Annotated in this window: 97 protein-coding genes, 1 tRNA gene and 1 pseudogene (1 of these 99 running past the window's edge); 46 read left to right on the forward strand and 53 right to left on the reverse strand. The window is 41.4% G+C overall.

Annotation, left to right across the window (positions count from 1 at the left end; translation table 11 throughout):
• The 4 genes from EC846_RS16565 to EC846_RS16580 all read right to left on the reverse strand — a co-directional run.
• Nucleotides 1-4,694, reverse strand: a 4,694-nt coding sequence (locus tag EC846_RS16565; protein WP_123775820.1) for an Ig-like domain-containing protein, incomplete at its 3' end; no start/stop codon positions are given.
• Nucleotides 4,695-5,160: 466 nt separating this feature from the next.
• Nucleotides 5,161-6,660, reverse strand: coding sequence for a cation:proton antiporter (locus EC846_RS16570; RefSeq protein ID WP_062846658.1), 1,500 nt, complete (start codon nt 6,658-6,660; stop codon nt 5,161-5,163).
• Between the two features lie 284 nt (nt 6,661-6,944).
• Nucleotides 6,945-7,838, reverse strand: a complete 894-nt coding sequence (locus tag EC846_RS16575) for a neutral zinc metallopeptidase (RefSeq protein WP_123775821.1) — start codon at nt 7,836-7,838, stop codon at nt 6,945-6,947.
• A gap of 37 nt (nt 7,839-7,875) precedes the next feature.
• Entirely contained in the window at nt 7,876-8,799 is a 924-nt protein-coding gene (locus tag EC846_RS16580; protein ID WP_123775822.1) for a DUF808 domain-containing protein, read from the reverse strand.
• Between the two features lie 165 nt (nt 8,800-8,964).
• On the opposite strand from EC846_RS16580, the gene trpS reads away from it, so the two are divergent.
• The 3 genes from trpS (at nt 8,965) to EC846_RS16595 (ending at nt 12,782) form a co-directional block, all read left to right on the forward strand.
• Nucleotides 8,965-9,978 (forward strand): tryptophan--tRNA ligase, encoded by a 1,014-nt coding sequence (trpS, locus tag EC846_RS16585; RefSeq protein ID WP_004775149.1) that lies wholly within the window; start codon nt 8,965-8,967, stop codon nt 9,976-9,978.
• 416 nt (nt 9,979-10,394) lie between these two features.
• Nucleotides 10,395-11,039 (forward strand): YqiJ family protein, encoded by a 645-nt coding sequence (locus EC846_RS16590; RefSeq protein ID WP_123775823.1) that lies wholly within the window; start codon nt 10,395-10,397, stop codon nt 11,037-11,039.
• A 30-nt stretch (nt 11,040-11,069) separates the two neighbouring features.
• The gene (locus EC846_RS16595) at nt 11,070-12,782 is read left to right on the forward strand and encodes a flotillin family protein (RefSeq protein WP_123775824.1); all 1,713 of its coding nucleotides are present in this window, start codon (nt 11,070-11,072) and stop codon (nt 12,780-12,782) included.
• 54 nt (nt 12,783-12,836) lie between these two features.
• Here the strand turns inward: EC846_RS16595 and EC846_RS16600 are convergent, their stop codons facing one another.
• The 13 genes from EC846_RS16600 to sdhC form a co-directional block, all read right to left on the reverse strand.
• The gene (locus tag EC846_RS16600) at nt 12,837-13,895 is read right to left on the reverse strand and encodes a fimbrial protein (protein WP_123775825.1); all 1,059 of its coding nucleotides are present in this window, start codon (nt 13,893-13,895) and stop codon (nt 12,837-12,839) included.
• 2 nt (nt 13,896-13,897) lie between these two features.
• Nucleotides 13,898-16,453, reverse strand: a complete 2,556-nt coding sequence (locus EC846_RS16605; protein WP_123775826.1) for a fimbria/pilus outer membrane usher protein — start codon at nt 16,451-16,453, stop codon at nt 13,898-13,900.
• The gene (locus EC846_RS16610) at nt 16,454-17,182 is read right to left on the reverse strand and encodes a molecular chaperone (RefSeq protein WP_123775827.1); all 729 of its coding nucleotides are present in this window, start codon (nt 17,180-17,182) and stop codon (nt 16,454-16,456) included. It lies immediately after the preceding gene.
• A gap of 41 nt (nt 17,183-17,223) precedes the next feature.
• Nucleotides 17,224-17,769, reverse strand: coding sequence for a fimbrial protein (locus EC846_RS16615; protein WP_123775828.1), 546 nt, complete (start codon nt 17,767-17,769; stop codon nt 17,224-17,226).
• Nucleotides 17,770-18,295: 526 nt separating this feature from the next.
• On the reverse strand, nt 18,296-19,186 hold the full coding sequence (gene sucD, locus EC846_RS16620) for a succinate--CoA ligase subunit alpha (RefSeq protein WP_003655479.1): 891 nt from the start codon (nt 19,184-19,186) through the stop codon (nt 18,296-18,298).
• A 12-nt stretch (nt 19,187-19,198) separates the two neighbouring features.
• Complete coding sequence (gene sucC / locus EC846_RS16625; RefSeq protein WP_004640348.1) at nt 19,199-20,365, reverse strand: ADP-forming succinate--CoA ligase subunit beta; 1,167 nt, start codon at nt 20,363-20,365, stop codon at nt 19,199-19,201.
• A gap of 134 nt (nt 20,366-20,499) precedes the next feature.
• Nucleotides 20,500-21,933 (reverse strand): dihydrolipoyl dehydrogenase, encoded by a 1,434-nt coding sequence (lpdA, locus tag EC846_RS16630; RefSeq protein ID WP_123775829.1) that lies wholly within the window; start codon nt 21,931-21,933, stop codon nt 20,500-20,502.
• A gap of 132 nt (nt 21,934-22,065) precedes the next feature.
• Entirely contained in the window at nt 22,066-23,250 is a 1,185-nt protein-coding gene (gene odhB, locus EC846_RS16635; RefSeq protein WP_123775830.1) for a 2-oxoglutarate dehydrogenase complex dihydrolipoyllysine-residue succinyltransferase, read from the reverse strand.
• Nucleotides 23,250-26,090, reverse strand: coding sequence for a 2-oxoglutarate dehydrogenase E1 component (locus EC846_RS16640; RefSeq protein ID WP_004775165.1), 2,841 nt, complete (start codon nt 26,088-26,090; stop codon nt 23,250-23,252). The genes odhB and EC846_RS16640 overlap by 1 nt, the downstream gene beginning before the upstream one ends.
• A gap of 743 nt (nt 26,091-26,833) precedes the next feature.
• Nucleotides 26,834-27,544, reverse strand: a complete 711-nt coding sequence (locus EC846_RS16650) for a succinate dehydrogenase iron-sulfur subunit (protein ID WP_004664446.1) — start codon at nt 27,542-27,544, stop codon at nt 26,834-26,836.
• A gap of 14 nt (nt 27,545-27,558) precedes the next feature.
• The gene (gene sdhA / locus EC846_RS16655; RefSeq protein WP_004775167.1) at nt 27,559-29,454 is read right to left on the reverse strand and encodes a succinate dehydrogenase flavoprotein subunit; all 1,896 of its coding nucleotides are present in this window, start codon (nt 29,452-29,454) and stop codon (nt 27,559-27,561) included.
• Nucleotides 29,455-29,466: 12 nt separating this feature from the next.
• Nucleotides 29,467-29,832: a succinate dehydrogenase, hydrophobic membrane anchor protein gene (gene sdhD / locus EC846_RS16660; RefSeq protein ID WP_004775170.1), complete on the reverse strand. Its 366-nt coding sequence runs from the start codon at nt 29,830-29,832 to the stop codon at nt 29,467-29,469.
• Nucleotides 29,832-30,233 (reverse strand): succinate dehydrogenase, cytochrome b556 subunit, encoded by a 402-nt coding sequence (gene sdhC, locus EC846_RS16665; protein WP_050560019.1) that lies wholly within the window; start codon nt 30,231-30,233, stop codon nt 29,832-29,834. Before sdhC ends, sdhD begins: the two co-directional genes overlap by 1 nt.
• 897 nt (nt 30,234-31,130) lie before the next feature.
• Here sdhC and gltA point away from each other — a divergent pair.
• Both gltA and EC846_RS16675 read left to right on the forward strand, forming a co-directional pair.
• The gene (gene gltA / locus EC846_RS16670; protein ID WP_004775175.1) at nt 31,131-32,405 is read left to right on the forward strand and encodes a citrate synthase; all 1,275 of its coding nucleotides are present in this window, start codon (nt 31,131-31,133) and stop codon (nt 32,403-32,405) included.
• 119 nt (nt 32,406-32,524) lie between these two features.
• Nucleotides 32,525-34,288 carry a DKNYY domain-containing protein gene (locus EC846_RS16675; RefSeq protein ID WP_123775831.1) on the forward strand — a complete coding sequence of 588 codons (1,764 nt, stop codon included), beginning with the start codon at nt 32,525-32,527 and terminating at the stop codon, nt 34,286-34,288.
• A gap of 58 nt (nt 34,289-34,346) precedes the next feature.
• Here EC846_RS16675 and EC846_RS16680 read toward each other — a convergent pair whose 3' ends face one another.
• Nucleotides 34,347-34,844, reverse strand: a complete 498-nt coding sequence (locus EC846_RS16680; protein WP_123775832.1) for a DUF1289 domain-containing protein — start codon at nt 34,842-34,844, stop codon at nt 34,347-34,349.
• Nucleotides 34,845-34,953: 109 nt separating this feature from the next.
• Between EC846_RS16680 and EC846_RS16685 the strand changes: the two genes are divergently transcribed.
• Nucleotides 34,954-35,886, forward strand: coding sequence for a rhodanese-related sulfurtransferase (locus EC846_RS16685; RefSeq protein ID WP_123775833.1), 933 nt, complete (start codon nt 34,954-34,956; stop codon nt 35,884-35,886).
• A 146-nt stretch (nt 35,887-36,032) separates the two neighbouring features.
• The gene (locus EC846_RS16690) at nt 36,033-36,650 is read left to right on the forward strand and encodes a DedA family protein (protein ID WP_123775834.1); all 618 of its coding nucleotides are present in this window, start codon (nt 36,033-36,035) and stop codon (nt 36,648-36,650) included.
• Nucleotides 36,651-36,690: 40 nt separating this feature from the next.
• Here EC846_RS16690 and EC846_RS16695 read toward each other — a convergent pair whose 3' ends face one another.
• A complete protein-coding gene (locus EC846_RS16695; protein WP_123775835.1) occupies nt 36,691-37,569 on the reverse strand; it encodes a LysR family transcriptional regulator in 879 nt (292 codons plus the stop codon).
• A gap of 102 nt (nt 37,570-37,671) precedes the next feature.
• On the opposite strand from EC846_RS16695, the gene EC846_RS16700 reads away from it, so the two are divergent.
• Nucleotides 37,672-38,277 carry a LysE family translocator gene (locus tag EC846_RS16700; protein WP_123775836.1) on the forward strand — a complete coding sequence of 202 codons (606 nt, stop codon included), beginning with the start codon at nt 37,672-37,674 and terminating at the stop codon, nt 38,275-38,277.
• A 143-nt stretch (nt 38,278-38,420) separates the two neighbouring features.
• Here EC846_RS16700 and EC846_RS16705 read toward each other — a convergent pair whose 3' ends face one another.
• On the reverse strand, nt 38,421-38,945 hold the full coding sequence (locus tag EC846_RS16705) for a YecA family protein (protein WP_005227080.1): 525 nt from the start codon (nt 38,943-38,945) through the stop codon (nt 38,421-38,423).
• Nucleotides 38,946-39,021: 76 nt separating this feature from the next.
• Complete coding sequence (locus tag EC846_RS16710; RefSeq protein WP_004775189.1) at nt 39,022-39,228, reverse strand: PA3496 family putative envelope integrity protein; 207 nt, start codon at nt 39,226-39,228, stop codon at nt 39,022-39,024.
• Nucleotides 39,229-39,575: 347 nt separating this feature from the next.
• On the opposite strand from EC846_RS16710, the gene rpoD reads away from it, so the two are divergent.
• From rpoD to EC846_RS16740, 6 genes are all read left to right on the forward strand, one after another.
• Nucleotides 39,576-41,462, forward strand: a complete 1,887-nt coding sequence (gene rpoD, locus EC846_RS16715) for an RNA polymerase sigma factor RpoD (protein ID WP_004775191.1) — start codon at nt 39,576-39,578, stop codon at nt 41,460-41,462.
• Between the two features lie 129 nt (nt 41,463-41,591).
• Entirely contained in the window at nt 41,592-41,879 is a 288-nt protein-coding gene (locus tag EC846_RS16720; protein WP_004775193.1) for a YbeD family protein, read from the forward strand.
• A gap of 148 nt (nt 41,880-42,027) precedes the next feature.
• Nucleotides 42,028-42,681, forward strand: coding sequence for a lipoyl(octanoyl) transferase LipB (gene lipB / locus EC846_RS16725; protein WP_005259213.1), 654 nt, complete (start codon nt 42,028-42,030; stop codon nt 42,679-42,681).
• Between the two features lie 81 nt (nt 42,682-42,762).
• On the forward strand, nt 42,763-43,296 hold the full coding sequence (locus tag EC846_RS16730; RefSeq protein ID WP_004775197.1) for a hypothetical protein: 534 nt from the start codon (nt 42,763-42,765) through the stop codon (nt 43,294-43,296).
• 1 nt (nt 43,297) lies between these two features.
• Nucleotides 43,298-44,482 (forward strand): iron-containing alcohol dehydrogenase, encoded by a 1,185-nt coding sequence (locus tag EC846_RS16735; RefSeq protein WP_005259214.1) that lies wholly within the window; start codon nt 43,298-43,300, stop codon nt 44,480-44,482.
• Nucleotides 44,483-44,738: 256 nt separating this feature from the next.
• Nucleotides 44,739-46,136 (forward strand): APC family permease, encoded by a 1,398-nt coding sequence (locus EC846_RS16740; RefSeq protein WP_004775199.1) that lies wholly within the window; start codon nt 44,739-44,741, stop codon nt 46,134-46,136.
• Between the two features lie 59 nt (nt 46,137-46,195).
• Here the strand turns inward: EC846_RS16740 and EC846_RS16745 are convergent, their stop codons facing one another.
• Nucleotides 46,196-46,750, reverse strand: coding sequence for a flavodoxin family protein (locus EC846_RS16745; protein ID WP_123775837.1), 555 nt, complete (start codon nt 46,748-46,750; stop codon nt 46,196-46,198).
• Nucleotides 46,751-46,867: 117 nt separating this feature from the next.
• On the opposite strand from EC846_RS16745, the gene EC846_RS16750 reads away from it, so the two are divergent.
• Together EC846_RS16750 and EC846_RS16755 are read left to right on the forward strand one after the other, a co-directional pair.
• A complete protein-coding gene (locus tag EC846_RS16750; RefSeq protein ID WP_005259219.1) occupies nt 46,868-47,251 on the forward strand; it encodes a winged helix-turn-helix transcriptional regulator in 384 nt (127 codons plus the stop codon).
• Nucleotides 47,252-47,268: 17 nt separating this feature from the next.
• Nucleotides 47,269-47,649, forward strand: coding sequence for a VOC family protein (locus tag EC846_RS16755; protein WP_123775838.1), 381 nt, complete (start codon nt 47,269-47,271; stop codon nt 47,647-47,649).
• 9 nt (nt 47,650-47,658) lie between these two features.
• Here the strand turns inward: EC846_RS16755 and EC846_RS16760 are convergent, their stop codons facing one another.
• From EC846_RS16760 to rplU, 7 genes are all read right to left on the reverse strand, one after another.
• Nucleotides 47,659-48,129, reverse strand: a complete 471-nt coding sequence (locus EC846_RS16760) for a tRNA (cytidine(34)-2'-O)-methyltransferase (RefSeq protein ID WP_004669235.1) — start codon at nt 48,127-48,129, stop codon at nt 47,659-47,661.
• A 65-nt stretch (nt 48,130-48,194) separates the two neighbouring features.
• Nucleotides 48,195-49,586, reverse strand: a complete 1,392-nt coding sequence (cysG, locus tag EC846_RS16765; RefSeq protein WP_123775839.1) for a siroheme synthase CysG — start codon at nt 49,584-49,586, stop codon at nt 48,195-48,197.
• Between the two features lie 67 nt (nt 49,587-49,653).
• Nucleotides 49,654-50,925, reverse strand: coding sequence for a serine--tRNA ligase (gene serS / locus EC846_RS16770; protein ID WP_005259226.1), 1,272 nt, complete (start codon nt 50,923-50,925; stop codon nt 49,654-49,656).
• Nucleotides 50,926-51,033: 108 nt separating this feature from the next.
• Entirely contained in the window at nt 51,034-51,798 is a 765-nt protein-coding gene (locus EC846_RS16775) for an RsiV family protein (protein WP_032863965.1), read from the reverse strand.
• A 123-nt stretch (nt 51,799-51,921) separates the two neighbouring features.
• Nucleotides 51,922-52,626, reverse strand: coding sequence for an outer membrane lipoprotein chaperone LolA (gene lolA, locus EC846_RS16780; RefSeq protein WP_123775840.1), 705 nt, complete (start codon nt 52,624-52,626; stop codon nt 51,922-51,924).
• Nucleotides 52,627-52,904: 278 nt separating this feature from the next.
• Nucleotides 52,905-53,159: a 50S ribosomal protein L27 gene (gene rpmA, locus EC846_RS16790; protein WP_004640422.1), complete on the reverse strand. Its 255-nt coding sequence runs from the start codon at nt 53,157-53,159 to the stop codon at nt 52,905-52,907.
• Nucleotides 53,160-53,177: 18 nt separating this feature from the next.
• Nucleotides 53,178-53,489: a 50S ribosomal protein L21 gene (rplU, locus tag EC846_RS16795; RefSeq protein WP_004652230.1), complete on the reverse strand. Its 312-nt coding sequence runs from the start codon at nt 53,487-53,489 to the stop codon at nt 53,178-53,180.
• 448 nt (nt 53,490-53,937) lie between these two features.
• On the opposite strand from rplU, the gene sdsA reads away from it, so the two are divergent.
• The 8 genes from sdsA (at nt 53,938) to EC846_RS16840 (ending at nt 64,922) form a co-directional block, all read left to right on the forward strand.
• Nucleotides 53,938-54,915, forward strand: a complete 978-nt coding sequence (gene sdsA / locus EC846_RS16805) for an All-trans-nonaprenyl-diphosphate synthase (protein ID WP_004775209.1) — start codon at nt 53,938-53,940, stop codon at nt 54,913-54,915.
• A 14-nt stretch (nt 54,916-54,929) separates the two neighbouring features.
• Nucleotides 54,930-56,978, forward strand: coding sequence for a site-specific recombinase (locus EC846_RS16810; protein ID WP_004775210.1), 2,049 nt, complete (start codon nt 54,930-54,932; stop codon nt 56,976-56,978).
• 499 nt (nt 56,979-57,477) lie between these two features.
• The gene (locus EC846_RS16815) at nt 57,478-58,128 is read left to right on the forward strand and encodes a phosphatase PAP2 family protein (RefSeq protein WP_004775212.1); all 651 of its coding nucleotides are present in this window, start codon (nt 57,478-57,480) and stop codon (nt 58,126-58,128) included.
• Nucleotides 58,115-59,368: an efflux RND transporter periplasmic adaptor subunit gene (locus EC846_RS16820; protein WP_047429598.1), complete on the forward strand. Its 1,254-nt coding sequence runs from the start codon at nt 58,115-58,117 to the stop codon at nt 59,366-59,368. The genes EC846_RS16815 and EC846_RS16820 overlap by 14 nt, the downstream gene beginning before the upstream one ends.
• A 12-nt stretch (nt 59,369-59,380) precedes the next feature.
• Nucleotides 59,381-62,554, forward strand: a complete 3,174-nt coding sequence (locus EC846_RS16825) for an efflux RND transporter permease subunit (RefSeq protein ID WP_123775841.1) — start codon at nt 59,381-59,383, stop codon at nt 62,552-62,554.
• A gap of 5 nt (nt 62,555-62,559) precedes the next feature.
• A complete protein-coding gene (adeK, locus tag EC846_RS16830; RefSeq protein ID WP_004775217.1) occupies nt 62,560-64,020 on the forward strand; it encodes a multidrug efflux RND transporter AdeIJK outer membrane channel subunit AdeK in 1,461 nt (486 codons plus the stop codon).
• Between the two features lie 108 nt (nt 64,021-64,128).
• A complete protein-coding gene (locus tag EC846_RS16835) occupies nt 64,129-64,479 on the forward strand; it encodes a YbjQ family protein (protein WP_123775842.1) in 351 nt (116 codons plus the stop codon).
• A gap of 8 nt (nt 64,480-64,487) precedes the next feature.
• Nucleotides 64,488-64,922, forward strand: a complete 435-nt coding sequence (locus tag EC846_RS16840; protein ID WP_123775843.1) for a YbjQ family protein — start codon at nt 64,488-64,490, stop codon at nt 64,920-64,922.
• A gap of 103 nt (nt 64,923-65,025) precedes the next feature.
• Here EC846_RS16840 and EC846_RS16845 read toward each other — a convergent pair whose 3' ends face one another.
• The 6 genes from EC846_RS16845 to EC846_RS16870 form a co-directional block, all read right to left on the reverse strand.
• Nucleotides 65,026-66,654 carry an OFA family MFS transporter gene (locus tag EC846_RS16845; protein ID WP_123775844.1) on the reverse strand — a complete coding sequence of 543 codons (1,629 nt, stop codon included), beginning with the start codon at nt 66,652-66,654 and terminating at the stop codon, nt 65,026-65,028.
• Nucleotides 66,655-66,888: 234 nt separating this feature from the next.
• A complete protein-coding gene (locus EC846_RS16850; protein ID WP_123775845.1) occupies nt 66,889-67,596 on the reverse strand; it encodes a diphthine--ammonia ligase in 708 nt (235 codons plus the stop codon).
• 51 nt (nt 67,597-67,647) lie between these two features.
• On the reverse strand, nt 67,648-67,968 hold the full coding sequence (locus EC846_RS16855) for a hypothetical protein (protein ID WP_123775846.1): 321 nt from the start codon (nt 67,966-67,968) through the stop codon (nt 67,648-67,650).
• Between the two features lie 33 nt (nt 67,969-68,001).
• The gene (locus EC846_RS16860) at nt 68,002-68,808 is read right to left on the reverse strand and encodes an SDR family NAD(P)-dependent oxidoreductase (protein WP_123775847.1); all 807 of its coding nucleotides are present in this window, start codon (nt 68,806-68,808) and stop codon (nt 68,002-68,004) included.
• Between the two features lie 13 nt (nt 68,809-68,821).
• Nucleotides 68,822-69,484, reverse strand: a complete 663-nt coding sequence (locus EC846_RS16865; RefSeq protein WP_123775848.1) for a hypothetical protein — start codon at nt 69,482-69,484, stop codon at nt 68,822-68,824.
• A 112-nt stretch (nt 69,485-69,596) separates the two neighbouring features.
• Nucleotides 69,597-70,277: a hypothetical protein gene (locus tag EC846_RS16870; protein ID WP_005259250.1), complete on the reverse strand. Its 681-nt coding sequence runs from the start codon at nt 70,275-70,277 to the stop codon at nt 69,597-69,599.
• A gap of 371 nt (nt 70,278-70,648) precedes the next feature.
• Between EC846_RS16870 and EC846_RS16875 the strand changes: the two genes are divergently transcribed.
• The gene (locus tag EC846_RS16875) at nt 70,649-73,549 is read left to right on the forward strand and encodes a valine--tRNA ligase (RefSeq protein ID WP_123775849.1); all 2,901 of its coding nucleotides are present in this window, start codon (nt 70,649-70,651) and stop codon (nt 73,547-73,549) included.
• Nucleotides 73,550-73,709: 160 nt separating this feature from the next.
• Here EC846_RS16875 and EC846_RS16880 read toward each other — a convergent pair whose 3' ends face one another.
• From EC846_RS16880 to EC846_RS16895, 4 genes are all read right to left on the reverse strand, one after another.
• Nucleotides 73,710-74,081 (reverse strand): endonuclease domain-containing protein, encoded by a 372-nt coding sequence (locus EC846_RS16880; RefSeq protein WP_004775235.1) that lies wholly within the window; start codon nt 74,079-74,081, stop codon nt 73,710-73,712.
• A 127-nt stretch (nt 74,082-74,208) separates the two neighbouring features.
• Nucleotides 74,209-75,228, reverse strand: coding sequence for a molecular chaperone DnaJ (locus tag EC846_RS16885; RefSeq protein WP_123775850.1), 1,020 nt, complete (start codon nt 75,226-75,228; stop codon nt 74,209-74,211).
• A 127-nt stretch (nt 75,229-75,355) separates the two neighbouring features.
• On the reverse strand, nt 75,356-76,141 hold the full coding sequence (locus tag EC846_RS16890) for a 3-hydroxybutyrate dehydrogenase (protein ID WP_123775851.1): 786 nt from the start codon (nt 76,139-76,141) through the stop codon (nt 75,356-75,358).
• Nucleotides 76,142-76,213: 72 nt separating this feature from the next.
• The gene (locus EC846_RS16895; RefSeq protein ID WP_123775852.1) at nt 76,214-77,638 is read right to left on the reverse strand and encodes a GntP family permease; all 1,425 of its coding nucleotides are present in this window, start codon (nt 77,636-77,638) and stop codon (nt 76,214-76,216) included.
• Nucleotides 77,639-78,137: 499 nt separating this feature from the next.
• Here EC846_RS16895 and EC846_RS16900 point away from each other — a divergent pair, with 499 nt between their 5' ends.
• The 11 genes from EC846_RS16900 (at nt 78,138) to EC846_RS16950 (ending at nt 89,053) form a co-directional block, all read left to right on the forward strand.
• On the forward strand, nt 78,138-79,022 hold the full coding sequence (locus EC846_RS16900; protein ID WP_062846055.1) for a LysR family transcriptional regulator: 885 nt from the start codon (nt 78,138-78,140) through the stop codon (nt 79,020-79,022).
• Nucleotides 79,023-79,168: 146 nt separating this feature from the next.
• Nucleotides 79,169-79,873 (forward strand): CoA transferase subunit A, encoded by a 705-nt coding sequence (locus EC846_RS16905; RefSeq protein ID WP_004775240.1) that lies wholly within the window; start codon nt 79,169-79,171, stop codon nt 79,871-79,873.
• Nucleotides 79,874-79,875: 2 nt separating this feature from the next.
• Nucleotides 79,876-80,517, forward strand: a complete 642-nt coding sequence (locus tag EC846_RS16910) for a CoA transferase subunit B (protein ID WP_004775243.1) — start codon at nt 79,876-79,878, stop codon at nt 80,515-80,517.
• A gap of 131 nt (nt 80,518-80,648) precedes the next feature.
• Nucleotides 80,649-82,058, forward strand: a complete 1,410-nt coding sequence (locus EC846_RS16915; RefSeq protein WP_069576823.1) for a short-chain fatty acid transporter — start codon at nt 80,649-80,651, stop codon at nt 82,056-82,058.
• Nucleotides 82,059-82,409: 351 nt separating this feature from the next.
• The gene (locus tag EC846_RS16920; RefSeq protein WP_004775246.1) at nt 82,410-83,597 is read left to right on the forward strand and encodes an ammonium transporter; all 1,188 of its coding nucleotides are present in this window, start codon (nt 82,410-82,412) and stop codon (nt 83,595-83,597) included.
• Nucleotides 83,598-84,043: 446 nt separating this feature from the next.
• Nucleotides 84,044-84,988, forward strand: coding sequence for a transporter substrate-binding domain-containing protein (locus tag EC846_RS16925; protein ID WP_123775853.1), 945 nt, complete (start codon nt 84,044-84,046; stop codon nt 84,986-84,988).
• 76 nt (nt 84,989-85,064) lie between these two features.
• Nucleotides 85,065-85,808 carry an amino acid ABC transporter permease gene (locus EC846_RS16930; protein ID WP_004775249.1) on the forward strand — a complete coding sequence of 248 codons (744 nt, stop codon included), beginning with the start codon at nt 85,065-85,067 and terminating at the stop codon, nt 85,806-85,808.
• Between the two features lies 1 nt (nt 85,809).
• A complete protein-coding gene (locus EC846_RS16935) occupies nt 85,810-86,493 on the forward strand; it encodes an ABC transporter permease subunit (protein ID WP_123775854.1) in 684 nt (227 codons plus the stop codon).
• Between the two features lie 14 nt (nt 86,494-86,507).
• Nucleotides 86,508-87,233: an amino acid ABC transporter ATP-binding protein gene (locus EC846_RS16940; protein ID WP_171067072.1), complete on the forward strand. Its 726-nt coding sequence runs from the start codon at nt 86,508-86,510 to the stop codon at nt 87,231-87,233.
• Nucleotides 87,234-87,459: 226 nt separating this feature from the next.
• Entirely contained in the window at nt 87,460-88,155 is a 696-nt protein-coding gene (locus EC846_RS16945; RefSeq protein ID WP_005259270.1) for a phosphatase PAP2 family protein, read from the forward strand.
• An 82-nt stretch (nt 88,156-88,237) separates the two neighbouring features.
• The gene (locus EC846_RS16950; protein WP_047429634.1) at nt 88,238-89,053 is read left to right on the forward strand and encodes a serine/threonine protein kinase; all 816 of its coding nucleotides are present in this window, start codon (nt 88,238-88,240) and stop codon (nt 89,051-89,053) included.
• An 18-nt stretch (nt 89,054-89,071) separates the two neighbouring features.
• Here the strand turns inward: EC846_RS16950 and EC846_RS16955 are convergent, their stop codons facing one another.
• The 6 genes from EC846_RS16955 to EC846_RS16980 form a co-directional block, all read right to left on the reverse strand.
• Nucleotides 89,072-90,424: an ATP-binding protein gene (locus EC846_RS16955; RefSeq protein ID WP_047429635.1), complete on the reverse strand. Its 1,353-nt coding sequence runs from the start codon at nt 90,422-90,424 to the stop codon at nt 89,072-89,074.
• A gap of 4 nt (nt 90,425-90,428) precedes the next feature.
• The gene (locus tag EC846_RS16960) at nt 90,429-91,106 is read right to left on the reverse strand and encodes a DNA-binding response regulator PmrA (protein ID WP_004775260.1); all 678 of its coding nucleotides are present in this window, start codon (nt 91,104-91,106) and stop codon (nt 90,429-90,431) included.
• A gap of 14 nt (nt 91,107-91,120) precedes the next feature.
• Nucleotides 91,121-92,758, reverse strand: a complete 1,638-nt coding sequence (locus EC846_RS16965; protein ID WP_123775855.1) for a phosphoethanolamine transferase — start codon at nt 92,756-92,758, stop codon at nt 91,121-91,123.
• A gap of 188 nt (nt 92,759-92,946) precedes the next feature.
• Complete coding sequence (locus EC846_RS16970) at nt 92,947-94,233, reverse strand: DcaP family trimeric outer membrane transporter (protein ID WP_123775856.1); 1,287 nt, start codon at nt 94,231-94,233, stop codon at nt 92,947-92,949.
• 273 nt (nt 94,234-94,506) lie between these two features.
• Nucleotides 94,507-94,698: a hypothetical protein gene (locus tag EC846_RS16975; protein WP_047429650.1), complete on the reverse strand. Its 192-nt coding sequence runs from the start codon at nt 94,696-94,698 to the stop codon at nt 94,507-94,509.
• 73 nt (nt 94,699-94,771) lie between these two features.
• Nucleotides 94,772-96,028, reverse strand: coding sequence for an MFS transporter (locus EC846_RS16980; RefSeq protein WP_123775857.1), 1,257 nt, complete (start codon nt 96,026-96,028; stop codon nt 94,772-94,774).
• Between the two features lie 143 nt (nt 96,029-96,171).
• On the opposite strand from EC846_RS16980, the gene EC846_RS16985 reads away from it, so the two are divergent.
• The 4 genes from EC846_RS16985 (at nt 96,172) to EC846_RS17000 (ending at nt 99,288) form a co-directional block, all read left to right on the forward strand.
• A complete protein-coding gene (locus EC846_RS16985; RefSeq protein ID WP_062846064.1) occupies nt 96,172-96,798 on the forward strand; it encodes a lysophospholipid acyltransferase family protein in 627 nt (208 codons plus the stop codon).
• A gap of 63 nt (nt 96,799-96,861) precedes the next feature.
• Nucleotides 96,862-97,779, forward strand: coding sequence for a patatin-like phospholipase family protein (locus tag EC846_RS16990; RefSeq protein WP_123775858.1), 918 nt, complete (start codon nt 96,862-96,864; stop codon nt 97,777-97,779).
• Between the two features lie 180 nt (nt 97,780-97,959).
• Complete coding sequence (locus tag EC846_RS16995) at nt 97,960-98,418, forward strand: NfeD family protein (protein ID WP_005259288.1); 459 nt, start codon at nt 97,960-97,962, stop codon at nt 98,416-98,418.
• Nucleotides 98,419-98,436: 18 nt separating this feature from the next.
• Nucleotides 98,437-99,288, forward strand: a complete 852-nt coding sequence (locus tag EC846_RS17000) for an SPFH domain-containing protein (protein WP_005227021.1) — start codon at nt 98,437-98,439, stop codon at nt 99,286-99,288.
• Between the two features lie 48 nt (nt 99,289-99,336).
• Here the strand turns inward: EC846_RS17000 and EC846_RS17005 are convergent, their stop codons facing one another.
• The 4 genes from EC846_RS17005 to prpF all read right to left on the reverse strand — a co-directional run bounded on the left by EC846_RS17005 (nt 99,337) and on the right by prpF (nt 102,623).
• Nucleotides 99,337-99,705 (reverse strand): MmcQ/YjbR family DNA-binding protein, encoded by a 369-nt coding sequence (locus EC846_RS17005; protein ID WP_062846065.1) that lies wholly within the window; start codon nt 99,703-99,705, stop codon nt 99,337-99,339.
• Between the two features lie 108 nt (nt 99,706-99,813).
• Nucleotides 99,814-100,281, reverse strand: a complete 468-nt coding sequence (locus EC846_RS17010) for a GNAT family N-acetyltransferase (protein ID WP_123775859.1) — start codon at nt 100,279-100,281, stop codon at nt 99,814-99,816.
• A gap of 76 nt (nt 100,282-100,357) precedes the next feature.
• A complete protein-coding gene (locus EC846_RS17015) occupies nt 100,358-101,275 on the reverse strand; it encodes a polyprenyl synthetase family protein (protein WP_005259293.1) in 918 nt (305 codons plus the stop codon).
• 160 nt (nt 101,276-101,435) lie between these two features.
• A complete protein-coding gene (gene prpF, locus EC846_RS17020) occupies nt 101,436-102,623 on the reverse strand; it encodes a 2-methylaconitate cis-trans isomerase PrpF (protein ID WP_123775860.1) in 1,188 nt (395 codons plus the stop codon).
• Between the two features lie 370 nt (nt 102,624-102,993).
• On the opposite strand from prpF, the gene EC846_RS17025 reads away from it, so the two are divergent.
• On the forward strand, nt 102,994-104,352 hold the full coding sequence (locus tag EC846_RS17025; protein ID WP_004775279.1) for an amino acid permease: 1,359 nt from the start codon (nt 102,994-102,996) through the stop codon (nt 104,350-104,352).
• 69 nt (nt 104,353-104,421) lie between these two features.
• Nucleotides 104,422-104,494, forward strand: a tRNA-Arg gene (locus tag EC846_RS17030).
• Nucleotides 104,495-104,502: 8 nt separating this feature from the next.
• Here EC846_RS17030 and EC846_RS17035 read toward each other — a convergent pair.
• On the reverse strand, nt 104,503-105,489 hold the full coding sequence (locus EC846_RS17035) for a DUF6607 family protein (RefSeq protein WP_004775281.1): 987 nt from the start codon (nt 105,487-105,489) through the stop codon (nt 104,503-104,505).
• A gap of 152 nt (nt 105,490-105,641) precedes the next feature.
• On the opposite strand from EC846_RS17035, the gene EC846_RS17040 reads away from it, so the two are divergent.
• On the forward strand, nt 105,642-107,699 hold the full coding sequence (locus EC846_RS17040; RefSeq protein WP_123775861.1) for a TonB-dependent receptor plug domain-containing protein: 2,058 nt from the start codon (nt 105,642-105,644) through the stop codon (nt 107,697-107,699).
• A gap of 20 nt (nt 107,700-107,719) precedes the next feature.
• The gene (locus EC846_RS17045) at nt 107,720-108,961 is read left to right on the forward strand and encodes an HmuY family protein (protein ID WP_123775862.1); all 1,242 of its coding nucleotides are present in this window, start codon (nt 107,720-107,722) and stop codon (nt 108,959-108,961) included.
• 52 nt (nt 108,962-109,013) lie between these two features.
• Here the strand turns inward: EC846_RS17045 and EC846_RS17050 are convergent, their stop codons facing one another.
• The 3 genes and pseudogenes from EC846_RS17050 to EC846_RS17060 form a co-directional block, all read right to left on the reverse strand.
• Nucleotides 109,014-109,574, reverse strand: a complete 561-nt coding sequence (locus EC846_RS17050) for a phosphatase PAP2 family protein (RefSeq protein ID WP_004775287.1) — start codon at nt 109,572-109,574, stop codon at nt 109,014-109,016.
• Nucleotides 109,575-109,683: 109 nt separating this feature from the next.
• Nucleotides 109,684-110,387, reverse strand: a pseudogene (locus EC846_RS17055) (porin).
• 164 nt (nt 110,388-110,551) lie between these two features.
• Complete coding sequence (locus EC846_RS17060; protein WP_004775289.1) at nt 110,552-111,889, reverse strand: CitMHS family transporter; 1,338 nt, start codon at nt 111,887-111,889, stop codon at nt 110,552-110,554.
• Between the two features lie 805 nt (nt 111,890-112,694).
• Here EC846_RS17060 and EC846_RS17065 point away from each other — a divergent pair.
• Entirely contained in the window at nt 112,695-114,155 is a 1,461-nt protein-coding gene (locus tag EC846_RS17065; protein ID WP_123775863.1) for a coniferyl aldehyde dehydrogenase, read from the forward strand.
• 525 nt (nt 114,156-114,680) lie between these two features.
• Nucleotides 114,681-115,343, forward strand: the start of a protein-coding gene (locus tag EC846_RS17070; protein ID WP_123775864.1) for an outer membrane protein transport protein. Its footprint extends 684 nt past the window's final position; only the first 663 of its 1,347 coding nucleotides appear in the window; the start codon lies at nt 114,681-114,683; its stop codon lies off the right edge, out of view.

Raw genomic sequence — 115,343 nt, forward strand, 5'->3', positions numbered from 1 at the left:
GTCACTGTGCCAGTTGATTCTGCGGCATTGAGTGTGTTGTCCGTGGTGACTGGTGCAACAGTCAGTGTCGTACCCGTGGTATCTGGTGCAGTGGTATCCACAACATAGTTGTGATCTGCACTGATCGGTCCTGTACCCGTTACGTCAACTGTCACTTCAATGGTGCTGTCTGCATCTGCAGTCAAATCGCTACCTGGAACAGTCACGCTCCATGTACCATCCGCCTGTACCGTCGTGTTGTAATTGTTGCCATTGACCACAACTGTCACTGCATCACCTGCAGTGAAGCCGCCTACAACCGCACCACTGATGGTTTGGTCTACGCCTGCTTCTTCAGCATTGACGATGTCATCGCCTGCAACTGGATCAAACACCACCACTGGTGTGGTGATATCCACGGTGTAGCTGGCATCTGCTGTCACAGTACCTGTGTTACCTGCGGCATCTGTTGCCGTAATGCTGACATTGATGGTGCTGTCTGCATCAAGTACTAACTGTCCGCCATCAACCGTAACGCTCCATAAGCCACCAGTTTGTACGGTCGTGGTGATGTCCACGCCATTGACATTGACTGTGACCACATCACCCACGCTGTATTCACCGGTAACCGTACCGCTAATGGTCTGATCTGTTGCTGCTTCGCTTGAATCAACAATGCCATCGCCTGCAATCGGGTTAATGGTAATCGTGGTGGTGCTGTTGTCTGGGCCAGTGGTATCGACTGTATAAGTTTGTGTATCAGTGACTGTGCTGCTGTTGCCTGCGGCATCAGTGAAGGTGGCTGTCGCATCGATGGTCGCATCCGGATCTGCAAGTAAGTCACTACCTGCCACATCTGCGGTCCAGTTACCTGTCGCTGCATCAACAGTTGCAGTGTAGGTCACGCCATTGATCAGCAGTGTCACCACCGTGGTTGCTGCATCTGCAGGGATACCAGTTAAGGTACCTGTTACGGTCACTGTGCCCGTTGATTCTGCGGCATTCAACACGTTGTCTGCAGTCACATCATCAATCGTTAAGGTTGCACCTGTATTATCTGGTGCTGTGGTATCGACTGTATAGACCTGAGTATCAGTGACTGTGCTGCTGTTGCCTGCTGCATCGGTGAAGGTTGCTGTCGCATCAATGGTTTTGTCACCATCTGCAAGCAAGTCACTACCTGCCACATCTGCAGTCCAGTTACCAGTCGCTGCATCGACAGTTGCGGTATAAGTCACACCATTAATAACGAGTGTCACAACTGTGGTTGCTGCATCAGCTGGGATACCTGTCAAAGTACCTGTTACTGTCACAGTGCCAGTTGATTCTGCGGCATTCAACACGTTGTCTGCAGTCACATCATCAATCGTTAGGGTCGCACCTGTATTATCTGGTGCTGTGGTATCGACAGTATAAGTTTGTGTATCGGTGACTGTGCTGCTGTTACCTGCTGCATCGGTGAAGGTTGCAGTCGCATCAATAGTCTTGTCACCATCAGCCACTAAATCACTACCTGCAACATCAGCAGTCCAGTTACCTGTTGCTGCATCGACAGTCGCGGTGTAAATCACACCATTAATCAGTAAAGTGACAACAGTCGTTGCTGCATCGGCTGGGATATTCGTTAAAGTACCTGTGATGGTCACAGTGCTTGCTGATTCTGCTGCATTCAATACATTATCGGCAGTTACGTCATTAATGCTTAATACCGAACCTGTCGTATCTGGTGCATCCGTATCTACTGTATAGCTTTGATCAGCATTGATTGGTCCAACACCAGTAACTTCAACTGTTACATTGATTTTACTGTCTGTATCTGCTGTTAATTCACTACCTGGAACAGTCACACTCCAGACACCGCCTGTTTGTAAGGTAGTCGTGTAATCTGTGCCATTAACATTGACAGTGACTTTATCTCCAACAGTAAAGCTTCCAACTACTGAACCACTGATGGTTTGATCAACACCAGCTTCAGCTGCATTGACGACATTATCCCCAGCAATCGGGTTAATCACTACAACTGGTGTGGTGATATCTACGGTGTAAGTAAGGTCTGCTGTAACATTACCAACGTTACCTGCTGCATCTGTTGCCTGAATAGTTACATTAATGGTTTTATCTGCATCAAGTGCCAGTTGACCACCGTCGACTGTAATACTCCATACACCACCAGTCTGAACTGTGGTAGTGATATCTACGCCATTGACATTGACAATAACGACATCGCCAACTTTATATTCGCCTGTTACGCTACCGCTAATCGTTTGATCTGTACCAGCTTCTGTTGAGTCCAGACTATTGTCACCAGCAACAGGATTAATCGTAATCGTTGTTGTACTGTTGTCAGGTGCTGTTGTATCAACCGTATAAGTATGATCTGCAGTAACAGTACCAACGCCTGTTACATTTACAGTTACATTAATGGTTTTATCTGCATCCAATGTAAGCTCTGCACCAGTAACCTCAATACTCCAGTTTCCGTTGTTATCTAGAGTAGTGGTGTAGTCTGTACCATTGACATTGACAGTGACCTGATCTCCGACAGTAAAGCTACCAACCACTGAACCACTGATGGTTTGATTGACACCAGCTTCTGCTGCATTCAGAACGTTATCACCTGCAATTGGATTAATTACAACAACAGGTGTGGTGATATCGACAGTATATGTTGCATCAGCAGTTACATTACCTACATTACCTGCTGCGTCTGTTGCCTGAATAGTCACATTAATGGTTTTATCAGCATCAAGCACCAGCTGACCACCGGCAACTGTGATACTCCATAAACCACCCGTCTGAACAGTTGTCGCAATGTTGATGCCATTCACATTAACAGTGACTACATCACCAACACGATACTCCCCTGTGACTTTACCACTGATGACCTGATTAGCACCCGCCTCTGTTGAATCAACAACATTGTCACCCGCAATTGGGTCAATTGTAATTGTAGTCGTGCTGTTATTTGGTGGAGTTGTATCTACAGTTTCTGAGCCTGGTGCAGATGGGTTACCTGCTGGATCTGTAGCAATTGCTGTAACTGTATCGCCATCTTTTAAACCGCCTGGATTTTGTACTGTCCATTCACCTGTAGTTGGATCTGTATCAACCTCAACAGTTGAACCGTCAGGGAAAGTGACTGTGACCGTTGAACCTGGTTCTGCTGTACCAGTAATTGGGTCAGTGCCGTTGATCGGATCAATTTCTGGCACCGCTGGTGCAGTCACATCAACAGTATAACTTTGTGTATCGGTGACTATGCTGCTATTACCCGCAGCATCTTTAAAGGTGGCTGTTGCATCAATAGTCGTATCACTGTCAGCCTTTAAATCACTACCTGCAACATCTGCAGTCCAGTTACCTGTGGCGGCATCGACAGTCGCTGTGTAAGTCACACCATTAATGACGAGTGTCACAACCGTGCTCGTAGCATCAGCTGGTACACCTGTTAATTTACCTGTAATTGTGATAGTCGAAGTCGATTCTGCAGCATTAAGAACATTATCTGCTGTGACTGGATCAACGCTAAATTCAACGTTATCCGTATTTGGTGGAGTGAGGTCTACAGTTTCCGTACCAGGTGCTGATGGGTTGCCTGCTGGATCTGTGGCAATAACTTTGATGGTATCGCCATCTTTTAAACCGCCTGGGTTAGGTACGGTCCATTCGCCTGTGGTTGGATCGGTAGGAACCTGAACGGTACTACCATCTGGGAATGTTACAGTCACCGTCGAACCTGGTTCTGCTGTACCTGTAATTGGATCGGTACCATTGATCGGATCAATTTCTGGCACCGCTGGTGCAGTCACGTCAACAGTATAGCTTTGGGTATCGGTAACTGTGCTGCTATTACCCGCAGCATCTTTAAAGGTGGCTGTTGCATCGATAGTTTTATCACTGTCAGCCAGTAAATCACTACCTGCGACATCAGCAGTCCATTTACCTGTTGCTGGATCTACAGTTGCAGTATAAGTCTTACCATTAATGACGAGTGTCACAACCGTGCTCGCAGCATCGGCTGGAATACCAGTTAATGTACCTGTAACTTTGACTGTCGAAGTTGATTCTGCGGCATTAAGGACATTATCTGCAGTAACTGGATCTACATTAAATTTAACTGCACTCGTATCTGGAGGTGTGGTGTCTGGATTATTATTCCCATCATTATCACGTCCACCGCCATCACTGCCTCCGCTTGCTGCCGCAATGATACCGCCAGCGACTAAAGGAACAGCCCATAACCATGGATTCATTCCACCATCATGGTAAAGCAAAGGTTCTACAGATTGAATGGGTTGATAGACAACATCTGAAACTGGAACTTCTGGAGCAGCCTCTGGCACAACAGCTGGAGTCTCTTCTAAATATACAGCCCCTTCAGTGTCAGCATCTGCATCTGCATCCGCGTCACTATCTGCATCCGCGTCATTTTCAGCATCTTTGAAACGTGCCCAAATGAGTTGACCATCTTCGCCCTGAAAAACAAGGCTATTATCTAAATTCGCTCCTTCATTAAAGAAGTTTTGAATAACAATCTGCTCACCATTTTTCAGTAAAATAACGGCATTAGAACCATCTCTTTTTACTGCTGAGATGTCGTTTACTGGTATTTTCACCAAAACGACTGTGGCCTCAGATGGTAAGGACGCTGTTTTTCCCGTCGTATTTGCAAGGGTTTTATGGCTTTCCTTGGAAATAATTTGTATTTCAGACATGATTATATTCCTCAATTATATATTATTAATTTCAAATCAATTTCTAATTACGTTATTACTGAAGTTAAAATTATTTTTTCAAGTGATAGAGTTCACGACATTACTTTAAATCAAACCGAATAAATGTTAAATAGCTCACAAAACAAAGAAAATAAACTTACATTGAAATAATTTATGACACTTACACAACATTATGTTTTACAACAACAAAAAAAATAAAAATTACTTTACAAAATAAAAAAGTTACACTTTTAAACAAATAAATTTACAAAGAAATAATGGGTTCCTAAAAAGTATTTTAATTAAATTAAACAAACTTTTTAAATATATTATTTAAATTAAAATAAAAACCACTTTCAATACTTTAATTAAATTAAACACACCATTTAACGATATTGTTAATTTAAAAACAAAAAAGCCTTTTAAAATAAAAAGGCTTTTTTGAACAAATGAAAAAAATATACAATTAAAAGTTATCAGGATTTTCTAAACGTTTAACTTCTTCTCGTTTACTTGGATGATGCATCGTAGCCACCCCATCATCGGTTTTCTGATCCAATAGAATCTCAGGGTTATAGATGGTAATCGTTTCTCGCCCTAAAGCATCCTCACCAATAATATATTTAAAGCCACGACGGTTCATCTTGTTACACATGCGTTGATAGAGGCCTTTTAAACCTTCCTTCTCTTCATTTGGATTGTAGTAGAAAGCATTCATCACCGCAGGCAAACCAAGCCCACACACCACACCAGACAGCAATACACTAATAAAGGTATAACCAATCAGAATACTACTGTACTGGCTCAGCTCAGGAATGTTTGCAACAGCAAGGATCAAGGCAAGTGAAATACCACCACGTACCCCTCCCCAAGATAGAATCGCCAAACTGCCGTTATAGCTTTTATTACGGAACGATGGGAATAGAGCAAAAGCAGCAAAGTTGGCAGCAAAACGAGAAAGATGTAGGATAATAAAGGCAATAATCCCACCAATAATCAGGTTAGCGCTAAGATCAAGAATAAACAGCTCTAAACCAATTAACGTGAACAGGAAAGAGTTAATAATCCCTTCAACTGTATGCCAGAAGTGATTCACCTCACGTATTTCACGCTGTTCACGAATTTCTTGCCATTTATTACCGACAATCAGACCACCAATGACGCAGGCAATTGGCGCTGACGCATGGGCAAATAGCGCAACCAGATAAGAACCACTGGCAAGCAAGGCTGTGGTTAGGATTAGCGATTCCATCTCATGTTTACCGCGTAATAAACGCAAGATTGCAAAACCGAATCCAAAACCGATAATCACCGCCACAAAGATTTCATAAAGTAAGGTTTCAACTGTTGCCAGTAAGGAAAAATGTTCACCTTGTAAAACTTTTAATAACGTCATAAATAATGCAATACACATGGCATCATTAAATAAAGATTCACCTTCCAGCTTTACCATGAGATGGTGTGGTGCTCGAATTGAACTGAGTACCCCTTTAACACCAATTGGATCTGTCGCCCCAAGTGCTGCGCCTAATAACAATAAAACGCCAATCGGGACTGGATAGCCAACCAACCATTGAAATAAATACAATAAACCTGCATAAAATCCTGCACATAACACCAGTGCAATGGTGGCTAAAATACCAATAGGTTTCCAGTAATTTCTTAAATCTGAAATTTTAAATTTGAGTGCGGAAGAGGTTAAAATAAAGCAGATAACACCATTAATTAAAAAATCATAAAAATCAATATTTCTTACAGCTGCTTCAATATTATGAATATTAATGGTAATAAACTGATTACCGTTTAATAGGCTTGCACCCCACTGTAAAATAAAGACAAAAATTGCTGAAACAATAGGAACACCAATCGCTTGAGGAAACCCAAGTATTCGCTTATTAAAAATGGTTGTGGCAATGGATAATGCAAAAATTACCGTTAATGCTTGTAAAAGAAAAAAATTACCCATACAACCTCTTTATTTATTTCAATTTTCAACACATATCATTTATTTAAACTTTAAAACTCAATGAAACATGAAATTTAAAAGTTCTTTGTTTTTGCAATTGAATAAAGAAAAAAGGTCTATGCTGCAGTTTTACTCACCAATTATTTATTTTTTATACACAAGTGATTTAGATGCAGTAATAAACCAATCATCCTCAATTCAGCATAGACATGTTATTTTACGTTAATTCTTCTTAGGCTTCGTATATCTTCCGTATAAAAATCAAGGACAAAAAACATCCATGCTTATGACTTAAACGTGTTGCATTGGTTGACATCACCTGATTTTAAACCAATCTGGAACCACTGCATGCGCTGCTCACTGGTACCATGAGTAAAACTATCGGGCACAACCTGTCCTGTTGCACGGCGCTGTAGATAGTCATCACCAATTTTTTCTGCCGCATCCATCGCTTCTTCAATATCCCCTTGCTCAAGGAATTGAGTACGCTGTTGATTTTGATGCGCCCAGATACCCGCAAAACAGTCAGCTTGTAATTCCAGACGCACAGAAAGTTGATTCCCCTGCGCTTGGCTCGCCTGAGCACGGGCTTGCTGTACCTGACCAGAGATCCCTAATAAGTTTTGAATATGGTGTCCAACCTCATGCGCTATCACATAAGCTTGGGCAAAATCTCCTGCCTGATCCTGACGAGAAAGCTCAGTTTGATTCTGCTCACCTGAAATGCCCATCTGCTGGCGCATATCTTTAAAGAAAGAAGTATCAATATAGACTTTTTGATCGGCAGGACAATAGAAGGGTCCCATTGCAGCTTGTGCGGTTCCACAGGCAGATCGATCAATCCCACTAAAGAGTACCAGACGAGGTGGCTTATAAGTCATTCCCAATTGCTGGAAAATTGGTGTCCAGGTATCTTCTGTATCTGCCAGCACCGTACCGACAAAATCACTCGCTTCTTTCTGCTCAACCGTTAAACTTTGCGGTGCACCGCCTTGCTGAGAAGATTGTGCTGTCACAGCTTGCGTAGCCTGATATGCCTGTTGCGGATCGACGCCAAAGAATTTCCAGGCAACAAACGCCACAACCAAACCTAATATACTGATACCACCTGCTTTTGCTCCGCCACCACCACGACGGTCTTCAACATTGGTACTGACTCGACGACCTTTCCAGCGCATAACGACCTCACATAATTTTGATGATGACGATTCGGGTTTAAGTTGATGCCTTTGGCCAAACTTTCTGAATCAAGCCGACAATAAGCAATACAATTGCTCCAGCTACCAGACCAACTCCAAGATTGATTAATGTTGGCGTCAATGCACCAATGATTGAACCTACACTTGGAATCAGCTCTAAATGATCAACTGTTTCTTCTGTAAAATGATGCAGTAATGGAATGGTATGCGAGATAATACCGCCACCGACTAAAAACATGGCAATTGTTCCAACAATTGAAAGTGTTTTCATCAAAAGTGGAGCAAAACCAAGTAAACCACGTCCTATTTTATTCTTAAACTCAGAAGCCTGCTGGGTTAAATATAAACCTAAATCGTCAATTTTCACGATCATTGCAACCAGACCATACACCCCGACCGTCATGACAATTGCAATAATACTTAATACTGTCACTTTAGTCGTAAATGCTGCTGTTGCAACTGTACCTAACGAAATCACCACAATTTCAGCAGAGAGAATAAAGTCGGTACGAATCGCACCTTTTACTTTTTCCTTTTCAAATTTCGCCAGATCAACTTCGACTTCCTGTAAATCTTCACTTGCCTCTTCTGTTGTTTTGGCTTTTTTATGCTTCAAGGTATGAACGACCTTTTCGACACCTTCATAACATAGAAACAGACCACCGATCATCAATAAGGGATTAATGAGCCACGGCGCAACCACACTGATGAGCAAGGCTAATGGCACCAGAATTAACTTATTAACAAATGACCCTTTTGCAACACTCCAGACAACAGGCAACTCACGATCTGCACGCACACCACTGACCTGTTGTGCATTCAGCGCCAAGTCATCGCCCAATACACCCGCAGTTTTTTTGGCTGCCATTTTGCTCATTACAGCAACGTCATCCAGAATCGTCGCGATATCATCCAGTAATAATAATAAACCACTCGCCATTTTTATTTCCTAATTTGTATTTATGTCGCTATTGTAGATTCCTTCAGTATATTCACAATATTATTTTTCAGAAAAAGTTAAAATTATCGCTGACGAAAAAAATTTATTTCTCGTACAATAATATCAATCTTATATCTATGAAATAACTGAATCTTGGAACATATCATGAGTAATATTGATCAACGTCCAATCATTTTGACAGGCGACCGTCCAACTGGACAACTTCATCTTGGACACTTTGTCGGTTCATTACGATCTCGTGTAGGTCTACAAGACAGTCATCATCAACACCTATTATTGGCTGATGCTCAGGCAATGACAGACAATGCCGATAATCCAGATAAAGTCCGCAACAACATTCTTCAAGTTGCACTAGATTATTTGGCAGTCGGCATTGACCCAACCAAAACCACAATTTGTGTGCAATCTTGCTTACCTGCACTGAATGAATTGACCATGCTTTACCTCAACTACGTGACTGTTGCACGTTTAGAGCGTAACCCAACCATCAAATCTGAGATCCAGATGCGTGGTTTTGAGCGTGATATTCCAGCGGGCTTCCTGTGCTACCCGATTGCGCAAGCGGCAGATATCACTGCATTTAAAGCAACTGTTGTGCCTGTGGGCGAAGATCAGATTCCAATGATCGAGCAAACTAACGAAGTGGTTCGTCGTGTCAACCGCCAAATCGGTCATGACCTATTACCAGAATGTAAAGCACTCTTATCTAACATGGCGCGTTTACCAGGTTTTGACGGTAAAGCAAAAATGTCTAAATCATTAGGCAATACCATTGTGCTGAATGCTTCTGACAAAGACATCAAGAAAGCCGTCAATGCAATGTATACCGATCCAAATCACTTACGTATTGAAGATCCAGGTCAGGTTGAAGGCAACATCGTATTTACCTATTTAGATGCTTTTGACCCAAATAAAGAAGAAGTTGAAGAATTAAAAGCGCATTATCGTCGTGGTGGTTTAGGTGACGGTACAGTGAAAAAACGTCTGGAAGGTGTATTGAAAGAGCTGATCACGCCAATCCGTGAACGTCGTGCCGAGTTAGAAAAAGATCCTGATTACATTATGGATGTACTCAAACAAGGCACTGAAAAATGCCGTATCATCACTCAACAGACCTTAGATGAAGTGAAAGATGGCTTAGGATTATTTAAATTCTAATTTATGTTATTTTTCACATAAAAAGCCCGATCTCGGGCTTTTTTTAATATAAGCTTTTGATTTAAGTTTAATTTTAGAACTTCCCCATAAAATATAAAACTAACACTTTTTGTCACTTATTAACATGTATTAACAGTTATTAACATGAATACCTATGAACTTAGTCGGGATTTTAAATATTATTGCGTTGTAGATTAGCAAACACTAATCTCATGACATTTCTCCTTTCAACCGAAACTGTTTTAAACAGATTCGTTGTTCAACGCAATGACAACCCCAATCATTGCGTTTTTTTTCGTCTGCAAGAATGTGAACGATTTAGGTTGAAATTCAATCGCGTTAGATTTATTCTTATAACTGTTTTATTTTTATAAAAAATTTATTAATTATCTCTAAAAGAAATAAGAGAAACTCTGATGATCTGGGATCTATTAACACACCCTTCTAATCTTATTTTTAGCATTGCCTTAATGCTATGTCTATTTATCGGTGTACTGGAATTCATCTTGCTGTTATTTGGTGGTAGTTCAAGTTTTCTGGAACAGTTTCTCCCTGATAGCCTGACCGATATTGACCATGCCGATGTTTCACTTGAACAGTCGGAAAATCTGTTCACCCAGCTTTTAGAATGGCTCTATCTGGGCAAAGTCCCTTTACTAATCTGGTTAATTATTTTCTTAACTCTTTATGCATTAACAGGCTTGATTATTCAGGATCTTTTTTTCCAGTTTACAGAACAATATGTATCGGCATGGATTATTGCACCTGCCTGCCTGTTTTTGGCAATGCCATTGGTACGTTATAGCGCAGCGCTGATTGCCAAGATTATTCCTAAAGATGAAACCACAGCAATTCAGCATGATGATCTGATTGGCCGTACCGCTCACATTATCTTAGGGGAAGCCAAACCAAACTCCCCTGCACAAGCCAAAGTAAAAGACCAGTTTGGTCAAACGCATTACGTCTTGGTTGAACCCGAATTTGATACGGTTTTCCATCAAGGCCAAGACGTTATTTTAACGCAAAGAACCAAAATTGGATTCCAAGCGATTGTTTCTTAGTTTTTATATTTATTACATGAGGGTGTATAAATGTTGAGTTCAGCATTGACTGAAATTCTAATTATTACAGGTGTTATTTTTGCGGCACTGGTTTTCATCGGTATTGTTATCGCTCGTCTATATACGCGCTCAAGCAAAGAAGTCTCTTTCGTGCGTACTGGTTTTGGCGGTGAAAAAGTCATTTTAAATGGGGGTGCAATCGTGCTGCCTGTTTTACATGAAATTATCCCAGTCAACATGAACACATTGCGTCTGGAAGTGAAGCGTGCTGCGGATCAGGCACTGATTACCCGCGATCGTATGCGTGTCGATGTCATGGCAGAATTCTATGTGCGTGTTAAACCTATTGCAGAATCCATTGCAACGGCGGCACAAACCTTAGGTCGTAAAACCATGTCTCCACCAGAGTTAAAAGATCTGGTGGAAGGTAAATTTGTCGATTCTCTACGTGCCGTTGCCGCTGAAATGGCGATGGAAGAACTACATGAAAAGCGTGTCGATTTCGTACAGAAAGTTCAGCAAGTGGTTTCGGAAGATTTATCCAAGAACGGCTTGGAGCTTGAAACCGTTTCTTTAACGGGTCTCGATCAAACCAGCTTTAAATTTTTTAACCCGCAAAATGCGTTCGATGCAGAAGGTTTAACCAAACTGACTGAAACGATTGAAGACCGTCGTAAAAAGCGTAACGACATTGAACAAGATGCTGACTTGGCGATCCGTGCAAAAAATCTTGAAGCTGAACGTGCTCGTTTAGAAATTTCGCGTGAAGAAGAATATGCAAAGTTACAGCAAGAGCGTGAAATCTCGATTCGTAAAGCTGAACAAACCGCAGAAATCGCCTCTCAAGAAGCAGGTAAAAAACGTGAGGCTGAAGAAGCCCAAATTGCTGCTGAGCGTGAAGTGGAAATTAAACGGATTGCTTCGGCACGTGATGTAGAGAATGAAAATATCCAAAAAGCTCAGCTCATTCAAAAAGCACAGGTTGAACAGAAGAAAACCATTGAGCTGGCTGAGCAAGACCGCGCCATTGCCATTGCTGAAAAATCGCGTGCTGAATCAGAAGCCAAAGCGCAAGCTGACAAGGCCCGTGCCGAAGCGGTAAAAGCAGAGGAAGAAGTTGTGACCGTGCGTGAAACCCAACGCGCTGAACGTCAAAAAGCGGTTGAACTGGTTGCAGCAAAACAGACTGCTGAGAAAGAAGCGATTGCGATTACCGTTGCTGCGGATGCAGGTAAAAAAGCCGCTGCCGATGAAGCAGAAGCAGTACGCATTGCAGCAGAAGCTGACGCTGAGAAAATACGCTTAAAGGCCAAAGGTGAAGCAGATGCGAAAGTGCTGCTGGCTCAAGCCCTAGAGAAACAATATCAAGTCGATGCAGAAGGTGCGCGTGCAGTCAATGAGGCAGCCAACACCCTTTCTGCTGAGCAGGTTGAAATGCAGATTCGCTTGGCGCTATTGAAGCATTTACCAGAGATTATCCGTGAAAGCGTGAAACCGATGGAAAATATTGATGACATCAAAATCTTGCAAGTGAATGGCTTAAATGGCTTTGCTGGTGGTTCTGCAACTTCAGGTGAAGCCGTTGAAAACAGTTCAACCTCATTGTCTGATCAAGTGGTGAATAGCGCCTTACGCTACCGTTCACAAGCACCCTTAATTGATAGCCTGATGAATGAACTCGGTCTGCAAGGTGGTGATATCAATGGCTTGACTCAAAACCTAAATAAACCAAAAGCAGAATAAGTCCGATATAAATAAAAAAGAGTCTTCATTGTAAGGCTCTTTTTTATTGCACTTTTATTTGTAGTTCACCATGACGGTCGCCTGCGCATTGACACTCCCCGCGGCGGCGGCAACATTATCTTTCTTATAATATTTTGCATAGAAATTTTTAGTTAAAGCTAGATTTGATCCTGTGCCCAACCGACCAAATGAATATTCTGTGCCATAGTTAATCGCTGAATTATTAGATACATCATACACTCGAATGCCGACATTACTGGTTGCAGCATTGCTATTGCTCAATACGTTAGTGCTATTCGCGACATTGGCATTATCACTCATCGTAAAGTACAACAAGGTATTAGCTAAGCCATTGCTACAAGCCGCCGTGATTGAAAAAGGCGTTTTCCCGCCAGCTTCCGTACCTGCTGTTGCTAAAGCGCTGGTTGCAATCGTAGGTAAAGTCACAATCGGATTGTTTAAGCTACAGGTTTTGGTATTTTCTGGATTCAGTGTTAATTGCACAAAACCCGATTGACTATCAATATAACGGTTCGTCCCTTCGGTCATATCCACAGTGACCTTGCCTAAATCAAGCTGCACTGCTGGCGTAGTTTCGGTCAATCCAGAAGTAAAATAAAACTTCAAATTAACAATATTGACGCCTTGGGTCGCAGACTCCCCTGTCGCATTGTTATACAAGCTCACCGTCTTGGCTAAAGCAACAACGGGCTTTCCAGACTTGGTATCCTGTATTTGAAAAGTCACATACGCATATTGATTAAAGTAAGGACTACTGCTGTTGACGATTTTGTAATACGTCGAACCTGCATAACTGATCGTTTGATCAAAGTTGACGTTACTTCCCACTGTAGTGAAAGATGTAGTTTTTCGGTCAGGGAAATTATCCGTGATTTTGTTTGAACAATTCACCAAAGAATAAGCCGCAATCGATGTGGCAAAGTTGGTGACAAGTGTCCAGTTTGAAGTTGAGTTGGTAATACTACTGGTATTGGTCGCCAAAGGCTGAGTTGGGTTCGAAGTACACACACCATTATCCGTAGCATAAGCATGTTGTCCCAGAGCCATGCCTAAAACAGTAAATAAGAGCGTAAATCCATATTTTTTTAGCATGATTATTTACACTCCACATCGATCATCTGTATACGATTCGGTTGCTTACTTTTCGGAAGCAGTTTTTCTGGTGCATCAATATGGCAAGTGTAAGATTCACTCATTCCCCATTGCACATATAGATCTTGTTTTAATAATTGCGCTTTTTCTATAAATAGCTGATTAGACTGACCAAACATGCCTGCGACTTGTCCTGCCTGATTCACCGCTTGTACACCAATTGGGATTTGCTGATGTTCACCCTTAACCTGTACATTTAATAAAATATTTGAGCTTTGCTCGACGTCAAATTTGATTAAGGTTGAACTATAACGACGTGGAATCACTTCAGCCTGATTTGCACTTAAATTCACATCCAGAGGCAAATGCTTGGTATCTAAACGGATGGTATTGGCTTCATAAGGAGAAACATTGGCATAAATCGCATTGCCCCAATAATCGATTTTACTTCCCCATGCATTAACAACATCAGCACCATGCGCACCCTTTGCATGAACAATGGTAAAAGTGTCCGATAAATTATTGGTTGCGGTAATTCCATAAGGATGAGCGACAATAGCACCTTTCGCACTGAAACCATATTGGGTCTGATCATCACTCCAGCCCGTCACAGCACCCAGTTGTATTTGAGGCAGGCTATAATTCATATTGGCTGAAACAGCAGAATTATTTTTTCCATTGTTCCAGTTCTGAGTCGTGGTTAACCCATAATTGAATTGATTATTTTCCCCTAATGTTCCCGTGAGACCTACATTCGCTGTGGTTGGATGACCGACGTTATCTGCATATTGAATATTCGAATATAGATTTGCCTGCTTTTTACGCCACTCTAAAGGTAAAGAAAAGCTCAGATATACCTTATTTTCTTTTCCAAAATCATTTAACTGATTATTATTTTGACTATAACCGATAGAATAGCTCAATCTATTCCAGCGATTACTATAGTTAATACTATACTGCACATAGTCTTTATCTGTATTCCAGTATTTATTTTGAGTTGCATTTAAATAAACAGAGCCAAAACCCTCTTTAAAGTTTTGATAAAGCGAAATATTAAATTGCTGTTTTAATAAATAGGTAAGGAAAAGACTATCGATTTCAGCTTGATTCAAATCATTAAAATTTCGTAAAGACATGCTATTACTTAATGTCATGTATTCACGATCTTGATATTGTGCTGAAACGTTCAAAAAAGTATTAAGCGGACTATAGCTATATTGATAAGCAGCTTTATACCGCCAACCCGCATAGTCATTTTTTGCTAAGGTCGCATTTGATTTTTCCGCATCAAATCTTAGTCCACCTAGCCTTGTATTTTGTCCAAAACCGAATAAATAGCTCTGAAAAACATGACTGAGATTGCTGCCAAGATATAAGCTGGAATAGTTGCTCAAGCCATATTCAGCGCTGAGCTGACCAATATAATCATCTGATGTTTTATTGTTGATTTTGTATTGCCCAGAAGCAATGTTGTAATTTAACTGTCCCATTCGAACAAGGTTCATATTCCCTTGCATCGGCACAATAAAGCTATGTTTTTCCCCACCATTTTCAGTGACCTGAACAGTTAAATCACCATTGTTATTGACCGCTGTGAGATCATTAAACTCAAACTCACCAGCAGGTACTGTACGTTCGTAAATTTTTCGGCCATTCTGAAACACAGAAACCAAAGCATTGGTGTTGGCCAAACCACGAATCAAAGGTGCATAGCTGCGTTGCGACATCGGAAGCATACTAATATCGGAAGCAAGCTGTAAGCCTCGTATTTGCGCCGAATCAATCGCATAAGTCTGGGTATTAAAGTCACCCATTTCTAGCCGTGCTTTCAGAGCAGGAATATCTGTAGACAAAACATTCAGATAAGATTGATAACCACCGAGTTGCGTTCCATCTGAGTCAAAACTTCCAGCATGACGAAAGTTAAAACGACTGAAATTGAATCCACTAGTTAAATTCAGATAATTGCTGCTAACTTGTTCTTGCTGGTTCAATTTACTGGTGTAACGATTAAAATCATAACCGATATAAGCAGCAGTAACCCCCTGCTCAAATCGTTCAGGTGCAATATAACCTTCTGGCCGTTGATTAATAATTGCTAAAGGTAAAGAAATATCCAGACTTAATGCCGACATATCCAGATCATAGTAGGCATCTGGATTGAGCTCTTTAATTGTGAGACATGGTTTTTTAGGTAGTTTTTCTAAGACTTCTGGACGTAAATCCAGTCGTTTCAACAATTGTTCATCAATACATAGCACCGCCGTCAGCTCTGCATTCAAATGATCGAATTTAAGCGTAAGCTGACCCAATGAGCGATGATTATTAATACTGGTATTGAGCGAGTACACACCCGCAGCAACGCCATTGGTCTGACGGAACGAAGTTAGATCAATGTCCTGATTGCGTCCGCCAAACAATGCACGTGCATCAAAGGTATAAATTCGATTATTTGATCCATCTCTCGCTTGTAATTTCTGATTTATATTTTCATTTTCTGCTGCGTAAGTACCCTGCATGCATAAAATAATAATGCTATATCTTAATGCATATTTCATTTATTCTTCGCCATTTATGACGGCTTGATAAGCCTGATTTCCACCATAATCATTAATCAGTAAATAGCTAATTTTTTGAGGCTTAAATTGAATTGCCGGTTTAAAACTCTCCGTAGAATAAGGTGCAATCATTAAAGGATCAGCATAAACAAAATTCTCTTTTTCCGGATTCAAACTGACATTATAAAAATTTACATAATAAGGAGATGGGTTATTCACCGTCACGCTTTTATTAGTTTCATTATATTTAAAGGTAACACTGGAAAATGCTTTTTCCTGTGAGATTTTTAAATTGACAGGACGATAAAATAGTTTAATACGTGAACGAATCGACACCTGTAATTTATTTTTTTCTGCTGTCTCAACCTGCTCAGATGCAGGCATATCCAAAATATTAAACCAATATAAGCTTTCTCTATCCTGAGGCAAAGCTGAGGTATCTTTCGCAATTAAGCGAAGCATTTGACCTTTATTTGAAGCAATTTGGGCCAAAGGAGGCGTTAAGATAAACGGAATCTTATCCGCCTCTGGGATCTGATGCGGGTCACCATTGTCTAACCATGCCTGAATTAATGCAGGACGATCATCAGGATTGTTCAATTGAACAGTGACCGTATTTTGGTTGGAAGGAAAAATAATACGCGTCCCTGTAATCGTCACTCCTGCAAATGTTGCAGTAGAGATTGAACTGAGCATTGCAATGCGAAAGGCAATCGATGAGATATGCATATTCTTATATTTCCCCTGAACCAACCAAAATGAAACTACAATTATTTATAAATAATGCTGTAGCTTACTGATGACGTTACTGCACCAGCAGTTGTCGCACCTGTTGCGAAATAACGAGCAAAGTAATTGAAGTCATTGCTATTTGAACCAGCAGAAACACCTACACTGCTCGACTGAGCTGGTGCTGGCGCATTCACATCAATAACAGTCTGGCTATTCGTTAACAACTGGATATCAACCAATGTTGCGCCGCTTGTAGCCGTATTAATTAAGCGACCTGCTGCATTGACTTTAGCAACTTCTGATTCGAAGTAAGGCGTTGCATTTAAGCTGCTTGCTGTACAACCAGCACCCGATAAGTTGATTTTAAATGCAGTGGTACCCGCTGTCGCATTCGCAGTACCTAAAGCAGCAGTATTCACAGTTGGTAAAGTTACAGATGCAGATGCATTACCACTTCCAGCAACGTTAGCACTACAAGTTCCAGCAACAAGCTGACCAGTAAAAGTGATTACGCCAGTTGCAGCAAAAGTCGTAGATGTTGCACATACAGCTAGGAGAGCAAGCCCTAAACTTAATTTTTTCATTTGAGAGTATCCATAAAAATTTGATTGATTTTTCATTACTTAGCTTCACCCCAAATTGTTTAAAATCTTTGTAAAAAAGCTATGCAATTCAGAAACAATAATATACACAAAAACAACATTTTCAATAAAAATTTGCAAACCAAGTCACACTTTCACAGGTTAATACACAATAATACGAGTTTTGTATTTTTCATGATTTAAAACATAAACTTAAAAATACCAGAGATTAAAATCACTCTTTTTTATGCTTTTCCTTTTTGGTCAGAAGGTGAATATTTTTGTCACTTTGGTACAAGTTATTGAAATTTAAATAACTCATCTGAATTTTGAAAATGTATGAAAAATAGACAAACACACAATGATTTATTCTTCTTTTTTGACTTGTGCGCTTAATTTTAATTTTTACTTATGAATGGTTTCTTTCGTCAAAATCCACTTATATTTATAGGTCTCATCCAAATTTTTCAGACAATAAAAAAACCCCAATGTCTCCATTGGGGCTTTTAAAGATTAAAAATCTAACGTATTACGCTAAACCTTTCTCTTTTAAAACTTGCAACATCGTTGAACCAAGCTCAGCTGGGCTACGAGTGTAAGCCATTCCCGCACGTTCAAATGCAGCGAATTTCTCTTCAGCAGTACCTTGACCACCAGAAATGATCGCACCAGCGTGACCCATACGCTTACCTTTAGGCGCAGTTACACCAGCGATGTAACCGACTACAGGTTTAGTCACGTTAGATTTGATGAATTCAGCAGCTTCTTCTTCCGCTGTACCACCGATCTCACCGATCATGATGATTGCATCAGTATCTGGATCGTCTTGGAACAATTGAAGCGCTTCGATCTGGTTCATACCTGGGATTGGGTCACCACCAATACCGATACAAGTAGACTGACCTAAACCAAGCTTAGTTGTTTGAGCAACAGCTTCATAAGTCAATGTACCTGAACGTGAGATGATACCAATACGACCTGGTTGGTGAATGTGACCAGGCATAATACCAATCTTACATTCGCCTGGAGTGATCACGCCTGGGCAGTTAGGACCAACTAAACGAGTACCGTTACCGTTAGTTTCCAAGTAGCGTTTTGCTTTAAGCATGTCGATTGTTGGAACACCTTCAGTGATCACAACGATTAGGCCAACACCTGAATCAACCGCTTCAACGATTGAGTCTAAAACGAATGGAGCTGGTACATAGATTACAGATGCATCAGCATTTGTTTCACGTACAGCTTCTTTCATTGTGTTGAATACTGGTAGGTCAAGGTGAGTTGTACCACCTTTACCTGGAGTAACACCACCAACAACTTTTGTACCGTAGTCTAAAGCTTGTGCAGAGTGGAAAGTACCGTTTTTACCAGTAAAACCTTGTACCAATACTTTAGTGTCTTTATTAATTAATACGCTCATGATTGATACTCCTTACGCTTTAACTGCAGCTACAACTTTTTCTGCGGCATCAGATAAACCGTTCGCAGAAATTAATTTCAAACCAGATTCATCAAGTAATTTAGCACCTAACTCAGCGTTGTTACCTTCTAAACGAACAACAACTGGAACAGTTACGTTTACTTCTTGAACCGCTGCAATAATTGCTTCAGCAATCATGTCACAACGTACGATACCACCGAAGATGTTGATTAAAACACCTTGTACAGAAGTATCAGCAAGGATGATTTTGAACGCTTCGATTACGCGCTCTTTAGTTGCACCGCCACCAACGTCAAGGAAGTTTGCAGGCTGACCACCATAAAGTTTAATGATGTCCATAGTTGCCATTGCAAGACCAGCACCGTTAACCATACAACCGATGTTACCTTCTAAAGCAACATAGTTAAGATCAAATTCAGATGCTTTTAATTCACGCTCATTCTCTTGAGATTTGTCACGTAAAGCAGCAACTTTAGGTAAACGGTAAAGCGCGTTAGAGTCGATACCTACTTTCGCATCAACACATAAAATATCGCCATTTTCACGAACTGAAAGTGGGTTAATTTCAAATAATGCAAAGTCATTTTCTACAAATGCTTGGTAAGCAGCGCCCATAATTTTTACAAATTGGCTAACTTGCTTGTCTTTCAAACCTAAAGCAAACGCAACTTCACGTGCTTGGAATGGTTGTAAGCCAACGAGTGGATCAACTTCAACTTTGATAATTTTTTCTGGAGTTTCTTCTGCAACTTTCTCGATTTCTACACCACCTTCGGTAGAAGCCATGAAAGTAATACGACGGCTAGAACGGTCTACAACCGCGCCTAAGTAAAGCTCACGCTCAACTGGGTAAACGTCTTCAGCAACGATGATGCTGTTAACTGGTTGACCATTTGCATCAGTTTGATACGTTACAAGACGAGTACCAATGATGTTGTTAGCAAATTCGATGACATCTTCTTTAGATTTTGCAACTTTAACGCCGCCAGCCTTACCACGACCACCAGCATGAACTTGCGCTTTCATTACAGCGAATTTACCACCAAGCTGTTCAAATGCAGCAACTGCTTCGTCTGCATTTGTTGCCAAGATACCTTCTTGTACTGGCATGCCATATTCTTTCAATAATGCTTTAGCTTGATACTCATGTAAGTTCATTTAGTTACCTACTATGTTGTTTGTGTGATACAGCTAGATCTTCTTAAAATCAGGCTGCTACATATTGAATAAATGATTGCCCGAACCAGACAACCATCATCATTCAAAAAAGTGTGGCGAACCACACTTTATATTTATTTACGCTTGCGTTGAATCGCGTGGATTGCACGACCATCTACAGCAAGTGCAGCTTCATGAACAACTTCAGAGAATGTTGGATGACCAAATGTCATTAACTGAAGATCTTCAACAGAAGATACAAATTCAAGAGCGATCATACCTTGGTGTACGATATCAGATGCTGCAGGCCCAATGACATGCATACCTAATAAACGGTCAGTTTTTGCATCAGCAACAAACTTAACAAAACCAGCACCCTCACCCGCCGCTAAAGCACGACCATTTACAGCAAAACCGAATTGACCAGTTTTAACTTCATGACCTTTTTCTTTAGCTTGTTCTTCAGTTAAACCAACCCATGCCGCTTCCGGATGTGTATAGATAACAGAAATGATTGTGTCGTAGTTCACTTGAGCTGCATGACCATGGATACGCTCAACAGCCATTACACCTTCTTCCATTGCTTTATGAGCAAGCATTGGACCACGAACTAAGTCACCAATCGCATATACACCTTCTACAGAAGTTGCACAGTGATCATTTACTTCAACTAGACCACGTTCAGTTAATTTAATGCCTGAATCATCAGCCAATAAACCTTCTGCATAAGCTTTACGGCCTACACAAACGATTAACTTATCAAAAGTCTGAGTTTTTTCTTCGCCACCTTGAGTGTATTTAACAGTCACTTCACGACCATTAACTTCTGTACCAGCAACTTTAGCGCCAATACGAATATCAAGACCTTGCTTAGTTAAAAGTTTTTGGTAGTCTTTTGCCAAGGCTTTATCAGCCATTGGTAAAAATGCATCCATTGCTTCAAATACAACAACTTCAGCACCAAGACGACGCCAAACAGAACCAAGTTCTAAACCGATTACACCAGCACCAATAACACCTAAACGTTTAGGTACTTCTGGGAAGTTTAATGCACCAGTTGAATCAACAATAATATCTTGATCTACAGGAGCTACTGGAATATTTACAGGTACAGAACCAGACGCAAGAATTACGTATTTAGGTTCTAAAACTTGAGTCTCACCTTCATGTGAAACAAACTCAACTTTTTTACCAGCAAGTAATTTACCAGTACCTTTTAACCACTCAATACCATTGCCTTTAAGCAATTGATCGATACCACCAGTTAATTGGTCAACAATTTTGTCTTTACGAGCAAGAAGCTTAGCAAGATCAAAACTCACTTCACCAGTCGTAATACCGTGATCAGCTAAATGATGCACTGTATCTTCATAACGATGTGAAGAGTCAAGTAATGCTTTAGAAGGGATACAACCTACGTTTAAGCATGTACCACCTAAAGATGGCTTACCGTTGTGAATACGTTTTTCGATACAAGCGACTTTGAAACCAAGTTGAGCTGCACGAATCGCCGCTTCATAACCACCAGGTCCACCGCCAATGACAACAAGATCAAACTGTTGAGACATCTTTATCTCCAATGAATCTCCCCTATCTTCTTTTATCAGAGAAGAAATTTTCACAAACCTTGAAACTGATCAAACTTGTGAAAGTCCCTCTTGTAATTCAAGAGGGACTTAGGGGGATTTTTAAATAAAAAATTATAGGTCAAGAATGAGTTTAGCTGGCTCTTCTAACAATTCTTTGATTGTTACCAAGAAACCTACAGCTTCTTTACCATCGATTAAACGGTGGTCATAAGAAAGCGCTAAGTACATCATTGGCAAGATTTCAACTTGACCATTCACCGCCATAGGACGCTCTTGGATTTTGTGCATACCCAAGATTGCAGTTTGTGGCTGGTTTAAAATAGGAGTTGAAAGCAATGAACCGAAAGTACCACCGTTCGTGATTGTGAACGTACCGCCAGTCATGTCTTCGATGCCTAACTTACCGTCACGTGCTTTGAAAGCATAATCACGGATACCGTTTTCAACTTCTGCATAGTTCATACGGTCAGTATCACGAAGTACAGGAACAACCAGACCACGGTCAGAAGAAACTGCTACACCGATGTCATAGAAACCGTGATAAACGATATCGTCGCCATCAATAGATGCGTTTACAGCTGGGTAGCGTTTTAACGCTTCAGTTGCTGCTTTAACGAAGAAAGACATAAAGCCTAAACGAGCACCATGACGTTTTTCGAAAGCATCTTTATATTGCTTACGCATTTCCATGATTGGCTTCATGTTAACTTCGTTGAACGTGGTTAACATTGCAGTTTGCTGTGTAGCCGCTAATAAACGCTCAGCAACACGCTTACGTAAACGTGTCATTGGAACACGTTTCTCGATACGCTCGCCTACAGCAACGCTTAATGGTTGAACTGATGTACCTGGCTTATGGTTCACAACATCTTCTTTAGTGATGCGACCACCACGGCCTGTACCTTGAACGTCAGCAGCATTGATACCAGTTTCAGACAATGCTTTACGTACTGCAGGTGCTTGGTTTTGATCAACAGGTTGAGTTGACGCAGCAGGTGCAGATGCAGCAGGCGCCGCTTCTGCTGGTGCAGCAGCTTCAGGAGCAGCCGCAGAAACAGCACCAGCTTCGAATTGAGCAATCACTTCGTCAGAAAGAACTGTGTCGCCTTCATCTTTGATGATTGCAACTAAGCTACCATCAGCTGGAGCAACCACTTCTAAAACAACTTTATCGGTTTCAATGTCACAGATCACTTCATCACGTGATACAGGTTCACCTACTTTCTTGTGCCAAGTTGCGATCGTACCGTCAGCAACTGACTCTGGAAATACCGGTGCTTTAATTTCGGTTGCCATTATTTAGAATCTCCTGATTGTTCAACTTCAATAGCAAGTGCGTCATTGATGAGCTGAGCTTGTTGTTTTGCATGCAAGTATGGCGAGCCACAAGCAGGTGCGGCAGATGCTTCACGACCAGCATAGCTAATACGGATTTGTTTACCAGATTTAAGAACGTCTTCATACAAACGAGGAACGATGAATAACCAAGCGCCTTGGTTCTTCGGCTCTTCTTGTGCCCAAACAAGTTCTTGAATGTTTGGATAAGCAGCCATAACTTCAGCTAGGCGTTGCTCTGGGTATGGATACAATTGTTCGATACGAACGATCGCAACATGGTTTAAACCAAGCTCACGACGTTTTTCGAGTAAATCGTAATAAACCTTACCACCACAAAGCACTAGGCGAGTTACGTCAGCCTTGTTGATTTGATCAATTTCATCGATCACAGTTTGGAATGAACCGTTTGCTAATTCATCAAGTGTTGAAGTCGCAAGCTTATGACGTAATAACGATTTTGGTGACATTACGATCATTGGCTTACGAATCGGACGAACTGCCTGACGACGTAACGCATGGAAAATTTGCGCTGGTGTCGTTGGTGTCATCACTTGCATGTTGTCTTCAGCACATAGCTGTAAGAAACGCTCTAAACGCGCAGATGAATGCTCTGGACCTTGACCTTCATAACCGTGTGGTAACAACATCGTTAGACCACAAACACGCTCCCACTTGGTTTCACCCGAAGCGATAAACTGGTCAATTACAACTTGTGCACAGTTTGCAAAGTCACCGAATTGAGCTTCCCAAACGATCAAGCTTTTCGGTAAAGTGGTTGAGTAGCCATATTCAAATGCAAGAACAGCTTCTTCAGACAATAAAGAATCATAAATCGCAGTACGCGGTTGATTTTCTTTAATGTGGCAAAGCGGAATATAAACAGAACCATCAGTTTGGTTATGTAATTTCGCATGACGGTGTGAGAATGTACCACGACCAACGTCTTCACCTGTGATACGCACAAGGAAGCCATCATCAAGCAAAGTTGCATAAGCTAAGGTTTCAGCAGCACCCCAATTAAGTGGCATTTCACCTGTTTGCATTTTCGCACGGTCATCAATTACTTTTTGAACTTGACGCTGTAATACAAAACCTTCTGGTAATGTATTCATCTTCTGGCCAAGCTCTTTCAAACGATCGATGCTGAATGAAGTATCCCAAATGTCTGTATATTCATGGCCCAAATATGGCGTCCAATCAACAAACATTTTTTTGTTCGGTTCACGAACAAGCGCATTGGCAACGTGGTTACCCGCTTCTAGATCAGAACGATAGCCTTCAACCATTGCATCGGCACTTGCACGATCAAGAATTTTTTCTTGAACCAGTTGATCAGCATATAAAGTACGTGTTGTCGCTTTCTTGCTGATGACTTGATACATCAATGGTTGTGTTGCAGACGGTTCATCCGCTTCGTTATGACCGCGACGACGGTAGCAGAACAAGTCTAGGATAACGTCTTTACGGAATTCATGACGGAAATCATGCGCGATTTGAGTCGCGAAAATAACAGCTTCAGGATCATCACCATTCACATGGAAAATTGGTGACTGAATCATTTTAGCTACGTCAGTACAGTATTCTGTAGAACGCGTGTCACGTGGGTCAGAAGTCGTGAAACCAACTTGGTTGTTAATCACGATATGAACTGTACCACCTACCGTGTAACCACGAGTTTGTGACATCTGGAAGGTTTCCTGGTTCACACCTTGACCTGCAAATGCAGCATCACCATGAACGATTACAGGAAGAACGTCATCACCGCCAATGTCTTTACGACGTACTTGACGCGCACGAACCGAACCTTCAACTACTGGACCAACGATTTCTAAGTGCGATGGGTTAAACGCTAATGCCAAGTGAACTTCGCCACCTGGAGTCATTACGTTTGAAGAGAAGCCTTGGTGATACTTAACGTCACCAGAACCTTTTTTATGCAGGCTCTTGCCTTCGAATTCACCAAAAAGGTCAGCTGGGTTTTTACCCATGATGTTGACAAGAAGGTTGAGACGACCACGGTGTGGCATACCAATCACAACTTCTTTACAACCTACGCTACCCGCACGTTGAATGATTTCGTTCATCATCGGAATAAAAGACTCACCGCCTTCTACACCAAAACGTTTAGCACCAACGAATTTATTACCAAGATACTTTTCCAAGCCTTCAGCAGCAGTCAAACGCTCAAGGAAGCCTTTTTTCTGATCATTGGTATAATTGAATTTGCCGCGAACACCTTCTAAACGCTGTTGAATCCAACGCTTTTCTTTAGTGTCAACGATATGCATGTATTCTGCACCAATTGAACCGCAGTAAGTTGCTTCCATGGCTTCAACCATTTCAGACAATGTTGCTTCTGCTTTTCCAATTGCGAGGTTGCCTGTATTGAATACAGTATCGAGATCTGATTTAGTTAAACCGTGAGCAGATAAATCGAGGTCAGGAACTTCTTCGCGTTTCGCAAGACCTAATGGATCGAGTTTAGCTTTTTGATGACCACGGTTACGGTAAGCAGCGATTAATTGTAATACACCAATTTGACGACGCTCATGTTCTGTACTTACAGTGCTTTGAACAACAGGTTGAACTCGGCTTGCATTACGACCCAGAAGGAGGAATTGCTCGCGCACACTGCCGTGTGGTTGATCACCTTTAGGGTATTTATCGAAATATTCACGCCAATCCTCTGACACTGAGGTTGGAGAAGTTAGGTACTGTTCGTATAGCTCTTCAATATACGCTGCACTATCAGCGGAAAGTTCAGTGTCAAGACGCAATGCGTCAGCAACTTCTTGCATTTTTGGACCCATTTCCTATTGCAAAAAATAATACAGGCTGCCTTTTAAGCACACCCATGATTCATAGTGCCAAATTGGTAACACGACACTACTACCCAAGGTAATCCAACCTTGAGACATTATTACTACACATCAGGAGTATTTCCCTTTGATGTAACAAATGAGCCATGCACCTTCAATTCAAGACACATAACTCATTTTTCATACTCGATGAAATCGAGCAATTTTTTGCAAATCATTTTAGAAAAATTAACTAAATTTTTAACTTTTCTAAATTGACTTTTTCAATGAAATCTGTACAAATCTTGAAGGCTTTCTTTAACGATAAGCTCAAGAATCTGCTTATTTTTTGATTCCAGTTGTGGCAGAAATCCTAACATGTTCTCAAGCTTGGATTGATTTTTTTGACACATACCATCTATAAAGCAGCGAAATACACATATCAAATTATATTCTAATATACCGCCCTTTTGATAAAAGTTGCACTCCAATCGATCAAAAATAAACATTCTCTACAAATATTGCACAAAGCGCGCTCAGTTTGATTAAAAATAAATCAACCCATTCACCATATCGATTTTGATGATTTTAATTAACAACAAAACCCATGAATATTTAAGGTCAATTTTTTAAAATTCAAGCCTCACTCTATTCAAGCAAACATTTTTCAACCAATTTTGATGATTTCGCAAAATAAAAAAGAAGCCCCTCTCGGGGCTCCTTTCTTGCCTAGAAAAAACAGATTAGCCTGCTTGATCTAACAGCATGTTACGAATGTGACCAATTGCCTTTGTCGGGTTCAAACCTTTAGGACATACAGATACACAGTTCATGATCCCTTTACAACGGAACAAAGAGAATGGGTCGTCTAAACGAGCCAAACGCTCTTGTGTTGCTGTATCACGAGAGTCAATGATAAAGCGGTACGCATTTAACAATGCTGATGGTCCAAGGAACTTATCAGGGTTCCACCAGAATGATGGGCATGAAGTTGAACAACATGCACAAAGAATACATTCATACAAACCATCTAAGTGTTCACGTTCTGCTTGAGACTGTAAACGCTCTTTCGCTGGTGCTGGCTGGTTGTTGATCAAGAACGGTTGAATCTTGTCATATTGATCATAGAACTGGTTCATGTCTACAACCAAGTCTTTTACAACTGGTAAACCAGGTAAAGGACGGATCACAATCTTCTCTGGTAAATCGTTCAGGTTCCACAAGCACGCTAAACCATTTTTACCATTGATGTTCACACCATCCGAACCACAAATACCTTCACGGCAAGAGCGACGGAATGTTAATGATTCATCCTGCACTTTCAACGCAAGTAACGCATCAAGCAACATACGGTGCTTATCGGTTAACTCAAGTTTGAAAGTTTGCATGTACGGCGCTTTATCCTTATCAGGATCATAGCGGTAGATTTCGAATGTACGAGTGCCTCTACTCATCTTTGTTCTCCCGATTAGAATGTACGTGGTTTAGGTTCAATTGCTTCAACCGTTAACGGGCTGAAACGCACTGGCTTATATTCAAGACGATTGTCTGCTGAATACCATAATGTATGCTTCATCCACTCATCATCACGGCGACCGTAAGAATAAGTTGGGTGATCCGGTGCTAACTCATAGTCAACAACGGTATGCGCACCACGACATTCTTTACGTGCAGCAGCAGAAATCAGAGTCGCCTTCGCTACTTCATACAAGTTTTCAACTTCTAACGCTTCAACACGTGCTGTGTTAAATACGCGAGACTTGTCTTTCAAATGAATGTTACGAACACGAGATTCGATCGCAAGGATTTCTTTTACGCCTTTGTCAAGCAATGCTTGAGTACGGAATACACCTGCGTGATCCTGTACGATGTCACGGATCGCATCAGCAACTTCTTGTGCATTTTCGCCAGCAGTTGATTCATCCAGTTTACGTACACGTTCTAAGGTATTTACCAATACATCTGTTGGAAGCGGTGCATAATCATCGCCATGATGCTTGGTTACATAATCAATGATGTGCTCGCCCGCTGCTTTACCAAATACCACAAGGTCAAGCAATGAGTTGGTACCTAAACGGTTTGCACCATGTACAGATACACAAGAACATTCACCAATCGCGTAGAAACCTTTTACAGGCTTCACATAGTCACGCGTACCTTTATAAGAATACTCTTTAGTATCTTTATCATAGTGAGCAGAGAATTCACCCTCTTCCACACCATGCGGCACAACCACTTGACCATGAATATTCGTTGGAATACCACCCATTTGGTAATGGATTGTTGGTACAACTGGAATTGGCTCTTTCGTACAGTCAACGTTTGCGAACTTCTTACCAATCTCGAATACAGATGGAAGACGTTTCATAATCGTTTCAGCACCCAAGTGAGTCATATCAAGTAAGATATAATCCGCTTTAGGACCACAACCACGACCTTCTTTAATTTCTTGGTCCATTGAACGTGATACGAAGTCACGTGGCGCCAAGTCTTTTAAAGTTGGTGCATAACGTTCCATGAATGGTTCGCCGTCTTTGTTACGAAGGATACCACCTTCACCACGACAACCTTCAGTTAACAATACGCCTGCGCCCGCAACACCCGTTGGGTGGAATTGCCAGAATTCCATATCTTGTAATGGAATACCCGCACGAGCAGCCATACCAAGACCATCACCAGTGTTGATATAAGCGTTAGTTGATGCACGGTAAACACGACCAGCACCACCCGTAGCGAATAAAGTCGCTTTCGCTTGGAATACGGCGATGTTACCAGTTTCCTGATCGATCGCTGTCACACCAAGAACATCACCCGCTTCGTTACGGATCAAGTCTAATGCAATCCACTCAACGTAGAACTGGGTGCCCATTTTTACGTTGCTTTGATATAAGGTATGCAATAACGCGTGACCTGTACGGTCAGCAGCAGCACACGCACGTGGAACAGCTTTTTCGCCGTAGTTTGCAGAGTGACCACCGAATGGACGCTGATAGATCGTACCATCTTCGTTACGGTCAAAAGGCATACCCAAGTGTTCAAGCTCGTAAACAACTTTTGGCGCTTCACGGGTCATGAACTCGATTGCATCCTGATCGCCTAACCAGTCAGAACCTTTAACCGTGTCATAGAAGTGATAGTGCCAGTTATCTTCTTGCATGTTACCTAACGACGCACCAATACCACCTTGAGCAGCAACTGTATGCGAACGTGTCGGGAATACTTTGGTCAATACCGCAACTTTTAAACCAGCTTGAGCAAGTTGGTAAGCAGCGCGCATACCAGAACCACCACCACCGACGATAACCGCGTCGAAAGTGAGGTTTTGAATATTTGAATAATCTTCTTTAGGGTTAATTGCGCCCATGATCTCTTCCTATCAATTTGCCCAGAAAATCTGGATACCCCAGATTGCGTACACGATCACTGAAATAATGACAGCAGAAGTCAGTACAAGGCGTAAACCTGAAGCTGAAGGACCCATTTGACGAGTCGTTACATAATCAGTAAAGACTTGCCACATACCAATCCAAGCGTGTGCAACGAGCGATAACACTGCTAATAAAGAAAAAATCTTCATTGGCAAAGTCAGCATAAAGCCAGCCCACTGTTCATAACCAAATCCGCTATTGCAAAGGATCCAGCCTAATAAAACAATAGTGTATGCAGCCAACACCACAGCACTAACACGCTGGATATACCAATCGCGAGAACCTGAACCTGTTAAACCTGTAGCACTTTTCATCAGAACATAATCCATACGAATGCTGCGACAATACCAACCGCAGACAAGATCAATGAAACTGTAGCTGCGATACGACCGCTTTGTAATTCTTCAGCAAAACCGAGGTCAGCAAGCAAGTGCTTGATCCCTGCGATAAGGTGGAAAATTAATCCTGCTACAAATACCCATACGACGAAACGTACAATGATATTTCCGAAAACGACATTTTTAACGTAGTCAAATCCTTCTGGTGAAGATAAAGATTTATCCAAAATCCATAAAAGAACAGCGACTAATAAGAAAACGATTACACCTGATAGACGGTGTAGAATTGATGCAATAGCCACGGGTGAGCGTAAATTTACCGCTAACACCTGACCCATGGACAAATTGACAGGTCTGTTGCTTTTCACAGCGGGCATCCTGTAGGTAGAAACTCCATCCGGAGTTTGTTTGAATTAATTCAAAGGAAAGCTGGCATTGTTAGGCAAGCACAGCACATGCCTAACCTATAAACGACATCGAATTATAAAACGTGAAATATCAAAATACAAACAATCAGCTTTCGCTTTAGTCGAAAAAAACTTTAAATAAGAATCATTCACATGCATAATAACGACCAAAAATCCACCAAGTTCAGCCAAAAAATACTATCTATTTGTTTTGTAATGATAAAATTAAGATACTATTTTTTATAGATACTTTCCAATTTAATAAATTCTTTTCTTATATTTTCTCAAAATAATGCGTTTTTAAGTTTTTATTTGTCCAAATAATCACACTTTACGCATGCTTTAAAATAATACTGCTCATTTATATATTAAATATATTCAATTAATAATCTATTTTTATATTTCAACATTCAAAGCCAATGAGTCATTTTTTATACGATCAATTGCACCAAAATGAATCAAATATTAGTTTACATGTAAAGTTTTTAACCATTTTTTAATGACCAGTAAAGGCTAAACCTAGAGAACTACAGGCTTTTGAAAAGTGATAAGTATTTATTTTATAAGCATCAAAATATAGGCAATCTAAAAATTTACTTACAATTGTACTGATGCTTCATTTTTTTTATGCACCTAAAACTTGATTTGACATATTATACTCGACCGGTGCTGTGATTTTACTCAGTTTTTTCTTCGATACTGAATGACTAATTGACTGTAGCAACGTCATTTTTTATCCCTAAGTATAATTGACAAAATTTTAGTAGCCACTAATCTTATAGCAAATTTTGACACCGTCTGATTCGCACATGACAAGATTAGTATTTCGAGTCAGATAATCATTCACCAGGACAGGAGATCTATTGAATGTCTGCAGCAACTGGCAAAAAAGCCGTATTACAGCTTGATGGCAAAGAAATTGAATTACCAATTTACAGCGGCACATTGGGCCCAGATGTAATTGACGTTAAAGATGTATTAGCATCAGGTCACTTTACTTTCGATCCTGGTTTTATGGCGACAGCGGCTTGCGAATCTAAGATCACATTCATTGATGGTGACAAAGGTGTGTTATTACACCGTGGCTATCCGATTGATCAATTAGCGACTCAAGCAGACTACTTAGAAACTTGCTACTTATTATTAAATGGCGAGCTTCCAAATGCTGAACAAAAAGCAGAATTTGACGCTAAAGTACGTAACCACACGATGGTTCACGATCAAGTAAGCCGTTTCTTCAATGGTTTCCGTCGTGATGCTCACCCGATGGCGATAATGGTTGGTGTTGTTGGTGCGTTATCTGCGTTCTATCACAATGCGTTAGACATCGAAGATGTTAATCACCGTGAAATCACTGCGATTCGCTTAATCGCAAAAATCCCTACGCTTGCAGCGTGGAGCTACAAATACACTGTAGGTCAACCATTCATTTACCCACGTAATGACCTTGGTTATGCAGAAAACTTCTTACACATGATGTTTGCTACGCCTGCTGACCGTGATTACAAAGTAAACCCAGTTCTTGCTCGCGCAATGGATCGTATCTTCACGCTTCATGCTGACCACGAACAAAATGCGTCTACTTCTACTGTTCGTCTTGCTGGTTCTACTGGTGCGAATCCGTATGCATGTATCTCTGCTGGTATCTCAGCACTTTGGGGACCTGCTCACGGTGGTGCAAACGAAGCTGTACTTAAGATGCTTGATGAAATTGGTAGCGTAGAAAACGTTGCTGAATTCATGGAAAAAGTGAAGCGTAAAGAAGTTAAACTCATGGGCTTCGGTCACCGTGTTTACAAAAACTTCGACCCACGCGCGAAAGTCATGAAACAGACTTGTGACGAAGTTCTTGAAGCTTTAGGCATCAACGATCCACAATTGCAACTTGCAATGGAACTTGAGCGTATTGCGCTTAGCGATCCGTACTTCGTAGAGCGTAAGCTTTACCCGAACGTAGATTTCTACTCAGGTATCATCTTAAAAGCGATTGGTATCCCAACAGAAATGTTTACGGTAATCTTCGCGCTTGCACGTACAGTAGGCTGGATCAGCCACTGGTTAGAAATGCACAGCGGTCCATACAAAATCGGTCGTCCACGTCAGCTTTACACAGGCTCGACTCAACGCGACATCAAACGTTAATTCATATTAGCGTTGATAAAAAAGGATGCTTATGCATCCTTTTTTTTGTTTTATCCGTTATGCTTGAGAAAAATAACACCTACATACCTTTATATACGTCCCACTAAAACATTGAAGCAATGAACAAAAAGTCCGCTGTTTTATACGAAACAACAATCACAGCATACGAAATGAAGATTCTGTCATTTGTGCTGTTTTTGGCACTGATAATACTCAGCTGGTTATTTTTGGTTTATTGCCTCTACGATTTTAGTCTTTACTATTTTTATCAAATTCTCCCCTTCTTCGCCCAACTGCTTAATATTGCGTTGATGATGGGTCTATTGATACCTGTTCTTTATCTTTATAACCAGCTTTATCAAAAATGTTTAAGACAAACGATTACGCTTAAACTCTATCGGCAAGGTCTCGGTCTGGAAAAATCAGCGCAAACTTCTTTTTATCCTTGGCAAGATTTGATTCATATTCAACTCCGACAACATCATTCCCAGATCCATAGCTTAAACCTGCTGACCAAAACAGCACTTTATCGGCTATATTTTTATTTCAATTCGTGGATGTGGCCTGCCACTTTAACCCAACAACACAGTGAGTTTTTACAGTTTTGGAAAAAACTGGAATCTCTGGCTAAGCAGCAACAATTACAGCGCACCAGCAATGCCAGTATCAACAAGAAAACCCATGTTGACATCATGGCCTTGATCGCTGATCAACAGGCACATACTGCATTTCAGCGTAAACAAAAGTGGATTTCCACAGCTTTTATTCTTGGGATTTTAGCAAGTTTCAGTACGTTTATCGCTTTATTACTCTGGCATGAATTTGATGATGGCAGTGTCAAGTTACCCAGCCAACAAACATCGTCGATCTCTGGGACAAATTTTGAAACTTTTCAAAATCAGGTCTATATTTTCAAACAAGGTCAAGGCACATTTCTACTTCCCGCTGCGAGTGCCAATCAATTTACAGGCTTGGCTTTAAGTCACCTTCCTGATCGTGCCGATGAACTCTATAGTAATGTCGGCAAAACACCTCAACAGGTTTACTGGCAAGATCATGTGCTCACTCAGCTAGATCCAGCCCACACGCATTATTTAGGGAATGATTACACCAAAGATCAACAACACGTTTACTTTCAGGATAAACCCCTAACCAACGCAAATGCAGCTGGTTTTACTGCGATATTACATCCACAATTTAATGCACTCGGCTATTTCTATGCAAAAGATGACCGACAGGTCTATTATAAAACACATGCTTTAACCGACTTAAATCCACAACAGAGCACGGCTTTTCCCAACAGCAATGAATATATTCATGATCAGCAATTTGTCTATTTTCAAGATAAAAAGTTAGACAGGCTCAATGCGCAACACACCCAGATTTTTAGTGGCAGCAACCGTTTTAGCCAAAACCTGAACTTAGCCACAGATGATCGATCTTTTTATTTAAATGAGCATCCTTTCCCCCATGTGGCTGAACATAAGTTTTGGGGAACCACCGCTGTCGATGCTTCACACTTGCAACTGATCGGCCATCAAAGTAGTGAACCTTACCCCGGAAATTTCAGCTATATTTTTGCAGATCAGCAACACATTTATATTTATGATGAATTTTATCAAAGCTTAAAAGTGCTCTATCGCTTTCCGCAGCCTGTTCATTTAAAGGTTTTAGCTGATCGCCGTTTTAGTGATGGTAAGCATATTTATACCATTCATGAAAAACTGTACCGCACCAAAGGCCGATCTTCTGGATCGACCTCTCATGGTTTTCGCATCAGTTTAATTCGTGAGTCAGATCAGCAGCACTTGGCCAGATATTTTGCCCGCAACCCAAGTTCGTTAAAACTGTCTAACCTGTTTCAACCTAACCATACTAGGTAGCACATGGACGAAATCTATTCACCCTCATCAAAGTGAATCTTTACAGCTAAAATCTTTGTTAAATTTCATCTTCTTCTAATTCTAATGCACGCAACAAGGTGTTACTGATGCCATCTGCACGTAACCATGCCAGCTCATAGCTCGCTTTCGCCAAAGCCAATACACGACTTTCAAACTCATCCCAGATCGGTTTAACCTGAGCATCACCAATTCCAAGACCGCTCTCATGCGCCAAATGTTTATTCTTCTCACAAATCTTTAAGGCATGATAGAGCTTACGACCTTTACTAGCGCTCTCTAACACCCTGATCCGCTTATTCTGAATAAAGCCTTCAATATGTTGCAAGTTCGCATGTGGCAATAAAGGCACAAGAATTTGATCGAGCTGTGCATCTAAACGCTTCCACACCATCAAACGTTGCTCGGCAGTATAGGTATTCCACTGAATCACCTCGTGATTAAAGCGACGACAACCACGACAGACCAGATCACCAAATACCGTTGAACAGCGCCCTGCACATGGGGTCAATGATGGAATTCGACGATCATTACTCAAAACCAACTCCTATAAAACCATATTTATTTTATGGTTTTCTCGCTTATTTTCAGATTTCACGCTAAGATATGCGCCTTATTTTCCTATCTTAATACATTTGGAGTTATCCATGAACGCTACTGTAGAACAGCTTGCACCTGTAGAACAGCAAGCGACCAATAATTGGGTTGTTGCAGCACTATATCAATTTAAAGAAGTTTCAGATGCAGCCGATCTGCAACAACGTCTTTTGGACTTAGTGAATAGCATCAATTTATGTGGAACTCTGATTGTCGCTTCTGAAGGAATTAACGGTACGGTTGCGGGTGACCGTGCTGCCATTGATGCAATCCATCAATTTCTTTTAAACGAAGGTTTTAACGCAATGGAATATAAAGAGTCTGAAAGCTCTGACAAACCATTCCGTAAAATGAAAATTAAACTTAAAAAAGAAATTGTAACTTTAGGTGTAGAAGTGAAGCCACGTGATTTGGTTGGCCACTATCTTGATCCTAAAGAATGGAATGAGCTAATTAGCCGTGATGATGTGATCCTGATTGATACCCGTAATGACTATGAATATAAAGCCGGTACCTTCAAGGGTGCAATCGATCCTAAAACAGAAACTTTCCGTGAATTTCCTGAATACGTAAAACAGAACCTTGAACAGCATAAAGACAAGAAAATTGCGATGTTCTGTACCGGCGGTATCCGTTGTGAAAAATCGACCTCTCTCCTTCTTCAAGAAGGTTTTAATGAAGTCTATCACCTGAAAGGCGGTATTCTTAAATACCTAGAAGAAACTCCTGCTGAAGAAAGTATGTGGGAAGGTGAATGCTTTGTATTTGACGGACGCACTGCTGTTACTCACGGCGTTGAAGAAGGTGAAAATATCAAGTGTCACGCGTGTGGCTGGCCGCTCACTAAAGTTGAAGCTGAGCTTCCAAGCTATGAACATGGCGTGTCTTGTGTTTACTGTATTGATAAAACCTCAGACAAACAAAAAGCAGGCTTCCGTATGCGCCAGTCACAAATTGCGGCTGCTAAACGCAAACGTCTGTAAAACGCCAAACAGACTGTATTCAAGCCATAGTTAAACTATGGCTTTTTTATGACAATGATAAAATGATGTAACGATTCGCTGCTTGAGCATTACAACAAGCACAACTATGCTAAAAACAACAATCAAATGAATCATATAAGGGCGTTATGGGACTGGAACAATGGGTTCTATCTATCATGGAGAAACTGGGATATTTAGGTATCGCATTTTTAATGTTTCTGGATAACGTTTTCCCGCCTATTCCTTCAGAAATTATTATGCCCTCAGCGGGCTACACAGCCTCGAAAGGTGAACTCACTCTGATCGGTGTGATTATGGCAGGCAGTGCCGGTTCAATTCTCGCAGCGATGCTGTTGTATTGGATAGGACGAAAAGTTCCTCAGCAACGCTTGTTTAATCTAACCGAACGCTACGGCAAGTATTTACGTATTCAAGTGTCTGATTTAGAAAAAGCACTAGACTGGTTCAACAAGCATGGGCATCGTATTGTCTTTTTTGGCAGAATGATTCCTGCGGTACGATCTTTGATTAGTATCCCTGCTGGCATGAGTAAAATGCCTTTTGCAAAGTTTATGTTTTATAGCATTGCAGGCACCTTAATCTGGACCAGTTTTCTGGCTTATTTAGGTTTTCATTTTAGTCAGAATCAGGCATTGATGAGCCTGATCATGCAACGTATCAGCACCATCATTTTAGCGATCGTTATTCTGTATCTGTTGTGGTGGGCGATTAGGAAATTTTATCTCAACAAATCCAATCAATAATCCAAACCCTACGGTATTCAAACGACAATTCTCAAGATCACTAATTCAAAGTAGCCAACCATAACTGGCTTTGCTGCATTTCGTCTCTTAGCCAATCTCTCAATAACAGCTTTCGAACATCCTCTTCAAATGGTTGTGCCGATAAAAGATAGTAAGATGAACCATCGGCATAACCAGAGGCTACCTGTTGCAGCAAATGATATTTAAGTTCCCTTTCAACCATATAAGCCGAAACAACAGTTGTTCCCAATCCAGCCAGACAAGCTTCAATGCATAAATAAAAATGCTCAAGAGAAACAGCTTTCATCTCCTTGAGTTGCGCTTGATGATGACGCTTAAATTGTTTCCACAATTGAGGCCTAGACTTGGAAATAAATACCTGATTTCCCGTAGACTGTGCATGCTTAGCTTTTACATAGAGCATTTGCTCATCTGCAATTTTTTCACTGTAGACCGCAGTACCCCAATCAAAATCATCTCTCCGTAAAGCCAAGTCAATATTTTGCGCCCTGAAATCGACCTCTCCTCCCGCAGTTAACAGACTGACCTCAAACTCAGGATAAAGCTGTTTAAATTGCGCTAAACGAGGAATCAGCCATTTCATTGCAATCGTTGGCTCGCAAGACAACACTAGATTCTTTTTTATGTCCGTCTGTTGTTGTAATTGTAATAAGCATTGATCAAGCTGCTGGAACACTTGCTGGCAACAATCAAATAAAATCTCACCTTGTTGGGTTAATCGTAATTTTCGTGCTTCCCGAATAAATAAAGCAAAACCGAGCATCTCTTCCAGACTTTTAAGCTGCTTACTCACCGCACCTTGTGTCACAAATAAGCGTTCTGCGGCAATCGTCATGCTTTCATAACGAGCAACATAATAAAAAAACTTAAGAGAATTCAAAGATAAACGCTCAATCATTCCAAAAACTCATGCATAGACAGGAATTAATTTCGTTTTTAAATATAACAAGAATATGAAAAATATAGAAATTATTAAAATGATTAGCTTAGGAATAGATGAGTGAATGAAATAATTACGGTAGGCTTGGTCACCTTATTGGCAGTTATTAGTCCAGGTGCAGATTTTGCCCTCGTAAGCCGAAATAGTTATCTTTATGGTCGATCTTTGGGGCTCTGCACTGCTTATGGTATTGCTTGTGGTGTCTGGGTGCATGTTGCATATAGCGTGATTGGATTAACGTTTTTGCAGCATCATATTCCCAGTTTAATTCATATTATCCAGTATATTGGAGCGACCTACCTGATTTATCTTGGCTATAAGATATTCACTCAAGCGCCAGTTAGATTGAATTCAAACAATATTGATCTGACGCGCTGGCAAGCATTTAAACATGGCTTTTTCACCAATAGTCTAAATCCTAAAACCACATTATTTGTCATGAGTATTTATTCTCAACTCATCAGCACCGAAAATAGCAATATGACACTTCTCGGCTATGGGCTTTTTATTTCTGCAAGTCACCTTACATGGTTTTGCATGATTGCCATTTTTTGTGCTACTCCAATGATTAGAAATAAGATTTTATCCAAGCAAATAATCATTAATCGTGTGATTGGTGCTGTACTCAGTGGTTTAGGGCTTAGTTTATTTTTTGCTACATTTTAAGGTTTAAAATAATAATCATCATAATATAAATACCCTGATCTGATTTTAATCATAAAAATCCACCGATAAAAAAACGTCCTCTAGGGACGTTTTCATATTTATTTTTTCTAGGGCAGCTTTTTTAAGCTGCTCCAGATGTAGCATTACGCTGGCGTATGATACATCAAATAGAGTTCATTCAAGTTTTCAGGAATTTCTTCTGCCAATTCATCCATGAGCTGGCCATTACGACGGAAAGATTCCATTTGTGGATCTTCTTCATCAATTCCGCTAAAGACCATGATCGGTAGGGTTAAGTCAATCAACTGTTCTTCAAACTCAGGCGCAAACCATGCATCTTCATTGAGGAACATTGCATCAACAAAACCAACACTCCAATCGCCTAAGCTTGACTCAACATCAGCTTCTTCGATTTCAAATGGAAACTCGATTCCATTTTCATTGGCTAAATCCTGACGAATAGATTCCAACCAAAGCTTCACCTGCTCAAGCACTTCAGCAGGAAGTTTTTTATGGTTACCTTCGAAAAGTTCATCTAACCAACGGTCAAATTGTGGACCAACGGCAATTGCACACAAAAAGCCATGAGTCGCTGCAAAATCTAGACCGTATTCGTTTTGATCACCGTCAAGATAATTACTCAATAAGTCTAAATCTAACGTGCTCATTCTTTGTTTAATCCAATTTTAAAAATACATCGGCAACAGCATAACATTTTCGGGCGTGAAGTCTTAGCAATTTCGCTTAGTCTTCGTCGTCAAGGTCATCATCGTCGAAATCATAGTCAAAATCTTTTAATTCTCGTTCTAAACGACGTTGAGCTAAAAGGTCATCAATTAAACGGCGCTTTTCTAATGATTCTTTAGCGCTGATTTTTCCTGATGACTCATCAAAACCAACATCATCTTCACCGTAGTTATCATCATCTAGTTCAAAATCTGTAGAAGACACTAAGTACCTCTAATGAAAAAATGTTAATGGGTCTAGCCGCTATTTATCGGTCTTGGCCCACCTTGTCAAGTTTTATTTGTTTTTTTTACCATAAAACCGTGTTTTGTACTTTTTTTCGGCAGTTTTTTTGTGTATTTATAATCCAGGGACATCAACAATGAAAAAAGTTCTTTAAACAGGAATTACGCTTGAAAAATTATGACTTAACCCCATATTCAATGAACAAACGTGAAATCAAATCTATTTTTTATTTAGAGCAAACGGATCAAATCCAAAACATTCATCGTGAATTGTGCTATCATGCACGGTTTTTCACCGCCACAGATTCAACAAAAGAGTAAGCAAAGATGAGCGATATGAATTCCCCTACTTCGCAAGTAGCGGCTCTGATTAGCCGAGGCAAAGAGCAAGGTTATTTAACTTACGCTGAGGTTAACGATCATCTACCAGACTCAATTACGGAAAGTGAGCAGATTGAAGACATCATCCAGATGCTTCAAGACGTTGGTATTCCAGTGCATGAACGTGCGCCAGAAACTGATGACACCATGTTTGGTGAATCAACCGAAGCTGCTGACGAAGTTGCCGAAGAAGAAGCTGCTGCCGTATTAGCATCGGTTGAAAGTGAGCCTGGTCGTACCACTGACCCTGTACGTATGTATATGCGTGAAATGGGTACAGTTGAACTTCTTACACGTGAAGGCGAAATTAGCATTGCAAAACGCATCGAAGAAGGTATTCGTGACGTTTTACATTCGATTGCTTACTGGCCAAATGCTGTTGAAGTTGTTTTACAAGAATATAATGATTTTTTAACTGGCGAACGTCGTCTTGCCGATATTCTTTCTGGCTATTTAGATCCGGAAACTGACGAAGAAATTCCAGAAGTTCTGGAAGAAGCTGAGATTGAAGAAGAAGATGAAGAGAAAGATTCTTCTAAAGCCAAAGACGTCAAACTTGATGATGATGACGAAGAAGAAGAATCTGAAGGTGATGATGACTCTGAAGGTGATTCAGGTCCAGACCCAGAAGTTGCTAAAGTTCGTTTCTCAGAATTAGAAGCGGCTTGGAACGAAACAAAAACAGTTGTGGCAAAACACGGTCGTAACAGTGAAGAAGCGAAAGCGGCACTCGAAGCGCTTGCTGCTGTGTTCATGATGTTCAAATTTACGCCACGTCTGTTTGAAATCATTTCAGAAATGATTCGTGGTACGCATGAACAAATTCGTTCAAATGAACGTGAAATCATGCGTTATGCAGTGCGTCGTGGTCGTATGGACCGTAACCAGTTCCGTACCACCTTCCCAGAGCAAGAATCGAATCCTGCATGGTTAGATGAACAGATTGCAAAAGCACCTGCTGAAACCAAAGCACATTTGGAAAAAGTACGTCCAGACGTATTGGCATTCCAACAAAAGATTGCCGATATCGAGAAAGACCTTGGCTTAAACGTTAAAGACATCAAAGAGATTTCTAAACGTATGGCTGTGGGTGAAGCGAAAGCACGCCGTGCCAAAAAAGAAATGGTTGAGGCCAACTTGCGTTTGGTAATTTCGATTGCGAAAAAATACACCAACCGTGGTTTACAGTTCCTCGATCTTATTCAGGAAGGTAACATCGGTTTGATGAAAGCCGTAGACAAGTTTGAATATCGTCGTGGTTATAAATTCTCGACTTATGCAACTTGGTGGATTCGTCAGGCGATTACCCGTTCGATTGCGGATCAGGCACGTACCATTCGTATTCCAGTACACATGATTGAAACGATCAACAAAATCAACCGTGTGTCTCGTCAGCTACTTCAAGAAATGGGCCGTGAGCCTACACCTGAAGAATTAGGTGAACGTCTGGAAATGGACGAAGTTAAGGTTCGTAAAGTACTTAAAATCGCAAAAGAACCGATTTCGATGGAAACACCGATCGGTGATGATGAAGATTCGCATCTTGGTGACTTCATTGAGGACTCAAACATCACTTCTCCAGTAGATGCTGCGACCTCGGAAGGCTTGAAAGAAGCGACGCGTGAAGTGCTTGAAAACTTGACTGAACGTGAAGCGAAAGTATTGAAAATGCGTTTTGGTATCGACATGCCAACCGACCATACTTTAGAAGAAGTAGGTAAACAGTTTGACGTTACACGTGAACGTATTCGTCAGATTGAAGCGAAAGCATTACGTAAGCTTCGCCACCCTTCTCGTTCTGAACACTTACGTTCATTCTTGGAAAACGACTAATCTTTGGGACATCTTGAGTGAGGGCTAAAGCCCTTATTCAAGACTTGAAGTTCAATACTTCATCCCCATCTATGTATTAGATCAAAAGCGCCTGCACTGATGCAGGCGTTTCAAATTAAGAGGTTGCTCATGTTAGACCGCACTCCTTCTCGTGAATTACAAGAACATCTTTGGGTCTTCCCAATGGACTATCCAATCAAATTGATTGGTAATGCAGGGGATGAACTTCGAGTCGCTGTTGTTGATATTTTGCAGAAGCACTTCCCTGAATTTGATGGCAACTCAGTAAAAGTTCAGCCTTCACGTACAGGTAAATACCACTCTTTAACAGCCCAATTACGCTTTGAAGAGCTGGAACAAGTTCATGCGTTATATGCTGATCTTGCAGCCTGTCCTTTAATCAAGACAGCGCTTTAATAGAGAAATCCAAAATGCGAAAGTGTTTTGGATTTTTTTTGCGTAAAAATAATATCCTTCCTGTTGATAAATCGCTATTTATCTTCTCAAAATCATTACATAATTACGCCACTGTCCCATTAAAAATTGCAAAGGAAATTCTGTTGTAATGAGTGCTGTAAAACCAAGCTTAATCATTCGTTGTTTCAATGATCTACAAGATTACACGACTCGTTTTGAAGCCATGAAAGACTTCACCACACATCGTGATGAAAACACCCCTGATGAAGTCTGGTTATTACAACATCAGGATGTTTTGACCCAAGGTCAAGCAGGTAAAGCCGAGCACATCCTCATGCACAGTAACCTGCCAATTGTTCATACAGATCGTGGCGGTCAAGTGACTTGGCATGGCAAAGGCCAGCTGGTTGCTTATTTTCTTCTGGATCTAAATCGCTTGAAATGGCATGTCCGTACTTTGGTGAGTTTTGCTGAACAAGCCATGATTGACCTGCTCAAACAGTACAATATCGATGCCTATGCCAAACCTGATGCCCCAGGGGTGTATGTAGATGGACGAAAAATCGGCTCACTAGGCTTTAAGATCCGTCGTGGACGTAGCTATCATGGTCTTGCGCTCAATATTGACTGTGACTTAACAGGCTTTCAAACCATTAATCCATGTGGCTATGCAGGTTTAGAAATGGTGCGCCTGCAAGACTTACTTGAAGATTATCCAAGCTTTGAACAGCTCTGTGATACTTTCATTGCTTATTTAAAAAATACCGACTTCTTTAATGACCTTGTAGTCAAATCTGAATAATTTACTTTTCAATCCCGACAAAATAAATTAGAGTAAAAGCTCTAAATTAGCTTTTGCATAATTTTAATAAGGGATGAGCAAGTGATTTCAACCAAAGCAGTGAAGCCCACTTTGCAATTTGCCTATGTCAAACTCATGATGGATGTCGTGGGTCGTGGCCTCGTAATGGCAAGCCAAGTGGATCGTGAAGTACAAGAGGAAGTGTCCAAGTTTCCTGTTGGTTTTATCCTTTCAATGAATGTTTTTCCAAATGGGCCAGCATTCATTGCTCGAGTGACCGAAGAAAAACAATTAGAGCTTCTGCCAAACTACAAAGGCAAGCCAGATTTAACCATTACTTTCAAACATCTGACCCATGCCTTTCTGGTATTTTCATTTCAGGAAAGTACAGCTCAAGCCTTTGCCAATGACCGTATGATCGCTGATGGTGATGTCTCCAGCGCCATTCGTCTAGTGCGTTGCCTGAATAAAATGGAAGCTTTGATCCTACCAAAATTGATCGCTTCACTTGCTGTGAAACGCTACCCTGCTGAATTGACATTAAAAGAAAAATTCGCAGGTGCAAAAAATATTTATCTTAAAGTCGCAAAATCATATCTGAAACGGAGCGCATAACATGGCTAAGCCTTATTACGAGTTTTTCTGTCCTGTAAAAGTCATTGCTGGTAACGCTGCGTTAGAGCACATCCCTTTTGAACTAGCGACTTTAGGTGCAAAACGCCCAATGATCATTACCGATAAAGGCGTGCGTGCCAATGGTTTACTCAGCCCAATTGAAGCTGCTTTCAGCACAACCGATGCAGTCATTGGCGCGATTTTTGATGATGTGCCACCCGATTCAAGTCTGGAAGTGGTTCGCCTCGCTGCTGAACTATATCGCAAGCAAAAATGTGATGCGATCATTGCGATTGGTGGTGGTTCAGTCATTGATACCTCTAAAGCAACCAACATCTTGGTGTCTGAAGGTGGCGATGACCTGTTGCAATATTCAGGTGCGCACAATCTACCAAAACCACTAAAACCATTCTTCGTGATTCCAACCACTTCTGGTACAGGTTCAGAAGTGACCATGGTCGCTGTGGTTTCCGATACGCAACGCAATGTAAAACTGGCTTTTGCCTCTTACTATTTGATGCCACATGCTGCGATTCTGGATCCACGCATGACCCAAACCTTGCCACCGCATTTGACAGCTATGACAGGTATGGATGCACTGACGCACTGTGTTGAAGCCTATACCTGTTTAGCAGCCAATCCGCTTAGTGACGCCTATGCAAGCGCAGGGATTAAAAAGATCAGCGAAAACCTGTTTAAAGTTTTAGACAATCCAAGTGATGCACAAGGTCGTCTAGAGCTTGCTCAAGCATCAACAATGGCTGGGATCGCTTTCTCAAACTCAATGGTTGGCTTAGTCCATTCACTGGGTCATGCGCTTGGTGCCGTTGCTCATCTGCCGCATGGATTGTGCATGAACCTATTCTTGCCATACGTGCTCGAATATAACAAAGAGATCAATGGCGACAAGATTGGTGAATTACTGCTTCCACTTGCAGGTGCAGATATTTATGCACAAACACCAGCTAATCTCCGTGCAGATAAAGCCATTGCGACGGTTCTTGCCATGCGTGACCGCTTATTTAGCCTAACCAAGTTACCACGTACCTTACGTGAAACTGGTAAAGTCACCGAAGCACAACTGGATGAAGTGGCTGAAAAGGCATTGAATGATGGCTCAATCATTTACAATCCAAAAGAAGCAAACCTGCAAGATATTCGTGCAATTCTGCAAAAAGCATGGTAATACATTGAATTAAATAATTTTAATTGGAATAAAGCCTCAATTTTGAGGCTTTATTTTATTTCAGTGAATCTTTATTCATCTTTTTGTTTACCCTTTTGGCAAAAAAGTTGCTAAAAAAAGTGTAAAAGTACTGCCAATTTATAGCATTTTACGATAGATTGGCGCACTTCGTTTTTTCTGTAGGGGGGATCATTTCGTCTCAAATGATCCTTAAACCATAGCTGATCCTTGATCAACGATTATGAGGATAACGCCGTTGACAAATATCTCTGGGACTCCATCGGTAGCTAAGCTGCAAAAGACACTCGGTCTTTGGCACATTATCATTATTGGTTTAGCTTACATCCAACCCATGACTTTGTTTGACACTTTCGGATTGGTTTCGGAAGAAAGTCATCACCATGTTCCGACCTCCTATATTGTTGCCCTGATTGCAATCTTATTTACTTCAATCAGTTATGGTCACATGATTCGTCGATACCCATCATCAGGATCGGCTTATACCTATGCACAAAAATCAATTCATCCCAATGTAGGTTTCATGGTGGGTTGGTCATCTTGGCTGGATTATTTACTTTCCCCGATGGTCAATATTATCTTGGCGGTGATTTATCTTGAAGCCTTATTCCCAACGGTAAATCACTGGGTCTGGGTAGTTGTGCTCACTGCATTTATGACAGGGATCAACTTACGTGGTGCCCGTTTTGTCGCCAACTTTAATAGCTGGATTGTACTGGTACAGTTGATTGTGATTGCGACATTTACCTATCTGGTTTATGACAAATTGCAAATGGGAATCAATGCGGATGGCGCGATTACGGCTGAAACCCGCTATCAGTTATGGAGTATGGAACCCTTCTGGAATGAACTGACCTCGGTTGGTGCATTAATTACAGGTGCAACCCTACTCTGCTTCTCATTTACAGGTTTTGACTCTCTCAGCTCTTTGGCAGAAGAAACCAAAGATACAGAAAAAACCTTACCGAAAGCGATTTTCCTGACTGCATTATTTGCTGGTGTTATTTTCATTATTAGCACTTACTTTATGCAGATTTACTTCCCGAATGATCCTAAGTCGTATTTCACCAATATCGCTGAAACTCAACCTGAGATTCTGCTTTTGGTCGGCGGTTCATTATTCCAGTCTTACGTACTTGCTTTTGCAATTGTAACGGTCATGGCGTCAGGGATTTCTGCACATGCAGGCGTTTCTCGCTTAATGTATGTGATGGGTCGAGACGGCGTGATCAACAAGAAGATTTTCGGTCATATTAGTCCGAAGACTTTTACACCGTCGTATAACATTATCATTGTCGGTTTAGTCGCATTGACTGCGGGCTTTATGGATCTGGATATTGTTATTTCAATGATTAGTTTTGGTGCACTGACAGCATTTACCTTTGTAAACCTGTCTGTTATTTCTCGATATGCATTACGAGATGGCCGAACTAAAAACCTGAAAGATATTATCAGCTTTGTGATTATTCCTTTGCTCGGCTTTATCAGCATCTTTGCAATGTGGCTTGAAATTGAAGAGTCGGCATTGAAGTTCGGTTTATGGTGGGCAATGTTTGGTATTTTATACTTGGGTTATAAAACCAAAGGCTTTAAATACAACGCACCACAACATAATGAATTTGATGACAAACACTAATCTTCATCCGATTTAAAATAAAAAAGGCGCTCAATGCGCCTTTTTTACTCTGTTTCATTTTAACCATGCAACTTTTCAACAATTGCTTTCACACGTTGAGCGTAAAGCTTCGCAGTCTCTAAATCACCTGTTGGAATCTCATCGACACTGGCATCTGACGGTGACTGAACCAACAGACCAACCGAACCACCCAAATTATTGATATCTTCACGTTTAGCCGCTTTAGTATTGGCTGGCAATAAACCCAAGCTCACCCAAATTCCACCATGCTGTGATGCCAAAGTTTGTAACTGGATTAAGGTGACTTGCTTATCACCATTCAAACTCGCACTGTTGGTAAAGCCCGCAAAAACCTTATCTTGCCAGCCGCGGGTAAACCAGATTTTAGAAGAGGCATCAGCAAATTTCTTAAACTGCCAAGGCGTTGCTGCCATATAGGTTGGTGCACCAAAAACAATACCTTGTGCGTCATTAAGCGTTTGCCAGTCTTGTTCATTAATCTCACCATTCTGATCAATTTCAATCAGAGAGGCATCAATTGCACCCGCAAAGGTTTCAGCAATCACTTTGGTATGGCCATAGCCAGAGAAATATACAACCGCAATTTTTGTCATGGATTTATCCAGAATTTTTAAAAAGTTCGATTTAATGATATATTTTAGAAACTAGGTGTCAATTAGTTACCATTTGGTAACTAGGGATATTCAGTTGAAAAAATTGAGGGTTTTAAAATGAATCAGGCATTAAAATATGATATTTATCAACAACATTGTCCTGCACGTTTATTTTTTGAAAAAATTGCAGATAAATGGGTTTTAATGATTATCAATGTGCTTGCCCGAGAGACTCAGCACTTCAATTTACTGAAAAAAAGTATTCAAGGCATTTCACCGAAAGTATTGTCTCAGAAGCTCAAAATGCTGGAACGTGATGGCTTTATTCAACGGCAAGTCCAGAATACCGCACCGATCCGGGTTGATTACTCACTCACTCCACTCGGCTTAGAAGTTGCAGAAATGGCGTATCAATTAAAAGATTGGGCTGAAAGTAATATCGAACAGGTCATCTATGCTCAACAACATTTTGATTCGATACAAGAACAAGAGATCGAATAACACAATGAGGTACGAATATGTATCCACAACCTTTAATTGCAGTTGCAGATGTTGAGAAAACCAGTCAGTGGTACCAGACAATACTTGGCCTAGAAAGTGGTCATGGCGGCAAAGAATATGAACAGTTACTGTTTGAACAACGTATGGTGTTGCAGTTGCATCAATGGCAAGCACATGAGCATCCACATATTGGTGATCCCAAGCGACTGATTGGCAACGGCGTTTTATTGTGGTTTGAAAGCAATCGATTTGATGAGATTGTACAAAAACTACAAACCCATCAAGTCGAAATTTTAGAAGGCCCTAAATACAATCCCAATGCGCATCATCGGGAGATCTGGTTTAGAGACCTCAATGGTTACACACTGGTGGTTGCAAGCCCTTATGGTGATCTCTAAGCTGCGAACTTAAAGTTGTTTAAAACCTTGTTGTCTCCATGCTTCATAGACAATCACGGCTGTCGCATTAGAAAGATTCAAGCTTCTTGAGTTTTCCGCCATTGGCAAACGAATCCACTGCTCTTGCGGAAACATCAGGCGTACCTGTTCAGGTAAACCACGGGTTTCAGGCCCCATCAATAAGGCAACTGGACGATTCAGATCGACGGTATGCGGTGTCGCACTGCCTTTAGTCGTCAATGGGAAGACATGCTCCACCCCCTTCGCTTTTAAATCAGCAAGGCAAAGCTCGATATTGTCCCAAATTTGCATTCTTGCCCATTCATGGTAGTCCAAACCTGCACGTTTCAACTTTTTATCATCCAGCTCAAAACCTAAAGGCTTGACCAAATGTAGTTGCGCACCTGTATTGGCACATAGACGAATGATATTACCTGTATTCGCTGGAATCTCAGGCTCGTATAGGACGACATGAATCACAAATTTTCTCTACTTTAAAATCTCCCCTAGCCCCTCTTTTTTAAAGAGGGGGACTCCTCCCTTTTTTAAAGGGAGGTTGGGAGGGATTGCCATTTTAACTGTTCACGTAGACTGACCACTTCACCAATAATGGTTAAAGTTGGCGCTACGATCTGATGTTCAGATACCTTAGTTGCAATATCCGCCAATGTACCTACCACTACTTTTTGCTCAGGTGTGGTGCCTTTTGAAATTAAAGCCACTGGCATAGTTGGACGCTGACCATGTGCAATTAATTGCTCACAAATGCGCTCCAAACCGACCAGCCCCATATATAGAACGAGCGTTTGGTTTTCATAGACCAGTTCATTCCACGGCAGCTCAGGCGAGCCTTCTTTTAAATGTCCTGTCAAGAACCGTACACTTTGCGCATAATCACGATGGGTGAGTGGAATGCCTGCATATGCAGAACAGCCAGAAGCCGCGGTAATACCGGGAACGACCTGAAAGGTGACATTGGCTTCAACCAGTTCCTGAATCTCTTCCCCACCACGACCAAAGATAAACGGATCACCACCTTTTAAGCGACAAACACGTTTACCTTGTTGAGCATATTCCACCAATAAAGCATTGATGCCATCTTGTGGAACCGAATGATTAAAGCGAGCTTTACCGACATAAATCTTTTCAGCATCGCGGCGGCATAAATCTAAAATGGGCGCAGATACGAGACGGTCGTAAATCACCACATCCGCTTGCTGCATTAAACGCAATGCTTTTAAGGTCAAAAGCTCAGGATCGCCCGGCCCCGCGCCGACCAAATACACCTCACCTTTTGGTGCCGTCCATTCAGTCAAAGCTTGCTGAATCAGATCATTGGCAACATCAAGATTGTCATTAAAGACCTGCTCTTTCAGTGGGCTGGCGTACAAGTTTTCCCAAAAGATACGACGTTCATCTGGATTGGCAATTTTGGCTTTGACTTGCTTACGCCATTGACCAGAAAACTCAGCCAGTTTGCCCATCCCATGCGGCACAATGGTTTCAATCTGAGTGCGTAACTGTCTGGATAAAACAGGCGATGCGCCATTGGAAGCGACCGAAATCACCAAGGGCGAACGATCAATAATCGCAGGCACCATGAAACGACAATGTGGAATATCATCCACACTATTCACCAGCAGATTGCGCTGTTCACACTGTTCAAATACGCTTTTATTAACGTCAGGCTGGTCTGTTGCCGCAATCACTAAGCGATAGGCTGTTGTCAGAACATTTTCAGAGAAAGGCAATTGAATATATTGCCCTGTCGATTGCTCAACAAGCTGATGTAATTCAGGAATGATGTCAGGTGCAATGACATCAACAATTGCACCTGCTTTGACCAACAAGTTTGCTTTGCGGTAGGCAATATGCCCACCACCCACAATCAGACAACGTTGCTGTTGCAACTTTAAAGAGATTGGGAAAATTTCCACGTGATGCCTCTATATTTTCAATCTGATTGAGCTAAAGCAAAAACTATGCACAAAATCGATGCAAAGTTTAGTCGATGTAGCTAACACCGCCCATATATGGACGTAAAACTTCTGGAATCTCGATTGAACCATCAGCACGTTGATAGTTTTCCATCACTGCAAGCAAGGTACGACCAACTGCCAAACCAGAACCATTTAAAGTATGCACCAATTCGATCTTCTTCTGATCAACACGGTAGCGCGCTTTCATACGACGTGCTTGGAAATCACCCATATTTGAGCAGCTTGAGATTTCACGATAAGTATCTTGGCTCGGTACCCATACTTCTAGGTCATACGTTTTAACCGCGCCGAAGCCCATGTCACCACCACAGAGCAGAATCTTGCGATATGGTAAACCTAATGCCTGCAAAATGCCCTCTGCATGTGCAGTTAAGTCTTCAAGAGCCTGCATAGAGTGCTCTGGTTTTACGATTTGCACCATTTCAACTTTGTCGAATTGGTGTTGACGAATCAAACCACGGGTATCACGGCCATAAGAACCAGCTTCACTACGGAAACATGGCGTATGTGCAGAATATTTCAGCGGCAAACGATCGGCATCGATAATTTCATCACGTACAAAGTTGGTGATTGGTACTTCCGCAGTCGGAATCAGGTAATACTCTTTTTCACCCTGAAGCTTAAATAAGTCTTCTTCAAACTTTGGTAATTGACCTGTACCACGTAGCGTATCAGCGTTAACTAAATACGGTACATATGCTTCGGTATAACCATTTTTAAGCGTATGGGTATCGAGCATGAACTGAGTCAAAGCACGTTGTAAACGCGCCAAAGGCCCTTTCAATACGCTAAAACGTGAACCAGTCAATTTGGTCGCCGTTTCGAACTCAAGACCACCCATCATTTCACCCAGATCGGTATGGTCTTTGATTTCAAAATCAAATTGACGTGGTGTGCCCCATTTCAAGATTTCAAGGTTATCACTCTCATCTTTACCAAATGGAACAGACTCATCTGGCAAGTTTGGAATTGCCAGAGATTTTTGCTCAAGTTCAGCTTGTAACTCAGCCAAAGCAACTTCAGCAGCTTTGATTTCATCACCAATGGCAGCCATACGCGCCATAATTTCAGAAGCATCCCCACCCGATTTTTTGATTTGACCAACCTGTTTAGCACCAGCATTACGCTCTGCTTGTAAGTTTTCAGCTTTGGATTGCAAATCTTTACGGCGAGCTTCTAAATCAGCCCATTCTTGCACATTTAACTGAATACCACGTTTTGCCAAAGCAGCATTGACTGCTTCGATATTATTTCTAAGTAATTTTGGGTCGATCATAATCAATCATGAATAGAGGAAAAAACTGGCTATAGTGTAAGGCTTAAACCTAAAAAAATACAGCGCTTGTGCAGCCTCTAGACACGATATGTAGAGGCTGCACTCAAACTAGCCCGCATCTTTTGGCAAGCTCGGCAAGTATTCTGCTTTCACAAACTCTTTGGCAGCATAATAGGGCAAGGTCAATTCACTCATTCCCTCAGCATAAGAAGCCAGCTCATACAGTGGGTAAACAAAGACAATTCCGTTCACGCCATAGTAATAGTTATCACTAACCTGCAACTGTTCTTTCTTGATGTTATGTTCTTCTAGCCAGTTCTGATTTGCGGCATACAATTCATCACGCAGCTTGGTATTCATATCAGGTTTAAGCAGCTCATTCACCGTGATATGTTTTTTATTGGTCAAATCAAAGTTCACAAACTCCTGATGTGACATACCATGTGCTGCTCCTGCTGAATAAGAGTAGCTTTGAATCGCAAATGTCGCCAGATTATAGTTCTGACTTACAAAACGCACATAAGTACTGCTCTCATTCTGTGCCGCCTCATCCGCAGGCGCCTTAACAGGTTGATCCGTCAGGTTTGCAAATGCATTTGGTTCAGCTTTTTTCATGCGATTTACAAAATATTCATCAATCCATTTCTGATTGGTTTCAACTGTTTGCAAGTCATAACTGGTACAGCCGTCTTCCAGACAGACTTTTTGCTTTGGAAGTTTGACCGGTACTACTTTTGCATGAATCAATGGAATATCCACTTTTTCTGTCGTCGCTTTCTGCTCTTGTTTAGGTTGACAGCCAGCCAATGCAACAACGGTCAGAATAGGGAGAATTGGAACAAGTTTTGATAATTGTGAAGTATTCATCGTTATGCAAGTCTCAGATGTTTTCCTTCACTATACAAAGCCTTGCTGTCAGAAGAAATTAAGAAATGTATCCAGCTTTTCCATGCATAAAAAAGCCGCAACATATGCGGCTTTTCTCGGTCTCAGTGATTACTGATCAATAATGTCGGTGCCTTTAGGCGGTGTGAAATTAAACACCGAGGCTGGAATCGACTGATTCACTTTAATATTGCTGAAACGCACATACGTCGTTTGACCTAAAGAGTCTTGCAATACCATCAAGTTCGGCGCTTTATTGGCACCAAAACTAATGGTTAAGCTCTGGAATGCACCATCTTCCTGTTTTGGATATAAGGTGTAATACAGTTTGCTACGATCAGGCTGAGTCACACGATAAGACTGCATGATCTGGTTGGTATTGCCCGACAACAACAATGCAGGTGTATTGGCAATTTGGTCATCCAGACTTTGACGTACAGCTTGCTGTAAATCAGGATCGTAAATCCACACCACTTTACCTGTGGTCACAATGGTTTGTTTTGCAGGACTTGTTGTTTCCCAATAAAACTTTCCTGGACGTTCAACTTTCATCGTTCCTTTAAAGGTCTGATTCATATGTTGAGCGGTCAAACCTTTTTTCTGTGTGGCTTTATTACCGTTGCTGTTTGCAACTTTTGTATTTTGTTCAAAATCTGCGGTGAAACGTTGCAAGCCAGATAACTGTTGAACCAGACTGTTTGTTGCTTGCTGAGCCGATGCCGCGACAGGTGCAGCAAATACCTGACTACTCACAACAGGAGCAAGTGTGCTTGCACTTAACGTTGCAGCATAAGCCATTTTTTTTACGAAATTCATAAAAAGAACCTTCTATCAGATTTCTACTGTTATGCCGACATCTTACTGTTTTTGATCATTAAAAAAATGAAGAAAAGCACGGGTTTTGTGTAGTTCGTGTCGCAAAGTTCTGCATTATGTATGAAGTTGCGACCTTTATGTAGAGATTGTAAGGATCAAAAAGCAACTTTTTTACTTATTTTCTTGTTTCAGCCCCCAGCCTAACTGAACTTTAATATTTCCCATAAATCGCCCATAAAAAAACCCGCTAAAAGCGGGTTCTTCTGAACTATTAAAACTTAAGCTTCAACAGTTACATAGCGACGGCCAAATTGACCTTTCACTTCAAATTTTACTACGCCGTCAGCAGTAGCAAATAAAGTATGGTCACGGCCCATACCAACATTTGCACCAGCGTGGAACTCAGTACCACGTTGACGAACGATGATGTTACCAGCAGTTACAGTTTGACCACCGTAAACTTTAACACCCAACATCTTAGGATTCGAATCACGACCGTTCTTCGTCGATCCACCGGCTTTTTTAGTTGCCATGTCTATTTACTCCTCGTGTTAGCCTGCGATACCAGTAATTTTCAACTCGGTAAACCATTGACGGTGACCTTGTTGCTTACGGTAGTGTTTACGACGACGCATTTTGATGATGCGGATTTTGTCGTGACGACCATGGCCAACTACTTCTGCAGTTACTTTTGCGCCAGCTACAACTGGAGCACCGATTTGAATGTTGTCACCGTTAACAACCATTAATACGTCATCAAACGTAATAGTCGCGCCAGTTTCAGCTTTCAATAATTCTACTTTAAGGGTTTCACCCTCAACAACACGGTGCTGTTTACCACCGCTTTGGATTACTGCGTACATAATGTACTCCAACTTGCCCGTGTCGTCGTGCCGATAAAGGGACATATCGATCTTAAGACGAACGCCACTGGGGTTATACAAGGGGACAAATTTTAAGTGAAAATTGCTCAAACAACAAGTTATTTTGCATAAATGCCCACATATTGATAACTTGCTTGGATTTTTAAGTAAAATCAATTAGATTGATGGCGGACTTTTTTGATTGATTCCCGTCAAAATTTGAAATACATTTTTTAAAACAAATTATGACAATAACAAACTGTGTTTTGTACCGTCGTGAGTAAAGTAATGGCACTTGGTGGGAACAGCCCTATTTCTGTCTAATTTAAGATCAAAGAGTTCATGATCGTGTTTTAAATAGCGGATTACACAGTCTATATAACAGTTTAGTCATAGATTAATTGCTACACTTGGCAGCATTACCCATCTATACGAGGTTTTTCTTCATATGGTTATCGATTTTAAGCAAGACATTCTCTCCCCTGTTGCGACAGATTTTGCTGCGATGGATCACCTGATCAATGAAGGAATTAGCTCTAAAGTCGGATTGGTCATGTCAGTCAGTAAACATGTTGTTGAAGCTGGCGGCAAACGCATGCGTCCAATTATGTGTTTACTTGCAGCGCGTGCCTGTGGTTTAGCCAATATGCAACAAGCACAGCATCTGGCTGCGGTAATTGAAATGCTACATACCGCAACTTTGGTACATGATGATGTGGTAGATGAGTCAAGCCTGCGCCGTGGTCGCCCAACCGCTAACGCGACCTGGAATAATCAGACTGCCGTTTTAGTGGGTGATTTCCTGATTGCACGTGCGTTTGATCTACTGGTCGATTTAAATAACATTACCCTACTCAAAGATTTCTCAACAGGTACTTGCGAAATTGCTGAAGGTGAAGTGCTACAACTTCAATCCCAGCATCAACCAGAGACCACTGAAGAAACATATTTAAGAATTATTCACGGCAAAACATCACGTTTGTTCGAACTTGCGACCGAAGGTGCAGCAATTTTGGCAGGTACTGAAGAATACCGTGAACCATTACGCCGCTTCGCAGGTCATTTTGGCAATGCCTTTCAAATCATCGATGATATTCTGGATTACACCTCTGATGCAGAAACATTAGGTAAAAATATCGGTGATGATTTAATGGAAGGTAAACCGACTTTACCGTTAATTTCAGCATTAGCTCATTCAACAGGTGATGATCATGCGATTATCCGTCGCAGTATCGCAACGGGTGGTGTTGAGCAATTGGACAAAGTGATTGAGATTGTTCATCACTCTGGTGGCCTGGAATATTGTCAAAAACGTGCTCAGCAAGAAACAGATGCTGCTTTAGAGGCATTGAAGGCGCTACCAGATAATGAATATCGCCAAGCACTGATCAATTTGACGCTCATGGCTTTACATCGACTACAATAATTTTCTGACTGCTTATGCATTTAACTTTATCTGATCTTTTTTTAAAAATGCAGGAACAGCTTGACCAACCTCAAGCTGTTCTTGACGAAAATCTCCTGATTGAACTCGTCAATCGTATCCGCCCAGAAAACCCAAATGATGCGGATGAAGTCAAACAACGTATTCATGCACTGATCAAAATATTATTACTCACCCCGACTTCAGCGATTCTGCTACAAAACTTTTTACTCAAACTGATTAGCCAGTACAAACAGATCAGTTTATATGCCGATAGCGGTATTCTTTCACTTGATGGTTTCTGGAATCAGTTAGGACAACGTTTAGGTGCACACTTCCTTCCCTTAGTCGAAGATGGACAACAACTTAAAACCTTGGTGGGTAAAGTTTTCCATCAGGAAAATGATAGTGAATGGCTTGATCTGATCGATGATCAGGACTGGATTAGCTTATTTAATCTACTGGCTGAGAGTCAAAGCAATACCATTGCAAAGCAAATTTCAAAAAATGAGCTGATCAAAGCCATTACTGTTTTGTCTTATCGAATTAGCGGAATTGGCCTGTATCCTGAGTTTATTAATGCTCAGCCCGATATTATCGAATATGAATCACCTTTTCTGGTGCAGAACCGCGATATCATTGAGTTTATTGAAAAATATAAAAAACAGATTGAAGATCAGGATGCGGTTGTGGTTTTACCGCCACCCGATGCATCACAAGCCTTTGTGATGCTGGATCAATGTCGTGAGGTGGTGTTAAAAATACGCCGTGCAACCAAGCGAATTGGGGTTAGTATCAGTTTGACCTATCTCCTGTCCTTACTTGAACAGTCGCTCGATCGAATTGAACTTCTGCTGACCCTGTTAGCCAGCAAAACTGAAGCACGCTATACCGCACTTGGCGAATTGATTATCGATTTGACCAAAGCCCACTATGAAGGCAAAAGTGTCCGTCATTTATTAAGCTCTACCAGTGAACTCATTGCCTTACAGGTGACTGAAAATGCCAGTAAAACCGGTGAGCACTATGTAAGTACGGACAAAGCAGGCTTCTTTGGCATGTACAAAGCAGCGGCTGGGGCTGGCGTGATTATCGCCACCATGGCAACGCTTAAAATTTTGACTGCTCGCTTGGTTCTTGCACCTTTAATGCAAGCCTTCCTATTCAGTATGAATTACTCACTGGGCTTTTTACTGATTCATGTGTTGCACTTTACGGTTGCAACCAAACAGCCAGCGATGACGGCTGCTGCACTTGCCACCACGGTACAGCAACAAAAAGGCAGTAAAACCGCCCAGATTGCTGAGTTGGCGGCATTGATTATTAATATTATCCGAACCCAGTTCATTGCGATCTTGGGTAATATTTCAATTGCGATTCCAACTGCTGCACTGATTACCTTTTTATGGCAATACAATCTGGGTGAGCCGCTACTTAACCACGCCAAATCGGCAAAGCTTTTGCACAGTCTCAACCCCTTCACTTCTTTAGCAGTGCCTCATGCGGCGATTGCAGGTGTATGTCTATTTTTATCAGGTCTGATCGCAGGCTATTTTGATAATCTGGCAGTCTACCGTAAAGTAGGGCCACGTCTACGACAGCACCCACGTCTAAAACGCTGGATGGGACAAAAACGCTTAGATAAATTTGCCAGCTATATTGAAACCAATTTAGGTGCCTTGGCGGGTAATTTCCTGTTCGGGATTATGCTGGGAAGTATGGGAACAATCGGGTTTATCCTCGGCCTACCTTTGGATATCCGCCATATTGCCTTTGCTTCGGCGAACTTTATTCAAGGTTTGATGACCATTGGCAATCCAGATATCGGACTGATTATCGTGTCATTCCTCGGTGTCATGCTGATTGGTTTAACCAACTTATTTGTCAGCTTTACCTTAACCATTATTGTTGCGTTGCGCGCACGCCGTGTTCGTTTTGCGCAATGGACGCCACTGGCTAAATTAGTGTTGACTCACTTCCTGACCCGACCAAGTGATTTTTTCTGGCCGCCGAAGCAACCTGTTGAAGTAGCAGAACAGCCTAAAAACACCTCATCATCCCATTAACTTTGTACAGAAAAGTAAGCAAACTACAAGTCTAACATTTGAACTATTTTTGGATATAATCAAGCCGCCAAAAATAGTTTTAATGGGCTGATTTCCCCCAACCTTGATTGCTAAACAAGAAATCATTGCTCAGCTCTAATATCACTGTTTCTTCTTCTGGATGAGATGATGCGGATCTGAACTGGATTTTTTAGATTAACTTAAGTTTGGTAGAAAAAAGACTGTCCTTTTATGGCCTATTTTTTAAAGATCTAATGTCAGAATTTATGGGTTTTGATATGGTCAAAAAATAGAGAAAGGATTGTCAAATGCCAAATAATCACTTAAAACCCAAAATGAGATATACATCAAATTTTGTTATGTTTTTTTACTGAACCTTAAAAAAACATCAAAATGAAATTATCATAAAATTTCAAGACTTGACCAAAAGTGTACTCGCGAGTACACTTTCCAACACTCAACAACCCTGAATAATGGTTAAGCAAATAATGAGTAGCGCATGCCGTACCTATTGCTTTGTATTGGTTGCTTTTTTTTAGGATTCGGTGCGATTGGACTAATGAATTCCAACGCATCAACTTTAGACCTTTTTAGTGTTCAAGCTTTTTTTGAGCACCGTTCATTTACGCTTAACCATGTGACAATTCTGCTCTCCCGTCTGGGTGGCATGCCTTTTTTATTATTTTTAACAACATTTTTGTGTATTTACCAAATCTGGATTAAAAATTATAGGAATGTGACATTCATCTCTTTAAGTGTGAGCGGCAGTATTGTGATTGGTTGGCTTCTGAAATGGAGCATTGATCGGCCGAGACCAATGGAGTTTTATCACTTGGTTCAAAGTTATGGCGCATCCTTCCCAAGTGCCCATAGCGTTTATGCTGCAACCCTTGCGAGTTTAGCCATGTTGTTATGTCGACAACATAAATATCGCACCAGTGTCATTTTAGTATCTACTTTGTGGTTTATTTTCATGGGGATATCTAGAGTTTACGCGGGGGTTCACTACCCGACCGACGTTCTTGCCGGTTGGGGAATTGGGTTGATTTGGACTGCGTTGCTTTGGTTTGGGCTGTATCAAAGCACTTTCAGCAACAATTTGTTTTTAGATAAAAAATCTAAATTGAGGTGGAATAATGATGTCGGCTAAGCTTTGGGCTCCTGCCCTAACTGCTTGCGCATTAGCAACAAGCATTGCGCTTGTTGGTTGTAGCAAAGATCCTAAAGATGCACAGCAAGCTGCTGCTGCTCAAAAAATGCCACCTCCAGAAGTTGGTGTCATTGTTGCTCAACCACAAAGCGTTGAACAGAATGTCGAACTGTCAGGTCGAACCTCTGCTTATCAAGTTTCAGAAGTTCGTCCGCAAACAGGCGGCGTTATTTTAAAACGATTATTTGCTGAAGGTAGCTACGTTCAGGCTGGTCAAGCACTTTATCAAATTGATGCAAACACTAACCGTGCGACTGCAGACAATGCACGTGCGGCTTTATTACGTCAACAAGCGAACTTAAATGCTTTACGCGTAAAAGAAGGTCGTTATCGTCAACTTGTAGGAACCAATGCGGTTTCTAAACAAGAATATGATGATATCAATGCTCAGGTAAAATTGGCCGAAGCAGATGTAGCAGCGTCTCAGGCAGCATTGAAAAATGCTGAGATTACTTTGGGCTACTCAACTGTTCGCGCACCAATTTCTGGTCAGTCTAGCCGTTCTTCGGTGACACCAGGTGCATTGGTAACTGCAAATCAAGCCGATCCATTGGTAACGATTCAACAGCTTGATCCAATCTATGTTGATATCAATCAATCAAGTGCTGAGTTATTACGTCTTCGTCAACAACTGAGCAAAGGTAGCTTGAATAACAGTAACAATACCCGTGTCAAAATCACGCTTGAAGATGGGTCTGAATACCCTGTAGAAGGCCAGTTGGCATTCTCTGATGCAAGTGTGAATCCAGATACAGGTACTGTGACTTTACGTGCAGTCTTCTCGAATCCAAACCATTTGTTATTACCAGGTATGTATGCAACTGCCAAGATTTCGCAAGGGATTTTGCCAAACGCTTACCTGATTCCACAAGCAGCGGTATCTCGTTTACCAACAGGACAAGCAGTTGCAATGGTTGTAAATGCTAAAGGTGCGATTGAAACCCGTCCGATCACAACTGCTGGTGTGAAAGGTCAGGACTGGATTGTGACAAATGGCCTACAGGCTGGTGATAAAGTTGTTGTTGACGGTGTCGCTAAGGTAAAAGAAGGACAGGAAGTGTCTGTAAAACCTTATCAACCAAAAGCAGCTGAAGGTCAAAATGCAGCGCCAAAAGCAGCTGAACAACAAAAGCAAGCCAACTCACCAAAAGCTGAACAAAAAGCAACTTCAGAAGCTTAAGGGGTAGATTGCATGGCTCAATTCTTTATCCATCGCCCAATTTTCGCTTGGGTGATTGCACTGGTCATTATGTTGGCGGGTATTATCACGCTCACAAAAATGCCAGTTGCACAATATCCGACAATTGCCCCCCCCACGGTAACGATCTCTGCGACTTATCCTGGGGCTTCTGCTCAAACTGTTGAAAATACCGTTACCCAGATCATTGAACAACAAATGAATGGTCTTGATGGTTTACGTTATATTTCATCGAACAGTGCGGGTAATGGTCAAGCATCGATTAACTTGAACTTCGAACAAGGTATCGATCCTGATATCGCACAGGTTCAGGTTCAAAATAAACTGCAATCTGCAACAGCACTTTTACCTGAAGACGTACAGCGTCAGGGTGTAAAAGTCACCAAGTCTGGTGCCAGCTTCTTACAGGTTATTGCATTCTATTCTCCAGATAACAGCCTGTCTGCCTCTGACATTAAAGACTATGTAAACTCAAACATTTCTGAACCGCTTAGCCGTGTTGCAGGTGTGGGTGAACTTCAAGTCTTTGGTGGCTCATATGCGATGCGTATCTGGTTAGATCCAGCAAAACTCACAAGCTTCAAACTGACACCAACTGATGTTGCAACCGCAATTCGTGCACAAAACTCGCAAGTTGCAGTCGGTCAGCTCGGTGGTGCGCCATCAACAGCTGGTCAAGTGCTGAATGCGACCGTGAATGCACAAAGCATGTTGCAAACACCTGAGCAATTCAAAAACATCTTCCTGAAAAATGCATCAGATGGTGCACAGGTTCGTTTAGGTGATGTTGCGCGTGTAGAACTTGGTTCAGATAACTATCAATTTGATTCGAAGTTCAACGGTAGCCCTGCGGGTGGTGTTGCAATCAAACTTGCAACAGGTGCCAACGCACTTGATACCGCAGCAGCAGTTGAAAAACGTTTATCTGAGTTACGTCATAACTATCCAACTGGTCTAAAAGACAAGCTTGCTTATGACACGACACCATTTATTCGTCTGTCAATTGAGAGTGTTGTACATACACTGATTGAAGCAGTGGTCTTGGTATTCATCGTCATGTTCCTGTTCTTGCAGAACTGGCGCGCAACGATTATTCCAACACTGGCTGTACCTGTAGTTGTACTCGGTACATTTGCAGTCATTAATATTTTCGGTTTCTCGATTAACACCTTGACCATGTTCGCCATGGTACTTGCCATCGGTCTTCTGGTGGATGATGCCATCGTTGTGGTCGAGAACGTTGAACGGGTAATGCAAGAAGAACATCTGGAACCTATTCCTGCGACTGAAAAGTCAATGAGTCAGATTTCTGGTGCTCTGGTGGGTATTACCAGTGTATTAACAGCAGTATTCGTACCAATGGCATTCTTTAGTGGTACAACTGGGGTCATTTACCGTCAGTTCTCTATCACGTTGGTTACGGCGATGATCCTTTCCTTGATCGTAGCATTGACCTTTACCCCTGCCCTGTGTGCGACCCTGTTAAAGCAACATGATCCAAACAAAGAAGAAAGCAATAACATTTTTGCGCGTTTCTTCCGCTGGTTTAACCGTAGCTTCGAAAAAGTTGCAGAGAAATACCAAGGTGGTGTCAATCGCATGACACACCATAAGTTATTCTCTGGGGTACTTTATATTGCAGTGATCGCAGCTTTGGTCGGCATCTACAAAATGTTGCCATCTTCATTCTTGCCAGAAGAAGACCAAGGTGTGGTCATGACTTTAGTTCAGTTACCACCGAGCGCAAGCTTGGAACGTACAGATAAAGTCATTGATACCATGACGGGCTACTTCCTGAATAAAGAAAAAGACAGTGTAGATTCAATCTTTACCGTTGCTGGTTTCTCATTCACGGGGGTGGGTCAAAACGCGGGTCTTGCCTTTATTAAGTTAAAAGACTGGAGCGAGCGTACATCGCCTGAATCACAGATCGGTGCCATTATTCAACGTGGTATGGCATTGAACATGATTGTGAAAGATGCATCGTACATCATGCCATTACAGTTACCGGCAATGCCTGAATTGGGTGTCGCGTCTGGTTTCGATATCCAGTTGAAGGATGTAAGCGGTCAAGGTCATGAGAAACTGATTGCTGCACGTAATGCAGTATTAGGTATGGCATCACAAGACAAACGTCTTGCAGGTGTGCGTCCGAATGGTCAAGAAGATACACCACAGTACCAGATCACGATTGATCAAGCACAAGCTGGTGCAATGGGTATCAGCCTTGCAGATATTAACACGACCATGAGCATGGCTTGGGGTGGTTCATATATCAATGACTTCGTTGACCGTGGTCGTGTGAAGAAAGTTTATGTTCAGGGTGAAGCGAATACTCGCATGATGCCTGAAGATTTGAACAAGTGGTATGTACGTAATAACAAAGGTGAAATGGTTCCATTCTCTGGTTTTGCCAAGGGTGAATGGACTTATGGTTCTCCTCGTCTAGAGCGTTATAACGGCGTATCATCTGTGAATATTCAAGGTACACCTGCACCGGGCGTCAGCTCTGGTGATGCAATGATCGCCATGGAAGAAATTATTAGTAAGTTACCGTCAATGGGCTTAACAGGTTTCGACTATGAATGGAGTGGTTTATCTTTAGAAGAACGTGATTCTGGTAGCCAGACAGCGCCATTGTTGGTTCTTTCATTATTGATCGTATTCCTGTGTCTTGCTGCCTTATATGAAAGCTGGTCAGTACCTGTGTCTGTGTTACTGGTTGTACCATTAGGTATTGTCGGTGCATTTACATTGACTTGGTTAGGTATGATTATTAAAGGAGATCCAAACTTATCCTTTAACATCTACTTCCAGGTTGCGATTGTTGCGGTAATTGGTCTTTCAGCGAAGAACGCCATTCTGATCGTAGAATTCGCCAAAGAATTGCAAGAACAAGGTGAAGACCTGTTTGAAGCAACCTTACATGCGGCGAAAATGCGTTTACGTCCAATCATCATGACGACCCTTGCTTTCGGTTTTGGTGTATTACCATTAGCCCTTGCAAGCGGTGCGGGTGCTGGTAGCCAACACTCGGTTGGTTATGGTGTACTGGGTGGTGTAATTTCTTCAACACTTTTAGGTATCTTCTTCATCCCTGTATTCTTCGTGTGGATTCGTAGTATCTTTAAGTACAAACCTAAAACTTTAAATACTCAGGAGCATTGATCGTGATGCAAACTGTATGGTCTATTTCCAGTCGTGGCATTGCAATCTCTGCACTCGCGCTTTCTTTGGCTGCCTGCCAAAGCATGCGCGGGCCAGAGCCTGTTGTAAGCTCAGATGTTCCTGAAAGCTTCGCCTCTTATGGCAATGCTTCTGGAAAATCAATCGCTGAACAAGGTTACAAAGATTTCTTTGCTGACCAGCGCTTACTTCAAGTGATTGATATGGCGCTTGCCAATAACCGTGATTTACGTACTGCTACTTTGAATATCCAAAAAGCTCAGCAGCAATACCAGATCTCGGAAAACAACCAGTTGCCAACTATTGGGGCAAGTGGTAGTGCCGTTCGTCAGGTCACCCCTACCCGTGATCCAAACAACCCATATTCAACCTATCAGGTTGGCTTAGGTCTGACTTCTTATGAGCTAGACTTCTGGGGTCGTGTACGCAGCCTGAAAGATGCAGCACTAGATAGCTATCTCGCGACACAAAGTTCACGTGATGCAACGCAAATCAGCTTAATTGGTCAAGTCACTCAGGCTTGGTTAACTTACTCATTTGCAAGTGCACAACTTAAACTTGCGGATCAGACGCTAAAAGCACAACAAGATTCGTTTAACCTGAACAAAAAACGTTTTGATGTCGGTATTGATAGTGAAATTCCTGTGCGTCAGGCACAGATTTCAGTTGAAACAGCACGTAATGATGTTGCCAACTACAAAACCCAGATTGCTCAGGCACAAAACTTGTTGAACTTACTGGTGGGCCAGCAGGTTCCTCAGAATCTGTTACCGCAACAGCAAGTTGCACGTATCACCAAACAAGGTGTGTTAAGCGCTGGTTTACCAAGTGACTTACTGAACAACCGTCCAGATGTCAAAGCATCTGAATACCAGTTAAGTGCTGCGGGTGCGAATATTGGTGCTGCGAAAGCACAACTATTCCCAACCATTAGCCTCACTGGTTCTGCGGGTTATGCATCGACTGACTTGAGTGATTTATTCAAATCAGCCAATGGTCTCTGGTCAATTGGCCCAAGTCTTAATATCCCGATCTTCGACTGGGGTACACGTAAGGCCAATATCAAAATCTCTGAAACAGATCAGAAAATTGCTCTGTCGAATTATGAAAAGTCAGTACAGTCAGCTTTCCGTGAAGTGAATGATGCATTGGCAACACGTGCGAATATTGGTGATCGTTTAACTGCTCAACGCCGTTTGGTTGATGCAACCAACACGACCTATAAACTTTCAAATGCCCGCTTCCGTGCTGGTATTGATAGTTACCTAACTGTGTTAGATGCTCAGCGTTCTGCTTACTCAGCGGAACAAGGTTTGTTGTTATTACAACAAGCTGACCTGAACAATCAGGTTGAACTTTACAAAACGCTTGGTGGCGGCTTAAAAGCATCGACCAGCGAGACTGTAACGCACCAACCTTCAAGCTCAGAACAGCATTACGCAAAATAATTTGATTTTGCAGATAAAAAAGCTCACTTCGGTGAGCTTTTTTATTGCAACAATTGCGAATATTTCTTATCTTCAAACACTGAAATATTGATGATTTAGAAAAATACTATGTTACTGAGCAGTTTAGAATCTGTACCCGGCCATGAAATTTTACGTCAACTTGATGTGGTTTATGGCAGCACCGTCCGCAGTAAGCATGTCGGACGTGACCTGATGGCAGGTTTAAAAAATATCGTCGGTGGTGAACTGACAGGCTATACCGAGCTACTAGAAGAATCACGCCAAGAAGCGACCCAACGTATGATTGATAAGGCACAAGCTTTAGGAGCCAATGCCATTGTCGGAATTCGTTTCTCGACATCGAATATTGCTCAAGGCGCATCTGAGTTATTTGTTTATGGAACAGCAGTCGTGGTTCAGCCTGTTGCACCTAAACTCCCAGATCCATTCAGTGCATAGGCAATCGTATGGAAGGATTAATTTTTCAGATTGTTCTTTTTCTGATTCTCTTTGCTGTGGGTTGGGGCTTTGGTCGCCATATCGAGCAGAAACACTTACGTGAACTGGATGAAAAAGAACGACAGTTCGCCCATATTCGGATTGATACCAATCGCTTTGTACAAACCACAGCATCTGGGCAAATGATCAGCAGTAATGTGGTGATCTCTCACGATTATTTTAAATATGTACTGGCATCCATTCGAAACTTTTTTGGTGGTCGTCTGGTCAGCTATGAAAGTGTCGTTGAGCGTGCACGCCGTGAAGCAGTAATCCGACTCAAGCAAGAAGCACATGCCATGGGTGCTACACAGATTATGGGGATTCGTCTCAGTACTACGGAACTGGGAATGCAAGGTGGCATGGTTGAAGTGTTTGCTTATGGTACAGCCATCATAGAATAAACCATTCCTGTAGGTCATCCTCAAACGGCATTAGACATCAACCAACGCAATAAAAAAAATGCCTCGACTTATGAGGCATTTTTTATAGCTTAGATTTTTAAAGTTAATGAAATAAAACGATCGCCTTTTGTAAAGTAAACCAAATGCCTGCCAGCAAAGGTAGACCAACAACCAGCCAAGCCAGTACCACAGTAATTGTCTTGGAAGGTGCATGCGCTACATCATGATTCAGGTTTAAATCTTGCGGTAATTTCTCATGTGCCAGAGCCTTCTCAGCAGCCAATTCAGCCTCTGTCATGTATTTATCGTCATCAACTGGTTTGACCATTAAATTGAGTACAAATCCAATCGCTAGCATAGCCGCCAAAATATACATCGTCGTATCATAAGATTGCGCTTGAGCCACGCCATGCGCCAGTTGATAATCTCGAATATTGGTAATCAGTAAGGTTCCCAATACACCAGCTACAGACCATGCGGTCAGCAAACGTCCATGAATTGCCCCGACCATTTGTGTACCAAAAATATCCGCCAGATAAGCAGGTACTGTGGCAAATCCTCCGCCATACATTGACAGAATGACGCAGAAAGCTAAAACGAATAAAGGTAAATTTTCGGCATGGGCCAGTTGTGGAATCGAAACGTATAATAAGAAACCTAAGGCTAGAAAAATGAAATAGGTATTTTTACGACCAATAAAATCCGATGCAGATGCCCAGAAGAAACGTCCACCAATATTAAACAATGACAGTAAACCAGTGAAACCCGCAGCAAAGGTCGCAATCTGCATTTTTTGTTCTGTGTTTAATTCATTGATACCGATCTCTAAACCGATCAGACGTCCACCAAACACTTCCTGCAACAACGGAGAAGCCATCGCTAAAATGCCAATACCTGCCGAAACATTTAAGCACAGTACGCCCCAAATCAGCCAAAACTGCTTGGTTTTCCATGCCTTATTTAAATGCACATGACGACTGGTGACCAGAGCATTGGCTTGGGTTGCTGCTGGCTGCCAACCACTCGGTTTCCAGTTTGAAGGCGGAATCCGATAACCGAATGCGCCTCCCATCATAAAAACAAAATAAACAGCGGCCAATACCAGAAAGGTTTGCCATACCCCCATAGAAATATCGGTCGAGAAGAACTTCATCAACTGATCCGCGAGCGGTGCACCAATCATGGCGCCGCCACCAAAACCCATAATGGCAAGACCTGTTGCTAAACCTCGACGATCTGGGAACCACTTAATCAGGGTAGATACAGGTGAAATATAACCGAGCCCAAGCCCAATCCCCCCTATTCCACCGCCCAGCCACAATAGCCACAACTGATGCGTATATACACCTAGCGCAGCCAAGATCAAGCCACCTGCCCAACAAAATGCTGCAACCACACCCGCCTTACGCGGTCCTGCATGTTCAAGCCAGCCACCAAACAAAAATGCGGATGAGCCTAAAAATACAAAAAATAAGGTGTACATGATGCTTAGAGTAGACACACTCCAGTCACAGGTCGTAGTGAACAGTTGTTCAAGCAAACCTATATTTTTACATTCAATCGGCGCATCAATTCCCAAGGCTTTTGATAATGGCAACCAAAATACGGAAAAACCATATGCCATACCAATACTGAGATGAATTGCCAGTGCGGCAGGAGGAAGAAGCCAACGATTATAGCCCGCGTGGGCAATCGTCCGCTCCTTGGCCAAAAGTGAAAGTTGTCGTTCCATGTACAGTCTCCATGCCTTCACGGTTAAAGAGAGGCAAGCTTTTTTAGTTTTCGTTCCGGCAGCGGCTAAAGCTTATTCTTAAGCTCTGTACGATGTCGTTATGTTTGGGTAAAGACCAACCTACCGATTGTGCATAACATCTATGATTTTGATCAAACAGCTTTTACCAATAAAAAATAAAGAAATAATTTAATAATTTTAAAAAATCCTGTGTCATGCACAGGATTTATTGCTCTACTCTGCAAAAATGGCTTGCCAATAGTGATAGGTTTTCTCTTCGCCATTCTCTAGCTTAAATTCATACGACATCTGACGCGTTTCAGCAATTTCAAATTCAACAGGATGTTTGAATAAACCACCCGCATAAGCAAAGCTATGATATTCGCCATTTTCACCACAGATATCCACATCCTCTGGCATACGCTCAATCAAAGCTGCATCAATATCTTGCCCGATAAAGGATTCATCAAGTTTGCTAGCATCCGTCACAATGATTTTGGTTTTAATCCCTGAATCTAAAAACTCCTGCATCACCTCAGCCGAATTCAGGTTCCAGATCGGCTCAACCACTTCAATGCCTAAAGGATGCAAACGATCTTCACGATATTGACGTACATCGCTCAAGTAAATATCGCCAAAGATAAAATGTTCAACGCCTTGTGCTTTAAAGTGATTGGCAGCATCCAGCATGCGTTGTTCATATACCGGAAGGTTCTTTGGTAAGAACACAGGATAGAGCGGAATACCAATACTCTCCGCCTGCTTTTCTAGCAGCCGATGTGGAATCGCATGCATCGAAGATAACTCGGTTTCTTCATTGACTGTGGTTAATAAGGCGATGACCTCAAACTCATTTTGTTGTAAGACCTTATACAAGGCCAAAGCAGAGTCTTTACCACCGCTCCAGTTAAAAACGGCTTTTTTACGGCGATCTTCTGTCATTTCTTCCTACCCTTTAAATATGATGGCCGGCTGTTTACGTCATGATGTCAGTCAGTTAAATAATCCCAACAGTAAAGTTAAGCCAGCAAAAATCCACATCACATGAGGTAAAAATTTTGGTGCCTTTTTAATCATGATCGGTAGGGCGATCAGACTGACTAAAAAGCTAATAGGTGCAGTTAACATGAAAAAGAAGATTGCGGCATAGCCTCTTTTCCCTTCAAAATCCGTCATATTAAATGTGAATAACCAACTTAATATTGCACCAACAGAAATACTGGCAGTCAATGCCAGCAATACATAAATAATGATCGCTGTTATGGATACTCGCTGGCTTGAAGATGACTGAGATAAGTTTTGATTATCTTCCACTTATACTTCCTTTAAAAATAACAACACTCACGCTCATTTTACTTTCATTTTACGAATCATTTTATAGAGCAAGCTTGGTGATAAACGAGAAACCAGCACGCCCAGTTGTTCTTTTTTCCCACCAACCACAATGTACTGATCCCCTGCCATCAATGACTCCACCACACGCTCAGCAAATACATCGGCATCTAAACCATTTTCAATTGCTTCATCTTGATGGCCTTGCGGTTTACCTTCGCCATTTAATGCATTGAATGAGACATTGGTTTTTACAAACCCTGGAAAGACCACAGAAACTTCCACACCGTCATTCGATACTTCAGCACGCAAGCTATTGGCCCACATGTGAATGGCTGCTTTTGCTGCTGAATAAGTGGCACGATATTGCGTACCGAGTAAGCCTGCAACACTGGATACAAACACCACACGGCCTGATTTTTGTTTCAGGAAAGTCGGCAATACCGTCTTGGTAAAGAACACTTGCGAAAAGTAATCAACTTCCATAATGGCGCGTTCAGTATGCATAGTCGTGTCCTGAATCAAGGCGCGTTGACTCAAACCTGCATTATTGATCAACCAATCAATCCGCCCTTTACTTGACAGAACCTGTTCATGCGCATGGCGAACCTGAGCTTCATCGGTAATATCAGCAGCAATTGAAAGATGCTGTTCTGGCTTGAGTAAGCCCACGCGTACCGCTTCCAGCTCATCGTAACGGCGTGAAGTCAAAACCACCTGTGCACCTTGTAATGCACATTCACGTGCCAGTGCTTTGCCTAAACCCGAAGAGGCACCCGTAATCCAGACCACTTTATTTTCAAGACTTTTCAGTTTTGCCATTTTTATATCCTGCCTATGCTGAATGGCGCATAAATTTGAGGAAGTAATCCACATACGTTGCAGCCAGTTGCTGATCAATCTGGGTACTTAATTTTTCCAAACGTTTATATCCCAGATGCGTGGTCATATTGATCACGCCATTTAAGGTTTTATCGACCACAAAATTGAACTTTAAACATTTTTTCGGTTCACGAATCAAGTGGTCCACACCCGTATCAATTACTTCGGTGAGTAATTTAAGTGAATTTGAAATTTCATTATGATCGCCATTGGCCAGTTTTTGACTAGATGCCTTGACCTGCTCTGCCAACGGTTGCTTGACAGGATAAGTCATATAAATGGTTTCATCTTCGATCTGTAAGGTTTTTGAAAGATATTCAACTAGAGGAATTAAACGATCATTGCCAAAAAATGAAATCGACCACGGCATATATTTACGAATCGCCTCCAGAATTTGCTGAATCACTTTTTCGGATTCACCTGTTTGCGAATATTGTTTATTTTCTTGTAATAGAACGATAAAAACCTGTTCAACGACTTCACAAGCCATCTCGGACAAGACGCCCCCTAAAGCGCTAGCCTGACTTTCTTTATTTCCTTGTAATAATTGCGTTCGAATATGCGCAAACCTTGCGTAAGTGTCCGCATGAATATTTAAAAAAACGGCGGTGTTCATTCTAATAACCCTAATTGTTAGATTCCATAAAAAAGAGCTTGTTAAACAAGCCCTTTTATCAAATCTATTTTTCTATCATTTTTGGCGTTGTACCCGCCGAATTTATCACACTCTATTCTGTATCAACATGCATAAATGCTAAAAAATGGTTCACACAATCAGTTGCAGCATTGCTATCAACCTGATTGCTCATTTTTTCCAGACGTTTATAACTGAGATGGGCGGTCATATTAATCACGCCATTCAGGGTTTTATCCACCACCATATTAAAGTTGAGGCATTTTTTCGGTTCGCGGATCAGGTTGGTCACACCCAAATCGACAATCTGGATCAGAGTCTGGAAGACATCCACCATGTCACTAATTTCATTATTCTTGAGTCTTGTCACCAAAGCATGTGCCTGTTGTACCAAATGCCGATCGATCGGATAAGATACATAGACCTGCTCATCATGATACTTGATCATATTGGAAAAATAATTAGCAAAGGGACATAAGCGTTCATTGCCAAATAAAGCAATCGACCAAGGCATATATTTACGTACAGCACCAATGATTTGCTGGATGACTTTTTCAGATTCAGCCGTATATTTTTGCGTGATCTGGGTCGGCTGGCGATTCTGGATGAGTAAGACTGAAAAAACTTGCTCAACAATATCACAGGCAATTTCAGATAGGACTTCACCCAGCATTCGTGCCTGACTTTCCGTTGTCCCCGCATTCAGTTGCTGGCGAATCGTTTCAAACTGTCCATGCGTAACTTCATTAATCTTCAATAGAATTGAATAACTCATGACCATCATCCCTTTTTAGTTTTCGCATTTTTGTATTGTTATTTTATGCAGCAATATCTTTTAGTTATGTGATGCATTACACATAAATTTAATCTTATTTGTTTAAAAATCCAACGCCTTTCATCGGTTTTATGAGAAAAAATCAAAACTTATAAGTGCCTTATCCGGATTCAGCCCATCTTGAATCAATTAGTGGCATCATCGGTAAAAAAGCCGAATACCTCCTCACATAACAACTGGAATAAACCGTAATTGATACATTATTTGAGCGGCTTTACTGAATCAGCGATGGCATGTTGAAAGACCTACAGAAGCGAGGATTTTTTGCTACAATAGATGCAATTTTTTATTCAATTTTAATCTTCTGTACTATGACTGACGCTCAATCTGCTCAAAATATTGCAACCACTTATGATCCAACCGAGATCGAAAAGAAGTGGTATCAAATCTGGGAACAACAAGGTTACTTCAAGCCATCAGGTCAAGGTGAATCATTCTGTATCATGATTCCGCCGCCGAACGTCACGGGTAGCTTGCACATGGGTCATGGCTTTAACAATGCCATCATGGATGCCCTCACTCGCTACAACCGTATGATGGGTAAAAATACCCTATGGCAACCTGGTACTGACCATGCAGGTATTGCAACGCAGATGGTGGTAGAACGTCAGTTGGGTGCGCAAAACATCAGCCGTCATGACTTGGGCCGTGAAAAGTTCATCGAAAAAATCTGGGAATGGAAAGAACAATCAGGCGGTACCATTACCCGTCAGATTCGTCGTCTAGGCTCGTCTGTAGACTGGTCACGCGAACGTTTCACGATGGACGAAGGTTTATCGAATGCGGTGAAAGAAGTTTTCGTAAAACTGCATGAAGATGGCTTAATTTACCGTGGTAAACGTTTGGTTAACTGGGATCCGAAACTACAAACTGCCCTGTCTGACCTCGAAGTTGAGTCTGATAAAGAAGAAGCAGGTTCATTGTGGCACTTCAAATATTTCTTTGAAGACAAATCACTCCGTACCCACGATGGTAAAGATCATATCGTTGTGGCAACCACACGTCCTGAAACATTATTGGGTGATACTGCTGTCGCGGTTGCACTGGATGATGAACGTTATTCACATCTTGTGGGTCAGAACATTATCCTGCCAATTACCGGTCGTGCTGTTCCAATCGTTAAAGACGAATATGTTGATAAAGAATTCGGTACTGGCTGTGTAAAAATCACGCCTGCACACGACTTCAATGACTATGAAGTGGGTAAGCGTTGTGAATTGCCAATCATCAATATCTTTAATAAAAATGCAGAAGTTTTGGCTGAGTTTGAATACATTGCCAAAGCAGGCGAACAGATTTCTAAAACGATTGCTGCACCAGCAGACTATATCGGCTTAGAACGTTTTGAAGCGCGTAAGAAACTGGTTGAACAAGCAGAAGCTGAAGGTTGGTTAGACCAGATCCAGCCTTATACCTTGAAGCCACCTCGCGGTGACCGTTCTGGTGTGATCATTGAGCCATTATTAACGGACCAATGGTATGTGAAAATTGCGCCATTGGCAGAGCCTGCAATCGAAGCCGTAAAAGATGGGCGCATCAAGTTCGTTCCAGAGCAATACAGCAACATGTACATGGCATGGATGAACAACATTCAGGACTGGTGTATTTCACGTCAGTTGTGGTGGGGTCACCGTATTCCAGCTTGGTACGATGCTGAAGGCAATGTATATGTAGGTCGTGACGAAGCTGAAGTTCGTGCCAAAAATAACATCCCAGCAGATACTGCATTGAACCAAGATGAAGATGTATTGGATACATGGTTCTCATCTGCGCTCTGGACATTCTCAACCTTAGGTTGGACGGGTGATGCAGAGAAAGATGCTGCCAATGATTTCCTCAAAACCTTCCACCCGACTGATGTTTTGGTGACGGGTTTTGACATCATCTTCTTCTGGGTTGCGCGTATGATCATGATGACCCTGCACTTCATGAAAAATGAAGATGGTTCATCACAGATTCCATTCAAGACTGTTTACGTTCACGGCTTGGTACGTGATGGTGAAGGTCAGAAGATGTCTAAGTCTAAAGGTAACGTGCTTGACCCACTCGACCTGATTGACGGTATCGATCTTGAAAGCCTTGTTGCAAAACGTACAACAGGTTTGATGAATCCGAAACAAGCAGCGAAGATTGAGAAATCAACGCGTAAAGAATTCCCGGAAGGTATTCAGGCTTACGGTACAGATGCGGTTCGTTTTACCTTCTGTGCGCTTGCTAACACGGGTCGTGACATCAAGTTCGATATGAAGCGTGTTGAAGGATACCGTAACTTCTGTAACAAGATCTGGAACGCGACCCGTTTCGTGTTGATGAATGTTGAAGGACAAACCGTTGGTCAAGAAGCACGTCCTGATCTTTGGGAACTTCCTGAACAATGGATCATGAGCCGTCTGCAAAAAGCAGAAGCTGCGGTTCATCAGGCATTCGCCACTTATCGTTTAGACCTTGCTGCGCAAGCGATCTATGACTTTATCTGGAATGAATACTGTGACTGGTACGTTGAGTTAACCAAACCGGTTCTGAACGATGCCGATGTCTCAGAAGAGCGTAAAGCCGAAGTTCGCCGTGTGTTACTTGCGGTGATGGAAGCCTCTTTACGTTTGGCTCATCCATTGATGCCATATTTGACGGAAGAAATCTGGCAAACGCTTGCGCCAATGTTAGGCAAAGGCGGTGCAACGATTATGACTGCGCAATACCCTGTTCCAGATCAAGCGAAGGTGAATGATCAAGCTGAAGCTGATATGCAGTGGTTACAAGGTCTGATTGGTGCTGTACGTAATATCCGTGGTGAAATGGGCTTAGGTAATGCGCGTTTATTACCAGTATTATTGCAAAACACTTCTGATGCTGAACGTGAGCAAATCACGCGTATCGAAGCGTTATTTAAAGCATTGGCGAAAGTTGAAAGCATTACTTTCTTGGCACAAGGCGAAGAACCACCGCTTTCTTCTTCAAGTGTTGTAGGCCATGCGTCTGTATTTGTACCAATGAAAGGCTTGATTGATCCGAAAGCCGAATTGGGTCGTTTGCAGAAGGACTTGGATAAAGTTCAAAAGCAACATGATCAAATTGCCAATAAGCTTTCAAATGAAGGTTTTGTTGCTAAAGCACCAGCAGCGGTTGTTGAAGGTGAAAAAGTGAAATTGGCAGAGTTTGCTGATCAGTTAGTGAAAATTAAGCAAAGTATGGAACAGATTGCTGCGCTTTAATCTTTAAAGGCTACAATTCAATCCGTAATAAAAGGGCTGATTATTCAGCCCTTTTTTTATTAAAAAATAAATTCAAGTTTTAAGCTCTAAGATTCCTTTCAAGTTGCGAAATGTTGCCCTATAGCTAATATGTGGTATTCCCTCTCCTTTTAGGAGAGGGTTAGGGAGAGGTCTTATTAGAAAGCGCACAACATTTATTCCATAAATCATCCAAAACTCTCTCAGTATTTTTTAAAATCTCATGATTCCAATACCGCACCACGCTTAAATCCAAAGCCTCTAAAAACTTAGTTCGTTCAACATCATATTCAATCGCATCATTTGTACCATGCTGACTACCATCTAGTTCAATCACTAAACCCAACTCATGACAGTAAAAATCCACAATATATGGGGCAATCACATGCTGTCTGCGAAATTTCAGATTCATAAATCGTTTAGCCCGAAGTACTTGCCACATTAGATTTTCAGCATCAGTCGCATTACTGCGCATGGCTTTAGCGAATTCTAATAATTGTGGGTCTAGTTTCATTTATTATTTTTTACCTCTCCCTAGCCCTCTCCTACAAGGAGAGGGAATGTTCATTATAAATTTTATGCAAGTACATAATCACTTGTAACTCCCTCTCCCTATGGGAGAGGGTTGGGGTGAGGGTAACTTATAAAACCCCATGCCCCAACAACATCTTTACTCCACTCACCTTCTTCATATGCTTTAAACGCTCTTTTTCCCACTTCAACTGCTGCTTTAACTCAGCGCAATCCGTATCTATCGCTTTATACACATCACTAATATGCAGATGCTCAGCTTTGACTTTCTTCCCCAACTGAAAAGAATCCAGAATTTCTTCAATTTGATGTTCCAATTGCTGACTTTGTGCATCTAAAGCCAGTTTATAAAACTTCACTTGCTCTGCCGATAACTCTTTAGCGCCTACCCCTTTATTCTGTTCCAACTGTAATTGAAGTTTCAGTAAATAAAACAAATCCTGCTGTTCATAGGCCTGACTCGCTTGCTGGAATAACTCAGTTTTTTCTTCTTTCTTGGTCTCATCTTGCTCACGGTCAGGATGAATCATCGCAGCAATTTTTAAATAAACCGTTTTCAGCGACTGCGCAGCCATTTGCTCAGCTTGTTCTCGTTTTTGCTGCTGACGAAGTTGTTTAGCCTGTTCCCTTGCCTGTTGTTGCTCGGCCGCATATTGCTCAAAGTCATCTTGTTCTAATGTTGCATCCTGATCAGAATTTTCATCTTGTTCAAATCTTATTGGCTGTACCTTCTTATTCTTTTTAAGCGATTGCTGGGCATGTTGCTGATAAAAAGTATCAATCTGCTTGACCAGCGTTAACTGTTCATCCTTCAACATCTTGGAACGCTTTAGCATCTGTGCAAGCTGAGCAATTTTTTCATCCAGTTGCTGCATATCGGCTTTGGAAAACTCATGCTGCTGCAACAAATTCCAAAGCTGATCTAACTGCTGAAACAAGACTTCATGCAATTCGCTATACACAGGCATCAGCTTTTGCCGTGTGTGTTGTTGAATCTCGGCTTGGGCATTTTGCCATGTAGCAAGACTGATTTTTTGCTGTTCTATTTGATCAATCAGGCGATTCAGCTTTTTCTGCTGTGCAGACGGTTTAGCCCTTTGTTTTAAACTGACTTTAAGATCAAAAGACATCACACATCCGCCTGAAATAAAAAAGTGTAGCAATAATCAGACGGCGAAAGTAGCGCGCTCGAATATAATCAGCTCTATAAAGAATAAAGCCGCCCAATGGAGCGGCTTATTCAATCAGATTAACGGATTACTGTGCGGTATAACCACCATCCATCACCACAGCCTGCCCTGTGATTCCTGCGCCTTTGCTGCTGGCAAGGAAAATCGCATAATCAGCAATTTCCTCCACGCTGAGTAAACGCTTCTGTGGCACCATCGCTAAAATTACATCTTCCAGAGCACTTTCCAGACTCACATTACGGGTTTTCGCCAAGTCGGCAATTTGCCCACGTACCAACGGTGTATCGACATAACCTGGGCATAATGCATTTACGGTAAGCCCGTCACGTGCACATTCCAAAGCTGCCACTTTAGTCAAACCAATCACTCCATGCTTGGCACTGTTATAACCAGCCTTACCCGCAAAGCCAATCAAGCCATTGATCGAAGACATATTGATAATCCGACCATATTTTTGTGCTTTCATAATCGGAAACGCATGTTTAATTCCGATAAATGCCCCTGTCAGCATCACCTGTACCAGTTTCTGATAAATATCCGTTGAGAAATCTTCAATTGCCGCAACATGCTGAAAACCCGCATTATTGATTAGGATATCCAGACGACCGAAACTTTGCATGGTCAAGTCAATTGCCGCTTTATACGCCTGTTCATCGGTCACATCACAAGGCGCGGACAACGCTTCAAAACCTTGCTGGTTTAACTGCTCAACCGCTTGCTGGCATTTCTCGGCATTAACATCAGAAATCACCACTTTCGCACCTTCCTGAGCAAATTTTTTCGCAATTTCTAAACCAATGCCACTGGCTGAACCGGTAATAAATGCCACTTTGGCTTCGAGTTGTTGAGTCACGGTACTACTCCTGTTCTTGATGATCTGTATCGCTCGCCAATCAATATGGGCAAGCTCAAATTAAAATTCGTCTTAGACAATACCGAACCATGTAAATGCAGCAATCACCACAAATACCGCTAAGGTCTTAATCACGGTCACTGCAAAAATATCTTTATAGGATTGTTTATGGGTTAAGCCTGTCACTGCGAGTAAGGTAATCACGGCACCATTATGTGGAAGCGTATCCATACCACCTGACGCCATCGCTACCACGCGATGCATTACTTCGGGTGGAATGCCCGCAGCCACAATGGCAGCGTTATAGGTCTCTGCCATCGCACTTAGGGCAATACTCATCCCGCCAGAAGCCGAACCTGTAATCCCTGCCAGCACAGTCGTCGTTACCGCACCATTCACCAACGGATTAGTAAAGGTTGTACCAAGTGCATGACTGATCAAAGCAAAGCCCGGCAATGCCGCAATGATCGCACCGAAACCATATTCAGAAGCGGTATTCATCACTGCCAGCAATGACCCACCAATACTGGCATTTACACCTTCTTTAAAGTTGGTCACCACGCGCTGATAATCAAACAAGATCGCCGCAATAATCCCGACGATCAAGGCCAAACCAACTGCCCAGATTGCGCCTGTTTTTGCCACATCCACGCTGTAATTCGCTAAACCAATTGCATTAAAATCAAAACCATTCGGATACCATTCTTTAATTGCCGTAGACAGATAACGGTTCATGACCGCAACCAGAATCAACGGAACAAAGGCCATACATTGACGTAATGCTGTACCATGCGTCGGAGTTGATGCCTCAACATCGGCAGTCGCTGGCGTGACTTTATCCTCAGCAGCAAATCCCGCATAACCCTCGCCTGCACGCGCCGCAGCTTTACGACGTGACTCCAGATAGAGAAGCCCCATACCCAAGACGAAGATCGCTCCGATCACACCCAAAAACGGTGCAGCATAAATATTGGTACCAAAAAATGTGGTTGGAATCACGTTCTGAATTTGTGGTGTACCCGGCAGTGCATCCATGGTGAATGTAAATGCGCCTAAGGCAATCGTGCCCGGAATTAAACGTTTTGGAATATTGGCCTGTTGGAACAACTGATTGGCAAATGGATAAATCGCAAATACCGCCACAAATAGGCTAACACCGCTATACGTCAGAATTGCACCGAGTAAAACCACGGTTAAAATCGCTTTTTTAGCACCAATCCAGTTCACAATGGTACGGGCAATGGACTCGGCAATCCCTGACATTTCCACCACTTTGCCAAAGATCGCACCCAGCAAGAACACCAAGAAATAGTCTTTGATAAAATTAACCATCTTTGGCATAAAAACGCCTGAATAAAACGGCAGCACATTGGCAGGGTTAATCAGAAAAACCGCCAACAATGCGCACAACGGCGCCATCAAAATCACGGAAAAGCCACGATAGGCGGTGTACATCAACAAGCCCAAAGACAGCAGAATGACAAATAAGTCCCACATATTCTTTTACTCCATTTTCAAGAATATATGTCAGGGTCAACCAAATATTTTTTTTATACTGTGGTGGTTATCCTAACCATAAAAATTTTAATACTGCCTACTACAGCACATAAATTACAATAAAGACGCGCACTAAAAACGTATTTTAAAATAGCATTAAAATCATAAAAAACAACATCATTAAAACAAAATAAATAATTTAAATTATCATTAAAAATCAATAATATAACAAAATACACTGTAATAAATTTAATTGATTAATAAAACAAATTAACTATTCAAAAATACTCATCAATCCCATAAAAGTATATTTAGATCTTTATTTTAAAATTCATTTTTCGATATTTAGTGAAAATTAAGCAATAATCTGACGCCGACTTATTTAAAATAAACAGCTTGCTGTGCAATACCAAATTAACAAAAATGCCAGTCACAAGGTGCGGTTTTTTTTATAAATTACACCATATAAATCAAAAACTTTCCGCATAGGTCTTCCACCATGACTTTAAAGCAACTCAAGGCATTTCTGGCTTTGACCCGTACCCTGAATTATGCAAATGCCTCTGCTGAATTGCATCTCAGCCAGTCTGCTTTAAGCTTGAGTATCAAATCACTGGAAGAAGAACTGGGTGGCAAACTGTTTAAACGCAACACGCGTCGCGTAGAACTGACACAGGAAGGCAAATCGTTGATTCCTTATGCCAAGAAATTACTGGCCAATTGGGAGGATATGGAAAAGGACGTTAAACAACGTTTTAAATTGAATCGCGGCACGCTCAATATCGCGTCGATGCCCTTTGTCACGCATGCGATTTTGCCGCAGGTGATCCATAGCTTTTTAGCCAAACATCCCAATATCAGCTTTTCCATTCATGATATTCCCAATGAAAAAGTCCTAGAAAATGTACAGGATGGTATTTTCGAAATTGGTATTTGCTTTGAACCACCACGCAATGATCAACTGGAATTTAAACCATTATTTGAAGAAGACTTTCTTGCCTTGCTCCCCAAAACGCATCCACTGGCAAGTGCAGATTCAATCAGTTGGAAACAACTGTGTGCAAATCCTTTTGTAACTTTACAGCACCCCTCGATTGTGCGGCACCTGATTGAAGAAAACTGTCTTAAAAACCATCTGACTTTGGATTTAAAAGTCGAATGCCATCAGATTAGTTCCCTCTCCAGCTTTGTTGCACTTGATATGGGGGTTAGTGCTATTCCTCGCCATTTTCAAAACTTCATCGATAAGGAACATAATGTCTTGATTGAGATTGAGGATGGAAAATTGCCGCAGGCGATCGGCATTGTGTATAAAAAGGATTTTGAGCTTTCCAATATTTCAGCCGAGTTTATCGACATCCTCTTACAGCATGATTTTGGCTAAGCCCCGTCAGAGTACCGTGTTAGTGAAATAGATGAATTTGCTTGTATTAATGAGTTTCCCTCATTAATCCTTTAAAAATTTAAACTTCTGTAAATAAGTCCTGAGTGCTAAAACTAATAAAAACCAGGGAATTTACAGGTGAAAAAATGAATAAAGTCTATTCGACGGCTGCACTGGCATTACAAGATGTCGTGAAAGATCAACAGACCTTTGCAGTTGGCGGTTTTGGTTTATGCGGTATTCCTGAGGCTTTGATTCAGGCTCTGAAAGAAAGTGGTGTGACAGGTCTCACCTGTATTTCCAATAATGCAGGCATTGATGATTTTGGTTTGGGTGTATTGCTCAAAACCCGACAAATTAAAAAAATGATTTCGTCTTATGTGGGTGAAAATAAAGAATTCGAACGCCAATATCTAAACGGCGAACTAGAAGTTGAACTCACCCCGCAAGGCACATTGGCCGAAAAACTACGCGCTGGTGGCGCAGGTATTCCTGCTTTTTATACTGCAACAGGTGCAGGCACACTGGTCGCTGAAGGCAAAGAACAACGCGATTTTAATGGTCGTACCTACATTCTGGAACCTTCTCTTACCGCAGATGTAGCACTGGTCAAAGCCTATAAGGCAGATAAAGCGGGCAATCTGGTGTTCCGTAAAACCGCACAAAACTTCAATCCTGAATGTGCGATGGCAGGAAAGATCACCATTGCCGAAGTGGAACAGATTGTTGAAATCGGCGAACTTGATCCAGATGAAATCCATTTAGCAGGGATCTATGTTAATCGTGTGGTGCTGAATGCCACACCAGAAAAACGGATCGAACAAAAAACGCTTAAAGCACAGGACGCATAATCATGGCATGGACACGTGAACAAATGGCACAACGTGCCGCACAAGAATTACAAGATGGTTTCTACGTCAATCTCGGCATTGGCCTTCCCACACTGGTTGCCAATTACATTCCAGAGGATATTGATGTCTGGTTGCAATCAGAAAACGGTTTGCTTGGGATTGGTGAATTTCCAACAGAACAGCAACTTGATCCTGATTTAATTAATGCAGGCAAACAGACCGTTACAGCACGCGCAGGCGCTGCATTTTTCTCAAGCAGCGAATCCTTCGCCATGATTCGTGGTGGACATGTCAATATCGCGATTCTGGGTGCAATGGAAGTCTCTGAACAGGGCGACTTGGCTAACTGGATGATTCCGGGCAAGAAAGTAAAAGGTATGGGCGGTGCCATGGATCTGGTCGCAGGCGTACAGCGCGTGGTGGTCTTGATGGAACACAATGCCAAAGATGGGACTGCCAAAATCGTTAAACAATGCAGCTTGCCATTAACAGGTCAAAAAGTGGTGCATCGTATTATTACCGACTTGGGTGTTCTGGATGTTGTTGCAGAAGGCATCAAACTGGTGGAACTGGCACCTGATGTGACTGAACAGCAAATTCAGGACGCAACTGGCGTCGAGCTGTTGATTGAAGCCAAAGTCTAATCACACACTCTCTTTTTATTTCTAATTGAAGTGATGCTTTTCCGAGCATCACTTTTAGCCGTTTTTAGGCAGCAAAAATTCATTTAGGACAAATGGATTTCATAACACAACATCAAAGATGGATGCTTAAGATGAGTAAACAACCTGCCCTATTGGAACGTTTCGCGTTACGTATCAGTAACTGGTCAGAGAAATGGTTTCCTGATTCTTATATTTTTGCCTTACTTGGCGTCATTATTGTTTCATTCGCTGCGATCTGTATCGGTGCCCCCGTACAGGATGTTGCCAGTTCATTTGGAAATGGCTTCTGGAGTCTAATTCCTTTTACCTTGCAAATGACCATGTTAATCATTGTCGGTTATGTGGTTTCTGTTTCTGCGCCTGTGAAAAAGCTGATTCAGATGATGGCACGTATTCCACATTCAGGACGTAGTGCCATTGTCCTAGTTGCCACCACAAGTCTACTTATTTCACTGGTCAATTGGGCGGTCAGTACCATTTTGACCGCTTTACTGGTAATCGCGCTAGCAAAGCGTAAAGAACTCAATATGGATTATCGCGCTGCCGCTGCTGCTGCGATTATTGGCATGGGTGCAACGTGGGCATTGGGAATCAGTTCATCCGCCGCTCAATTACAGGCCAATAAAGCCAGCCTGCCCGAATCAATCTATAACCTGACAGGTGTGATTCCATTTACTGAAACAATTTTCCTGTGGCAGTCTTTGGTGATGACTTTGATCTTGGTAATTGTCTCGATTGCGATTGCTTATTGGTCTGCACCAAAAGGTGACAATGTTAAAACCATGCAGGATTTTGAGCTAAGTTTTGATGAAGAAGAAAAAACTGAAGTTAAATCGACTCGACCAGGCGACTGGCTGGAGAACTCACCGTTATTAACGATTATTGTAGTGGCGCTAGGCTTGATCTGGATGTTTATCGAGTTTTCCAAGACCAATCCGATCATTGCCATTTCCAGTCTCAACACCTATAACTTTGTATTTTTAATGCTAGGACTTGCTTTACACCGCACACCACGTAACTTCCTGAACGCTGTCAGTCAGGCTGTTCCTGCTGTGTCAGGGATTCTGATCCAGTTCCCGCTCTACGGCAGTATCGCCTTTATTATGACGCAAGCCTTGAACGGCGAAGACCTATCACTATCGCACTACATTGCAGAGTTCTTTGTCTCGATTGCCTCGAAAGAAACTTTTGCCATTGTGATGGGCATTTATTCTGCGGTACTGGGTTTCTTTGTCCCATCAGGCGGTGGTAAATGGATTATTGAAGCGCCTTATGTGATGCAGGCGGCCAATGATCTACAAGTGCATTTAGGTTGGTCGGTACAGATCTATAATGCTGCGGAAGCTTTGCCCAACCTCATCAACCCATTCTTTATGTTGCCAATGCTAGGGATTTTAAAACTCAAGGCCAAAGATGTGATTGGTTTTACCGTCACACAACTGATTGTTCATCTACCTCTGGTTCTGTTCTTATTATGGATTTTAGGTAGAACTTTAACCTATACCCCACCAGTCATGTAAACACGCTGTCTTTTTCTTCCTCAGGTTTCATTCAACTTGATCAGAATGAAACCTGAGGATGCTTTAATGAGCCTTCTAACGCGCGTTGTTCTAAAACAAAGCTAAGCTAAATTCTGATGGTGGTTTCAATCCACGCTAAAAAACTGTGCTATTTTCAAGCAAATTGCACCACTATTCATCAAAATTACAAATTAATTTCTAAATTGGTGCACTTTTTGCATTATCTATTTCATCAAATTGGGTTGTTTCGCTACAGCCTGAATTTTTAGATTTACTAAATCCTTTTTGGTGCAAAAAATGAATCAAATATATGCGCCAGAATCGAATTTAGCACTTTTTTTGAGCACCACTATGCAAAACGTAGATCTATTTTTCTTACTGCTCGGTGCAGTACTGGTATTGGCAATGCATGCTGGCTTTGCGTTTCTGGAACTCGGCACAGTACGCCATAAAAACCAGGTCAATGCCTTAAGTAAAATCCTAACCGATTTCGCCATTTCAGCGATTGCCTATTTCTTTGTCGGCTACTGGATTGCCTATGGTCAAAACTTCTTCCATGCAGGCAGCACGTTAGCCTCGGATCATGGCTATAACCTGATGCGTTGTTTCTTCCTGCTAACCTTTGCTGCTGCAATTCCTGCAATTATTTCAGGCGGGATTGCGGAACGTGCCAAGATGCGCTCGCAAGCCATCGCGACCTTACTTTTGGTGGCATTGATCTATCCTTTCTTTGAAGGCATGATCTGGAATGGCAATTATGGTTTGCAAAAGTGGCTCGAGAACTCATTTGGGGCAAGTTTCCATGATTTTGCAGGTTCCGTTGTAGTACATGCCATGGGTGGCTGGATTGCCTTGGCTGCAGTGATTTTGCTGGGTGCACGTCATGGTCGCTATAAAAATGATGGTCGTGTCAGCGCACACCCGCCTTCATCAATTCCATTCCTTGCTTTAGGTTCATGGATTTTGATTGTGGGCTGGTTTGGCTTTAACGTGATGAGCGCTCAACGGGTTGAGGCGATTTCAGGTCTGGTTGCGATTAACTCGCTCATGGCAATGGTAGGTGGAACGCTTGCAGCAAACTTTATGGGTAAAAATGACCCGGGCTTCTTGCATAATGGTCCATTGGCAGGCCTCGTCGCAATTTGTGCAGGTTCCGACATTGTGCACCCTATTGGTGCGTTATTGATTGGCGGAACCGCTGGTGCACTATTTGTTTACCTTTTTACCTATACCCAAAACAAACTAAAAGTAGACGATGTACTGGGTGTCTGGCCTTTACACGGCGTATGTGGTGCCTTTGGTGGCATTGCCGCGGGAATCTTTGGGCAACAAGCGCTGGGCGGTCTCGGTGGCGTTTCCATTATTTCACAGATTATTGGTACCAGCTTGGGGATTATCGTTGCACTAGCTGGCGGTTTCCTTGTCTATGGCCTGTTAAAAGCGACACTTGGGCTGCGTCTTTCTCAGGAAGATGAATATCGCGGTGCCGATCTTTCAATTCATAAAATTTCAGCGAACTCAGAAGAATCCATGTTTTAATTTTAATCTATTTCAAAGCGGCTGATCAGGCCGCTTTTTTTATGGGCACTCAGCAATATCACTTCAGTTTGCATGATCTTATTCTGTTCTTGTCCAGCCATGCCGCAACTTTAACAATGATCCAGCTTGCTTAAGATATTCATTCAAATCACTGCTTCTATTCAATCTCTCAGGAAAAATAAGGGTCAAAATCATGGCATACATTATGCTTTATGTTTCTTGCAACTTTTAATCGGATTTTTCCTTTAAAAATTGCTTAATTCATCAACAGTTACCATTAACAAAACGGTAAAGAATATCGCTTGAGCAAACGTATTAAATTTTATTAAGATGAAAAATAATGTATTTTTTATGTTTAGAAAGAAAACATTATTTTTCATAACAATGAACGGTTAAACCGCAACAATTACGAATGCGATCATAACGATACAAAAGGAGTTTTGTATATGAAACATAAACGCACCATGACCTCCCTGCTTTGTGCAAGCGCGCTGATATTGGGATTAAGTGCCTGTAGTGACAATAAGGCCCCTGCTGCTAGTGAAAAAGCAGCTGATGGTAATGCCTCATCTTCAGGCACATTAAACAAGATCAAAAGCTCTGGTACGATTGTACTTGGTTATCGTGATTCCTCGATTCCTTTTTCTTACATTGCTTCCAATCCAAATCAGCCAGTCGGTTATGCGCATGACCTGCAACTAAAAGTAGTTGAGGCCGTTAAGCAGAAGCTCAACATGCCAGACCTGAAAATCCGCTATAACCTTGTGACCAGCCAGAACCGTATTCCACTGGTGTCGAATGGTACGGTCGATCTGGAATGTGGCTCGACCACCAACAATAAAGAACGTCAGCAACAGGTTGATTTCTCGGTAGGTTTCTTTGAAGTTGGTTCAAGACTGCTGACTGCCAAGAACTCAGGAATTAAAGATTTTTCAGATTTAAAAGGTAAGAAGCTAGTCACAACAGCGGGAACCACCTCTGAACGCTATATCCGTCAACATCAGCAAGAACTCGGTATTGGCGAAATCATTTCTGCCAAAGACCATGCTGAGTCATTCCTGATGCTACAAAATGGCCGTGCTGCCGCATTTATGATGGATGATATTTTGCTTGCAGGTGAAAAATCTAAAGCCAAAGACCCAAATCAGTGGGAAATTGTGGGCACTGCGCCAATCCATGAAATCTATGGTTGTATGCTCCGTAAAGGTGACACAGGCTTTAAACAGGTCGTTGATGATGCCATTAAAGCCACTTATGCTTCTGGTGAAATCAATAACATGTATAAGAAATGGTTCCAGCAACCGATTCCACCAAAAAATATTAACCTAGACTTTGCGATGTCTGATCAGCTCAAAGCTCTGATTGCCAATCCACATGATCGGGATGAGTAATTCCCCTCTATAACAAGCATATTATTGCAGAACCGGGGAACAGAGGATGTTCTCCCGTTTCTTCTCAGGAGTTATTATGAATTATAGCTGGAACTGGGGAGTTTTGTGGCAATCGACAGGTATTGGAGACACCACCTACCTGAACTGGATTATAACGGGCCTGGGATGGCTGATCGTGATTGCTATTGTTGCATGGACCATTGCCATGCTGCTGGGCAGTATCCTCGGGATTATGCGCACGCTTCCAAATAAAACAGCCAGAGCCATTGGCACAGCGTATGTGACCTTGTTCCGGAATGTACCGTTACTGGTTCAGTTATTTATCTGGTTTTATGTGGTTCCCAACTTTCTCCCTGCACCCATCAAAAACTGGTGGATGAATGATCTTGGCGCCAATACCACTGCACTGATTTCGGCCAGTATCGGACTCGGACTCTTTACCGCAGCGCGTGTATGTGAACAGGTACGTACAGGTATTGAAGCCTTACCAACTGGGCAAATTAATGCGGGTTATGCCATGGGATTTTCCACGGTGCAACTGTACCGTTATGTCATTCTGCCACAGTCTTTTCGTACCATTTTACCGCCGTTGAGTTCAGAACTGACCAACTGCGTGAAAAATACGTCGGTTGCGTCTTTGGTCGGCGTTGCTGAAATCATTTCACAGATGAAAACCATCAGTGAATACACCCAGAATACGATCGAAATTTACACCTATGTCACCGTGATTTTTATTGTTATCAATATCTGTCTCATCTTTGCCATGAACCTGCTGGAAAAGCGCCTGCGCATTCCTGGTTTAATATCAGGAGGAAAATAGCATGGAATGGTTAACTTCTTTTCTCAGTGATTTACAGCAGTCGGGGCCTGCGCTGTGGCATGGCTTCAGCATTACCCTAAAGGTCGTGGTTGTGGCAACAATCGGGGGGATTGCGATTGGTACCCTCCTCGCCTTGATGCGTCTGTCTTCGATCAGAGTCCTGAATGTGATTGCACAGGCCTATGTCAACATGTTCCGTTCCATTCCTCTGCTTCTAGTTCTGATGTGGTTTTATTTTGCTGTACCGTTTATTTATACCGCAGTAACAGGCCAATATCTGACCATTGATACCGCACTGGTTTCCAGTATCGTCGCGTTTATGCTGTTTGAAGCCGCTTACTTTTCTGAAATTGTGCGTGCTGGTATCCAGTCTATTCCAAAGGGGCAGGCTGCTGCCGCATCCGCACTGGGCATGAGTTATGGGCAGTCGATGCGTCTAATTATTCTGCCGCAGGCGTTTAGGAAAATGATGCCGCTATTACTTCAGCAGACCATCATCTTGTTTCAGGATTCCACAATGGTCTATGCCATTGGCCTGCTCGATTTTTTCAGAACAAACTATGTTCGTGGAGATTTAATGTCCTTGCTCACCCAATATATTCTATTTGCAGGACTTGTGTACTTTACCATCAGCGCCATTGCGACATTCGCAGTTAAACGTTTACAAAGGAGGTTACGTGTATGAGCGACAATAAAGTAATGATAGACCTCCAAAATGTCAGTAAGTGGTACGACCAGTTTCAGGTACTGACCGATTGCACCACCCAGATCAGTCAAGGTGAAGTGGTCGTAGTCTGTGGTCCGTCAGGTTCAGGAAAGTCCACCTTAATTAAAACCGTGAATGGATTAGAGCCATTTCAACAAGGTAAGATCTTTGTCGATAGCGTACCTGTTCATGAGCCTAAAACTGATATGACCAAACTACGTAGTCGTGTCGGTATGGTTTTCCAGCATTTTGAACTGTTTCCTCATCTCAGCATTACCGAGAACCTGACCATCGCCCAGATCAAAGTACTGGGACGTTCAGAAGCGGAGGCCAATAAAAAAGGGCTGGCTTATCTGGATCGTGTTGGACTCAGTGCTCATGCCAATAAATATCCTGCCCAGCTTTCAGGTGGACAACAGCAACGGGTTGCGATTGCGCGTGCGCTAAGTATGGACCCGATTGCCATGCTGTTTGATGAACCCACCTCTGCCCTTGATCCTGAAATGATCAATGAAGTACTGGATGTAATGGTCGGATTGGCCAAAGAAGGCATGACCATGATGTGTGTGACCCATGAAATGGGCTTTGCCCGTCAGGTGGCGAACCGGATTATCTTTATGGATCAAGGTAAAATTGTTGAAGACTGCTCCAAAGATGAATTCTTTGGTACACCACGTGGGGAACGTGCGCAGCAGTTTCTCAATAAAATTTTACATTAACAGATTGATCAAACGATATATAAAGCAGCCTTTAAGGCTGCTTTATGCTGAAATAAAAGCGCTATTTTCTTTGAACAATAAGATCAAAACATTAACCTGTATATAAGGTTTAAACTGCTTTCCTCTCTCACATTTATCCCAACATTTTTTTATATATCTTTAAGAGCAAATTAAGCTTTTAGGAATTAAATACCAAGATCATATTCCCACTGTAACCACCTGCTCCATGATCTTGAGAACACCTTTTTTCATCTTGACGAGCTTTTTACTTTTCATCAGTTTTTTTATTTTACTGTTTGTTTTTCCTGTCGGTGGAGCAATTGACTTACACTTAATTCAGCCTTGGGTCAGCCTACATGGAACCTTCCCTTATAAGAATGACTGGTTTCTCGAAAAGCTTAACCATACTTATGTCAAACAACTTTTAACGGCGGTGTATGTCGCTTTCTTCTTTTTATGGTGTGCATCGTTTAAAGTCGAAAAACTGAAACCCCAACGCTGGCAATATGGTTATATGTTTTGGGTCAGTATGCTATGCACCTGCATTGTTGGGTTGCTGAAAGCACATTCCTCCCAAGCCTGCCCTTGGTATATGACCCATGAAACTGCAACGGGTTTCATTTGGGATTTTTCTGCGACTGCTGGACATTGTTTCCCTGGTGGACATGCCAGTACGGGCTTTGCCCTAATAACGGGTTACTTTGTCTATCGTCTTGATCAAAAACAGAGAGCATGGTTCTATCTTTTTGCTGGAATGCTCATTGGTTTCGCCATGGGCTGGGCACAAATGATGCGCGGTGCACATTTCCTCAGTCATAATCTTTGGACAGCATGGGTCTGCGTTGCAATTAATTTAGTATGTTATACATTCACTTATAAACGTCATCAACAAATAGCAAAGCGCGTTTCAGTACCGTTATAGGTATCTGATGTGGTAAAGTGAATGACAGTGCTCATAGAGCGAGCACTGAATTTTGCCCACATTAGGATATTTTTGCTGTCGTATGTCTGACTTTCAAATATTTTTAGAATCTACTTTTGCTTCTCAACAAGACTCTATTCAATCTTATGAACTAGGCTTACGCAAAGTATGGTTAAAAAAGGCCTCTGAACGTCACGGACTATGGCTCTACACGCCACTGAAATGGCTTGCCAAAATCTTTAATCTGGGTGCGATTACTCCTGTTCCAAACCAAGGTGGCTCTAAGGCTATTCAATGCGAGTTCAAACGCATTCAGCAGCTCAAGGCTTTGGGTATTTCCACTCCAAATGTGTTGGCAGTTTCAAAAAAAGGCATTCTGTTAGAAGACGTTGGCTCACAACGCCAGAGCCCTGTCAGTCAGTTGGATCAAAAACTAGGTAGCCTCAAAGGTCATCCTGAAGCGAGATATGCATTATTTGATCAAGCCATCCAGGCCATCAGTTACATTCATCATCAACAAGGTTATTTAAGCGAAGCTTTTGCGCGCAATATTCTGGTTGATCAACAGAACCAATTTACCTTTATTGACTTTGAAACCGATCCGAGAGATGTACTCAGTCTGCATGACTGCTTTGTACGCGACTGGTTGTTGTTTATTTTTTCAACAGCTTATCATTTTGAATTTGAGCAGCTTGAACAGGCCAGCCAGCAGCTTTATCAAGCCCTACTGGCGGAACCACAAGTTTATAAAGACATTTGTAAAGTAGGCAAACGCTTAAACTGGGTACTACGATTTAATGTTAGTAAAGTCGGCAATGATGGCAAGCGTATCCAGAAATGTGTACTGTTTCTACGTTATTTGCGCGAACAGGCTGAGACAGCAACCGCAGCAAACTAAAACGTTATACGTCCAATATTATCCGCTTGCCTTGTCTTCATGATGCGCAAGCTTTTTCGGTAATTTGACCAATACCGACAATCCACCCAGCTCGATACTTCTCGATAAGGTCAGTACCCCGCCTAAGCGTTGGGTCGCTTTATCGACAATAGACAAACCTAGTCCACTGCCCACTTCTAAATGATGATGCACACGGTAGAAGCGCTTCAAGACCTTGTCATATTGTTCAGGATCGATCCCTGCACCGCTGTCTTCGATCTGGATATAAGCAAAATCATCAGAATCGCTATACACCGAAATATTGATAATACCTTGTTCTGGCGTGTACTTAATCGCATTGTCAATCAGGTTGAAAATAATCGAATGTACTGTCGACTCAAGGCTTTGCATTTCAATTAAATCATTACGTTCAAACCCGAGATCAATTTCTTTTTGCATGGCCAGATTCACCAGTTGCTCCACACAATTTAACGCCACATCATTCAGGCGAAAATTGGTATTTGGTTCAATCAGACTCAGTGCAACATCCTGTTTAGCCAAAGCGAGAAGCTGGGTCACCAGATGTTGAATCCGTGCCAGACCTTTACTCAGGTTCTGCAAAGATTCATGTTCAGGAAGCTGGCTAATCAAGATACGGGTTTGTAAATTCAATGCTGTAACAGGCGTCCTGAGCTCATGTGCAGCATCGGCGATGAACTGTTTTTGTTCTGTTTGAGCATGCTGAATCCGCTCAAACAAGCGGTTCATTTCTTCAATGGTCGGTAATAATTCTTGTGGATAATCTTTGACATCAATCGGTGATAAGCCATCGGAATCCCGCTGAGTCAGTTCTTCCTTAAATTCATCCAGAGGTTTCAGACTGAGACTGATGATAAAGGCCAGTACAATAATCGCCACAGGGAGCAACAGAATATAAGGAATAAACATGCTGCCCGCCAATTCCCATGCAAAAACCTTTCGCACTTGTTCTTGCTGGCTGACCTGAATCTGGTAATCTTTTAAAGGAACCACATAAACACGCCACTTGCCTTGAGACGTCGTCTGGGTATAGAAACCCGCCTGTTTGACGGGTGGAACCAGTAAATGGGTTTGATGCCATAAATGGGTCTGATCTTTATAGGCCCAGATATCAATCAATAAATCTTCTTCATGATAAGTACGGTGCAATTCGACACGACTTGCAACTGGGGTTAACGGCTGAGAGGTAGAATGCTCAGCCATGTATTGCATTTGCGTATCTAAAATTTCATCAACTTCATGCAATGAGATTTTATAAGCCGCCAAAATCAGAAAACAACCTAACACCACGCTAAAGATGGAGGTTCCCCAGATGAGTCTTTTCTTTAGCGAATAATGTTGGCTTTTTTGCATCGAATTATGACTGCCCCAAACGATAACCTAAACCACGAATGGTTCGAATGAAGTCCTTACCCAGTTTGGCCCGCAAGTGATGGACATACACTTCAATGGTATTACTGGTAACTTCGCTGTCGAAATCATACAACTTATCTTCTAAATTTGCTTTAGAGAAAATTTTATTTGGGTGGGATACCATCGGAATCAAAATCGCCCACTCCCGATTAGACAGCTCGATTTGCTGACCTTTGAAGGTTGCCAAATGCTGTTCTACATCCAAGATCAGCTCACCACTTTTTAATAGTTGCGACTGACTTTTCAGTTGCGCTGTTTCAACACTACCACGACGTAATAAGGCATTGATACGGGCTAACAGCTCATCAAATTCATAGGGTTTAATCAAGTAGTCATCCGCACCCTGATTCAAACCATCCACGCGGTTTTGTAGCTGATCTCTGGCTGAAATAATCAGGACAGGCAATGAACTGCGTTGGCGAATCTGTTTCAGGATTTGCATCCCATCCATAAGGGGCAGACCTAGATCCAAAAGTACCAGATCAAAAGATTGCTTGGTTAACAAAGCCAGTCCATCGACCCCGTTATTCACCCATTCCACGTCAAACTGATGATATCGCAGTAAGGTCAATGTTGACTCTGCAATCATAAAATCATCTTCTATCATCAAGATCTTGGTCATGATTTCATTTCACCTTATGGGTTAGCACATGTTTCTAACATGTCATCTTTAGCATTAATTACTTTGGTTTTTACATCAAGCAAACTTAACAAGGTCGGGAACAGATTATCTTGGCTCAGTTTATTCTTAGTTTGTTGCGCCAGACAGCTCATCTGTTTGTGCGCCTGTTGTTGCCATGCCGCTGAGAACCACATCAACATCGGTACATGCGTCTGCTGAGTCGGTGCAATTGCATAAGGCGCACCATGCAAATACATACCGCTCTCACCGGTCGATTCACCATGATCAGATAGATACCACAAACCTGTTTGATACTGGATTGTATTTTTCAAGGTTTCGATCAATGAATCTAGAACATAATCGGTATAAAGCAAAGTATTATCATAACTGTTAATCAATGCTTCCTGAGTACATCCCTGAATCGCATTGGTATCGCATGTTGGCTTAAACACACGGAACGCTGGCGGAATACGTTTATAATAGGCAGGGCCATGACTGCCCATTTGGTGCAATACGATCAAACGTGGTTGGGTATCATCTTTCGGAATAGCAGCTAAATACGCTTTTAGGCTATCAATCAAAATATCATCCAGACATTCGCCATCCTTACACCATTTCTGCTGGATCGGCTCAGGAATTTTAAACTGTTCAACACGGTCACATGCGCCCTTGCAACCTGAATTATTATCAATCCATGTCACCTGATATCCAGCACGTTTTGCAATATCAAGTAAACCTTCACGGTGACTGGCTAACTGCTCATCATAATCTTCGCGTTGCATACCTGAAAACATACACGGTACCGATACAGCAGTTGCTGTACCACATGAACTGACTTGTGAGAAATTGATAATATTCTGTTTGGCTAATTTCGGATTGGTCTCTTTGGCATAACCATTTAAAGAAAAGTTTTCCGCACGAGCCGTTTCACCCACCACCAAGACCATCAGTTTAGGTAAACCTCTTGCAACCTGAGTACGTTGCGCATCTTCACCATACTTAATTAAAGGTAAATTCTGTTTAGGTGATTTCTTTTTATAATATGAAACTGTCGAGGCAATCATATTTTGAGGGGAAATCATGCCTTTTATATCGCGGTTTTCACGAAAAATGGCTGCAAAATCCACATAGAAAATAAATAATAGTCCGCCAACTAAAGCCAAGGAAGTAACAGATGCAATCAGCTTTTTAAATAATTGTCGAGTGACTGATTCAGATTTGATTTTAGTCATCAAAATCACAATGATCGGGACTAGAACCATCCCAACCATCCAGATCAACAAACGCCAAGACCACGTATCCCGAGCCTCAGCAAAGTTGGTTTGCATCAGGTTTTGAATCTGGTCTGAAGTAATCCAGACACCCAGAGTATCTACAGCATAAGCAGCAAAACCGCCAATAAAAACCAAAACGATAGCAAGTAGTTTTGCGGTCCATTTCCAGCTCAATAGCTGGAAAATAAAAGCATATAAAGCAGTAATAACGCCAACAGAAGCTGCTACAAAAAGTCCCGCCTTAATCCCTGTATAAGGTGTTAAGGCCAACATCTTTTCATAAAATGCGATGTTTAGGAAAACACCTAGCCAGATTGCAAGTAATATATTAAAAGTCAGTAATGAAATCGGCTTGGTTTTGAGTCTTTGCAGCAACATAGGCATTGTGTTCTAAAAATAAATTTCTTAGTTTTGTAAAGATAAAAATAAAAACTTAAAAATGACTTAAATAATAGAATGTCCTGAGGAAAGCTCGCCTCATCGTCTTATTTTATTTAGTTAATTTAAAAATAAAAAGTCGAGGTTCATGTAAACCTCGACTCATTAAAACATAAACCGTTGAAAAATTAGAAGCTATATTTAGCCATTAAACCAACGCGGTTATCTTTGTAAGACTGACCAGCAAACGTTTCACGCTTACCATTGACATATTCGACACCTAAATCAATTGGTTTAACTGGTGTATAGATGAAGTTAATCCACGCTTGTTGAACTTTTTCATTTGCAGAAGTATTTAATTTTGCAAAATCAGTACCGTCATCAGCGAATTGAGCACCATATGCTAGCGTAGAACGTAAGTTAGGTAGAACCTTATACGTTCCACCCACTTGTACTGCTACAAATTCATTTTGCTCGATAGAATTCCCATCCACTGCGTAAGGAGTGTTACTGCCATATAAATAACTATTATCACCAACAACATATGATGCATCAGCAAAAAGTTTTAAAGGATCAGCTACTTTAAAATCAGTACCAACAGCCACGCCCCAACCAGTTTTATCATCATTAGCAAGCTGTGATTTATACTTTTCGACTAGAACACGCGCTGAAGCTGAACCTTTACCTTCTGCATAGCCTTGAGTAATTTTAGCCGTTAATGCTGGTAGGCTATACTTAATACTATCGCCTGTTACCGAAGTAGTGCTATCACCTTTTTCAGCAGAAACAAATAATTGTGTAGTCGGACCTAACTTGTAGTTATAGCGTACTTGCGGAACACGTTTAGTACCACCACCAATGTTTGTCGAGAAGTCGATCATTTCTGGTGCATGGTTAGACAGGAAGTTTGAAGTTGTTTGACCAAATAACCAGTTGTTAAATGTTAAATAAGCATGACGAATACGTAATCCATCATTCGTACCCGCAAAGTCAACTTCGATTTTACCACCGACTTTGTCGTCTCCTACAGGCGTATTAAAATCTAAACCAAGGCGTGTCGTTTTAGCAGTCGCACGTAATTTATCATGCGTTTTGCCGTCTGACTTACTTACGTCACCAAAGTCGTTATCTGCACCTTCAATAATATAGTTAGCGTCACCACGAACAAAACCATATAGGTTCACATCAGCGCCAGCTTTAGATTTAAATCCTGCTAACGGTGAAACTGGGGCAGCAACTGGTTGCGCCTTAACTTCAGCGAGTTGAACTTGCTGTTGTTGCTGTACTTGCTGTTGTTGTTGCTGTACTTGGCTTTGTTGTTGAATTAAAGCTTTTAAAGCCTCAACTTCTTTACGAAGCTGTTGAATTTCCGCTTTGTCGGAAGTCGCAGCATGTGCCCCACTCATCATTAAAGCTGTAACTGTAAGAGCTAAACTTTTAACAACTAAAGATTTACGATTAAGGAATAGATCCATCAAAAACTCCAAAAAATATATTTTATGTTGCCTATCCATGCCAAGTTGATTTACGCCATTAAATTAAGGGGCTAAAAAATCAACTCTCCTCCACTTTGGTTACATTAATTTTATTACCGCAACCAAAACCAATTTCAACGTTATGCAAGACCAAAACCCAATAACCAAAGACATAAAAACATACTTTGACTTACAGATTTTTACCTTAACTTCATGTTGTAACGAATCCTACACAACTCTCTTATCTTATAGAATGATTAAATCGTTATTTCATTATTCTTTTTTAGACTTTAGGCTAATATCCAATCGACTTGAACATTTTTCTACCCATTTTAATTGATTCACATGATTTTTCTTGTTAACACAATCCATTTTTACTCCAGTTAGCTTCCATTTGCTACCCAAACAAGATGGCACAATTAATAGAGCAGTTAAATAGCTAAAAACATACATTTTTAAAAACATAGACAAAGGTAGTAGATAATGACTAGATCACTCCTTAATCGATATTAAATTTCTTTATTTCATTTAGTTAACATTATTTTTCTTGTAATTTTGCATGTTTCCAGAGAGAAATAGGAAGCAAAGTAACCGTGCCAATAATGACAATAGCGATCAAATAATGGAAATAACCGAACACATCTCCAATCATTCCACTGACTAAATACAGCAAGCCACTGACAGTCGCCATGATCGAGACCTGAAAAGTGAAATCGGTTGCTGCAAATTGCTTACGACTATATTGCATCACCAGTGTCAACATCACCACTAAAAGCATGGCAGAGCAAGCATCTTCAAATGCATTGACGGCGTATAACCAGATCGGTGCAATTTGAGTATGGGATTCATAAGCGTGAGCAATCACAGCATAAGCGATCAAACTGGTTATTTTTAAAATAGAGAAAACAATCAAACTCGCTGTTCTAGAAAAATGTTTGAGCAACAATCCGGCAATCCCCGCGCCTACAAGCGCAGCGACCGCACCAAGCATGGTGATGTAGACGCCTATCTGGGTGAAGTTCAATCCCATATCTACCATCAGTGGCTTTAATAAAGGGCCTGACAGTCCGTCTGTAACTTTGAAACTGATCAAGACCAGTAACCATGCTTTTAGTTCTTTTGAGGATTGAAAATAATTTAAATAGGCCTTAATTGCCTGCATCAATGGAACAGAAGATGTCTGCGTTCTTGTAGTTGAGTTTGCATGAGTAGGCTCTCGATAGAGCAACACAGGTAAAGTATTGAGAAACACCAATAAGGCCAAAGCCAGAAAGGTTTTTTGCCACTGTAACCAGTCCAAACACCAGAGCACTGCCCCACCACCCACAATAAAACCTAGACGCGAACCAATCACCTGAAAAGTATTGCCCCAATGCTGCTGATCTGTTTTGAGCAAATTGACCGCCAAGCCATCGGTTGCAATGTCTTGGGTTGCGCCAGTGAAGTTCATTAAGAAAAGTAAGACAAAGAAAATCAACAGATAACTGGGTTGATCCAGTGCCTGAATCGGGAAAAAAGATAAAATAATCAGAATGATTACACTGAATAATTGTGTAGGAATAATCCAGCTACGGTAGTGGCCTAATCGAGATAATGCCAGACGATCAACATAGGCAGCCCAAAAAATCTTAATCGACCACGGCAACATCAGTAAACCAAAGCCGCCAATATGTGCCAACGATACGCCTTGCGCTCTTAAGATTACAGGCAATGCATGGGTCATAAATCCCACGGGTAAGCCCTGTGCCCAATACAAAGAAAACAATAAAATGTAAACCTGTCGAAGATTAGGCATTTTGAGTTTCCAGAGCGAGGCAATAACGGGCCTTAAGTATCCAATCCTTTCATTCTTCTGGCAATAAAATCTTATTTTTTGCCAATGCAGTCGCTGTCATCAGCGTTTAACATGAATAGAGTTGTCATTATTTATATTCATGTATGCCACAACATTTTCCAGATTTACCCCCACTGGTTCCACAACGTGGAACAACCTATAGCCGTGCATTGTGTAAAAAACTGTTCCTTGCACAAGGCTGGACTGTAGTAGGAGAAATTCCTAACTTACCTAAAGCAGTGGCTATCATTTCTCCACATACCTCAAATATTGACGGCTGGTATGGCTTTCTAGCGATTGGTGGGTTGGGATTAAAAATTACCGTACTGGGTAAAGATACCTTATTCAAGCCCCCGCTCCAGCCGCTATTAAACTGGGCGGGACTGATTCCTGTTCGTCGTGACAGTGCACATGGCTTGACTGAACAAGTGGTTGCCACCATTCAACAGCATGACAAAATCTGGGTCGGTATGGCGCCTGAAGGGACACGTAAAAAAGCCGAAAAAATGAAAAGTGGTTTTTATCACATTGCGCATGCAGCAGGCATTCCAATCGTGATGTTTGCTTTTGATTATGACCATAAAACCATTTATTGTTTGGGGGCATTTACCCCGACTGGTCATTATCAGCAAGACCTTGATCAGATCATGCAACGTTACGTTGGGCACTTCTCGCCGAAAAATCCAGATTGGCTGGCTGAACCCTTACAAAAACTTGTGAAAAAAAACTAGAAAATTAAGGGCAAATCTGCTCTGATGGGCGCATCTTTTTTGTACATTTTATCTACATTTGTTATGAACATTGCTCGACTGTCTTGCTTGGCTGTTTTTGGTCTTGCTTTATTTGGTTGTGATCAAATCACAAAGAAAACACCGCCTACATCAGCAATTCAGGCCCGTGAACCTGTGGTTGCCATTGCATTAGGTGGTGGCGGTGCCAAAGGCTTTGCACACATTGGTGTCATCAAAGTTTTAGAATCACATGGCATCAAACCTAAAATTGTGACTGGCACCAGTGCAGGTAGCTTTGTCGGTAGTATCTATGCCAGCGGTCAAACACCTTATCAAATGCAGAACCTTGCCTTAAAACTGCAAGAATCTGATTTGCGTGATCTCACCATTAATAGTCAAGGCATTATTCTCGGTCAGAAACTACAGAATTATGTAAATAGCCAAGTCGGCAATAAACCGATTGAACAATTCCCGATTCGTTTTGCCGCAGTCGCCACCCGTTTAGACAGTGGCAAAAAAGCCGAGTTTATTAAAGGTAATGCCGGTCAGGCAGTACGTGCATCTTGCAGTATTCCCAATGTGTTTGTGCCTGCGGTTATTGGCAAGACCAAATATGTGGATGGTGGTTTAGTCAGCCCAATTCCTGTAAAAACTGCGAAGGATATGGGTGCTGATATTGTGATTGCCGTGGATATTTCTGCACGTCCCGTCGGTGGTAAGCCGCTCAGCATGTGGGGCTTGTTAGACCAGACCATCAATATCATGGGCCAACAAAGTATTAATGAAGAACTGAATCAGGCAACGATTGTGATTCAACCGAAAGTGGGCCATCTGGGCGTGCTTGACCTTAAATCGAGTAATGAAGCTATCTTAGAAGGTGAAAAAGCAGCTCAAGCCAAGATCACGGCGATTCAAAATGCGATTACCGTATTTAAAAAATCTCCTGCTGCCTTAAAACCGGCACCACGACCAAAATTCTAAAATCCCACCTAAAAGGCTGTTGAAAGCTATTAAACTTGCAATATGTGCAAGATCTTTAATCATCAACAGCCGCAATGCCTAAAAAAACAATCTTTTCATATTCATGAAGATAATCATCTGTTACAGTGCTAAGGTGAATATTTTTTCACCTCTACTCCGTTTAGTTATGCGAGCAAATCTATGGAATTTGTAGTTGAACCTTGGCACTGGTTTGTATTAGGGATTTTACTGATTCTTTCAGAATTGATTTTGCCTGCTTTTGCTGCATTGTGGTTTGGCATAGCAGCAGTCATGGTGTGTATTTTACTGTGGCTTTTCCCGATGATGGGTTTTACCACCCAAGTGATTACTTGGGGTATTTTATCTATTTTATGTACGATTCTTTGGTTCAAATTTATCAAACCGCTTTCGATTGATAAAACCAAAGCAGGTCTCCCTCGCGAAGCAACCATTGGTCAAGTCGGTATGGTGATCCAGACTGGTCTTGAACATGGACAAATTATTGTACGCTTTCCGATACCTGTTTTAGGTTCTGATGAATGGCATTGCCGCTGTACTGATCCAGTACAGGTCGGTGATCGCGTTCGGGTGGTTGATATTTTGGGTAATGATTTAGTCGTTCAACCTCATACGTCATAAACACAAAGAGGGTTTCTAATGTCTGTCGGTACGATTGTTGTTTTAGCTTTTTTAGCTTTTATCGGTGTAACTATTTTTAAAGGGGTTCGTATTGTTCCCCAAGGTTATAAATGGATTGTGCAACGTTTAGGTAAATACCATACCACGTTGAGTCCAGGTCTAAACTTCGTGATTCCTTATGTGGACGAAGTGGCTTATAAAATTACCACCAAAGATATTGTTTTGGATATTCCTTCACAAGAAGTGATTACCCGTGACAATGCTGTGTTGGTGATGAACGCCGTAGCGTATATCAACCTCACTACGCCAGAAAAGGCAGTGTACGGGATTGAGAATTATACTTGGGCAATTCAAAATCTTGTTCAGACTTCACTTCGCTCTATCGTAGGTGAAATGGATCTGGATGATGCGCTTTCTTCTCGTGACCACATCAAGGCGAAATTAAAAGCTGCCATTTCTGATGATATTTCAGATTGGGGCATTACCCTGAAAACAGTGGAAATTCAGGATATTCAACCTTCACACACTATGCAGGCTGCTATGGAAGCGCAAGCAGCTGCTGAACGTCAACGTCGTGCGACTGTAACCAAAGCTGATGGTGAAAAACAGGCGGCAATTCTGGAAGCAGATGGTCGTCTGGAAGCGTCTCGTCGTGATGCAGAAGCACAGGTTGTTCTTGCCGAGTCTTCACAACGTGCCATTGAGATGGTGACAAGTGCAGTAGGTGATAAAGAGATTCCTGTGGCTTATTTACTCGGTGAACAATACGTTAAAGCAATGCAGGATTTATCTAAATCTGGCAATGCAAAAACAGTGGTTCTCCCTGCCGATGTACTCAATGCCATTCGTGGAATTATGGGCAAACACTAAACCCACTTTCCAATAACAATAAAGCAGCGTTTTTTCGCTGCTTTATTTTTAAGCTTCCCCGATCAGCTTTCGGGTCTTAACTGGAAGTTTCTTGATAATGAGATCATAGGAATCCTGAATGAGATCCTGTACCAGATCAGGCGTGATCTCTGGACTACTGGCAATCGAAATCCAGTGTTTCTTATTCATGTGATAGCCCGCTGAAATTGAAGAATAGAGTTCCTGATATTCCAGACTTTTCTCAGGCTTACATTTCACCGTTACAATTAATTTTCCTGCATTAAAACCAATATACATAAACATTTTATCGAAGACTTTGAACACCTCAAAATCAGGGCCAAAAGGTTGCGACTGGATTGAAAATGCCAGATTTTGTGCATAGTGCAAAGCGCATTGTTCGAGTTGGTTCTGATTCATGACATCTTCCCTCTTACGCGATCTTCATCATTGTTTTGCTTTATTCTAAAACTGTTTATATTAGGTTTTTTAAACAGTAAACATTCCTTAACACACGATGATATTCGATCAAATATGGCTGAATGATAACGCAAAGAATCTGGTTTCCGACTGCTCTTGGAAACCGAGTTTTTTATATAACTTTTGTGCTTGGATATTCTCAGCACCTGTTTCTAACGCAATAAATTTAGCCTGTGTATCTTGCGCAAATTGGATTGCTTGCTGCATTAAGGACGCTGCAATACCCTGTCTGCGATAGTTTTGATCTACATAAAGATCATTTAAAATCCAAGCCTTACCGAGCGATACTGAGGAAAAAGTCGGATAAAGCTGTATAAAACCAACAATCTTGTTAGTATCATTTTTCTGGATAAAAAATACTGAATCCTGATTATTTAACCTGTCTTCAATAAATTGACGTGCGCTCGCTAAATCACTGGCTTGCTGATAAAAAACCCGATAAGCATTAAAGATTTCTGCTAATGAATCCAGATCTTCAAATGAAGGTGTATGGGTAATTTTCACTAGTGCTATCATTTATATTTCCCAAAAATAAAGACCATACAAGATGGTCTTTTATAACATTAATTATTTAAGAAAAACTGTCTGGCTTTTAACTTTTACGTGCCAGCAAAAATTTTGAAATGTCGACGAGTTCTTTGGCATCTTCACCAAAATACGCCAAGGCTTCAAAGGCTTGATCATGCAGGCGTTGCGCATAAGCTTGTGCCTGTTCCAGTCCCATCAAGGCAGGATAGGTCGACTTCTGCACTTGCTCATCTTTACCTGCTGTTTTGCCCAAAGTTTCTGTGCTAGCGGTAATATCCAGAATGTCATCTTGCACCTGAAAAGCCAAACCAATGCTTTGACCAAATTGACGTAATTTAGGAATCGCCTGATCCGTGCCAGTAAAGATGGTTACAGCCCCCATCATGATCGCCGCTTGAATCAATGCACCCGTTTTATTACGGTGAATATTTTCCAATTCTGCCTGATCAACTTGCTTACCCGCACCTTCAGCTTGTAAATCAAGAACTTGTCCGCACACCATTTTGGAACTGGCGGTTGCTAAGATTTGTACCTGCTTCAAGACAATCGCAGCCTCAGTCCCCTGTCCTTGTTCGTCGAATAAACGACTTCCCAAGATTTCAAAGGCCATCGACTGTAAAATATCACCAGCCAGCAATGCTGTATCCTCACCAAAGGCCACATGGCAAGTCGGCTGTCCACGACGCAGTAAATCATTGTCCATACAAGGCAAATCATCATGGGCCAATGAATAACAATGGATCAGCTCAACCGCAACTGCGGCACGGCGGGCTGCTGCAAAATTTTGATTCGGTTGTAATGAAGCTGCTGCATAACATAATGCTGGGCGAACACGCTTTCCACCGAGCATAACCGCATGATGAACAGCTGCTTTTAAAGGTTCTGGAATAGAAAATGCAGCCAATGCTGTCAATAAATCCTGTTGAATACGTTGTTGAGCTTGTTTTAAAACATCCGCATTAACTTGAGAAATAGATGACACAATTGCCTCGGGAAATCTTAATGGAAGGAAAATGACAAAACTTGCCAGAATGGCGACATCATAACACTATTTATTTGAAGAAATTGCATTTGTATTTTTAATCGATTCCAAATAATAAAGCCTTCAAATGAAGGCCTTATCACATCATTCCAAGCAGTGCTTAGAAAGTATCCCCTGGTACTCGCACCCAGCCTTCCATCAATACACGTGCGCTACGGCTCATAATAGCTTTTTTCACCGACCATTTGCCATCAATCAATTCGGCTTGAGCACCCACACGCAATGTGCCCGATGGATGTCCAAAACGAACGGCCTCACGTTCGCCACCCCCAGCAGCCAAATTCACAAGCGTCCCCGGAATTGCTGCCGCAGTACCAATTGCCACAGCGGCGGTTCCCATCATGGCATGATGTAACTTGCCCATCGACAAGGCACGAACCAATAAATCCACATCACCGCTCTCAACCGCTTTACCACTCGATGAGGTATAAGTTTTTGGTTTTGATACAAAAGCAATTTTAGGGGTATGTTGACGTGCTGCTGCTTCAGAAATGTCTTTGATCAAGCCCATGTGTACCGCGCCATATGCACGAATTTTCTCAAAACGTGCTAAAGCAACCGCATCCCCGTTAATGTGATCTTGTAATTCTGTCCCTTGATAACCGATGTCTTCGGCATTCAGGAAAATCGTTGGAATTCCTGCATTAATAAATGTCGCCTCAAAAGTACCGATCTCAGGCACAACCAATTGTTCCACAACATTTCCTGTCGGGAACATATCACCGCCTTCTTCACCATCATCAGCAGGATCTAAGAATTCAATCTGAACTTCTGCTGCGGGAAAGGTCACGCCATCTAGCTCAAAATCACCTGTTTCCTGAACCTGACCGTTAGTCACAGGAACATGTGCAATAATGGTTTTTTGAATATTCTTCTGCCAGATTCGTACTGTACAAATCCCATTTTCAGGAATACGTTCGGCATCAACCAATCCATTTGAAATCGCAAATGACCCCACAGCTGCGGTTAGATTTCCGCAGTTGCCGCTCCAGTCAACAAATGGTTGATCAATCGATACTTGTCCAAATAAATAATCTACATCATGTTCGGGTTCTGAACTTTTAGCCAGAATGACAGTTTTACTGGTACTTGAGGTTGCGCCGCCCATTCCGTCAATCTGCTTACCGTAAGGATCAGGGCTTCCAATCACGCGTAAAAGAAGTTGATCACGTGCCTTGCCTGCTACTTGTGCCGCTTCGGGTAAATCATCCAGTTTGAAAAATACCCCTTTACTTGTGCCACCACGCATATAAGTTGCAGCGACTTTGATTTGCGGTACTGAGCTCATGTCAATTCTTCCTTTTATCATGTTCTTGGTGCAGCGGGTTATTCGTCTAAAGCTACTGCACGGCAGTCAAAAATACCATACGACCAATGGTGCCTGAGTTAGTCGTCATGCATAAAATCTGTGCATTATATTGAGTATTTTTCACCACTTGCACAATGGCAAAAATGCGAATCCATCCGTCGGGAAAAACAAGAATATGATTTACCTGTACAAATATAAAGCAAATTTCATTTAAATATTCACTTAAATACAGGATTTTAAATAACTTTTAAAAACAACTTTCCAGTCATGGCAATGCTGTACTTTTACTAGGCGAAAATCGATCAATCTATTAGAATAATCCAGTTAATTCCTCGTCGAGCTCAGTCCTTTGAACAACGATTCTTCTCAACTTCAGCGTGGACTAAAAAACCGCCATATCCAACTCATCGCGATGGGTGGAGCTATTGGTACGGGCTTATTTTTAGGTTCTGCGCAAATTATCCAGTCTGCTGGACCATCTATTATTTTGGGGTATGCGATTGGCGGCTTGATTGTTTTTCTAATCATGCGTCATTTAGGTGAAATGATTGTTGAAGAACCTGTTGCAGGTTCATTTAGCCATTTTGCTTATAAGTATTGGGGTAAATTTCCAGGCTTTATAACGGGCTGGAACTATTGGGTGCTCTACATCCTTGTGGCAATGACTGAGCTAACGGCAGTAGGTAAATATATTAATTACTGGTGGCCGCAAATTCCCGCTTGGCAGTCTGTATTATTCTTCTTTGTCGTGATTACAGCAGTCAACCTGACCAATGTTAAATTCTATGGTGAATCAGAATTCTGGTTAGCGATCATCAAGGTGACGGCTGTAGTTGCCATGATCTTGTTTGGTTTATTCCTTCTCTTCACTGCTGATGCAAACTCAACCGCTTCATTTAGCAACCTTTGGTCACAGGGCGGATTTTTCCCGCATGGCTTTGAAGGCTTGTTCTATATGCTGGCTTTCTTGATGTTTGCCTTTGGCGGAATTGAGCTGATTGGTATGGCCGCAGCAGAAGCCAAGGATCCGAAGACCACCATTCCTAAAGCGATTAACCAAGTGGTCATTCGTATTTTGGTATTCTATGTCGGTTCGCTTGCCATTCTCTTATCACTTGTGCCTTGGAATCAGCTCGATCTTGGCGGCTTGGATAAGAGTCCATTCGTGATGATTTTCAGTCAAATGGGAATTGGTTGGGCAGCACATTTACTGAACTTTATTATCCTGACAGCGGCATTATCTGTATATAACAGCGGTATGTATGCCAATAGTCGTATGGTATTTGGTTTAGCTCAACAAGGTAATGCACCAAAAATCTTTACCAAAACCAATAAGCAAGGTGTCCCTGTTCCAGCGGTACTGCTCTCTGCATTCCTGATCTTTGGCTGTGTGTTACTCAACTATTTTGTACCAGAAGATGCCTTAGGTCATTTGATGTATGTTGTTGTTGGTGCACTGGTTTTAAACTGGGCCATGATCAGCTTGACGCATTTAAAATATCGCCGTCATATCAAAACAGCGCAAATCAAAACATCGTATCCAGCATTATGGTCTCCATTTAGTAACTATCTGGTGTTGGCGTTTATTGGCGTTGTGCTGTATATCATGTGGCAGCAAGGCTTTAAAGAATCAGTGCTTATGATTCCGATCTGGATCGTCGCCATGTTTATTTTTTATAAGTTTTTAAATCGTAAAACTGAGAATTAACAGTTGATCGGTTTCCTTAAAAAGTGATTGCTTCTGCAATCACTTTTTTGTTTATAATCATAAAATTATGCGCTTATAGCTTAACTGGATAGAGCAGTTGCCTCCTAAGCGACCGACGTGGGTTCGAGTCCCGCTGAGCGCATAGCCTTTTTAATTAATCTTGCCTTCCACAAGCTGCTGGTTAAGTAAGGTTTTCGCCTGAGTTTGCAGTTGTTCTGCTTTTACAGTTTTTCCAGCTACCGACTTTGCCTGATCATTAAAATAACTAAAATGAGATTTCTCATTTTTTCCTGCAAATTTTAATGCCACGATTTGATTCTGGTTAAATGCATTCGCCCATGCATCTCTGACTGCGCTCCAGTAAGTCGCATTCTTCTTCCAGTAATCATAAGCAGCCTTGAAATCATAGCCTTCAACTTTGTTGTACTGGTTAACCCCTAGCTCACGAGCAAGTGCTGTATTGGTTTTGGTATCAAATTTAATATTGTCTTGCTCATGCACCCAGCCTGTTGCAGTGAAGGCATGGCGATTGATCCCAATAATCACGTCATAATCATTACGCGTGGTATGCTCACGGCGTGGTAACGGGCGGTAGGTTTCATTGGACACCCACTCCACTGCACCATTGTCTTTGGTCCACGCACCCAAGCCTGCATAACGAGGTGAATCATCGACTTGCCATACCGTTTGCAGCCATTTACCTTTGCTCTGTTCTGGCTTTAAATCAATACTTTTCCAGCGATAATCACCAATATAACTCCACATCTTGGTCGGTTCATATTCCCAATCCTGACGCCAGTGCTTCACCACATGCCCCTCTGCAACCAGAATATGCTGCAACGACACTTTATTCGGGGTATTTTCTAAAACCACAACAGTTTCATAACCACTCGATAAGTCATCTTTTTTAACTTTATAGTCTGGTTTGAGTGAATAAAGCTCTTCAAAGCGAAAATCTACTTTGTATTCCCCTGCCATTTTCAGGATGGCCTGACGCGCTTGTTCTTGTGTCAGATTTTCATGCAAAGATTGCTGTTGTAAAGCATCCGCCAATTTTACTGGCTGTTGTGCAGCATTCACACTACTGATCCCCATCATCAGTGCAGTTACAAAAACATAAGACAACTTAAGCTTCATATAAAAAATCTCAACTCGACGCTAAATTACTGAATCAATTAAATAAAGCAACTTTCCCTAGTTCAGTCGCTTGTATCTTTTTGAAATAAACCTGTAAAGCATTGTAAATTATTGTGAGAATGATTACCATTTAATTTATGGAATAATTTTCATTGCGATTAACTATTGTGAATATACTCTCTCCTCAATTCTGTTCTAAACCTAAAGTTTTATTTGCTTCTCTTTTAGCAGCAGGTTTGATTTCTCCTTCTGTGTATGCAGCCGAGCAATCAACTTATGCAGTTACCAAAACACCACTGCATGTTCTCGATACCATTGTGGTGACAGGCACACGTTCAGAAAAAAAATTAATTGATAGTCCGATTCGAACTGAAATTATTGATGAAGAAGAATTAAGAAGAACCAATGCCATTACCTTAAAAGATGCTTTGGAAAATATTCCAGGCATCTTGTTAAGAGAAATTCATGGCAAATCAGGTTATGAAATTTCATTACAAGGTCTGAGTAGCGATCAGGTGCTGATTCTGATCGATGGTCTGCCACTTGCTGCCAGTACCAGTTCTACTGTTGATTTAGATCAATATTTAATTGGTGGGATTGAGCATATTGAAGTTATTAAAGGTGCAGCTTCGGCACAATATGGCTCATCTGCAATGGGTGGTGTGATCAATATCATCACTAAAAAAGTGCAAGACGGTGTTGCCATTTCAGGACAAGTCGATATTGGATCTTATGGTAAACAAAATGCAGATGGTAAAAATACATCAATCAATAATCACCATCAGAAAATCAGTATTGAAGCAGCAAATGCCACTTTAAAAGGTCGTATCATCGCAGACCAGTTTAGTAGCGATGGCTTTGCCGTTAACCCGAACGATTATCCTCAACAAGGTGATGAGCAAAAGCGTCAGCAATATGCATTTTATGGGGCATGGCAGCCTTCAGACCAATTTATGCTGTGGGCGGATTTCAATGAATATAAAGAAAAAGATCACCAGCGAAGTCTAAATTTCGTTCCGCCATTTTATTTAAAACAATACAAACTTGAAGATATTGAACGCCAACGTTTCAGTGCGGGTTCACAGTTTAATTTTATCAAAAACAGCAAAATCGATTTAAAAGCTGTCCATGAAACCTATGACTCCACATCGACTCAAACCACAAATGGATATCTTTCTGCTTTAAGACACTCGAATCAGGAAAATAATCATTTCAGCTCGCAACTGACGTTACCCAAATGGAATAAGCAAAACTGGCAATTGGGCTATGACTGGCATGAAGAAAAGTTAGAACAAAGCAATAACGGTAAATTTGAGATGCAAGGTGGTTCGGTAAAGCGGGATCGTCATGAATTTTATGTCCAAAATGACTTTAATCTCGTACAAAACCTTGATGCTGTGATCGGCTGGCGTTTCCAGAATGATGATGATTTTGGCGATCACAATGCCTTTAAACTCAGTACCAAATATCGTTTTTACGACCAGAATGATCTACTCGCCGATCTACGCCTGAGTTATGGTCAAGGCTATCGCGTACCTAATTTAAAAGAACGTTTTTATTCTTTTGATCATAGTCACTTAGGCTATATCGTCATTGGCAATCCCAACTTGAAACCAGAGTCATCAGACAGTTATCAACTTGGATTAAGTCTGGTTCAAAATGATCATTGGAATGCAGATATCAACCTGTTCTGGAATGATATTCAGGACCTGATCCAAACCGATTTTGATAATGCCACGACAGTAAATGGCATCACTCAATACAGCTACAGCAACGTCGCCAAGGCGGAAACCAAAGGAATTGAAACATCTGCCAAATGGAAGCTGACACCTTATTTCTCGGTGAATGGTGCGTATACCTATACCGAAGCAAAAGATAAAACCACCAATACCCTATTAACACGCCGCCCTAAACATATTGCCCGTTTAGGTGCCGATTATGCCTTGAATGATCAACTTGATTTGACCTTACGTGGCCGTTACCAAAGCGATGAATACGGCGATAGTGCCAATCAACAACAGTCGCCAAGCTGGGTAACCTTCGACTCGCAAGTGGATTATCGCATCAACAGATACATCAGTGCTTTTGCGGGTATCGACAATATTTTCAATGAACAACGTAATTTTTCTAGCGCAGTAGATTATCGCCCGATTGCCGGTCGATATACCTACATGGGGCTTCGCTTTAACTGGAACAGTAATCTGAAATAATCTTCATAGGATCAATATCAATGTCTCATCTTAATTTAGCCAAGTTATTTGCTTTAAGCACCTTAAGTACCCTTCTGATCGCTTGTGGCGGCGGAGGTGGAGGTGGATCATCAGATAACAGTGGAACCAGCAATCCGCCTGCGACCAATACCGATCTATTTACAGTAAAAGGTAAACAATGGTCTTTTCAGGGAAATGCGACTGAAGCTCAATGTTATGATATTGATCTTCAACAAGCCGTTAACTGTACGAGTACGGATTGGGATATAAAAGCAGTAATAAATAATGGTAGACCTACGATTTCGAGCAATGGTGGTGCTAGTGGCACAGGTAAAGCTGCTGTTCTTTACTCACCATTTGATGCAACTTGGGCCGATTTATCCAAGCTACTTGATGCAAATAAACAAGGAAATGATGTGATTCCTGCATCAGCATGGTCTCAGGATACATATAGTAATGGATTTACCGCAACAACAGGTTATGGCTTTTTAGAATATAATTTGTTTGGCAATCACTTTATGTCACCAAATTTTAAAATCTATTTTGTTACTACAGATACAAGCAATAAATCCACAATAGGAACAGAAGAAAAACCTGTATATGCTGTACAAATCTATAATTATTATAATCAATTAGGTGCATCAGGTTATATCAGTATTCGCTATATTGATACGCGATACCCTGATGTCGTGAGAACAATTGAGAATATTGATGCGACAAATGGCTGGGCTTATTTAGATCTAAAATCAGGTGTTGCAACAAACTCAGCAATCCAATCATGGCAGTTAGCTTTTAATCGTTATAATGTCCAAACCAACACAGGTATTGGTAGTGTTGTTGGTTTACAACCTACTGGTTTCTATGATGCCGAAGATAAGCCAATTATTGAAAAATTCAAATCAGCCTCAGCTTTAGTTGATACTTTAGCTGAACTAAAACAAGCAGCAACGACCGTAAAAACAGTAAATAGCTGGACAAATAATGGGATTAAATCATTACTCAATCCAGACTATAAAGGTGCATACGGTAGAGAACCCCTTAATTTTGGCTGGTATAATTACTATTCAACTGATGCTTTAGCTGCGCCTGTGGGTTTAAAAGCGCACATGCTTAAAGCAAATCCAGAAGCAGCATCTCTTATCCGTGGTAATACAGGCAACAGTTATGCACGCTTGCATCTCAAAGAGATACAATATGCTGATCCTAATAAGTTAACAGACACCACATGGACCTTTGAACTGGATATCCAGCCAGCCAAATAAGTCATAAAAAAACGGAGCATCTGCTCCGTTTTTCTTTAGGTATAGCTCAAAACTAGTCGATCACACGAATTGGTCGGATTCTTCTTAGTCTTAAAGTCATTTCTTTTAAAACATAGTTGGTTGCAACAACCAATATAAATCCAATGATGAATGAACCAACGATATCGAAAGGAAAATGTACACCCACAAAAACTCTGGATACACCCACCACCAGACTCAGTACCAAGCCCAATATTCCAATCTTTTTAAATCCAGCCAATAAATAAGAAAAGGCAATAATCACGATGGTTAAGGTATGCTGACTTGGAAAAGAGGATGAAGCGCCATGACCAATCAATTTGTCGCCCAAATGCAACTGGAACGGTCGAGGATGATGATAAAAGAATTCGATGAGGTCACTTATAACCAGTGAAAACAGAACGATAAATAAGGTTTTTGCAAACAGAAGACCGTACGTTTTCCACTGGATCACGACTAATAGAACCAGAAAACTGATGAAAACCGTATTCAGGTCTTCCGCTAGAAAAATTGCGATCTTATCTAAAACAGCATAATCCTTAGCAAAAGTGTTGATACTGTTAAACAAAGCAATATTTGAGTCTTTAAAAATCATTTTCCGTTGCTATCCATACTATCCATGACAGATTTCTAGCCCCACCATACAGGACTAAAATGTAAAAATTATGAATTTTTATTGTTTATTCTGCACAAATTTGCAAACGCTACTCAACCACAGGTTGCTTATCTTTAGCATTTGCCTGCTCAAAAGTTGAATATCCACCATAACCATAGACTTTCACTTGTTCATTGAGCGAATAATCCGTACCAACAAGTATTTGCTTGGCATCGAAATCAGCCGTACCATTTTTAAAACTGGTTGAGTTCTAGCTATATTGAGCCTTGACTGCCCATTTTGACTGATTTGGCAACTTATACTCAGCACCAATTAACCAGCCTTGCGAATCATCGATATCAACTGCTGCCTCATCATTTCCTTTTTTATCAGTAACTTTAGAAGTTTGATATAAGGTTTTTAATGCCAGATTCCCTTGATATCGGCTTTATTACTGATATAGTTATTAAAACTATCGAATGGACTGGATAAGTCTTTTAGCGGGGTATTATGTTTACCTACTTTCACTGTACCTAAACGGTCATCTTTCAAACCAATAAAACGATTACGCTGCGACCAGTCTGTTTTATCGCCATCTGCATAAAAGGCCCATTCTGCTAAATAAACAGCACTTCAATATTCGGTTAATTTCTATTCGCATTTAATCGCAACAAATGAACTATTACTGTTCACTTTGCATACATCTCGGTTTGATGAATTGGCATTTATCTCAGGTAAATAATCTAAACTGGCATCAATTTCGCCGTAGAATTTTGGTGCTGCAAATGCAGAACTTGCTGCAAGACTCATCATTGTGACGAATAAATTTGCAGCCCCAATGTTATCTTCCAAACCATCTCAAAAAAATTAAAAGAAACCTATTTCGCTATATTCCAAGCAAAAAATAAATAAACAGGGATTCAAATCAAATGATGTGCTTTTATATCTTCGACATAAAAGCACATGAATAATCAGAATTACAGATTATAAAGTGGAAAAACACCAAATATCAAAGCACTGCCCATGAGTACGCAACAGGTAATAAATGCCCATTTCAAGGTAAATTTCTGGTGATCGGCTAATTCAACAGAGGCTAAACCACAAAGTAAGTAGGTTGAAGGAACCAATGGTGATAATAAATGGATCGGCTGGCCAATAATCGATGCGCGTGCAATTTCAACAGGTGCAATCCCATAATGTGATGCAGCTTCAGCCAAAATTGGTAAAACACCAAAATAGAAAGCATCGTTCGACATGAAGAATGTTAAAGGCATGCTCAGAACACCCGTGATTGGTGCCAGATAAGGCCCTAAGCTTGGTGGAATAACAGCAACGAAACCCTTAGACATCGCTTCAACCATGCCTGTGCCCGATAAAATACCTGTGAAAACACCCGCAGCAAAGATTACACCTACAACAGCCAATACGCTATCCGCATGCATGGCAATCCGTTTTTTCTGCATATTGACGCATGGATAGTTCACCACCAATGCAATACAGAAGCCCAGCATAAACAGGATCGACATTGGTAAAATCCCTTTCACCAAAGAAGCCATTAATACCAGCGTAAGAATACCGTTAAACCAGCGTAAATGAGGACGTTGCGCTTCTGGATCTTTCGAAATAGAAATATCGTCAGCATGGCTGATATCAACCAGTTCAATCACACCTAGACGTTTACGCTCATATTTGCCGTATAGATAAGCAAGGAAGAATAACCATGCGGCAGCAATCACCATCGAAGGAATCATTGGAATAAAGACTTCACTGGCGTCGACCTGAAGAGCACTCGCTGCACGCGCTGTTGGGCCTCCCCACGGCGTAAGGTTCATCACACCACTACAGAGCAACATTAAACAGGTCATGATCAGTGGATTCATCCCGACACGTTTGTACAACGGCATCATTGCAGCCACACAGATCATGTACGTGGTTGAACCATCACCATCCAGAGAAACAAGCAGGGTTAAAAAGACAGTTCCTAGCGTAATCTTTAATGGATCACCTTTAACTTTCTTTAAAATCCATCTAACCGACGGGTCAAATAAGCCCGAGTCAATCATTAAAGCAAAATATAGAATGGCGAAAAGTAACATCACGCCTGTTGGAGCAAGCTTCTTAATACCATCCAACATGGTATTGCCAAGCTCAGCCAACTGGATATGACTCAGACTTTCAAAATAGAAACCTAAGCCCCAGGCAATAATAGCGAAGATAAAAGGGATTAAAATTAATGCAACCAATGCACTGAGACGTTTTGACATGATCAAATACATGAAACACATGATCATGCTGATACCTAAAAAAGTCAGCATTTAAAGCAATCCTTAGCCTGATAAGTTTTTTTTATGGGTAAACACCTTACCCGAATTAAGGACAGATTCTATGCGATTTAACTTTAAGCAATTCATTTAATTTTATTATATACCCATCCCACCCATTCACATGAAAAATGATTTAAATTACAGCTCAAACCAATAGCGATATAATATTTTGATTATTAATAATTATTTATATTTTCAGCCCAACTTAACTGAGTAAAATAAAATCATATCAGGAGATTTATATCATTATATATTAACACATAATGTTCCATTATGGTGCAATAATCGATTAAAAAATAACAGAACCCTAAATAATGAAAATAAAAATAAATATCATTTATCTCTCTAAAATCTCATTTAGTACAAAATACACTCAACTATTTTCTAATCATTATGTGATAGATTACAACAATAATTATTTTGGGCCAATATATAAATTTTCACATTTTGAGAATACAACCCTACATTTAAAGCAGGTAATTCCACTTTTATTCACTCAATATTCATTTAATGAAATATCCAGTAATTTTTGATGATTTGAGATATAAAATCCAAATCACCAAAGATGCATATTGATCGTCATCTCTCTTTCAAAAACAGTTTATCCCTCTCCGCTATCCAGAAAAATAAAAGCCAAAAAGAGAGATGAACCTCATGTTTACGCTTTTTTCACCTTATTCCTTGCATGTTGAGGCATAATGTCAGCAAATTATTTTTTGTTGACCAGATTTAAGGTCGACCATCAATCTTATTCATCATTAAGTCTCTTCTATTAATAAACATGAACGGAGCAACAATGACACTTTCATCTATACAACAATTCAATGATGCTGCATCCGAACATATGCATTCTATCTTTAGTCAACAGCGTGATGCTTTCGACGCAAATCCTTATCCAGATTTAGAACATCGTCGTACCAAAATATTTCAAATTAAAAAACAAATTATTCGTTATCAAGATGTGATTGCGGCGGCAATTCATACAGATTTCAGTTCCAGATCTGTTGATGAATCCAAGCTGCTGGATTTACTTGGCTCAGTTCTAGAGGCAGAACATGCAATTCGTCATTTAAGACGCTGGATGCGCCCGAGCAAACGTAGCACCGAGTTATTATTTTTATCTAATCGTCTTCGCGTGCAATACCAGCCTAAAGGTGTGGTCGGGGTTATTGTGCCTTGGAACTTCCCTGTTTATCTCGCCTTAGGTCCCTTGATTGCAGCCATTGCTGCGGGCAATCGCGTGATGATCAAGTTGCCTGAAGTCACCCCAGCAACCAATGCAGTGGTTAAACGTATGCTGGCTGAGGTTTTCACTGAAGATGAAGTTGCTGTTTTTGGTGAAGAAATTGTCGATCCTGCACAATTTACATCTTTGCCTTTCAACCATATTGTGTTTACTGGTTCACCTGCGATTGGACGAGTGGTGATGCGCGCTGCTGCAGACAATCTAACGCCTGTAACACTTGAATTGGGAGGTAAATCACCTGCCCTAATCAGTCGTAACTACCCTTTAGCTGATGCGGCAAAACGGGTTTTACATGGTAAAGCGACCAACTGCGGGCAAATCTGTGTTGCGCCAGACTATGCTTTAGTCCCAAAAGAACAAGTTGATGCATTCGTCACGGAATGCCAATCTAGCTTCACCAACATGTATGGAGCGAACATCAGTAACAATTCAAACTACACCTCCATTGTGAATGATCGCCATCTCAAGCGTTTATTAGAAATACTAGATGACGCCAAAGCTAAAGGCGCCCAAATTATTGCTTGCGGCGAATATGATCGTGATAAAGATGCTCGTCGTATGCCTGTTCATCTGGTACTGAATTGCACACCAGATATGTGTATTTTAAAAGAAGAATTATTTGGGCCTGTACTGCCTGTTGTCCCTTACGATAGTTTAGATGAAGCCATTCGATATATTCGAGAAGGTGAACGACCGCTGGCTTTATATTGTTTTAGCCATGATGCGAGCGAGCGAGAGTACATCTTAAAACAAACCCATTCCGGTGGCGTGACCATCAATGACTGGGGCTGGCATGTGGTCAATCATGATGCGCCTTTCGGTGGTATTGGTAACTCAGGCATGGGGACTTATCACGGCGAAGAAGGCTTTAGAGAACTCTCACACGCAAAAACCGTCTTTGCCCGTCATCGCTTCTTCCCGACCCAACTGTTCTATCCACCCTATGGCACTTGGGTACAAAAACTGGCATTACGTTTCTTCTTGAAGCAAGGCGATCCGAATATCAAATAAGTAAAATGCAATAAAAACACGGTATATTGGAAAGCATCTTGTGATGGGATGCTTTTTATCTCCCCTTCTTCTTTTACCTTCAAGTAAAATTGATGAGATAGAAGATGTATAGTCACTCTAGTTCTTAGAATAAAATCATTCAAATGTTGTGAATTGACTTAAAAAACACCTAAAACATAAATCATAAAGAAATAAATCCTATTTTTTACAAAAAATCTTTGACCAAATAAAAAACTTTTTTTTCAAAATTGCAAAAAGAAATGATTATTATTTTAGAATAATAATTTATATTTATCATTATTTTACAAATAAAAACACATATGTATATAAATTTTTTAAGATTTATTTTTGTCCATTTTCATCTTTCTGTTAATACTGCTTAGTTCATTTAGAACATTTACTCTTATTTTAATTATGGTATTTTTGTTACATGAAGTTATAGCCAATCACAATAGATAACTTTTTTGTTGTCAGATCATAGCTTCTTAACACTAAAGAATCTTGAAGTTCAAGGAAAGATTTACAATGAAATTAAAACATCTTAGCACTGCCATGATCTTAGCAACGCTACCTGCAACTGGAGTTTTTGCAGCAGCGTTGGACCGTTCAGGTCAATCTATTTCTGCTTTTTTACAGCCGGGTAACTATTTTGAAGCGGGTATCTCTGTCCTAGACCCAACAGTGAAAGGTCAGGAAGCTGGTACATCAGCAACTACTCGTAAAATTGGCGATATGGGTGATGATTACTATTTCCCTAGCGCAGCATTAAAACTTCAACTCACTGATAAATTCTCTTTCGGTCTTCTGTATGACCAACCATTTGGTGCTGATGCAAAATATACTGGTGATAATGTTTTTGTTGCATCACCAAATGATCGCGTATTAAGTTCACTGCCTGTCACAACATCATCAATTGGTGGAGCAACAACTGGAAATACTTCTGTTGAGGTTGATTCACAGAACATTTCTATGATTTTCGGTTTCCAACCAACTCAAAATTTTAATATTTACGGTGGTGGTGTATACCAAACAATCAAAGGAAATGTGCATTTACGCGGTTCAGCTTATAGCGTGTTCAACGGTTATGATGCCACTATTAAAGAAGATGGTGCTGTAGGTTGGTTAGCAGGTGCTGCTTATCAAATTCCAGAAATTGCACTTAAAGCATCTATTACTTATCGCTCTGAA

The organism is Acinetobacter sp. BIGb0102 (assembly GCF_003815055.1).
GTDB classification, from domain to species: Bacteria; Pseudomonadota; Gammaproteobacteria; order Pseudomonadales; family Moraxellaceae; genus Acinetobacter; species Acinetobacter vivianii.

Bases quoted from the DNA above. Each gene is read 5' to 3' on its own strand.
- EC846_RS16580 (WP_123775822.1), bottom strand. From the start codon at position 8,799: ATGGCGAGTGGTTTATTATTATTACTGGATGATATCGCGACGATTCTG.
- EC846_RS16845 (WP_123775844.1), bottom strand. From the start codon at position 66,654: ATGGAACGACAACTTTCACTTTTGGCCAAGGAGCGGACGATTGCCCAC.
- EC846_RS16820 (WP_047429598.1), top strand. From the start codon at position 58,115: ATGATGTCGGCTAAGCTTTGGGCTCCTGCCCTAACTGCTTGCGCATTA.
- EC846_RS16980 (WP_123775857.1), bottom strand. From the start codon at position 96,028: ATGCCTAATCTTCGACAGGTTTACATTTTATTGTTTTCTTTGTATTGG.
- EC846_RS16950 (WP_047429634.1), top strand. From the start codon at position 88,238: ATGTCTGACTTTCAAATATTTTTAGAATCTACTTTTGCTTCTCAACAA.
- EC846_RS16895 (WP_123775852.1), bottom strand. From the start codon at position 77,638: ATGTGGGACTTATTTGTCATTCTGCTGTCTTTGGGCTTGTTGATGTAC.
- EC846_RS16970 (WP_123775856.1), bottom strand. From the start codon at position 94,233: ATGGATCTATTCCTTAATCGTAAATCTTTAGTTGTTAAAAGTTTAGCT.
- rpoD (WP_004775191.1), top strand. From the start codon at position 39,576: ATGAGCGATATGAATTCCCCTACTTCGCAAGTAGCGGCTCTGATTAGC.
- EC846_RS16995 (WP_005259288.1), top strand. From the start codon at position 97,960: ATGGAATTTGTAGTTGAACCTTGGCACTGGTTTGTATTAGGGATTTTA.
- sucC (WP_004640348.1), bottom strand. From the start codon at position 20,365: ATGAACTTACATGAGTATCAAGCTAAAGCATTATTGAAAGAATATGGC.
- EC846_RS16930 (WP_004775249.1), top strand. From the start codon at position 85,065: ATGAATTATAGCTGGAACTGGGGAGTTTTGTGGCAATCGACAGGTATT.
- EC846_RS16940 (WP_171067072.1), top strand. From the start codon at position 86,508: ATGATAGACCTCCAAAATGTCAGTAAGTGGTACGACCAGTTTCAGGTA.
- EC846_RS16880 (WP_004775235.1), bottom strand. From the start codon at position 74,081: ATGAAACTAGACCCACAATTATTAGAATTCGCTAAAGCCATGCGCAGT.
- lolA (WP_123775840.1), bottom strand. From the start codon at position 52,626: ATGAATTTCGTAAAAAAAATGGCTTATGCTGCAACGTTAAGTGCAAGC.
- EC846_RS16705 (WP_005227080.1), bottom strand. From the start codon at position 38,945: ATGAGCACGTTAGATTTAGACTTATTGAGTAATTATCTTGACGGTGAT.
- EC846_RS16945 (WP_005259270.1), top strand. From the start codon at position 87,460: ATGATCTTGAGAACACCTTTTTTCATCTTGACGAGCTTTTTACTTTTC.
- EC846_RS16910 (WP_004775243.1), top strand. From the start codon at position 79,876: ATGGCATGGACACGTGAACAAATGGCACAACGTGCCGCACAAGAATTA.
- gltA (WP_004775175.1), top strand. From the start codon at position 31,131: ATGTCTGCAGCAACTGGCAAAAAAGCCGTATTACAGCTTGATGGCAAA.
- EC846_RS16615 (WP_123775828.1), bottom strand. From the start codon at position 17,769: ATGAAAAAATTAAGTTTAGGGCTTGCTCTCCTAGCTGTATGTGCAACA.
- EC846_RS16605 (WP_123775826.1), bottom strand. From the start codon at position 16,453: ATGAAATATGCATTAAGATATAGCATTATTATTTTATGCATGCAGGGT.
- EC846_RS16955 (WP_047429635.1), bottom strand. From the start codon at position 90,424: ATGCAAAAAAGCCAACATTATTCGCTAAAGAAAAGACTCATCTGGGGA.
- EC846_RS16915 (WP_069576823.1), top strand. From the start codon at position 80,649: ATGAGTAAACAACCTGCCCTATTGGAACGTTTCGCGTTACGTATCAGT.
- rpmA (WP_004640422.1), bottom strand. From the start codon at position 53,159: ATGGCAACTAAAAAAGCCGGTGGATCGACGAAGAACGGTCGTGATTCG.
- sdhC (WP_050560019.1), bottom strand. From the start codon at position 30,233: ATGCCCGCTGTGAAAAGCAACAGACCTGTCAATTTGTCCATGGGTCAG.
- EC846_RS16810 (WP_004775210.1), top strand. From the start codon at position 54,930: ATGCATTTAACTTTATCTGATCTTTTTTTAAAAATGCAGGAACAGCTT.
- odhB (WP_123775830.1), bottom strand. From the start codon at position 23,250: ATGGCAACCGAAATTAAAGCACCGGTATTTCCAGAGTCAGTTGCTGAC.
- EC846_RS16925 (WP_123775853.1), top strand. From the start codon at position 84,044: ATGAAACATAAACGCACCATGACCTCCCTGCTTTGTGCAAGCGCGCTG.
- sdhD (WP_004775170.1), bottom strand. From the start codon at position 29,832: ATGAAAAGTGCTACAGGTTTAACAGGTTCAGGTTCTCGCGATTGGTAT.
- EC846_RS16735 (WP_005259214.1), top strand. From the start codon at position 43,298: ATGGCTAAGCCTTATTACGAGTTTTTCTGTCCTGTAAAAGTCATTGCT.
- EC846_RS17000 (WP_005227021.1), top strand. From the start codon at position 98,437: ATGTCTGTCGGTACGATTGTTGTTTTAGCTTTTTTAGCTTTTATCGGT.
- EC846_RS16595 (WP_123775824.1), top strand. From the start codon at position 11,070: ATGTTGAGTTCAGCATTGACTGAAATTCTAATTATTACAGGTGTTATT.
- EC846_RS17035 (WP_004775281.1), bottom strand. From the start codon at position 105,489: ATGAAGCTTAAGTTGTCTTATGTTTTTGTAACTGCACTGATGATGGGG.
- prpF (WP_123775860.1), bottom strand. From the start codon at position 102,623: ATGAGCTCAGTACCGCAAATCAAAGTCGCTGCAACTTATATGCGTGGT.
- EC846_RS16685 (WP_123775833.1), top strand. From the start codon at position 34,954: ATGAACGCTACTGTAGAACAGCTTGCACCTGTAGAACAGCAAGCGACC.
- EC846_RS16675 (WP_123775831.1), top strand. From the start codon at position 32,525: ATGAACAAAAAGTCCGCTGTTTTATACGAAACAACAATCACAGCATAC.
- EC846_RS17050 (WP_004775287.1), bottom strand. From the start codon at position 109,574: ATGATTTTTAAAGACTCAAATATTGCTTTGTTTAACAGTATCAACACT.
- EC846_RS17045 (WP_123775862.1), top strand. From the start codon at position 107,720: ATGTCTCATCTTAATTTAGCCAAGTTATTTGCTTTAAGCACCTTAAGT.
- lipB (WP_005259213.1), top strand. From the start codon at position 42,028: ATGAGTGCTGTAAAACCAAGCTTAATCATTCGTTGTTTCAATGATCTA.
- adeK (WP_004775217.1), top strand. From the start codon at position 62,560: ATGCAAACTGTATGGTCTATTTCCAGTCGTGGCATTGCAATCTCTGCA.
- EC846_RS17010 (WP_123775859.1), bottom strand. From the start codon at position 100,281: ATGATAGCACTAGTGAAAATTACCCATACACCTTCATTTGAAGATCTG.
- EC846_RS16840 (WP_123775843.1), top strand. From the start codon at position 64,488: ATGGAAGGATTAATTTTTCAGATTGTTCTTTTTCTGATTCTCTTTGCT.
- EC846_RS16650 (WP_004664446.1), bottom strand. From the start codon at position 27,544: ATGAGTAGAGGCACTCGTACATTCGAAATCTACCGCTATGATCCTGAT.
- EC846_RS17065 (WP_123775863.1), top strand. From the start codon at position 112,695: ATGACACTTTCATCTATACAACAATTCAATGATGCTGCATCCGAACAT.
- EC846_RS16590 (WP_123775823.1), top strand. From the start codon at position 10,395: ATGATCTGGGATCTATTAACACACCCTTCTAATCTTATTTTTAGCATT.
- EC846_RS16570 (WP_062846658.1), bottom strand. From the start codon at position 6,660: ATGGGTAATTTTTTTCTTTTACAAGCATTAACGGTAATTTTTGCATTA.
- EC846_RS16750 (WP_005259219.1), top strand. From the start codon at position 46,868: ATGAATCAGGCATTAAAATATGATATTTATCAACAACATTGTCCTGCA.
- EC846_RS16870 (WP_005259250.1), bottom strand. From the start codon at position 70,277: ATGAGTTATTCAATTCTATTGAAGATTAATGAAGTTACGCATGGACAG.
- EC846_RS16745 (WP_123775837.1), bottom strand. From the start codon at position 46,750: ATGACAAAAATTGCGGTTGTATATTTCTCTGGCTATGGCCATACCAAA.
- rplU (WP_004652230.1), bottom strand. From the start codon at position 53,489: ATGTACGCAGTAATCCAAAGCGGTGGTAAACAGCACCGTGTTGTTGAG.
- EC846_RS16815 (WP_004775212.1), top strand. From the start codon at position 57,478: ATGCCGTACCTATTGCTTTGTATTGGTTGCTTTTTTTTAGGATTCGGT.
- EC846_RS16575 (WP_123775821.1), bottom strand. From the start codon at position 7,838: ATGCGCTGGAAAGGTCGTCGAGTCAGTACCAATGTTGAAGACCGTCGT.
- EC846_RS16825 (WP_123775841.1), top strand. From the start codon at position 59,381: ATGGCTCAATTCTTTATCCATCGCCCAATTTTCGCTTGGGTGATTGCA.
- EC846_RS16960 (WP_004775260.1), bottom strand. From the start codon at position 91,106: ATGACCAAGATCTTGATGATAGAAGATGATTTTATGATTGCAGAGTCA.
- EC846_RS16755 (WP_123775838.1), top strand. From the start codon at position 47,269: ATGTATCCACAACCTTTAATTGCAGTTGCAGATGTTGAGAAAACCAGT.
- EC846_RS16875 (WP_123775849.1), top strand. From the start codon at position 70,649: ATGACTGACGCTCAATCTGCTCAAAATATTGCAACCACTTATGATCCA.
- EC846_RS16640 (WP_004775165.1), bottom strand. From the start codon at position 26,090: ATGCAAGAAGTTGCTGACGCATTGCGTCTTGACACTGAACTTTCCGCT.
- EC846_RS16835 (WP_123775842.1), top strand. From the start codon at position 64,129: ATGTTACTGAGCAGTTTAGAATCTGTACCCGGCCATGAAATTTTACGT.
- EC846_RS16720 (WP_004775193.1), top strand. From the start codon at position 41,592: ATGTTAGACCGCACTCCTTCTCGTGAATTACAAGAACATCTTTGGGTC.
- EC846_RS16850 (WP_123775845.1), bottom strand. From the start codon at position 67,596: ATGACAGAAGATCGCCGTAAAAAAGCCGTTTTTAACTGGAGCGGTGGT.
- EC846_RS16990 (WP_123775858.1), top strand. From the start codon at position 96,862: ATGAACATTGCTCGACTGTCTTGCTTGGCTGTTTTTGGTCTTGCTTTA.
- EC846_RS16965 (WP_123775855.1), bottom strand. From the start codon at position 92,758: ATGTTGCTGCAAAGACTCAAAACCAAGCCGATTTCATTACTGACTTTT.
- sdsA (WP_004775209.1), top strand. From the start codon at position 53,938: ATGGTTATCGATTTTAAGCAAGACATTCTCTCCCCTGTTGCGACAGAT.
- EC846_RS16975 (WP_047429650.1), bottom strand. From the start codon at position 94,698: ATGTTTTTAAAAATGTATGTTTTTAGCTATTTAACTGCTCTATTAATT.
- EC846_RS16985 (WP_062846064.1), top strand. From the start codon at position 96,172: ATGCCACAACATTTTCCAGATTTACCCCCACTGGTTCCACAACGTGGA.
- EC846_RS16920 (WP_004775246.1), top strand. From the start codon at position 82,410: ATGCAAAACGTAGATCTATTTTTCTTACTGCTCGGTGCAGTACTGGTA.
- EC846_RS16905 (WP_004775240.1), top strand. From the start codon at position 79,169: ATGAATAAAGTCTATTCGACGGCTGCACTGGCATTACAAGATGTCGTG.
- trpS (WP_004775149.1), top strand. From the start codon at position 8,965: ATGAGTAATATTGATCAACGTCCAATCATTTTGACAGGCGACCGTCCA.
- EC846_RS16695 (WP_123775835.1), bottom strand. From the start codon at position 37,569: ATGATTGAGCGTTTATCTTTGAATTCTCTTAAGTTTTTTTATTATGTT.
- EC846_RS16885 (WP_123775850.1), bottom strand. From the start codon at position 75,228: ATGTCTTTTGATCTTAAAGTCAGTTTAAAACAAAGGGCTAAACCGTCT.
- EC846_RS16610 (WP_123775827.1), bottom strand. From the start codon at position 17,182: ATGCATATCTCATCGATTGCCTTTCGCATTGCAATGCTCAGTTCAATC.
- EC846_RS16865 (WP_123775848.1), bottom strand. From the start codon at position 69,484: ATGAACACCGCCGTTTTTTTAAATATTCATGCGGACACTTACGCAAGG.
- sdhA (WP_004775167.1), bottom strand. From the start codon at position 29,454: ATGGGCGCAATTAACCCTAAAGAAGATTATTCAAATATTCAAAACCTC.
- EC846_RS17060 (WP_004775289.1), bottom strand. From the start codon at position 111,889: ATGCTGACTTTTTTAGGTATCAGCATGATCATGTGTTTCATGTATTTG.
- EC846_RS16900 (WP_062846055.1), top strand. From the start codon at position 78,138: ATGACTTTAAAGCAACTCAAGGCATTTCTGGCTTTGACCCGTACCCTG.
- EC846_RS16860 (WP_123775847.1), bottom strand. From the start codon at position 68,808: ATGGCAAAACTGAAAAGTCTTGAAAATAAAGTGGTCTGGATTACGGGT.
- sucD (WP_003655479.1), bottom strand. From the start codon at position 19,186: ATGAGCGTATTAATTAATAAAGACACTAAAGTATTGGTACAAGGTTTT.
- EC846_RS17005 (WP_062846065.1), bottom strand. From the start codon at position 99,705: ATGAATCAGAACCAACTCGAACAATGCGCTTTGCACTATGCACAAAAT.
- serS (WP_005259226.1), bottom strand. From the start codon at position 50,925: ATGATCGACCCAAAATTACTTAGAAATAATATCGAAGCAGTCAATGCT.
- EC846_RS16600 (WP_123775825.1), bottom strand. From the start codon at position 13,895: ATGCTAAAAAAATATGGATTTACGCTCTTATTTACTGTTTTAGGCATG.
- EC846_RS16935 (WP_123775854.1), top strand. From the start codon at position 85,810: ATGGAATGGTTAACTTCTTTTCTCAGTGATTTACAGCAGTCGGGGCCT.
- EC846_RS16690 (WP_123775834.1), top strand. From the start codon at position 36,033: ATGGGACTGGAACAATGGGTTCTATCTATCATGGAGAAACTGGGATAT.
- lpdA (WP_123775829.1), bottom strand. From the start codon at position 21,933: ATGTCTCAACAGTTTGATCTTGTTGTCATTGGCGGTGGACCTGGTGGT.